Origin of the sequence: Pseudomonas sp. LjRoot277, assembly GCF_964253845.1 — a bacterium.
Lineage (GTDB): Bacteria > Pseudomonadota > Gammaproteobacteria > Pseudomonadales > Pseudomonadaceae > Aquipseudomonas.
This window is the reverse complement of sequence record NZ_CAXURI020000001.1, coordinates 55,930-171,272: the sequence shown is the minus strand read 5'-3', so window position 1 is coordinate 171,272 and position 115,343 is coordinate 55,930. Positions and strand designations below refer to the sequence as shown.

The window sequence follows — 115,343 nt, the reverse complement described above, 5'->3', positions numbered from 1 at the left end:
CCGTCAGCCGCCGAAGTCGCTGCGCTGATCACCCAGATACGCCAAGCCAAGGTCAAAGCCGTATTCATGGAAAACATCAAGGATGCACGCCTGCTCAAGCAGATTGCCGATGAAAGCGGCGCGCACATCGGTGGCACGTTGTACTCCGATGCGCTCGCGGCGACCGGGCCGGCCAGCACCTTCGTCGGGTTGTTCGAGTACAACCTCAACACCCTGTACAACGCGTTGAGCAAGCCATGATCCGCAAGAATCCTTCCGGTGATTTGCCGGTGATAGCGGAATCTGCCTACGTGGATAAAACCGCCATCATCTGCGGCAAAGTGGTGATCGGCGAGAACGTCTTCGTCGGTCCTTACGCGGTGATTCGTGCCGATGAAGTGGATGCCTCAGGCGAGATGGAGCCGATCACTATTGGCGCCAACTCGAACATCCAGGATGGCGTGGTGATCCATTCCAAATCCGGCGCGGCAGTGACCATCGGCGAGTTCAGCTCCATCGCCCACCGCTCGATCGTTCATGGTCCGTGCAAGGTCGGCGACCGGGTGTTTATCGGGTTCAACAGCGTGCTGTTCAACTGCGCAGTCGGTGACGGTTGCGTGGTGCGGCACAACTCGGTGGTCGATGGTCGCGACTTGCCCGAAGACTTCTACGTGCCCTCCACCACCCGCATCGGCCCGAAGACAGATCTGTCGCAGTTCCCACCGGTGAGCATCAGCGCCTCGGAGTTTTCCGAGGACGTGGCGCGCACCAACGTCGATCTGGTGCGCGGCTACAAAGCCCTGCAGAACGAGTTCTGACCATGAGCAGCTTGCTGATTCGCAATGCCCGGTTGGTGAACGAAGGTAGGGAGTTTGACGGTGATCTGTTGGTGAGCAACGGTCGAATCGTGAAGATCGCCAGCAGCATCCACGGTGAAAATGCCGACGTGGAAATCAATGCACAAGGGCAATGGCTGCTGCCCGGAATGATCGACGACCAAGTGCATTTCCGCGATCCAGGCTCGCCAGACAAAGGCAGCTTCTACACCGAATCGCGGGCGGCGGTGGCCGGTGGCATCACCAGCTTCATGGACATGCCCAACACCCATCCGGCGACCCTGACCCTCAGCGCACTGGCCGACAAAAAGCGCCGAGCGGCGATCAACTCCGTCGCCAATTACGGTTTTCATTTCGGCGTGAGCAACGACAATCTCGATACCGTCGCCAGGCTAAACCCCTGTGAAGTCGCCGGCGTCAAAGTGTTCATGGGCGCCTCTACCGGCAACATGCTGGTCGATGACCCAAAGATTCTGGAGCGGCTATTCGCCGAGGTGCCGACCCTTTTATTGGCCCACTGCGAACACACGCCCAGCATCGACGCCAACGCCGCGAACCTGCGTGACTTGTTCGGTGAACACATTCCAGCTGCGGCCCACCCGCTGATCCGCAACGCCGAGGCCTGCTTTCGCTCCTCCTCAATGGCCGTGGACCTGGCCAGGCGTCACGGCACCCGACTGCACGTTCTGCACCTGACCACCGCCCGCGAACTGGCGTTGTTCGAAGACAAGCCGCTGGCCCAGAAACGCATCACCGCCGAAGTCTGCCTGCACCACTTGCTGTTCGATGACCGGGATTACCCGAGCCTCGGCAACCTGATCAAGTGTAACCCGGCGATCAAAACCCAGGCCGACCGCGATGCCTTGCGCGAAGCATTGCTGAGCCATCGGCTCGACGTGATCGGCAGCGATCACGCGCCACACACCTGGGCTGAAAAACAGCGGCCGTACAGTCAGGCGCCTTCCGGTTTGCCGTTGGTGCAACACGCCCTGCCCGCGTTGCTGGAACTGGTCGCGGATGAAGTGTTGCCGATCACTACGCTCGTCGCAAAAACCAGTCACCGGGTCGCCGATCTGTTCGCCATTCCCGACCGAGGTTATCTGCGCGAAGGCTATTGGGCCGACCTCGTTCTGATCAAACCGGAACCTGGTGGCGTCGCCGTTTCCCAGCAGCCGATCCTGTCTCAATGCGGCTGGACACCTTTTGCCCGCAAGCGTTTCCGCCACAGCGTCAGCACCACGATCGTGTCGGGGCAAATTGCCTGGCACGACAAACGTCTTAATGACAACTGCCTGGGTTTACCACTACGGTTTATGCGCTAGCACTCGAGAGCACCGACATGATTCACATCACCCTGAGCGATGGTTCATTGCGTGAATACGACCAGCCACTGTCGGTGTACGAGCTCGCCGCGAGTATCGGACCCGGACTGGCAAAAGCAGCGGTGGCCGGCCGAGTGGACGGCATCCTGGTGGACTGTGAGTTCATGATCGAGGCCGATGCCCGGGTCAGCATCGTCACGCCTCAAGAGCCCGATGGGCTGGAGATCCTGCGACGCTCCTGCGTGCTGATGCTGGCCATGGCCGTTAAACAACTCCATCCACAGGTGCAACTGCACGCAGGAACAGCGCTGGGCGACGGGTTCTTTCATGAGTTTTCTGCCGAGCGATCCTTAACGCAGACAGACCTGCCACTGATCGAGGCTCGCATGCAGGCGCTGGCGGCGACTAATCATTCGATTCGCCGTCAAGGAAAGACATCGCTGTACCGCCTGGGGAACTTCGAATCTACGACCGCTGGCCCGCATGTCCCTGCGACCAGAGTGCTGCAAGCGTTCACCCTCGACCACATCAGCGATACGTTGCCGCAACGGATTTACGGTACGTGCTGGTCCTGCCAACAGGAGCTCGATAACTGGCGGACACCACCACACGTCATGATCGTCAGCATGGACGAACGTCAGGCGGATTATGCGCAGTCGGTGACCGAGGCATTGCGCAGAAGTGGCGTGCGCGCCCGCGCGGATCTGCGTCACGAGAAAGTCCGCCAAAAGATTCGCGAGCACAGTCAGCACGTGCCGTATCTGGTGGTGATCGGGGAGAAAGAAAAAGCAGGCGGGTTTGTCAGTGTGCGCAGCCGCACTGGGGAGGATTTCGGCAGGATGAGCGTTGAAACGGTGTGTGAGTGGTTGAATCAGGCCCGCTCCCACACGGTCATGTAGGTCGCGGGCCTGCTGGCGAGCTTTTAAGCTCTTGGCTTGACGGTCCCGCAATCCTGCCCCAACCACACGGCGCGGCTATCGAGGCTGCCCTTCTGCTGAATGCCGGTAGCATTGAACGTGCCGTTAACCTTAGTGGTGAACTCACGATCACTGAGGAAAGTGGCGACACCGGTGCCCTGCGCTTTCGGACAGCTGAAGCGGAATTTCCACTGATTCCCGGTGCGGTCGGTGATTTCCTGCTTGCAGCCCGACTGCGGATCGGTCAGCGGAATGTCGTTAGTCTTCACTTGTTCCGGCGTCAAGCAAGCCCGAATCCCTTTGCCGCCCATGGTGATGCCCTGCTTTTCGAGCTGCGCGCGCTGTTGAGGGGTCATCTGGCTCTGTATCTGGCCAAGGATCAGCTGTAAATCCGGGAGATTCTGGTCATCGACCTTCATGTTGCTTGTGGTCATTTCCCACAAACCGGGCTGCAACATCTGCGCCTGAGCGGCCACAGGAAGTGACAAACCAACAGCCATGGCCAAACCCAGCAGACGAACGTTCATCGAGTAACTCCTGATCAGTTGTGGCCGTTAGACGTCAGCGAGTGGCTTCGGTTCATGGGCCAATTAAATAGCGACATTCTGCACGGAACATGGTCTGTTAAGCATTGAATCTTCAGGAGCAAGGCTGCCCCCATGGATTACTTTGGACCGCATATTTTTGGCTATATGATTGCACTGCTTCACACGCTGGGCCTGATCGCTGCCATCCACGCCGTGCTCACCGTCCGGACCGCCCAGGGATCGATTGCCTGGGCCCTGTCGTTGCTGTTTATTCCCTACCTCACACTCATCCCCTATCTGGTCTTCGGCCGCAGTACCTTCGATGGCTACATCAAGGCTCGGCGCCAGGCCAACGAAGAAATGCGCAAAGCAATCTCCGAGCTCAACTGGCGCCCTTGGGTAGAAGAGGCGCTGACCGCTCGCGCCTCAAATGCTTACGCGTCCTTGAGGGCCATGCCGAAACTGGGGCGCATGCCGTGCCTGGCGAACAACGAAGTGCGTTTGCTGATCGACGGCCAGGCCACCTTCAACGCCATTTTTGAAGCCATCAGCAACGCGAAGGAAGCAGTGCTGATTCAGTTTTTCATCATCCACGACGATCGCCTTGGCCAACGCCTGCAAACCTTGCTGCTGCAGAAAGCCGCCGAAGGCGTAGCGGTCTATTTATTGTACGACCGCATCGGCAGCCATTCCCTGCCTCACAGTTACGTGCAACCGTTACGCGATGCCGGCGTCGAGGTCAAAGCCTTTGCCACCCGTAGCGGCTGGCTCAACCGCTTCCAAGTCAACTTCCGCAACCACCGCAAGATTGTGGTAGTCGATGGAGTGCTGGGTTTCGTCGGTGGGCACAACGTCGGCGACGAATACATGGGCGAGAAACCACCCCTCGCGCCGTGGCGCGATACCCATGTGCAAGTACGCGGGCCGGTGGTGGCCTGCATGCAGGAATCTTTTGCAGAAGACTGGTTTTGGGCCGCCCGCTCATTGCCGCCGCTGATCCTGCCGGACGTTTACCCGGACGACGGCGTACTCTGCCAATTGCTCGCCAGCGGCCCGGCGGATTCCTACGAAACCTGTTCGTTATTCTTCGTTGAAGCCATTCATGCCGCCACCGAACGGGTGTGGATCACCAGCCCGTATTTCATCCCCGACGAAGCCGTGTTCGCTGCGTTAAGGCTGGCAGTTCTGCGAGGCGTGGATGTGCGGCTGCTGCTGCCCTCACGACCGGACCACCGGATCGTCTACGCCGCCTCCAGCCTTTATGCCTTCGAAGCCGTGCGCGCCGGCGTGCGGGTGTTCCGCTACGAGCCGGGATTCCTGCATCAGAAAGTGGTATTGATCGACAGTGAAATCAGCGCCATTGGCAGTGCCAATCTGGACAACCGCTCGTTCCGGCTGAATTTTGAAGTGATGTTGCTGACAGTCGACAGCGCGTTTGCCGCCGAAGTAGAACAAATGCTCAACGATGACTTCGCCCAGGCTCACGAGATCGCCAAAGAAGAAAGCCGGGAGACCCGTCGCCTGCAACAGGTCGGCATGCGGGTCGCCCGGCTTATTTCGCCGATACTTTAAGGGTTGTAGATATCGTCTCGCGTCCATGGCAGTTCATGGCTGCCATCGGGGTGAGCTTTCACCGCGAGAATCTGGTGCAGATTGATCCAGCCCTTGGCGAACGCGTAAGCGCATCCCGCCAGGTACAGCCGCCAGATCCGTAAGGCCTGCTCTGGTACCAGCCTGGAAGCCGCTTCCAGATTGTCTTCCAGGCGTTCACTCCAGTGGTCCAGGGTACGCGCGTAGTGCAGGCGCAGACTCTCGACGTCGACGATCTCCAGCCCTGCTTCACTGATCTCGGCAGAGATCATCGATAGATGCGGCAGCTCGCCATTGGGGAACACATATTTCTCGATGAATTCGCCGGCACCGCGCCCCACCGGACGGCCGTCGATGTGTTTGGCGGTAATCCCGTGGTTCATCACCAGGCCGCCCTCTTTCACCGCACCGAACAAGGTGTTGCAGTACTCGGCCAGATTGGCGTGGCCAACGTGTTCGAACATGCCGACACTGACCACTTTGTCGAAGCGACCGTCCTGAGGCAGGTCGCGGTAGTCGAGCAGTTGCAGTTCGACCAGATCGTCCAGGCCTTCGGCAGTCACCCGTTCACGGGCAAGTGCCAGTTGCTCTTTACTGAGGGTGATCCCGAATACCTTCGCGCCAAACTCCCGAGCCGCATACCGCGCCAGTCCGCCCCAACCGCAGCCGACATCCAGCAGATATTCCCCTGGTTGCAGCCGCAGCTTGCGGCACAAGTGACGGAATTTGGCTTGCTGAGCTTGCTCCAGCGTTTCACTGCCGGTCTCGAAATAGGCGCAGGAATACGCCATGTCACTGTCGAGCCACAGTTGATAAAACGCGTTGGAAAGGTCGTAGTGGTAGGAAATCGCCTTGGCGTCGGCTTCTTTGTCGTGAGCGGTGCGCACCGGTTGACTGTCTTGATCACCGAGCAACGCCTGACTCCACTCATCGCAGACGCGGATCACGTCACTGATGGAGCCTTCCAGCTCAAGTTTACCTTCGACAAACGCCGCTCCGAGCGCGTCCAGGCTTGGGTGAGTGAACTGGGTAACCATTTGTGGGTCCTTGACCACAATAGTGACGCTAGGCGTCGGCCCCAGATTGAATTCATGGCCGTCCCAGAGTCGCAGGCGTAGCGGTAACTGCAGATTCTGTAAGGCCGGAGGAAGATGCGCGAGCATGGATAGACCCTCTTGTTTCAGACGTCTGATGTGAGGGTAGCCCATCCTTGAAAAATAGCTGGCTATCGAATTAATAGCCCTTTTCTATAATTCGTAACGCTCGAACCCACCGTCGCGAATTCACAAAAGTGATTGCCCTCACCTAGATGACTACGAATTCGTCGTACAGTTCTGAAAACTTGAAATCGCCCGTGTTCATGCTGTTTAGAGCATTCACCCGGCGTACTCAATCCTCATCCTCAAGCTTGAGCAATGGTTCCTGAAAACGCAGTAAACGCCCGGCATTCCCCAACACCAGCAAGGTGCTGAAGTTGTGCAGCAGCGCAGCAATCATCGCGCCCGCAGCACCGAGCCAGCCGAAGGCGGCGAAGGCTACAATCGCCAACGTCCAGCCCAGACCGATGATCACGTTAACCTGCAACGTGTGCCGGCATTGGCGACTCAAACGCACACATGTACCGAGTCGACGCAGGTCGCTGCCGATCAGGACGATATCGGCCGAGGCCAGCGCGATGTCCGCCCCGCCCGCGCCCATCGCCACGCCGACCACACCGGCCTTGAGCGCCAGCGAATCGTTGATCCCATCTCCCACGACCATCGGCCGGAAGCCGCTGCCGATTTCCTTCAGCACGCGATTGAGTTTGTCCTCGGGCAACGCTTGAGCTTCAACGTCGCTGATCCCGACATCACGCGCCAATGTGTGCGCGACGCTTTGCCGATCACCTGTCAGCAGCAACTGCCGGCCCAACCCCAATTCGCGTAGCTCGCTCAATGCAAATCGAGCCTCGGGTTTGACGCTGTCGGCCAGCAGCAGCCAGGCGAGGAACTCACCGTTGAGCGCCAGTCCGGCAATCGGGCCATCGTGGTCGGGGACACTTGAAGTGGCGATGCCCAATTGCGCGAATAACTCTGGACGACCAAGCGCCGCCTCGCCCTGCTCCGTCATCGCCACCACGCCCAGCCCCTGACGTTCGTGGATGTCGGAGAGCAGCAGAAAATGTTCCTGGGTGACCAACCCGGCGAGCGCGCGGCTGACCGGATGACTGCTGGCAGAACCGAGGCTGGCAGCGAGTTTAAGGACGTGGCTGCGATCCTCGATTGGGCTGTCGATGGATTGCAAACGCAAGGTGCCGAAGGTCAGGGTTCCGGTCTTGTCGACCACCAGTGAAGTCAGGTCTGCCAACTCTTCGAGGAACGCGGAGCTGCGAATCAGAATCCCGTGACGAGCCGCCACCGCCACCCCGGCAATCGCCGTGGCCGGCGCGGACAACACCAATGCACAAGGACAGGCCGCCACCAACACCGCGAGCATGGCCTGAGCATCGTTAGTGACGAACCAGGTCACGGCGGCCAGCAGCAACACCAGCACCATGTAGCTGCCGGCGTAGCGTTCCAGCAAACGCGTGATCGGTGGTTTGGAACGCTCGGCACTTTGCATCAGCGCGATGACTTTGCCGAGGGTCGACTCATTGCCAGTGCGGGTCACCTCGATGCGCAGCAGACCGTCGAGGTTGATCGCGCCGCCGAAGACTTGCATGCCGACGCCTGCCTCCATCGGCACCGATTCGCCAGTAATCGAAGCGGTGTCCAGGCTCGCCTGACCGGACAACACCCGACCATCCGCCGGCACCCGATCACCCGCGCGCACCTCGACGAGGTCGCCGGCCTTGAGTGTGCCGTTATCGACTTCGACGATGGAGCCGTCGGCCTGAACTTTGCGCGCATGGCTGCGAGTCAGTTTGCCGAGGGCGCGAATCGCCTCCTGGGAACCGATCACACTGCGCTCTTCCAGCACGTGGCCAAAGATCATGATGATCGGCAGCAACGCCGCGGTCAGCAGATCACCCGTGGCCCACGCCCCGAGCATGGCCAACGCGATCAATTGATCCGTGATCCCGTGCAAGCTCGGATAACGCAGGCTGTACCAGGCGGAACGCATCACGGGCACGGCCACCAGTAACGAAGCAAAGCCCAGCAGCAATTGACTGACGCCCGTCTGCTCCGGCGACAACCAGCGCCAGGTCAGGCCGAGCGCAAGCAGGCCCAATGCGAGCATGGCCAGGGTCAATTGCCGGGCGGCGCTGCGTTGTTCAGCCGAGGACAACATGCTCGGTGCGGCGGCGGTTTGGGTGGTCATTGAGCAGCTCCCTGAATGATCAGGCGGGAATCGTCTTTCGGATTGACCGTGGTCACCGAGCCGGCCTGACCGAGAATCTTCGGCATTCGCTCGCGGTAGATGCGCAGCAGCATTTGCGGGTCGGTGCCCTGCTGCTGCGCCTTGGCCAGGCTCAATACCGTGGCCGTGTCCGCCGAGGCTTTGGCCAGCCGCTCGCTCGCTTGGGCGTGAGCGACTTGCAGCGTGCGATCGGCTTGTTCGTTGGCGGTCTGAGTCAGTTTCTCGGCTTCAGTGCGCGCATTGGCTACGGCTTTATCGGCTTGTTGACTGGCGGTCAGAACAGCGTTGAAGGCGTTGACCGCTGGCCCGGGCAGACTCGATTGCACGTCGACTCGCGCCACTTCTATTCCTAATCCCTGCCCGGTCGCGGTCAGGTCAGCCAGGCGCTGATTGATGCCTTGCACCAGATCACCGCGTAGACGTTCACGTCTTTCGGCAGCCTGTTTATCCGCGCCGATGAGTTCCGGTCGCGCCACTAGAATGGTGTCCAGATCTCGCGCTGCCGTGAGCGCCACCGCGCTGCGAGTCACCAATCGATCCAATGCCGGCAACACATGTTCGCCTTGAAGAACGAAGGCGTACGGCTCGGTGACTTTGTAGAAAACCCGCACATCCAGTTGCACCACGCCCGCGTCACCGGTGAGCAAATAACCCGAGCCGGCGAGTGCATCGCTGATCGGTGTGGCGAAACTCGCTGCCCGGTCTGCCTGCAACGCGGCATCGGTGCGCAGCAGATTTTCCACCCGACGCTCAATCACCCGGTCCGCCGCGGGCAACAAAATCACCTGCTCAAACGGGCGGGGCCAGGCCAATAGCAAGCCAGCATTCTGGATGCGATCCAGCGCGCCGAAGTGCAAAACCACCGCGCGATTTTGCGGATCGATCTGCCGCACATTGGATAACGCCCACACCAAAGCGGCTAGCACTGTCACGGCGTAAAGGGCCAAAAAAGCCAATCGTCCCGCCTGAATCCAGGGACTGCTTAACTCATTTGTTCCACGTGGAACTAATTTCATGGCTGCGACCCGGACTTGTTATCAAGGGTCGGTGGACCGTCAACCAACACCCGGAACGGCGCGGCATCGGTGCGCAAAATCAGTTTGGTGCCGGGCGTGACGATGGTGCCCAGTGTGTCGAGGGAGCGCAGCAGGTTGTAGAGCTGAGGCGACCCGACATAGGCGCGGCCATAAATCTGCGCGGCTTCAACGCGCGATTGTGCTTCGATGTCCGCCGCTTTTACCGTGGCGTCGGCCTGCACGATGCGCGCGTCACGCTCGGCAGCGGAGCGGATTTGCGCCGCTTCGCGCTTGCCGATGGCCGTGCGTTCGGTGGCGATTGTTTCACGCTCGGCACGCATGCGATCGACCGTAGCGGTGAGGGTTACCGACGGTAAAGTCAGACGCTCGATGCCGACTTGCACCACCCGCACACCATAAGTCGTGAGCAGCTGCTGATCGATTTGCTGACGCAACTGCGCTTCAAAATCAGCGATGTGAACTTGATTGGCGTCGGTATTCACCAGGTTAGCCAGATCAAAACTGCTGGCCGTGGTTTCCAGAGCCGAACCCACAAACGTACGAATCTGCCGCGCTGCTTCGTCCGGCTGATTCTGTACAGCACGCATGAAGCGTTGCACGTTGTCCGGATCGCCCTGAACCTGCCAGGCCACATAAGCCTGAACGATGATGCGCAAACCGTCCCGCGTACCCACGTCCTGTAAACCACTCGAGGTCGTGCGCAGTCGCAGATCGACAGGAATCGCCGCTTCAAAAGGAGCAGGCCAACGCCAGCCAAGACCTGGTTCCAGCAATACCCGCGATGGATTACCAAAACGGGTGATCACCGTCGCCTCCCCCGAACGCACTTGCACCAGGCTCGCTGCCGCGATGGCGAACGCCACCAGCAACGCTGCCCAACCCATTCGCCGCCATGGGAACGGGCCCGCTTCTTGGGGATCACCGTGGTGGTGATGGCCGTGGTGATGCCCGCCATGGCCGTGATCGTGATCGTGATCGTGATCGTGGCCAGTGTGGTCATCGTGATCGTGAGTGTGCGACTGGCTCAATTGGCAGCTCCTGGCTGAGCGGTTTTACGCGCCGGCGCAAGGTCAGCCGGCAGCGTGAACGTACGTAAGTCGATAGTCGGCGCATTACTGTTGCCGCCCAGACGATGATCAAGCACCAACAACCTGGCATTGGCCAGGCCCTGGGACAGTTGGCTGAAGTACTGCTCCAGCACGAAGGCCTGGCCGGCGCTGGCGTAGGCCTTTTGTTCGGCGCTGAACCGCAGATCTGCCGCTTGAGCGGTAGCGTTGATTTCACGAGCGCTGGCCGTTGCTTGATCGCGAGCGATGCTGGCCTGCAATTGCGCCTGGTTGGTGGCCTCCGCCGCCGCACCACGCTCGCGGGAAATTAATGCCTGGGCGCCAATCTGCGCAGCCTGAACGCCGTGATAGGCATTGGCAGCACCGGCCGGCGGATGAATCGCCTCGACCACGGTGGCGAGAATTTCCACGCCGCTGTCGAGTTTCTGCAAGTCCGCCTGTACCGCCCGACCAATCTCTTCGGCGAGCCCTACCCTGTCTTCACCGAGCAAACCGTCGAGGGTTCGCGAGGCGAAATCGTGGACCAGAATTCGGCTGGCGGTGCTGCGGATCAGCGTCGGGACATCAGCGCTGTTGTAGGTTGCGGCCAACGCCGCTTGATCACTCAGACCGATGCGGTAGACGAAACGCACGTCCATGTTGACGATCTGGAAGCTCTGCTTGTCGGCTCGGCTGCTGGCGATAACTTGGGATTTGTCGTTCACATGGCTGGCGTCCCACAAGCGATTGGCAATCGCGGGCGCCGGGCCTTCGGCGGGTTCGGCCACCACCGGCGCCGGTGTGTCGCCAACACTGGTGGCCAACTCGTGGACCACACCGTTCTCGACGCTCAACACTCGGCCCAGCGGCCAGGGCAAACCTGCGTGCAAACCGGGACCGAACACCTCCACCGGTTTGCCGAATCGCTCGTAGATGCCCCGCCCTTGCATGGGGATTTCGTGAATGCCGGTCAGTGACCAACCCACAATCGAGACCACGGCCAGCACCGGCAAAAAAGCCCGACGCATGTAGGTGAAGGCCCAAATCTGCCGCAGGTCGATACCGAAGCGGTTGTGCAATTCGTGCTGCAACGCCAGCAAAGGTTGCGGCGGCCAACGCAGCATGTCGGCGACGAAGCTGCGCGCCAGCAAGGCAGGTTCGAGTTGTTCGCGCTGCGGACTGAACAACGACAGCAGGGCGCGCAACAGCAGCTCGGCGGCGACCAACCCTGGCAGCAAGCCAATCAGTACCGCCAGACGCACCGGCCATACCGAGGTTTCGCTACCCAACAACAGGCACAAAGCGCTGAGCACCAGGCCAATGATCGCCACCCGTGTCAGCTGCGCCAACGACGCAGCTTCGGGCCATTGCGCGACGTTTTCCTGCGCCAGTTGTCGCTCCAGCACCAGCAAACCGAAGGCCAGCAACAACGACAGCGCCGCACCGACACTGGCCGACAATCCCAGTGCGGTCGGCGCCAGTGCAAGGTTCCAGATTTGTTCGATGCTCAATAACGTCAGCAGCGACCAACCCGCGAGCCACAGCGTCGGGGCGCCGATCTGCACCAGCATTCGCAGCCATCGCTGGCTGAGCCGATCCAGCAGCCGTTCGTACCAGCCCACCGGGGCAACGACTTCGTCAGCAACGACGACCTGCACGACCGGGTTCAACACCCGCGCGCGCCACTGCGTCACCCACCAGGCCGATTGCAAACCGGCGACCAGCACCAGCAAACCGGCGCTCTGATTCACCAGCAACGCGGGCCAGAGCGACTGCGGCGCAAACAGCCCGACAAAAAACGCCAGCAACCAACCTGTCGCCGCCAGAGCGCCCAGACCGATTGCGAACTGACGCAATCGTCGCCCTTGAAAAACCGCCTGCTGGAAACGCGGCAGCCCGGCTACTTGCGTCCCATCGACATCGAGATCGACTTGCATACCACCCCAGTGTTTATCGTTGCTCATATCGCAATACGTTACGGTATAACGAAAGCCGTGAAATTTCCGTTCTTAAATGCACTATCTAAAGGCGCTCAACCTGTCGCTTGACTGAAGCCTTGACCGAAATGCTGCGGAACGCACATATTACGTTCGTAATTTTATCCAAGGACTACGTTTACCCATTCCGATCCGATTCACTCCAGGAGTACACCATGAGCATCTATGACGTCGTGATTCTGGGCGGAGGCCCCGGTGGTTATAACGCGGCGATCCGCGCCGGTCAGTTGGGCCTCAGAGCGGTTTGCGTAGAAGGACGCGCCACGCTCGGCGGCACCTGCCTGAACGTCGGTTGCATGCCATCAAAAGCGCTGCTGCACGCCTCCGAACTCTACGACGCCGCCATGGGCACGGAATTCGCCAACCTGGGGATTGACGTCAAACCCACGCTTAACCTCGCGCAGATGATGAAACAAAAGGATGAAAGCGTTGCCGGATTGACCAAGGGCATCGAGTTTCTGTTTCGCAAAAACAAAGTCCATTGGGTCAAGGGATGGGGCCACATCGACGGGCCCGGCAAAGTGACGGTGACCGACAGCCAGGGCGGCAAGACCGAACTGAACACCAAGAACATCATCATCGCCACCGGTTCCGAGCCCACTCCCCTGCCCGGTGTGGACATCGACAACAAACGCATCCTCGATTCGACGGGCGCGTTGTCGCTGACCGAAGTGCCCAAGCATCTGGTGGTGATCGGCGCCGGAGTGATCGGCCTGGAGCTGGGTTCGGTGTGGCGGCGTTTGGGCGCTCAGGTGACGGTAATCGAGTTTCTCGACCGGATCTGCCCCGGAGTGGACAGTGAAGCAGGTAAAACGCTGCAACGTTCGTTGAGTAAACAGGGCATCAACTTCAAATTGAGTTCCAAAGTTACCAGCGCCACAACCTCGGCGACCGGCGTTCAGCTCAGGGTCGAGCCCGCCGCCGGTGGTACGGCCGAAACGATTGAAGCTGATTACGTGCTGGTGTCTATCGGACGCCGGCCTTACACCCAAGGCCTGGGGCTGGAAAACGTAGGTCTCGCCACGGATAAACGCGGCATGCTCGCCAACAAGGGCCATCGCACCGAAGCAGCTGGCATCTGGGTGATCGGCGACGTGACGTCCGGGCCAATGCTCGCCCACAAGGCCGAAGACGAGGCCATGGTCTGCATCGAGCAGATTGTCGGCAAGGCGGCCGAGGTCAACTACGATCTGATCCCCAACGTGATCTACACCAAACCCGAACTGGCCAGCGTCGGCAAGACTGAAGAACAACTGAAGGCTGAAGGTCGTGCGTACAAGGTCGGCAAGTTTCCCTTTACCGCCAACAGCCGGGCAAAGATCAATCACGAAACCGAAGGCTTCGCCAAAGTGCTGGCCGATGAGCGCACCGACGAGATTCTCGGCGTGCACCTTGTGGGTCCAAGCGTCAGTGAAATGATTGGCGAGTACTGCGTGGCCATGGAATTCAGCGCCTCTGCCGAAGACATTGCCCTGACCTGCCATCCACACCCGACCCGCTCCGAGGCTTTGCGTCAGGCGGCGATGAATGTGGAGGGGATGGCGACGCAGATGTAAGCCTGGAGGTTAGCGGTGGCGGGTCTATCGCCTTCGCGAGCAGGCTCGCTCCCACATTGGTTTTGTGAACGCCACAGATCAAATGTGGGAGCGAGCCTGCTCGCGAAGGGGGCGACTCGGTCTAAAGCGGTAAATGCTCCAGCGGCAACGCCCCCGGCGTCTTCACCGTATGAATCGCAAAGTTACTGCGAATGTCGCTTACACCCGGCAACTTCAGCAAACGCCCCGTGAGAAAACGGTCATAGGCACGCAGGTCCGGCACCACCACTTGCAGCAGAAAGTCCGATTCCCCTGACACCAGAAAGGCCGAAATCACCTCGGGCAACGCGGTCACGGCCAGGCGAAAGGATTCGGCCTGCTCATCGTTGTGCCGCTCGACCTTGACCCCGACGAATACCGTCAGCCCAAGCCCTACTTCGTCGCGATCCAGATTGGCCTGGTAACCGCGTATCACCCCGGCTTCTTCGAGCATCCGAACCCGGCGCAAACAAGGCGAGGCGGACAGACCGATCTCGTCAGCCAGTTGCACATTGCTCAGGCGACCATCCCGTTGCAGCGCTGCGAGAATCTTGCGGTCGTAGGCGTCGAGTTTCATGGTTTGGCAGATCCTGATGGTTTACCTGCAATTGAGTGGCAGGTTATGCCAACCGGAAGCATTTTAGAAGCGAACTACGCAACCACCTGCCCTGCCCTTCAGCCCTAGACTGGCCGTACCGAATCGATAACGAATGGGGTGCAACATGGCAGGACTCTGGGTGTTTTTCATGGCGCTGGCGGTGGTCTATCTGTTACCGGGCCCAGACATGATCCTGTTGTTGCAGACCGGTGCTCGTCAGGGCAAAGGCGCGGCGCTGGCGACTGCGGTGGGTCTGGGTGTGGCCCGGGGATGCCATGTGGCGTTGGCAGCGTTGGGGTTGGCGGCACTGTTCAAGGCTGCGCCCTGGACGTTCGACGTGGTACGCCTGGCCGGGGCCGCCTATCTACTGTGGATCGGCATTCAATGCCTGCGAACCACAATGCTGCCGAACTTGAACGGAGCAGACGCCACCACCGAGAAACCTCGCTGGCGTGCAGCGATCCAACGCGGTTTGCTGACCAACCTGCTCAACCCCAAAGCATTGCTGTTCTGCTCGGTGCTGCTGCCGCAGTTCATCGATCCGAACGCCGGGCCGGTGCTCGCGCAATTTGCGACCCTCGGGATTGTGCTGGTCGGTGTCGGCTTGCTGTTCGACAGCGCTTACGCACTGACCGGCGCAGCGCTTGGCCGTTGGCTGCATCGCAGTCCTTCAGCCCAGCGCCTGCAGCAATGGCTGTTTGGCAGCCTGTTGATCGGCTTCGCCGTGCGGCTGACCTTTGTGCAACAGGCTTGAGCCTTACCGCGTCTTGCGGCGGCGATTGATCAGCAACAGCGCCGCCGCCGTGACCGCTATCACACCGCCAATCTGCAACGGTGTTTTGTAAGGCCGCAGCTGCGAGCGCGCGGCGTCGGTGACCTGGGTCACATAGCGCTTGTCGACGTTCTGAAAGTCCGGTTCCTGGCATTGGTGACCAAAATCGCCGGCCCAGACCACATACGGGCCTTCCTCGACATACCGACGGTAGAAAGCGCTTTGCTCTTGCAGGCTGGTGCCCCACGACGAAGCCTTGCACAGCACCGAAGCAAACGCCTGACTGCTGTGGGGCAGATGATCAGCGGCCTTGCTCGCCAGCGCCGTGGCGACAAAACGGTAGTGGAAACGCTCATCAGGCTGCGCCACCGTGGCTTGCTGACGCCGCATTTCGCCCTCGGCCATCAGCGGCCCAACCTTGAGCTGGGGCGCTTCCAGACTGTAATTGCCGCCGAAGGTGGCGTAATCCGGGGACAGCTCGTAGCCCAACAACTCCATTCCGTCGAAACGAGCCAGTGTCGCGGCATAGTAATAAGCGAATGCCCGTTTGGTCGGCCACCATTTTGATTCAGCGTCGTGGCGCAACTGCCCGTACCACTTGGCCTTGGCCTGCAAATCGGCGTTATCGAAATAGGCTGGCGCTTCGTCGTACCGCTCTTCGCGCAACAAGCGCCGCCCGAGCAAATTGCGCAGTTTCGCCGCCACCGGTAACTGCACGTAGTTATCGCGATCCTGCTGAGTCAAAGGTGGCGGCGCCGGCACTTGAGTGTCGACGTATTGCTTGAGCTCATCGACAGTCAACACGCGCTCGGCGACCGTGGCGGCGTCGAACCAGTAGATATCTTTACTGCGATAAAGCTGATCGAACGCTTGCAGGTAATCCCCGCGTTGCAACGCCAGGATCGCGCTTTCACCCTCAACCCGGCACTTGGGCTGGAGCGTTTCGAAGTCCCAGTCTGGCGTGCGCCGCTCACCCCACGACTCGTTCTGCGGGAAGGCCTGGGCAGCCTTGGCATACGCCGCGGCAGCCGCGTTTTTATCGCCATCGCGCACGGCCAGTTTGGCCCGCAGCCACCACGCCAGTCCGCCATCACCGGCGTGTTCGAGGAACGCCTTGGCGCTGGCGTAATCACCCTGTTGATAATTCACCGCCGCCAGGCGATCAGCATTATCGAGGCTGCCGCGGGTGCTGTTCTGCAGCAGTTTGATCAGTTTCAATTCATTCGGCGGTTGATCACCGAATGACCAGCCCAGTCGGCTGATCAACGACGCTGTCACCAGTTGCTGCACCGGTTTGCCCTTGAGCAACACGGCCAGTTGATCGTCAGGCATCGCCGCGAGGTCGGCCACCAACAGTTTCAACGAGGTGTAACCCACCGCCGAACCCTGAAGGTTTTGCGTGGCGTAGAGTTCGATGGCGCGGTTCCAGTCGCCGGCGGTGCGGGCCACGCGGGCCTCTTCGCCAAGACTGGCGACGCCCAGTTCCAGTGGATCGCTAAAACCGTCGATGCTCAGTTGACGGGTCTGCTCGAAGGCCTTTCGAGATTGAGCCAACAAGTCAGGGCCAGCGTCCGCTTCGTAGCTCATGGCAAACAGCGCCCGGCCTAACGAGTAAGCCGCCCAGGTGCTGCGCAACGCCCGTTGATCCGCTGGCAATGCCAGCACCTTCTGGAAGTACTCGGCGGCCAGTCCATGATCACCGGCATTAAATGCCACAGCACCGGCCAGATAAAGCTTGAGTTCAGCCGGCAGGTTCGCGCCCTGAATCTCGACTTCATGCGCATCGGTCAGGCTGCGTAACTGTTTCACCAGCACCTGCTGCTCAGCCGTCAAACCGGATTGTTCAGCCTTGTCCCGCTGTTCTGCGGAGTCGGGCGCATCCATGTTATAGGCGGTTTCGGTGACATTCTTCAGCCCGGCGACCGCATGCCCGAGGCGACTGATTTCAAATCTGAAGTTACCTTCCGGCAATTCCGCCAGCGACTGGCCGCGGTTGTCCAGCAGACGCATCGGAAAGTCCGGCCCACAGGCCAGCGCCGAACCCAGCGGCAGACTGAGGCTCAGGCAAAGCAGATGGCGGGGCCAGTTACGGGTCAACATTCGAACCTCCTTGATCAATATGTTCGCAACGAGCCCAACCCACGGCGCGCTGCCCGCCGGCCGGTATTCGACCGTCGCGCAGGCGGGTGAAGGTAAGCAGATCCGGACGCTGTTGCAACGCATAACCGGCCAGCGCATCGGCACCGTCACAGCCCTGCACCGCGAGAGTCAGGCGTTCGGGCCAAGCGCTGTCGAGGTTGCCCTGATTGCTGAGGCTGATGTCATAAAGGCCTTCTTGCGCGGAGAGTTTCAGCGCCAGGTGACTGTCGAGGGCATCGCCACGCGCCACGGCGCTCAAGGTCGTCAGGCTCCAGGCCCGGCGGTCGCTGGCCAGCGGCAGACGAAACCAGATCAGGCCCGCCAGATGCGCCGGTGGATCGTTGCGCAACTCGCTCCCGAGCCGGCTCAGTTGCTGCGGATCGGCGAGCAATTCCCGGCGTTTTCCGCCCTGTTCGATCGGCACTTCGCTTTCCACTACCGGTGCACCGCCGCCTCCCGGCAACAACGCCACACCATAGGCCGGCAGCGCCAGATAGAAAGGTTTCGAAGTGATGCGGCTCCAGGCCTTGGTCCATTGTCGGGCCAGATCCGGGTCGAACAGGCCAAGACGCGGATCGCTCACCGCGTGCACCTGCAACACGCTGCTGTCGACTGTGGATAACAATGCCGGCAATTCGGGACTGTCGAGCCAGGCCGGCAACGCGGTGATGCTCAGCGCAATAGTGGCCGGCAGAACTGCGCGCAACTGCGTAAGAAATTCGCGGTAGGCCAGTAGCCGAACATTACCGGCATCGTGGTCAATTTCCACGCCGGAGAGATTCAACCCCTGACCTTGCCAATCGCCGAGCACCTGCAGGATCTGCGCGGTGACTGCGTCCCGATCCAGCGACTTGAGCTGGCCATCGAGACGAATCACCGCGATCAGCGGCCGACCATCACCTTTGAGCAGCGCTGGATCAATCCGCGCCCGGCTCCAACCCGCCTCAGGGAATGCCTGCAAGGCCAGCACCCGCAGGGTGGAAAAGTCAGCGCGGCTGTCTCTCAGCGCCGCTTCGTGGGCCGGTGTCCATTGCCGTTGCCAGACGTAGAGTTGCTGATCGAGCGCTGGCGCGTCCTGTCGTTCGCAACCGCTGAGCAACGCCACCGCGACAATCAACGCCGACAGACGAGCGAAAAAATACATAAATCCCCTTGAGCCGAATCAGATCCTTTGTAGCAGCTGTCGAGCCTGCGAGGCTGCGTTCGGCTGCGTAGCAGTCGCCAATACTACGTGCACGGTGTATCTGAAGAACCGCTGTGTCTGATTTTACGACTGCTTCGCAGCCGAACGCAGCCTCGCAGGCTCGGCAGCTGCTACAAGTCGAGGACCAAAGGCTGCGACCCCTGCGCCGGAATCGCACAACAAATCAGCACTTGTCCGTCATCCGGCACTTCGGCCGGCGGCTGTGGATAATTCACCTGGCCGCTGATCAGACGAGTCTTGCAGGTCCCGCAGGAACCGCCGCGACAACTGAATTCCGGGCGCAATCCACGGCTTTCCGCCAACTCCAGCAAACTGCCGCCGTCCGGTTGCCAGCGAGCCTCCTTAGCCGAGCGCTGAAACACCACCGGCACCGAGGTGGTAGCTGCGGGTGGTTGCTCGATGATCACCGCATCGGGGTCCGGCACCCGGCGCAAGGTCGAGGGGCCGAAGGTTTCGGCGTGAATCCTTGCGTCACGGATGTCCAGTTCCCGCAGACCGTCGTACAGCCCTTGGGTAAAACTTCCCGGGCCACAGAGGACAAAATCCAGCTGATCGTAGTCCTCCACTTCAACGAGGGTCTTGAGCAGCGCGGTGTCGATCCGCCCCGTCAGGTCGAAATCCTCACCCTCCAAAGCCCCCGCTTCCGGCTGACTCACCAGACGCAGCACCCTGACCGCGTCACCTGCGCCATCAAGCAAGCGATCCAGCTCAGGACGAAACACTTGATCGGCCAACGTCCGAGAGCTCTGGAAAAACCAGGTCGGCCGGATGCGGCGGGTGCGCAGGCCTTGATAAACCACTTCGCGCAGCATCGACAGCAGCGGCGTGATGCCGACACCGGCAGCCAGAAGCACCAGTGGCCGACGTTCATTAGGTGCCACGGTGAAATGCCCTTGAGGCGCGCGGGCCTCCAACAGATCACCGACGCGCACCTGTTCATGCAGATGCGAAGACACCAAGCCTTCACGCTTCACGCTGATGCGGAAAAAGTCATCGGACGGCGCGCTCGACAGGCTGTAAGTGCGGATGTGCACCACGCCGGCAATGTTGAACCGCAGCGGCAAATGCTGCCCGGCCTGAAACACTGGCAACCCCGCCCCATCGGCAGGCTCCAGATAGATCGAGCGGATGTTGTGGCTTTCCTCTTTGATGCGCGCCACCCGCAGCGGCCGCCAACGATCGCCCAACGCCTGGGCTTGTAGACGGGCGTTGGCCTGCTCCCAGGTGCCGGTCAGCAAACTGGTGGGCGACACACCGTCAAAGCGCCAGCGCAGAGCAAGCGCGCCGGGCCGACGCACCACGCTTTCCACCTCGAATGTCCACAAGCGCTCGGCCCCTTGAAACGCCTCGACCTGTGGGCCTTCAAGAATGACTTCGGTGCGACCGCTGAGGTGCAGCAGGTCTCCCGAATTGAAATCGATAAACAGCAAACCGGCCCGGGGATTGAGCAGCAGATTGCCCAAGGTGTTGAAAAACAGGTTGCCGGCGAAATCCGGAATGGTCAGGCGATTGCCTTCTACTTGTACGAAACCGGCCTGGCCGCCGCGGTGAGAAACGTCCACTGAACGTTGGCCATCGACGTCCACGTAACTGGCGACAAAGAACGTATCGGCTCCCGCGATCAGGGTTCTGGCCGCTTCATCCAGCCCGTTGAGGTGTTGCGCGATGCGAGTCGACGGATCCGCCAACGGCACCGAGTGAAACTGGCGCAATTGAATGTATTGCGGGCAATTGCCGAAGGACTGCTCCACCGCCACATCGAAGCCGCTCGCCGTCATCGCGCCGACTCGGCCATTGAGGCGGTTGCGGCGACGGGTGTGCAGTTCGATTCCCAGCAGGCCGATCGCCGCGCCCTCCGTCAATTGCGCAGGATCTTCAGCGCCCGGCAGGCTGCTGAATTGCAGCGCACCCGGCGTGGGCGAGTGAGCGAAACCCGGCGGCCCGTCAAGAATACTGGCCCAAGGATTACCGTCGGCATCCACCGCGCCGTACAGCATGAACGGCAGTTGCTCATAGAACGTGCGGTGCTGATCCGGCATTTCACTACGAATCACCTTACGACCGAGCACCTCCATTCGCTCGGCAATGCCTACGTGAGCCTGCAATTGTTTCTCGCCGGCGTGCCAAGGTGAACGGTCCACAACGACTTCTCCCCTGCGCCATCGGCGCAGTGTGAACGACCCGAGAGTGTCGGGCCGTAAGCATCAGGCAGTTTTTTGCAGACCGGCAACGGTGCGCGGCATGCCGACAAACCCTGGCAAGGCTTCGATCCGCGCCAGCCAAGCGCGGATGTTGGCGTAGTCCTCCAAGGACACGTTGCCTTCTGGCGCATGGGCGATATAGCTGTAGGCCGAAACGTCAGCAATGGTTGGCTCGGCGCCGGCCAGATACGGCGTTGCAGCCAGTTCCTGATCGATCACTTTGAGCACGGTGTGGGAGTAAGCAATCACCTCTTCAGCGTTGTAAGCCGCCCCAAACACCGTGATCAGCCTCGCTCTGGCGGGGCCAAAGGCAATCGGCCCAGCGGCAATCGACAACCAGCGCTGAACCTTGGCCGCCCCGACCGGATCGGTTGGCAGCCAACGACCGTTGCCATATTTTTGCGCCAGATAAACCAGAATCGCGTTGGAGTCGGCCAGCACCACGCCTTGATCATCGATGACCGGAATTTGACCAAAAGCGTTGAGCGCGAGGAAATCCGGCTGTTTGTGCGCGCCCTTCGGCAAATCGACAAAGATCAGCTCGGTTGGCAGATGCAGCAGGGACAGCATCAGCTCTACACGGTGAGCGTGGCCGGAACGTGGGAAGTTATAGAGCTTGATCGCTTGCATGGTCGACTCCGCTGGGTGGTGGCGCCTATTGAACAGTGTTCAGCACCGATGGGGCGCTATCTTCCACCCGCAACCAAAACAACAGAATAACCAGCCAACGCAATCCATTATTTCACTCAGAGAAATAATCCATCACGCCTGCAAGGACGGATGCTCACGTAGCGCGCTCACTGCAAAATCCACAAAACTGCGGATCCGCGCAGGGGCTTTGCGCCCACCCTGATAGACCACATGGATAGGCAAGGGCGGAAGTTCGAAATCCGCCAGAACGATTTCCAACTCACCGGAGGCGACTTTGCTCGCGACCTGATAAGACAGAACCCGGGTCAGCCCCAAACCCAGGCACGCCGCCGTAATAGCCGCCTGATTCGCCGTCACCACCAGGCGCGGCGCTGGTCGAACACTCAGCGGCTCTCCCCCTTCGAGGAACGGCCAGGTTTTCGACTGACCGATAGAGGACGTCGCAATAACCGGCGCCTGAGCCAGATCCTGAGGATGTCGAGGTCGACCATGGGCCGCCAGGAATTCCGGCGAGCCGCAAATCACCCGCCGAACCTCACCCACGCGAATCGCGTGCTGATTACTGTCGGGCAACTCACCGATCCGCACGGCGATATCGATGCCCTCCTCGACCATGCTGACCACTCGATCGACCAGCAACCCATTGATGCTGACTTCAGGAAACTGCGTCAGATAATTCACCATCACTGGCGTGACAAACAGCTCACCAAACAACACCGGTGCGGTAATTGTCAGTTGCCCACGCGGTTGAGTGTGGCTGCCCGCCGCCGAGTCCTCGGCTTCCTGTACCTCGGCGAGAATCCTCCGACAGTCTTCCAGGTAACGCTGACCCGCCTCGCTCAAATGCACACTGCGGGTGGTGCGCGTCAGCAGCAACGTGCCGATGCGTTTCTCCAGCGCCGCCACGGCTCGAGTGACGCTGGCGGCCGACAGGCCCAAACGCCGCGCCGCCGCCGAGAAACCTTGGTCTTGGGCGACGGCAGCGAAGACCTGCATTTCCTGGAATCGGTCCATGGGCGTGTCCTCATTGAAAATCAAAAGATTGCAGTCACGTCAGCTGCTTGTAGGTTGACCCTGATCCCGAGGAAGAGATTACGCTTAGGTTATGGACCCACATGCTTTCTGACGACAATTTAAATCAGCCAAGCTTTATCGAAACTATCTGGCATGAGCCCGAGCGGTGATCAGAGTATCCAAGGGGTTCTGCACATGCCGATGGATAATTCAGGTCGCTGGACAACCGCATCTTTCACTTACCACCTGGTCCTGCTACACAATCGAATTCCAGTCGAAATCTAGGGTGTTCTTAAATAATGGGATGACGAGACTGTAGGTAAATTCTGCGAAATTGAAAAAAAATCGATGATGTCGCCGGGGGCCATTGCGAAAAATAAATCGTTTAGCTTGTTCCTATCGAAGCTCCTTCAAGGGAGAAAAAATAAGAAAATTGAAATCTGTGAATAAACCACATTAAGACCATTCAAGAATATCAATTACCAGTTATTAATCATGGGTCTATGCAACAAACCTATTTTTTCGGCTGACAAAAAAACCCAACTAAAACTTCCTTCGAATTACCCGCAACCCTGTAAGAATATTCTCTTGTTTGTGCAGGCAACGTCCGAAAGACACTTACAGTTAAACCAAACCCGATTGAGGATATAAATTAATTCTTTGACATTCCCGCCCTCATCTGTAAAAAATCTAGGTGTTGCGCAACAGACCCTCTCAAACGCAATACTAAGGATGGAGTAACAGTTAATGGATTCTAAAGTTAATGATGTAACCTTCGAGCTTCAACTGGACGCAGAAACTGCGGAAAAATTTTCCGTCATTCTGAACGATGAAAGCCTCATGCACGCCGGTTTTGTGGCACATCAGTCGAACAACAACGTGTTGACGCTGGCTCTGGCTGAAGACGTAAAAATCGCAGCCTGAAAAACGGGAGGGAAGTAATTCCCTCCCGCTTTCTATTGTGTCGAACATGATACTTGCTGATACCTTTAATCACTAAAAGGTGATCCATTATGCAAAGACTAAGTTCGAGCCTTCGTCGACGCAGTGCCGAAGAAACATTAAAAATTATCGTCAACAATATAGCCCCGCGCGTGGGCATTACCCGAGTGACCGACACAACTTGGCTGGACCGCATTGGTATTCCGGTGTTTGCCAGTATACGACCCGGTGCATTGAAGGGTTCGCTGTGCGTAAATGCGGGTAAAGGCCTCAGACCAGCAGAAGCCAAGATAGGCGCATACATGGAAGCCATCGAGTTCAGCCTTGCGCAATACAATACGGCGCAACTGAAGCTGTTAAAGACCACGCCGAGGCAACTCATTGAAAGCCACGAAGGACGAATAGCGTTCAATCAGTTCTGCATGTTGTATGGCGTCTCTGCCGACGCCGACTCGCTCATCATGGCCATCGAAGTTGAAGATGTATTGCGCAAGCAAAAGGTGCTTTCCCCCGCCGAACTGGTGTTCATTCCCTACCCCGAAAACCCCGGGCAACAACTCTTCGGGGAAAGCTCCAGTGGCCTGGCTTCAGGCAATGACTTGGTGGAAGCCTCGGTACACGCTGTATGCGAACTCATGGAGCGAGATGTTCAAGCCTTTAATCACCTGCATGACCGCTCCTGCCTCATCAATCTGGACCACTACAGCGCAGAAATTGATGCCCTGATCAAGAAAATCAATGACGCGGGGTTGAGCCTGTCGGTTCGTTACACCGAGAACTGTTTTGGCCTGGCCTACTTTCAGGCTTTTATTATGGAAGAGTCCTCCCACGCGCCCATCTCTGTCGCCACCGGTTCAGGGTTGCATCCCATCAAGGAAATCTCCTTGATCCGGGCCATCTGCGAGGCGGCCCAAAGCCGTTTAAGCCACATACACGGCGGCCGGGACGACATCATCGAGCGCGTCAAATATTTCGAGAAAAAGGGCCGTTCGGCCGAACTTCAGGCCATCTCACGCTTGCGTACCGTAGCTACCTCCCGGGACCAGATGATCGATTACTCCTCCATCGAATGCCAGGAAGCCGCAATCCCCACGATCGAATCGACCTGGGATTTGCTCATCGAGCGGTTGCAGCGCATCGGGCTCAGTACCGTGCTAAGGGTCTTGCTCAGCAAAGCGACGGACGACATCACTGTGGTCAGAATTATTATTCCGGGGCTTGAAACCTTTGAACCCGGCTTGAAAAGGGTCGGTCCGAGGTTAAGTACGTATGTCAAACAAAGCGCTTGAGGTTTGCACACTGTTTGCTGGCCCCTCCCTGCAAGGAATAGACAGTCAGTTACTGTGCAGTGACGGCCTGATATTACGCCCGCCCGTCAAACGTGGCGATATCGAGCGTCTGGTGGCGCAATCGCACCCCTCGGATCTGGCCATTGTCGATGGTGTGTTCCATGCGCACCCTGCTGTCGGCCATGCCGAGATACTCGACGCCCTGGGCGCGGGTTGGCGCATTTGGGGACTGTCGTCTATGGGCGCCATTCGCGCCTGTGAAATGGATACGCTGGGAATGACAGGTTTTGGTGAAGTGTATCGACAATTCGCCAGCGACCCAGACATGTCCGACGACGAAGTGACCCTGATACATCAAGCACAAGAGCCTTTTCTTTCACTCAGCGAACCACTTATTCATATCAGGAAGTTTTTAAGACAGTGGGCGACCGAACAGATCATTACGCTAGAGCAAGAACAACATCTACTTCATTACCTGAAAAACATGTGGTACGGACATCGAACTCTAAATTGTTTGAAAGAAGCCTTGCTGGTACTCCCTGTCGCGGCGAAACAAATAGACAGCGCCCTGGCCAACTTTTCTGCCTACAGAATAAAGAGCTTGGACTTGATCGATTTTCTCAAACTGCAACCATGGACGAGACGGTAAAACAGAATGTCGCCATCAGAGATACTGTGTGAAATAAACGGTTTGCCCTTTGTGCACCCCATGTTCAACAGCATAAAACTTTTAACGCTTGTCGCTGTTGTACGTAAAAATATCGAGAGCGGCGAGTTACCTTTAACCGCCTATTTACAACCAGGCTTTGCCACCCGCCTGTATAACCGGCACGTCGAAGGTGCACCCGAATTTCCACCTCATCAAGCGCTCGGTAACGCCGAGCAGGTCATGTTGGCCGAAGCGAAGAGCAACCTCAAAGCCTTGCTGCCGGAATGGACCGGGTTATTGGACCTACCGGTTAAAATACATAAGTTACTGACTCAACAAGTCAGCCTGACCAATCCCGTGCTGCCGCAACAAATGTTTCTGGGTGAAGCCGCGTTTACCAGCATTACGGACCTTGAAGAGTTACTGGTGCATGAACTGTCCCATATCTGGTCCAGTTTGATTGCCGAGATTTATGACTTCCAGCTCAAGGACAGTTCGAACAACTACATACTGCCATCAGGAACCGACGGCAAGAATCCCAGGGGAGTTTTACTGGCGTGTCTGTTTGCGGTCAGCGCCGTGAACTATCACCAGCGGTTACTCGCTAGCGGTTCCGTGCGAGCTCGTCCCGAACGACTCGACTACTTGCACCAGTATTTCCTCAAAAGTCTGGCCACTCTCAAGGCTTCGGCCGAACTGTCCGAAATCGGAAAACTGATCACCTCCAGGCTGGATGCGTTTTCCAGCGAACTGACAACTGACACCGCTCAAGGATGACTCATGGCAGTCGTACACTTTCCCCGGCAATTTATGTCGTACACCGATCAGCATAAAACACACGCCACTGAGGGCCTGTGTGTCAGCGATGTACTGAGCAACCTGACCGCACGGTTTCCCGACCTGATTGGCCCGGTCTTCTCTGAGGACCTGCACCCGCTGCCGTTCGTGGGGTTGTTCGTCGACGGTATGCCCGTGACCAGTGAGCATGACCGCCGTTGTCCCTTGGACAGTAACGCGCAATTGATTCTGATCAACGCCGTGGCAGGTGGCTGACATGCAATGCAACCTGAAGACGGACACCTCCCGTTACGCCCGCCAGATCATCCTCAGCGAGGTCGGCGCTGAGGGGCAGCAGCGCCTAAAAGACAGCAAGGTGCTGGTGGTCGGTGCCGGGGGTCTGGGCTGCCCGGTACTCCTGTACCTGGCAGGTGCTGGCGTTGGGACGATCGGCATCATTGATAACGACATCGTCGACGTGAGCAATCTGCACAGACAAATTCTCTATTCGATTGCCGATGTAGGCGACCTGAAAGTGTTGGCAGCCAAGCGCCACATCAACCAGTTGAACCCCGACATCGTTGTCCACACCGTTGCCACGACGCTGAACCCGGACAATGTCCTGTCGCTGCTGACGGAATACGACATCATCGTCGACGCCACTGATAACTTCGACGCCAAATACCTCATCAGTGACGCCTGTATGGAGTGCGAAAAACCGATGGTCTATGCCTCGATCAGTCAGTTCGAGGGGCAGGTGTCGGTATTTAATTATTACAACCGACACACCCAACAACGGGGGCCGTCCTTCCGGGATCTGTTCGAAACTCCGCCGCCACCGCACTTGACACAAAACTGCTCGGAAGCGGGAGTTCTTGGCGTCATACCTGGTTTGCTCGGTTGCTTTCAGGCCAATGAAGTACTCAAGCTCATCCTCCGTGCCGGGGAGCCATTGAGCGGGCAATTGTTGTCTATCGACGGCCTGGACAACACTTTCCACCTGTTGAGCATAAACAAGAAAGCACGGAGCCGGCCCCCTGCTGGAACGCTTGGCACCGCGACCACACCTGAGTGGCGCGACAGCGACTGGCTGTCACCCGAAACACTAAATGGTTGGATAGCGACACAAGCGCCATTTCAATTGGTCGATGTGCGCGACGTCAGCGAGCATCGGCAAGGTTCGTTGGGCGGTGGACTGATTCCGCTCAAAGACATCATCAAGCGCCAGGAAGAGCTCGATACCACCCGCCGTATCGTTTTCTATTGCAAATCCGGTGTCAGGAGCAAGGCAGCCCTAATGGCAGTTCGCAGCGTCACCCAGGACGCGGAACTCTATAGCCTTGAGGGTGGCATCGAGCGATATCTCTCGATCTACCCTGATGAGCGTCACCCGGTCGTTTCTTGAACGCCTTTGCTTGCACAGTCGCCCTATCAGGATCAAAGGTACGTCAATGAGTGCAAATTTTTCAGGCATTACATGGGGCTTTCCCGGCATAGACCGGCGTCTGCTGAAAGTGCAATTCAGCTTTTTGCTTATGGTTTTGGGTGGACGGTGCAATCAACTGGCGGTGGCCTGGTGGGCCTTGCAGGAAACAGGCTCTGCACTCTACTTCGCCAACATGATTGCCTGTTCCATTGCGGCGGAGGTGTTAGCCAAACCCCTGTTGGGATGGCTGGGGGACAAGTACAACAAAATCCTGATCATCAAGCTGGCCTCATGGATCAGCCTGCTGACAGCGCTGTTGATGGTGGTGCTTTCCGCCACGGGGTCGTTCAACCCCTGGACGGTGGGCGCGCTGATGATGATCAGCAGTGCGATCGTTGGCGTGCGCGACCCTCTCCAGGCGTCGATCATTCCTTTGTTCGCAGACGACGATAAAGTCTCCGTGGCCTTTCGGACCAAAAGCGTGATGTCGTCCTTTTCGATTCTGCTGGGGCCGGTACTGGCCAGCGGGTTGATTTACGGGTTCGGTATCACGCTCGCCTTTGTTGCCGATTTTTTTGCGATTCTCATCGCCGGGGTGTTGATCGCGACCATCCCGAGCCACATCGGTGCCACTGGCCAAGGCGAAAAAACACCGGGTGCCAGCGGCTTCAGCATGATTTATTCCGGTTTCAAAGTGGTTTACGGAGTGAAAGTCGAATTTTACCTGGCCATCATTGCAATGCTGATCAACTTTGCCCTGTTTCCGTTCTTCACCATTCTGATTCCACTGTACGTAAAGGACGTCATCCAGTACCCGATCACTTACATTGGCCTTCTGGACTCGTGCTTCGGGCTGGGCATTCTGGCGGGCAGTTACAAGATCATCGGCTGGTTATCCGACCGGGTTCCCCGTGACATGTGTGTGTCCGCAGGTTTTGCATTACTAGGGTGCAACCTGGTGGTTGTCGGCACCGTTTCATCGTCGTTCATCGTACCCGCAGGCTTTTTCTGCGGCGGCGTAGGCCTGATGTTGATCAACATCCCCACCTCCGCAGTGAGGCTGCTGGCGACGCCCAAGCTCCATCGCAACCGGATTTTTGCCACGGTTTCATTTCTGTCTGCGGCAGCCAGCCCCTTGGGCAGTTTTGCGATGAACACCCTGATCGCCTATCTGGGGGTCGCACTGACAATCACGCTGCTAGGCGTCATGGTGTTGCTGTTGTCTCTGCTGGTCTTTCTGGTACCCGATTTCAAAACGTTCATGCGTTCCCCAGATACGCAGCTCAATGATGCCTACCTGGGCAAATACCCTGAAGCGTTTGCGCACTGAAGCGCCTCGCCGTACCCCCGCCTATTACAAATGGAGTTGCCTTTTACCATGCCGGATTTCAAGGATCGACCTGAGTCTGCTCGACATGAACAGATCTTCTGCGGCCAATATTATGATGACATGGGATGTACCGGTTTCTTGGGGGATCCGTCCAAGAATCGAATCTCGGTTCTGATGCTGGGGCTTTCGGACGGTGTGGCGCTGGCGCCGATCGCAGCCAGCACGAGAGTGGCCAGTCTGTTGTCTGTTGATCTGGACGAGACCGCATTCTCGCGCAGCCTCGACAACCGGAACCGACTTGCAGCGAATATCGTCTTTGACAGTGTGGTCGCCGATGCCGCGCACTTCCTGGACGTCACCCCCGACCGGTACGACGTCATTATTGTCGACCTCTACACCCAGAGCGGTTATGCCCCGATAGTGTTTGATCACGGGTTCCACCAACTATTGAAGAGCCGCCTCAATCCCCTCGGTCATGTGGTGTTCAACGGTTTTGGCGTCCCCATGAATCTGGACCCGTTCAACGGTCCTACGCCCCAGGCTTGGCTAGCACACTGCCTGAACGACAGCTGGGGCGACATTCATTACCTGCCGCACCGACGCAATGCGACGTTCATTATCGGCCCACCTCCATCAATCACTACGCGCACCGCACCGGCGTTGGAGTCTTTATGCGCAAGTGACCGGCTCTTTATGGACATCATGAGCCTTCGCCTGCGCTACCTGACACCTACGGTTATCCGTCACGCGACGCTTGTGCCTCCGGCGCTGGATTTCGTCGGAATTGATTTGGAGGTGCAAAAACGCTGGATGGACTCGTTACCGGCCTTGTCTGCGCTGCTTCCAGCCTCGCTGAAGCTGAGCAAACCCAACGATCTTCGCGTGTTACTGGATGACCCTGACGCTTGCCAAGCGCTGCAAGAGAGATTATTGAAGGACAAGTCTCCGCTGCGTACCACGCTGGCGTTGCTGGTCGCAGGCGAAGTCAACTTCTCGGACCGCGATATGTCGTGGCTGCCCGACTGGGTCGTGTCGACATTGGAGAACAGTGTAGAAATCCACCCACGAGATTGGCTGGAAGGTTTACTCCCTTATGCCTATGGAGTCATTACCCACAGAACTCGAGGAGATATAGCCAAAGTGGAAGGTTTTCGGCGGGCGCTAGAGCGATTATCACCAAATGCTCCCATCACGCTCCCACGACAAATGAAACCTATATCAGGATAGTTCAGCTATCAGACGTCAAAATACCGAGCCGCTAATTCAAGAGTTTCAGCGGGAAACGATGGCATGATTGGTTCCAGCCAATTGAGTGCTGTGAAGAATTCAACACCCATGAAGCCTCCAGAAGGGAGTGTCCTCAATTCAGATAAAAAAAATCGCAACCGTAGGCTGCGATTTTTAATGTTTCCATCACCTGTGGATAACTTATTCCACCGTCACCGACTTCGCCAGGTTGCGCGGCTGGTCAACGTCAGTGCCCTTCAACACAGCAACGTAATACGAGAGCAACTGCAGCGGAATGGTGTAGAGGATCGGCGACAGGATGTCGTGGATGTGCGGCATTTGTACAACATGAGTGCCTTCGCCATTGGTCATGCCAGCTTGTTCGTCTGCGAAGACGATCAGCTCGCCGCCACGGGCGCGGACTTCCTGGAGGTTGGATTTCAACTTCTCCAGCAGCTCGTTGTTCGGTGCCACGGTGACCACTGGCATGTCGTTATCCACAAGCGCCAATGGACCGTGTTTCAACTCGCCGGCCGGATAGGCTTCGGCGTGGATGTAGGAGATTTCCTTGAGCTTGAGAGCGCCTTCCATCGCCACCGGGAATTGCGCGCCACGACCGAGGAACAGGGTGTGGTTTTTCTCGGCGAACAGCTCGGCGATTTTTTCGACGGTACCGTCCATGGCCAGGGCTTCGCCGAGGCGGGTTGGCAGGCGACGCAGCTCTTCAACCAATGTGGCTTCGACGCCTTTGGCCAACGTGCCGTGGACCTGACCCAAGGACAGAGTCAGCAGCAGCAGACCGACCAACTGAGTGGTAAAGGCTTTGGTCGAGGCCACGCCGATTTCGCGGCCGGCCTGGGTCAGCAGAGTCAGATCGGATTCACGCACCAGTGAGCTGATGCCGACGTTGCAAATCGCCAGGCTGGCGAGGTAACCCAACTCTTTGGCGTTACGCAAGGCAGCCAGGGTGTCGGCGGTTTCACCGGACTGGGAAATGGTCACGAATAGCGTGTCGGCCTGCACCACCACCTTGCGGTAGCGGAACTCGCTGGCGACTTCGACCTGGCACGGGATGCCGGCCAGTTCTTCGAGCCAGTAACGGGCAACCATGCCGGCGTGGTAACTGGTGCCGCACGCGACGATCTGCACGTTACGCACTTTGGCGAACAGCTCGGCAGCCTGTGGACCGAACGCTTGCACCAGCACTTGATTCTGGCTGATGCGACCTTCCAGGGTGCGCTGCACCACAGCCGGTTGCTCGTGAATTTCCTTGAGCATGAAGTGGCGGAATTCGCCCTTGTCGGCGGCTTCGGCGCCATCGCGGTACTGCACCGACTCACGTTCGACGACTTGGCCGCTAACGTCCCAGATCTTCACGCTGTCACGGCGAATTTCGGCGATATCGCCTTCTTCCAGGTACATGAAGCGGTCAGTGACCTGGCGCAGGGCCAGTTGATCGGAAGCCAGGAAGTTTTCACCCATGCCCAAACCGATGACCAGCGGGCTGCCGCTGCGGGCCGCAACCAGACGATCCGGTTGCTTAGCGCTGATGACCGCCAAACCGTATGCACCGTGCAGCTCTTTGACAGTAGCCTTCAGGGCAACGGTCAGATCAGGCAGATCCTTGAGTTTGTGGTTCAACAGGTGAGCAATGACTTCGGTGTCTGTGTCCGAGGTGAACACGTAACCCAAGGCTTTCAGTTGCTCGCGCAGGGCTTCGTGGTTCTCGATGATGCCGTTGTGGACTACCGCCAGATCAGCGGAGAAATGCGGGTGAGCGTTGCGCTCGCTCGGCGCACCGTGAGTGGCCCAGCGGGTGTGGGCGATACCCAGGCGGCCGACCAACGGTTCTTCGGCCAGCGCCAGTTCCAATTCACTGACCTTGCCCTGGCGACGCAGGCGCTCAAGCTTTTGGTCATTGGTGTAGACCGCTACACCTGCACTGTCATAGCCACGGTATTCCAGGCGTTTCAGGCCTTCGAGCAGGATGGCGGTGATATTACGTTCTGCGACTGCGCCGACAATTCCACACATGCTATTTCTCCTGATTGACAGCCGCGAGGATCAAGTTGATTCCGCGGGCCTGAATCTGATCCCGTGCCTCAAGCGGCAGGCGATCATCGGTAATAAGGGTATGGACGCTGCTCCAGGGCAGCTCCAGGTTGGGAATCTTGCGGCCGATCTTGTCGGCCTCCACCATGACAACCACTTCCCGGGCGACTTCAGCCATGACTCGGCTCAGCCCCAGCAGTTCGTTGAAGGTGGTGGTACCGCGAACCAGGTCGATGCCGTCGGCACCGATGAACAACTGGTCGAAATCGTAAGAGCGTAGTACTTGCTCGGCCACCTGCCCCTGAAAGGACTCGGAATGCGGGTCCCAGGTGCCGCCGGTCATCAACAGCACCGGCTCATGCTCAAGTTCGCTCAAGGCATTGGCGACATGCAGCGAGTTGGTCATCACGACCAGGCCCGGCTGCTGGCCGAGTTCCGGAATCATCGCCGCCGTGGTGCTGCCGCTGTCAATGATGATCCGCGCATGCTCGCGAATCCGCGTAACGGCGGCGCGAGCGATGGCCTGCTTGTATTTGGACACCGGCTGACCAAGGTCGGCCACCAACTCTTGAGGCAGGGTGATCGCTCCGCCATAACGGCGCAGCAGCAAACCATTGGTCTCAAGCGCCGCGAGATCCTTGCGGATCGTAACTTCAGACGTTTCGAAGCGCTTGGCCAGCTCATCCACACTGACTTCGCCCTGCACATTGAGCAAGGCGAGGATGTTGTGACGGCGTTGAGGCGTATTGCGTTTCGACATGGCTTAGTAAGTTTCGATTCGAAAGATAACGGAAGCAATCAAAACCTATTGGCGAAACTTCGTCAAGCGTGGGGCGATAAAAAGCCCTGTGGATAACAAAAAAAGATCGCAGCCTGCGGCCGCTCACAAATGGGTTTTTTGTTCACCCTGTAGGAGCTGCCGCAGGCTGCGATCTTTTGATCTTCAAGAACTGTGGATAACTCAGCTCTTCTTGATTTTCTCAGGCCGCTTCCAGCCATCGATATTCTTCTGTCGCGCACGGCCCACGGCCAACTGCGCGTTATCCACATTCTGCGTAATGGTCGAACCCGCCGCCGTGGTCGCACCCGAAGAGATATCCACAGGCGCAACCAACGAGTTGTTGGAACCGATGAACACATCTTCACCCAGCACGGTTTTCCACTTATTGGCGCCGTCGTAGTTGCAGGTAATGGTGCCCGCGCCGATGTTGGTACGCGCGCCGATCTCGGCATCACCCAGATAGGTCAGATGACCGGCCTTGGCGCCCTCGCCGAGATGAGCGTTTTTCAACTCAACAAAGTTACCCACATGGGCGCGTGCTTCCAGCACAGTGCCTGGACGCAAACGAGCGAACGGGCCGGCATCGCTGCCTTCGCCGAGAACCGCGCCTTCTATATGGCTGTTGGCCTTGATCACCACACCTTTGCGCAAGGTACTGTCCTTGATCACGCAGTTCGGGCCGATTACCACGTCGTCCTCGATAACGACCTTGCCTTCGAGGATCACGTTGATGTCGATCAGCACGTCGCGGCCGACAGTGATTTCACCGCGCACATCAAAACGAGCCGGGTCACGCAGGGTCACGCCTTGAGCCATCAAACGACGGCCGGCGCGCAGCTGATAATGACGCTCAAGCTCGGAAAGCTGCTTGCGGTCGTTAGCGCCCTGCACTTCCATGGCGTCATGCGGTTGCTCGGTGGCCACCACCAGACCGTCGCTGACTGCCATGGCGATTACGTCGGTCAGGTAGTACTCGCCCTGGGCGTTGTTGTTCGATAGACGGCTCATCCAGCCAGCCAATTGCGCGAACGGCAGCGCCAGAATGCCGGTGTTGCCTTCAGTGATCGCTCGTTCGGCTTCGTTGGCGTCTTTCTGCTCGACGATGGCAGTTACTTTGCCGTCGGCGTTGCGGACGATGCGGCCATAGCCGGTCGGGTCGTCCAGTTCTACTGTCAACAAACCCAGTTGCTGCGGCGCTACTTGCTTGAGCAGACGCTGCAGAGTCTCGACTTCGATCAATGGCACGTCACCATAAAGAATCAGGACGGTGTCGGACTCAATGAAAGGCACCGCTTGAGCAACGGCGTGGCCAGTCCCAAGCTGCTTGTCCTGCAAGACGAAATTCAGATCATCAGCCGCCAGACGTTCGCGCACTGCATCGGCACCATGACCGATGACTACGTGGATGCGCTGTGGATCAAGTTGCCGGGCGCTGTGGATAACATGGCCGAGCATCGAGTTGCCGGCAATCGGATGCAGAACTTTCGGCAGTGCCGAACGCATGCGAGTGCCTTGACCAGCAGCGAGGATAACGATTTCTAAAGACATGACTGGCTACCAATCCTGGGTGGTCGGCGGCTGCGACCAGGTAATGAATATCGGAAAAGAAAAAAGGGTAGCCGAGGCTACCCTTTTTAATCAATCGCACAACAAGCGGTGGCCTATTAGTGGCCGAACTTCTTGCGGATCTGCTGGACGGTGCGCAGCTGAGCTGCGGCCTCGGCCAGACGTGCGGCAGCAGAACCGTAATCGAATTCTGCACCACGGTCATGCAAGGCCTTCTCGGCAGCCTTAACGGCTTCCTGAGCGGAGGCTTCGTCCAGGTCGGCAGCACGTTGCACAGTGTCGGCAAGTACCTTGACCATGTTCGGCTGAACCTCGAGGAAACCGCCAGAGATGTAATACACCTCCTCTTCCCCGCCCTGCTTGATCAGGCGGATCGGGCCCGGCTTGAGATTAGTGATCAGCGGCGCGTGACCCAGAGCGATACCAAGATCACCCAGTGCACCGTGCGCAACCACCATCTCGACCAGGCCGGAGAAGATTTCCCCTTCCGCGCTGACGATATCGCAATGGACTGTCATAGCCATCTGATTGCCTCAACCTAAATTAGCGCCCGTTGCCGGGCGCCGGGATTACAGTTTCTTGGCTTTCTCGATCGCTTCTTCGATGCCGCCGACCATGTAGAACGCTTGTTCTGGCAGGTGGTCGTAGTCACCGTTGAGGATGCCTTTGAAGCCAGCAATGGTGTCTTTCAGGGAAACGTATTTACCCGAAGCACCGGTGAAGACTTCAGCCACGAAGAACGGCTGCGACAAGAAACGCTGGATCTTACGAGCACGGTTTACCAACTGCTTGTCGGCTTCCGACAGCTCGTCCATACCCAGGATCGCAATGATGTCCTTCAGTTCTTTGTAACGTTGCAGAACATACTGTACGCCGCGAGCGGTGTCGTAGTGGTCCTGGCCGATTACGTTCGGGTCCAGCTGGCGCGAAGTCGAGTCGAGTGGATCGACCGCTGGGTAGATACCCAGGGAAGCGATGTCACGGGACAGAACGACGGTGGCGTCCAAGTGGGCGAAAGTGGTCGCTGGCGACGGGTCAGTCAAGTCATCCGCAGGTACGTATACCGCTTGGATCGAGGTGATCGAGCCGTTTTTGGTCGAAGTGATACGCTCTTGCAGAGTACCCATCTCTTCGGCCAGGGTCGGCTGGTAACCTACTGCGGAAGGCATACGGCCCAGCAGTGCGGATACTTCAGTACCGGCCAGGGTGTAACGATAGATGTTGTCGACGAACAGCAGAACGTCGTTACCTTCGTCACGGAACTTCTCGGCCATGGTCAGGCCGGTCAGTGCTACGCGCAGACGGTTACCCGGCGGCTCGTTCATCTGACCGTAAACCAATGCCACTTTGTCCAGAACGTTGGAATCCTTCATCTCGTGGTAGAAGTCGTTACCCTCACGAGTACGCTCACCCACACCGGCGAACACGGAATAACCGCTGTGCTCGATGGCGATGTTACGGATCAGTTCCATCATGTTTACGGTTTTGCCTACACCGGCACCACCGAACAGACCGACTTTACCACCCTTGGCGAACGGGCAAACCAGGTCGATAACCTTGATGCCGGTTTCCAGCAGGTCGTTGCCGCCAGCTTGTTCAGCGAAGGTTGGCGCAGGACGGTGAATGCCCCAGCGCTCTTCGGTGTCAATCGGGCCAGCTTCGTCGATCGGGTTGCCCAGAACGTCCATGATCCGGCCCAGGGTGGCTTTACCGACCGGTACGGAGATGGCTGCGCCAGAGTCCTTGACTTCCAGACCGCGCTTCAAGCCTTCGGTGGAACCCATCGCAATGGTACGAACCACGCCGTCGCCCAGCTGTTGCTGAACTTCCAGAGTGGTCCCTGCCGCGCTTTGTACCAACAGCGCGTTATAGATGCTCGGTACGCTGTCGCGTGGAAATTCCACGTCGATAACGGCGCCGATGATTTGAACGATACGTCCGCTACTCATAGCTGGATCCTCTGAATATTTGAACCGTTAAACCGCGGCAGCGCCGCCGACGATTTCCGAGATCTCTTGGGTGATCGCAGCCTGACGCGCCTTGTTGTAGACCAGCTGCAAATCGCTGATCAAATCACCGGCGTTGTCGGTAGCGTTCTTCATCGCGATCATCCGCGCAGCTTGTTCAGCCGCGTTGTTCTCGACCACCGCCTGGTAGACCTGCGACTCGACGTAACGGACCATCAAGCCGTCAAGCAGCTCTTTGGCATCCGGTTCGTAGAGATAGTCCCAGTGGTGCTTGAGCGATTGATCCGGGGTTGCCTCCAGTGGAATCAACTGCTCCACAGTAGGCTGTTGCGTCATGGTGTTGATGAACTTGTTGGACACCACGGACAGGCGATCAATACGGCCGTCCAGGTAGGCATCCAGCATCACCTTGACGCTGCCAATCAGATCATTGATCGACGGCTCTTCACCCAGGTGGCTGATAGCTGCAACGACGTTACCGCCGAAGTTGCGGAAGAAAGCCGCACCCTTGCTACCAACAACACACAGATCGATCTCGACGCCGTTTTCGCGGTTTACCGCCATGTCCTTGACCAGGGCCTTGAACAGGTTGGTGTTCAAGCCACCACACAGACCACGGTCACTGCTCACTACGACATAACCGACGCGCTTGATTTCACGCTCGATCATGAAGGGGTGGCGATATTCCGGGTTGGCGTTGGCCAAATGACCAATAACCTGGCGGATGCGCTCCGCGTAAGGACGGCTAGCAGCCATGCGCATTTGTGCCTTGCGCATTTTACTGACCGCCACTTTTTCCATGGCGCTGGTAATCTTTTGCGTGCTTTTGATGCTCGCAATCTTACTGCGAATCTCTTTTGCGCCTGCCATGTAACACCTATCAGGTTAGCAAGCGGGAGCCTTGCGGCTCCCGCTGCGGCTTACCAGGTTTGGGTGGCCTTGAACTTCTCGATACCGGCTTTCATGCCAGCGTCGATTTCGTCATTGAAGTCACCCTTCACGTTGATCTTCGCCATCAATTCGGCGTGATCGCGGTTGAAGAAAGCAATCAGCGCTTGTTCGAAGCTGCCGATCTTGGCGATTTCAACGTCAGTCAGGAACCCACGCTCAGCGGCATACAGCGACAGCGCCATGTCAGCGATCGACATTGGTGCGTATTGCTTCTGCTTCATCAGCTCGGTAACGCGCTGACCATGCTCAAGTTGCTTACGGGTCGCTTCGTCCAGGTCAGAAGCGAACTGGGCGAATGCCGCCAGTTCACGGTACTGAGCCAGAGCGGTACGGATACCACCGGAGAGCTTCTTGATGATCTTGGTCTGAGCGGCACCACCCACACGGGATACCGAAACACCGGCGTTCACAGCAGGACGGATCCCGGAGTTGAACATGGCCGATTCCAGGAAGATCTGACCGTCGGTGATGGAAATCACGTTGGTCGGAACGAACGCGGAAACGTCGCCAGCCTGGGTTTCGATGATCGGCAGTGCGGTCAGGGAACCGGTTTTGCCGGTCACTGCGCCGTTGGTGAACTTCTCTACGTATTCTTCCGAAACGCGGGATGCGCGCTCCAGCAGACGGGAGTGGAGATAGAACACGTCGCCTGGGTAAGCTTCACGGCCTGGTGGACGGCGCAGCAGCAGGGAAATCTGGCGGTAAGCCACTGCTTGCTTGGACAGATCGTCATAAACGATCAGCGCGTCTTCACCGCGGTCGCGGAAGAATTCACCCATGGTGCAACCGGAGTACGGTGCCAGGAACTGCAGTGCTGCAGATTCCGAAGCGCTCGCGGCAACGACGATGGTGTTAGCCAGTGCGCCGTTTTCTTCCAGCTTGCGAACCACGTTAGCGATGGTCGATTGTTTCTGACCGATCGCTACGTAGACGCAGAAAATACCGCTGTTTTTCTGGTTGATGATCGCGTCGATCGCCAGAGCGGTTTTACCGATCTGACGGTCACCGATGATCAGCTCACGCTGGCCACGGCCGACAGGAATCATGGCATCGACAGCCTTGTAGCCAGTCTGTACAGGCTGGTCTACCGACTTACGCCAGATCACGCCTGGAGCAACTTTCTCGACCGCATCGGTCTCGGTGTTGTTTAGCGGACCTTTGCCGTCAACTGGGTTACCCAGTGCGTCGACTACGCGACCCAGCAGTTCCTTACCAACCGGAACTTCGAGGATGCGGCCAGTGCACTTGGCGCTCATGCCTTCAGCCAGAGACTGGTAAGAGCCCAATACAACGGCACCTACGGAGTCTTGCTCCAGGTTGAGAGCCATACCGAAGACGCCGCCCGGAAACTCGATCATCTCGCCGTACATTACGTCGGCCAGACCGTGAATCCGCACGATACCGTCAGATACGCTGACGACAGTGCCTTCGTTACGGGCTTGGGAGGTCACATCGAGCTTGTCGATGCGGCCCTTGATAATTTCACTTATTTCGGAAGGATTGAGTTGCTGCATTGCTCTGCTGCCCCTTCAAACTCAAGATTTCAATGCTTCGGCAAGGTTCGCGAGTTTGCCGCGAACCGAGCCATCGATTACCAGGTCGCCGGCGCGGATGACAATGCCCCCAATAAGGGATTTGTCTTCCTCGACTTGCAGGCGCACTTCCCGGTTGAGTCGTGCACTGAGAACCTTGGCGAGTTTGTCTTGCTGTTCTTGGTTCAATGCAAAAGCACTGGTGACTTCAACGTCTACCGATTTCTCTTGTTCGGCCTTGTACAGGTCAAACAGAGCGGCAATCTCCGGCAACAGCGGGAGACGGTCGTTTTCGGCAACGACGTTAATGAAGTTCTGTGCCTTCACATCAAACTTGTCGCCGCACACGTCAATAAACGTGGCGGCCTTGTCTGCGCTCGTCAGTCGCGGGGCCTTGAGCACGCGCTGCATGGTGTCGTCTTGCGACACTGCTGCAGCCAGGCCGAGCATGGCTGACCAAGAGGCCAGTTGCTGGTGGGCCTGGGCGTGCTCGAAGGCTGCCTTAGCGTAAGGTCGGGCCAACGTGGTCAATTCTGCCATGATCGCCCTCGCTTAAATTTCAGCAGCCAGTTTGTTTACCAGCTCCGCGTGCGCGTTTTGATCGATTGTGGCACCCAGGATCTTCTCGGCGCCGCCAACGGCCAGAGCACCCAATTGGGCACGCAGCGCGTCTTTGACACTGTTCAGTTCCTGCTCGATCTCGGCCTGAGCCTGAACCTTCACACGGTCAGCGTCGATACGGGCTTTTTCAACAGCCTCATCGACGATCTGGTTACCGCGTTTCTTGGCTTGCTCAATGATTTCGGCTGCCTGAGCTTTAGCTTCGCGCAGTTGTTGACCCGCTTTATCTTGGGCCAACTCCAGGTCGCGAGCTGCTCGGGCGGCAGCGTCCAGTCCATCCGCGATCTTCTTCTGACGTTCGTGCAAAGCCGCGATGACCGGAGGCCACACGAACTTCATGCAAAACAGTACAAAAATGAAGAACGCAACGGACTGGCCAATCAGGGTTGCATTAATGTTCACGCCAACACCTCGCTCGTTCGTTGCACATCACACCAATTACTCGAAGGTTCGAGTAATTAGCCAGCGAGTTGACCAACGAATGGGTTCGCGAAGGTGAAGAACAGAGCGATACCAACACCGATCATGGTTACGGCGTCGAGCAGACCGGCAACGATGAACATTTTGACTTGCAGCATTGGAACCATCTCTGGCTGACGCGCTGCGCCTTCCAGGAACTTGCCACCCAACAGGCCGAAACCAATTGCGGTACCCAGTGCGCCCAGGCCGATCAACAGTGCAACAGCGATAGCGGTTAGACCAACTACAGTTTCCATCTTTCCTCCCGACTTTTACGTCGTATGGTTTAGGTTTTTTAGATTTTAAAGCGGTAAAACAAATCGTTTCATAGCCCTGTTCGGGCACCCACTCGTTTGACCGAGTGGGACATCAGACTAGTCGAGACTGGTCTTAATGGTTCTCTTCGTGCGCCATCGACAGGTAAACGATGGTCAGCATCATGAAGATAAACGCCTGCAGGGTGATGATCAGGATGTGGAACACAGCCCACGCCCACTGCAGAACTACGCCCAGGCCGCTAAGCCAGAGCAGACCGCTGCCGAACATCACAGCAATCAGAATGAAGACCAGTTCGCCGGCGTACATGTTGCCGAACAGACGCAGTGCCAGGGAGATTGGCTTGGCAACCAGCGTCACGAACTCCAGCAGGAAGTTCACCGGGATCAGCAGGGCTTGAACGAAGATGTTCTTGCTGCCGAAAGGGTGCAGGGTCAGTTCGCCGATGAAGCCGCCGATACCCTTGACCTTGATGCTGTAGAAAATGATCAACGCAAACACCGACAGGGACATACCCAGGGTCGCGTTCGGGTCAGTGGTCGGAACAGCACGGAAGACCAGATGCGGGTCGCCGGTAATGAAGGCAGCCACTTTCGGAATCCAGTCGACCGGAACCAGGTCGACGGCGTTCATCAGGAACACCCAGACAAAAATCGTCAGAGCCAACGGCGCGATCAATGGATTACGGCCGTGAAAGGTATCTTTCACGCTGCTGTCGACGAACTCGATCAGAACCTCGACGAAGTTCTGCAAGCCGCCAGGTTGACCGGAAGTCGCCTTCTTTGCCGCCATGCGGAAAAGAAGAACGAAAATCAGACCCAACGCGACCGACCAGCCGAGAGTATCGACGTGGAAAGCCCAGAAGCCCATTTCTTTGGCTTCTGCTGCGGTGTGGGCAAAACCCCACCCGCCAGTTGGGTGCTGACCGAAGGTCAGGTTCTGCAAGTGGTGCTGGATATAGCCCGAAGCGGTTGTCTCTGCCATGGTTGCCTCAAACGCCCTAAGGTCTCGAAAGTCTTGTTCTCATCAGCAGGGGCGCGAACCAGCTGACCAGTTGGGTCAACACGAAGACGCCGAATACAGCTAGCGGCGCCAATGGCTTCACACCTGCAAACGTCAATGCAAAGAGCACTGCCGTCAAAATTAGTTTGCCCGCCTCGCCAGCATAAAAAGACCGGACGATGGCTTGAGCTGCTCGGGCGCCGGAAAACCGAAATGCCCTGTGAGCGAAATAAACATTGGGTAGCAAGGCTATCAGGCCTCCGCAGAGTCCTGAGTACCCGGCTACGACTCCATGCCAGTACCAAAGCGCCAGAGCGGCCAGTACCAAAACGACAAATTGAGCCAGTAAGACCGGAAAAACTGCCAGGCGATGGAACGGCAAGCGGTTTGGCGTGCGGCTTTCCATCGTTTTGCTCCCCAATGATCGGCTGCCAGAATTCAATAACTTGGCATAATTTGTGCCGACAAAATGCGCGCAGAGTATAGGGGCGGTTCTGCCCCTATTCAACTGTCAGGTAGTGATTTCCGACTGCACGCTACATGAGGAAATGTTTCAGCGAATGTGTGCAAGCACACCTTGAAGCTCATCGAGGGAGTTGTAACCGATCACCAACTGCCCCTTCCCCTTTTTACCGTGGCGAATCTGCACCGCAGAGCCTAGGCGCTCAGCCAGACGCTGTTCGAGTCGAGCGATATCCGGGTCCGGCTTTACCGGTTCAGCAGGTTCCTGTTTACCACTCAACCACTGGCGAACCAGTGCTTCAGTCTGGCGTACAGTCAGCCCCCGTGCGACAACATGTCGCGCCCCTTCAACCTGTTGATTTTCCGGTAAACCGAGCAAAGCACGGGCATGACCCATTTCCAGGTCGCCATGGGACAGCATGGTTTTGATGACTTCCGGCAACGCGATCAAGCGTAGCAGGTTGGCCACGGTCACGCGGGATTTGCCCACGGCTTCGGCCACTTGTTGCTGCGTCAGCTGGAATTCCTGCTGCAAACGCTGCAAGGCCACCGCTTCTTCGATCGGGTTGAGGTCTTCGCGCTGGATGTTCTCGATCAGCGCCATGGCGATCGCGGTTTCATCCGGCACATCGCGAACCATCGCCGGGATGGTTTCCTGGCCAGCCTGCTGGCTGGCGCGCCAGCGGCGTTCACCGGCGATGATTTCGAAGCGACCGCTGCCAATCGGACGAACCACGATCGGCTGCATCACGCCCTGAGCCTTGATCGACTGCGCCAGCTCTTCCAGCGCCTGAGGGTCCATGTCCCGGCGCGGCTGGTACTTGCCGCGCTGGATCAGGTCCAGGGGCAGGTGCTGCAACTCACGCTGATCAGCCTGCACCGCTTGTTCTTCCAGCGAGCTGACAGTCGGACCACTCAGCAGTGCATCCAGTCCACGTCCGAGACCTCGTTTCTTGACGGCCATGGGGATTCCTTAAGTTGCCTGAGCAGCGGCAGTGCGTGAGTTTTTGCGTTGACGACGAACCATCTCGCCCGCCAATGCCAGATAGGCAATGGCGCCCCGCGATGATTTGTCGTACGCCAGCGCCGGCATGCCATAGCTTGGTGCTTCAGCCAGGCGGATGTTGCGCGGAATCACCGTGTCGTAGAGCTGCTCGCCGAAGTGTTCCTTGAGCTGCGCCGAAACATCGTTCATCAGGCTCAGGCGCGGGTCATACATGGTCCGCAACAGGCCTTCGACTTTCAGGTTCGGGTTCAGCAACTCAGCGATGCGCTTGATGTTATCCACAAGGTCGCTCAAGCCTTCGAGCGCGAAGTACTCGCACTGCATGGGGATAATCACCCCATCGGCGGCAACCAAAGCGTTCAGCGTGAGCATCGACAACGACGGTGGACAGTCGATCAAAATGTAATCGTAGTTTTCACGGATCGGCGCCAACGCACTGCGCAGGCGGCTTTCCTTCATCTGCATTTCCAGCAGAACCACTTCGGCCGCGGTCAGGTCGCGGTTGGCCGGCAGCAGTTGGTAACCACCGTGCTCGGAATAGTGCATGGCCTGGGCCAGATCGCATTCGCCGATCAGCAGGTCGTAGACCGAATTTTCCAGGCCGTGTTTATCCACACCGCTACCCATGGTGGCGTTGCCCTGTGGATCGAGATCGATCAACAGCACCCGGCGCTTGGTAGCGACCAGCGATGCTGCGAGGTTGATGCAGGTGGTGGTTTTGCCCACACCGCCCTTTTGGTTCGCTATCGCGAATACCTTAGCCATTCTTGCTTGTGTTCCCAATCATGCCGTGCGGCGCAGTATCAGCAGATGGCGTTGGCCTTGGCAACCGGGTACGGCCAGGGCGTGTTCGCTATCGAGGTGGAAGTCTGCCGGCAATGCTACCAGCTCATCGGCGGGATGAACGCCCTTCATTGCCAGCCAACGTGTTTCGGTGTCGCCGAGGTGGCGAGTCCAGTTGCTGAAGTTCTCCATGCTGCTGAACGCCCGGGAGATGATCCCGTTGAATGGCTGATCAGGCTGGAAAGCTTCGACGCGACTGTGGATAACTTGCAGGTTATCCAGTTTGAGTTCGAGTTTGACCTGGGTCAGGAAGCGGGTTTTCTTGCCGTTGCTGTCCAGGCAGGTCACTTGGGACTCTGGAAACAGGATGGCCAACGGAATACCCGGCATGCCGCCACCGCTGCCGACGTCCAGCCAGCGACCGTTTTCGACGAACGACATCACGCTCAAACTATCGAGCAAGTGACGGGAAACCATTTCATCCGGATCGCGTACGGCAGTCAGGTTGTAAGCCTTGTTCCATTTTATCAACAGGGCCAGATAACCCAGCAGCTGGGCATGCTGGGTTTCTGTCAGCGTGACACCGAGCTGGCGAGCACCTGTGGATAACTCTTCTGCGTGTTGCGAGGTGACCAACGAACTCAAGCGCTTTGCTCCAACTGACGGCCCGCGCCGCGTTTTTTCAAATGAATCATCAACAGCGAAATCGCTGCCGGCGTCACACCCGGGATACGCGACGCCTGGCCCAAAGTCTCTGGACGGGTCGCACCGAGCTTGCTCTGGATCTCTTTGGAGAGACCGGAAATGTTCGTGTAATCGATATCCACAGGCAGTTTTGTGTCTTCGCTGGCCCGCAGCCGTGCGATTTCATCCTGTTGGCGATCGATGTAACCGGCGTATTTGGTCTTGATTTCGACCTGCTCGGCGACTTGTGGATCTTCTGCGCCGCCACCGGTCACGGCGATCAGACCAGCGTAGTCGATTTCTGGACGGCTAAGCAGATTGAGCAAGTTGTATTCGTGGGTCAGCGGCGTGCCGAATTTTTCGGAAATCGCATCGCCTTGCTCGGTGCCCGGGCGAACCCAGGTACTTTTCAGGCGTTGCTCTTCCAGCGTGATGCTTTCGCGTTTAGTGCAGAACGCAGCCCAACGCGCGTCATTCACCAGACCCAGTTCGCGACCTTTTTCGGTCAAGCGCAGGTCGGCGTTGTCTTCGCGCAGGATCAGGCGGTATTCGGCGCGGGACGTGAACATCCGATACGGCTCCTGGGTACCCAGGGTAATCAGGTCGTCGACCAACACTCCGATGTACGCCTCGTCGCGACGCGGGCACCAGGCATCTTTGCCCTGAGCACGCAGCGCGGCGTTGGCCCCGGCCAGCAAACCCTGGGCGCCGGCTTCTTCGTAACCGGTGGTGCCATTGATTTGCCCGGCGAAGAACAGACCGCCGATAACTTTGGTTTCGAGGTTGTACTTCAGGTCACGCGGGTCGAAGTAGTCGTATTCGATGGCATAACCCGGACGAACGATGTGCGCGTTTTCCATGCCGCGGATCGATTGCACGATCTGCAGTTGCACGTCGAACGGCAGGGATGTGGATATCCCGTTCGGGTACAGCTCGTTGGTCGTCAGGCCTTCCGGTTCGATGAAGACCTGATGGCTTTCCTTGTCGGCAAAGCGATGGATCTTGTCTTCGATCGACGGGCAGTAACGCGGGCCGATACCTTCGATCACACCTGCATCGGAATACATCGGCGAACGATCGAGGTTGGCGGCAATGATTTCGTGGGTACGGGCGTTGGTGTGGGTAATCCAGCAGCTGACCTGTTTCGGATGCTGCTCTTTGGAACCCATGAACGACATCACCGGGATCGGTGTATCGCCTGCTTGCTCGGTCATCACCGAAAAATCCACAGATCGGCCGTCGATACGCGGTGGCGTACCGGTTTTCAGGCGACCGACACGCAGTGGCAATTCACGCAGACGGTGAGCCAGGGCAATCGACGGCGGATCACCGGCACGGCCACCGGAAAAATTTTGCATTCCGATGTGGATAAGTCCACCGAGGAAGGTGCCAGTGGTCAACACCACGGAATCCGCGAAGAAACGCAGGCCCATTTGGGTGACAACACCGCGCACTTGTTCCTGCTCGACGATCAGGTCGTCGGCGGCCTGTTGAAATATCCACAGGTTCGGCTGGTTTTCGAGGATTTCGCGGACAGCTGCCTTGTACAGAACCCGATCAGCCTGAGCGCGGGTTGCCCGCACGGCCGGGCCTTTGCGGCTGTTCAATACGCGAAATTGAATACCACCTTTATCGGTAGCCATGGCCATCGCGCCGCCGAGGGCATCGATTTCCTTGACCAGATGGCTTTTGCCGATCCCACCGATAGCGGGGTTGCAACTCATGGCACCGAGGGTTTCCACGTTATGCGTCAGCAACAGGGTTTTTGCACCCATACGTGCTGAGGCCAGTGCTGCCTCGGTACCGGCATGACCGCCGCCGATGACGATCACTTCAAAACGGGAAGGGAAATCCACCACGCACCTCGTGCCTGCTTCAGTTAGGTAATCAGGAATAGTTTGAGCTCAGGTTTTTGGACCTGGTCGGCAAGTATAGGGACTTCGCCCTTCCTAAAGAACCCTTTGCACAAAATTTAACCAGCTGTGGAGAAGTCGCGGTTATAGAAATTAAAAAGAAAGAAATTTATTAAATCTTTGTTTTTATGTTTATTTCTACTGAGCCACATTTCTGTGGATAGATCTCTACAGACCTTTATATTCAATATGTACAGAGATTCAAAACCCTGTGGTCATGTGCCAAGGAGGCCCTTGGATAACCGGTTTAAGCCTGTGGATTAAAGGGGTGCTTATCCACAGGGGCGGTTATCTTCAGTTTTGAGGCCCTGTTATCAACTGCCCTTAGTGGCAGTTATTCACAGGGCTTAATCCACAGAAAAACGCCGAATAAGCAAATCCCGGGCACGGAAAATCCGCCCAAGCAGAAAGAATCTGCTCAGCACTGGAAGAGAATTCGAGAAAAGGAGGGAACAGACAGGCACGAATGGCCTGTCTGTGGACAACGGGGAAGATTATTTACCGATACAGAAGCTGGAAAAGATCCGTCCCAGCAAGTCATCGGAGCTGAATGCACCGGTGATTTCACCCAAAGCGTGTTGGGCTTGTCGCAAATCCTCGGCTAAAAGTTCACCGGCTCCCGCCAGGGTCAGCTGTGCACGGCCGTGCTCAAGGGAAGCACTGGCGTGACGCAACGCTTCAAGGTGACGCCTGCGAGCACTGAAGCTGCTTTCCGAGGTCTGTTCGTAACCCATGCAGGCCTTGAGATGGTCACGCAGCAATTCCAGCCCTTCACCTGCAGATTTGGCGCTCAGGCTGATGGTGACGTGGCCATCTTCGCTGACTTCCAGTGCAATGGCTTCGCCCGTGAGGTCTGCCTTGTTACGGATCAGCGTGACTTTTGCCGGATCGGGACGGATTTCCAGAAATTCAGGCCATAACGCGAACGGATCAAGTGCCTCAGGAGCGGTTGCATCGACCACCAACAGGACTCGATCAGCCTCGCCGATGGCTTTCAGCGCCCGTTCGACACCGATTTTTTCTACCTGGTCGTCGGTATCTCGCAGACCTGCGGTGTCGACCACGTGCAGCGGCATACCATCAATGTGGATATGTTCACGAAGAATGTCCCGGGTGGTGCCGGCGATCTCGGTGACGATCGCGGCTTCACGACCGGCCAGTGCATTCAACAGGCTGGATTTACCGGCATTCGGCCGGCCGGCGATCACCACGGTCATCCCGTCACGCAGCAAGGCACCCTGCCCGGCTTCTCGTAGTACGGTGGATAACTCGTCACGCACTTTGTCGAGCATGCTCAGTACATGACCATCGGCGAGGAAGTCGATTTCTTCTTCAGGGAAGTCGATCGCCGCTTCGACATAGATGCGCAGGCCAATCAGTTGCTCGGTGAGGTTATGCACACGCTCGGAAAATGCGCCCTGCAAGGAACGCAGGGCATTTCGTGCAGCCTGTGCAGAACTCGCCTCGATCAAGTCGGCAATCGCCTCGGCCTGAGCCAGGTCGAGTTTGTCATTGAGGAACGCGCGCTCGCTGAATTCACCCGGCCGGGCCAACCGACAGCCCAATTCCAGGCAACGCTTGAGCAGCATATCCAGAACAATCGGACCGCCGTGGCCCTGGAGCTCCAGCACATCTTCGCCGGTGAACGAGTTCGGGCCCGGAAAATATAAGGCGATACCTTGATCCAGCACCTCATCGTTTTCACTGAGGAACGGGCCATAGTGGGCATACCTTGGCTTGAGCTCACGACCGCTGAAGGCTTTGGCCGCAACACTCGCCAGCGGCCCGGAAATACGGACGATGCCCACACCGCCGCGACCTTGAGCGGTGGCGACGGCGGCGATGGTTTCACGAGGAACGCTCATAAACCGTTATCCAGACAAAAGTGACAGATAGCAAAACGCCCCACTAGGGGGCGTTTTGAGTGGTTATCCACAGTGTAAATCAGGCAGCTGCTTTGGTAGCTGCTTCGATCTTACGAGTGATGTACCACTGTTGGGCGATCGACAGGCAGTTGTTCACTACCCAGTACAGCACCAGACCAGCCGGGAACCACAGGAAGAAGAAGGTGAAGATGATTGGCATCAGCTTCATCACCTTGGCCTGCATCGGATCCGGAGGAGTCGGGTTCAGCTGCTGCTGGATGAACATGGTTGCACCCATGATGATCGGCAGAATGAAGAACGGATCCTTGATCGACAGGTCAGTAATCCACAGCATGAACGGCGCTTGGCGCATTTCAACGCTTTCCAGCAGAACCCAGTACAGCGAAAGGAAAACCGGCATCTGCACGAGGATTGGCAAGCAACCACCCAGCGGATTGATCTTCTCTTTCTTGTACAGCTCCATCATGGATTGCGACATTTTCTGCCGGTCGTCGCCATGTTGCTCTTTCAGCGCCGCCAGTTTCGGTGCCACTGCACGCATGCGCGCCATGGATTTGTAGCTGGCAGCCGACAGCGGGAAGAAGATCCCTTTGATCAGCATGGTCAGGAAGATGATCGACCAGCCCCAGTTACCGACCAGCGCGTGGATGTGTTGCAGCAACCAGAAGATTGGCTGGGCAATGAACCACAGAATGCCGTAGTCGACGGTCAGTTCCAGACCTGGGGACAACTCTTTCAGCACGGCCTGGCTTTTCGGACCTGCGTATAGAACGGCGCTGGTCTCGGCTTTTGCACCTGGTGCGACAGTCATTGCCGGAGCGGTGTAGCCGATGATGTAGTTGCCTTTGCTGTCTTTACGGGTCTGGACGAGGTTGTTCTCGCCTTTCGCCGGAATCCACGCGGTCACGAAGTAGTGCTGCAACCATGCAACCCAACCACCGTTAACGGTTTCTTTCAGCTGAGCCTTGTCCATGTCCTTCATGGACACTTTCTTGTACGGCTCGTTACTTGTCCACAGGGCAGCGCCCAGGTAAGTCGCGGTGCCGGTGGCGGTGCTGGAAGAAGGATCGGAGCTGGCGTCACGCTTCAATTGCGCGAACATTGCACCGGACCAGGGTTTGGCACTCTGGTTATCGATCAGGTAGGAAACGGTTACGTCATACAGGCCACGTTTCAGGGTGAAACGCTTGATGTAGTTGACGCCGTCCTTGCTGAACTTCAGGTCTGCGACCAATTGGTCCTGACCGTCAGCCAGTTGGTAAACCTTCTTCTCCGAGGAGTAAACCGGACGACCGGCAGGACTTGCGTCCGGACCATCGGTGCCGATCAAACCGCTTTGAGCCAGATAAGTCCGCTCGTTGCCGTTATCGAACAACTGGAATGGAATTTCCGGATGGTCCTGGCGACGTGGATACAGCGGCAGCGTCAACTGGGCAACATCGCCACCTTGTGGATCGATTGCCAGGTTGAGCACATCCGTTTTGATCTGGATGAGGTCTTTGCTTGCAGCTACTGGTGTTTCAGCAGGTGCAGTTGCACTGGTATCGCTTGCGGCGCGTGGAATGTCGTCACTGACAGAAGCATTATTGCCAGTCGCCGTATCCGGTAGGCCCGGTGCGGTAGTACTGGAAGCAACATTCTGAGTCGGCAGGGCAGCCTGGCCATAGTCCTGGTTCCATTTAAGAACCATAACGTAGGACACGATTGCCAGGGCGACGATCAGGATCGTGCGTTTGATATCCATGATTACTCGGCCATCGAAGAAGAACGGGAGGTAGGGATAGATGGAACCGGGTCATAACCACCGGGATTCCACGGATGACAGCGACCTAAACGACGAAAGGCCAGCCAGCCACCGCGCAGAAGGCCATGATTTTCTATGGCTTCATACGCGTAGCAGGAACAACTGGGGTAGAAACGACAGTGACTGGCCATCAGAGGACTAATGGCATAGCGATAAAACTGGATCGGAACGAGTGCCAGTTTACGCATCGGGACTGTCTACCCCTACAGTTTCGGTTTTGACTGCTGGTACCGGCGTGCTGCGTGCCAGACGCTTCCAGAGTTTGCCGAAATGCTGAATCAATTCGGGGTTTTCTACGTCACCCAAACCTTTGCGCGCGACGATAACGATGTCCCAACCGACCAGTAAATCCTGGTGCAGACGGAACGATTCGCGCATCAGACGTTTGAGGCGATTGCGCTCGACGGAGAGCTTTACGCTCTTTTTCCCGATAACCAGCCCGAGACGGGGGTGATCAAGATCGTTGTTGCGCGCAAGGAGCAGGAGATTTTTCCCCGGAACCTTGCCGGTAGGGGAGTCAAAGACTGCCTTGAAATGCCGGGGAGTAAGCAGACGCTTTTCCCGACTGAAGTCCTGACTCACCTCCAGTGCCGGCTTATCAAACTGCCAGACGCGCACGACCTTTGGCGCGACGACGCGACAGAACGGCACGACCGTTCTTGGTAGCCATGCGAGCACGGAAACCGTGGGTACGAGCGCGTTTGATAGTGCTTGGTTGGAAAGTACGTTTCATTGTCGTGTTACCTGGTTCGTCCACAACGGGCCGGAATGGCCCCCGTTTTAAGAGACCGGGGATTCTAGAGAAAGCAAGCCTCTAGGTCAATTTCCAACCAGCGTTTCCTTATAAATAGATCTCCAGACGTTTTTCCTGCCGAGCTCCCTGGCTAGATATAGAAATTAAGAAGGAAAGTATTTAAAGCTTTTCTGTAAAGCTTATAAAAGCTAGGGACACGATCATCTGTGGATAACTGCCATCAGCCCTTTAAAGTCGTGATGTACAGAGAATGACAACTACGGTGGAAAACGGTGGTAACCCTGTGCTGCGCTGTCGGATAAGCTGTGTGTGAAAGGGGTACTTATCCACAGGGTGGTTATCCACCGAGTTTCCCCCCCACTTGTACAACGACCTTAGACCCGGTTATCCACAGAGCTTATGCACAGACCGCTGGTCGTCTTTTTTTCGTATAAATCACTGATTCTTCATGGGAGGTGCACAACCTTCGTGTGGATAAGTCGGGGCTTGGTCGGCTACAATGGCGGCTTGTTTTTGCCTCACCGGCTTTCAACTTAGGGGATATCCGTGTCAGTGGAACTTTGGCAGCAGTGCGTGGAGCTTTTGCGCGATGAGCTGCCTGCCCAACAATTCAACACTTGGATCCGTCCACTACAGGTCGAAGCCGAAGGCGACGAGTTGCGTGTCTACGCACCGAATCGTTTTGTTCTCGACTGGGTCAACGAAAAGTACCTGGGCCGCGTCCTTGAACTGCTGGATGAGCATGGCAATGGCATGGCGCCGGCGTTGTCCTTATTAATAGGCAGCAAACGCAGTTCGGCACCGCGTGCCGCCCCGAATGCTCCGTTGGCCGCCGCTGCTTCACAGGCTCAGGTCGCTCAAGCACCTGTCAACGCTGCGCCGTCAGCCCAGGTAGCCGCTCCGACCAAGCGTGCGACGCAAAAAGTTGCCGAGGTAAATGAAGAGCCATCGCGCGACAGCTTCGACCCGATGGCCGGGGCCAGTTCGCAACAGGCACCGATTCGCGCCGAACAGCGTACGGTGCAGGTCGAAGGTGCGCTCAAGCACACCAGCTACCTGAACCGCACCTTCACCTTCGAAAACTTCGTCGAGGGCAAGTCCAACCAACTGGCCCGGGCTGCGGCCTGGCAAGTGGCGGACAACCCCAAGCATGGCTACAACCCGCTCTTCCTTTATGGCGGTGTCGGCTTGGGTAAAACCCACTTGATGCACGCGGTGGGTAACCACCTATTAAAAAAGAATCCGAATGCCAAGGTTGTGTACCTGCATTCCGAGCGGTTCGTGGCCGACATGGTCAAGGCCCTGCAGCTGAACGCCATCAACGAGTTCAAGCGCTTCTACCGTTCGGTGGATGCGTTGCTGATCGATGACATTCAGTTCTTCGCCCGCAAAGAACGTTCCCAGGAAGAGTTTTTCCACACCTTCAACGCCCTGCTTGAAGGTGGCCAGCAGGTCATTCTCACCAGTGACCGCTATCCGAAAGAAATCGAAGGCCTTGAAGAGCGCCTCAAATCCCGCTTCGGCTGGGGCCTGACGGTAGCCGTCGAGCCGCCGGAGCTGGAAACCCGCGTGGCGATCCTGATGAAAAAGGCCGATCAGGCCAAAGTCGATCTGCCCCATGATGCGGCGTTCTTCATCGCCCAGCGTATTCGCTCCAACGTCCGTGAGCTGGAAGGCGCGCTGAAACGCGTGATCGCCCACTCGCACTTCATGGGCCGCGACATCACCATCGAGCTGATTCGCGAATCCCTCAAAGACTTGTTGGCGCTGCAAGACAAACTGGTCTCTGTGGATAACATTCAGCGCACGGTCGCCGAGTACTACAAGATCAAGATCTCCGACCTGCTGTCCAAGCGTCGTTCACGCTCGGTCGCACGTCCGCGTCAGGTTGCAATGGCATTGTCCAAAGAGTTGACTAACCACAGCCTGCCGGAAATCGGCGATGTGTTTGGCGGCCGGGACCACACGACTGTTTTGCACGCCTGCCGCAAGATCAACGAGCTTAAGGAATCCGACGCGGACATCCGCGAGGACTACAAGAACCTGCTGCGTACACTGACCACTTGATGAACACCAGCGCAGCTTATTAAGGCAAGGGACTAGACCATGCATTTCACCATTCAACGCGAAGCCCTGTTGAAACCCCTGCAACTGGTCGCAGGCGTCGTCGAGCGCCGACAGACCTTGCCGGTGCTCTCCAACGTGCTGCTGGTTGTCGAAGGCCAGCAATTGTCGCTGACCGGTACCGACCTGGAAGTCGAGCTGGTCGGTCGTGTACAACTCGAAGAGCCTGCCGATCCAGGTTCCATCACTGTGCCTGCGCGCAAGCTGATGGATATCTGCAAAAGCTTGCCGAACGATGCGCTGATCGACATCAAGGTCGACGAGCAGAAGCTCGTGGTGAAGGCCGGCCGTAGCCGCTTCACCCTGTCGACCCTGCCGGCCAATGACTTCCCGACTGTGGAAGAAGGCCCCGGCTCGCTGACGTGCAGCCTTGAGCAAAGCAAACTGCGCCGTTTGATCGAACGCACCAGCTTCGCCATGGCCCAACAGGACGTGCGTTACTACCTCAACGGCATGCTGCTGGAAGTTTCCGAAGGCATCATCCGCGCCGTGGCCACCGACGGTCACCGTCTGGCCATGTGCTCGATGAAGGCCGATATCGGTCAGCCGGATCGTCACCAGGTGATCGTGCCGCGCAAGGGTATCCTTGAGCTGGCGCGTCTGCTGACCGAACCGGACGGCATCGTCAGCATCGTTCTGGGTCAACACCACATCCGCGCCACCACTGGCGAATTCACCTTTACCTCGAAACTGGTCGACGGCAAATTCCCTGACTACGAGCGCGTTCTGCCGAAAGGTGGCGACAAACTGGTCCTCGGTGATCGTCAGGCCCTGCGTGAAGCGTTCAGCCGTACCGCGATTCTGTCCAACGAGAAGTACCGCGGCATCCGTCTGCAACTGGCCAACGGTCAGCTGAAGATCCAGGCGAACAACCCTGAACAGGAAGAAGCGGAAGAAGAAGTGGGCGTCGAGTACAACGGCGGCAATCTGGAAATCGGCTTCAACGTGAGCTACCTGCTGGACGTGTTGGGCGTCATGACGACTGAGCAGGTTCGTCTGATCCTGTCCGACTCCAACAGCAGTGCGTTGGTGCAAGAGTCTGACAACGACGACTCGGCTTATGTTGTCATGCCGATGCGTCTGTAATCATGCTCAGCAGAAGCTAGATGTCTTTAAGTCGCGTCTCGGTCACCGCGGTGCGCAATCTGCACCCGGTGACCTTCTCCCCCTCCCCCCGAATCAACATTCTTTACGGCGCCAACGGCAGCGGCAAAACCAGTGTTCTGGAAGCCATTCATCTGCTGGGGCTTGCCCGTTCGTTTCGTAGCACCCGCCTGTTACCGGTCATCCAGTACGAGCAGCTCGCCTGTACGGTGTTTGGTCAGGTGGAGATGGCTGAGGGTGGGCACAGCGCCTTGGGGATCTCCCGCGACCGTCAAGGGGAGTTCCAGATTCGCATCGACGGGCAGAATGCCCGCAGCGCGGCGCAACTGGCGGAAATCCTGCCGCTGCAGTTGATCAACCCTGATAGCTTCCGGTTGCTGGAAGGCGCACCGAAGATTCGCCGTCAGTTTCTCGACTGGGGCGTGTTCCACGTGGAACCACGATTCATGTCCACCTGGCAGCGCTTGCAGAAGGCCCTGCGCCAGAGAAACTCTTGGCTGCGGCATGGTACACTTGACGCCGTTTCGCAAGCGGTTTGGGACAGGGAACTGTGCCAGGCCAGCGCTGAAATTGATGAATACCGCCGCGCTTATATCAAAGCCTTGAAACCAGTCTTTGAACAGACCTTGAGCGAACTGGTTGAGCTCGAGGGCTTAACGCTCAGCTATTACCGAGGTTGGGACAAAGACCGCGAGCTGAGTGCAGTGCTCGCCGGGTCCCTTCAGCGGGATCAGCAAATGGGTCATACCCAGGCCGGACCACAGCGCGCTGATTTGCGTCTTAGATTGGGCGCACACAACGCCGCGGACATCTTGTCTCGCGGTCAGCAGAAGCTGGTGGTCTGTGCATTGCGGATTGCCCAAGGGCACTTGGTCAGCCAGGCCCGACGCGGCCAGTGTATTTATCTGGTGGATGACCTGCCGTCCGAACTGGACGAACACCACCGCCGCGCGCTTTGCCGCTTGCTGGAAGACTTACGCTGCCAGGTGTTTATCACCTGTGTAGATCACGAATTATTGAGGGAAGGCTGGCAGACGGAAACGCCAGTCGCTCTGTTCCACGTGGAACAGGGCCGTATCACCCAGACCCACGACCATCGGGAGTGAAGGCATTGAGCGAAGAAAATACGTACGACTCAACGAGCATTAAAGTGCTGAAAGGCCTGGATGCCGTACGCAAACGTCCCGGTATGTACATTGGTGACACCGACGATGGTAGCGGTCTGCACCACATGGTCTTCGAGGTAGTCGACAACTCCATCGATGAAGCGCTCGCTGGCCACTGCGACGACATCAGCATCATCATCCACCCGGACGAATCCATCACCGTTCGCGACAACGGTCGTGGCATCCCGGTAGACGTGCACAAAGAAGAAGGCGTCTCGGCAGCCGAGGTCATCATGACCGTGCTGCACGCCGGCGGTAAGTTCGACGACAACTCCTACAAAGTATCCGGCGGCCTGCACGGTGTAGGTGTGTCGGTTGTGAACGCCCTGTCCGAAGAGCTGGTCTTGACCGTTCGCCGCAGCGGCAAGATCTGGGAACAGACCTACATTCACGGTGTTCCAAAAGAACCGATGAAAATTGTCGGTGAAAGCGAAACCACCGGGACCCAGATCCACTTCAAACCGTCCGACCTGACGTTCAAGAACATCCACTTCAGCTGGGACATCCTGGCCAAGCGGATTCGTGAACTGTCCTTCCTCAACTCCGGTGTCGGCATCGTCCTCAAGGATGAGCGCAGCGGCAAGGAGGAGCTGTTCAAGTACGAAGGTGGCTTGCGTGCGTTCGTTGAATACCTGAACACCAACAAGACCCCGGTCAACCAGGTGTTCCACTTCAACATCCAGCGCGAAGACGGCATCGGCGTGGAAATCGCCTTGCAGTGGAACGACAGCTTCAACGAGAACCTGTTGTGCTTCACCAACAATATTCCACAGCGCGATGGCGGTACTCACCTGGTGGGTTTCCGTTCCGCTCTGACGCGTAACCTGAACACCTACATCGAAGCCGAAGGTCTGGCGAAGAAGCACAAAGTCGCGACCACCGGTGACGATGCCCGTGAAGGCCTGACCGCGATCATCTCGGTAAAAGTGCCGGATCCGAAGTTCAGCTCCCAGACCAAAGACAAGCTGGTTTCTTCCGAAGTGAAGACCGCGGTCGAACAGGAAATGGGCAAGTACTTCTCCGACTTCCTGCTGGAAAACCCGAACGAAGCCAAGCTGGTCGTCGGCAAGATGATCGATGCGGCTCGCGCTCGTGAAGCGGCGCGTAAAGCCCGTGAGATGACACGTCGTAAAGGCGCGCTGGATATCGCCGGCCTGCCGGGCAAACTGGCTGACTGCCAGGAAAAAGACCCTGCCCTTTCCGAACTGTACCTCGTGGAAGGTGACTCTGCTGGCGGCTCCGCCAAGCAGGGACGCAACCGTCGGACCCAAGCCATCCTGCCTCTCAAGGGCAAGATCCTGAACGTCGAGAAGGCACGCTTCGACAAGATGATCTCTTCGCAAGAAGTGGGCACCTTGATTACCGCGCTGGGCTGCGGCATTGGCCGCGATGAGTACAACATCGCGAAGCTGCGTTACCACAACATCATCATCATGACCGATGCTGACGTCGACGGTTCGCACATCCGTACCCTGCTGCTGACCTTCTTCTTCCGTCAGTTGCCGGAGCTGATCGAGCGCGGCTACATCTACATCGCCCAGCCACCGCTGTACAAGGTCAAGAAGGGCAAGCAAGAGCAATACATCAAAGACGACGACGCCATGGAAGAGTACATGACGCAGTCGGCCCTGGAAGATGCGAGCCTGCACCTGAACGAGGACGCCCCGGGTATTTCCGGACCCGCCCTCGAGCGTCTGGTGAATGATTTCCGTCTGGTAATGAAGACGCTCAAGCGTCTGTCGCGCCTGTACCCACAGGAGCTGACCGAACACTTCATCTACCTGCCTGCCGTTAGCCTGGAGCAATTGTCCGATCACGCTGCGATGCAGGATTGGATGGCCCAGTACGAAGTTCGCCTGCGCACCGTCGAGAAGTCCGGCCTGGTTTACAAAGCCAGCCTGCGTGAAGACCGTGAACGTAACGTCTGGCTGCCTGAGGTCGAACTGATCTCCCACGGCTTGTCGAACTACGTCACCTTCAACCGCGACTTCTTCGGCAGCAACGATTACAAGACTGTTGTTTCTCTGGGCGCTCAACTGAGCACCTTGCTGGACGACGGCGCGTATATCCAGCGTGGCGAGCGCAAGAAGCCGGTCACCGAGTTCAAGGAAGCCCTTGAATGGCTGATGGCCGAAAGCACCAAGCGTCACACTATCCAGCGATACAAAGGTCTGGGTGAAATGAACCCGGATCAGCTGTGGGAAACCACCATGGACCCAAGCCAGCGCCGGATGCTCAAAGTGACCATCGAAGACGCCATTGGCGCGGATCAGATCTTCAACACCCTGATGGGTGATGCGGTCGAGCCTCGTCGTGACTTCATCGAAAGCAACGCCCTGGCGGTTTCCAACCTGGACTTCTGATCCAGCGAACCTGCCAAACGAAAAAGGCCAACGCTCAAGCGTTGGCCTTTTTTTATTGTCAGAAAGGTGCGTCCGTTTACTCGGTCATCGCTGCCACGCTCTCCAACGAAGATTGAAACACCTGAACCGAAGGCATAAAAAAACCGGCTATATCAGCCGGTTTTTTTACGTCCAAAAAAAACTTATGCACCTTTTTCGGTTTTTTATGGGTTTATAAAATATGTATATAAATCATAAACCTACGAACTAAATCCGACGCATTTCAAGAAAACGGTACACAGGTTATCCACAAAATCTCAGACAGCCACTTGATCGGTAGCAGTCGGGGCTTGCGGGGCGGGTGGCAGCGAACCCATTTCACGTTGCATCTGCTCGTTCCAGGTCTGGACCCGATCATTCAGCTCGGCAATCGCTCGCGGTCCGCTACCTTCGGCATACATTGGCGCGCCGATGATCACGGTAATGACGCCCTGCTTCTTCGCCCAACCGGTTTTCGGCCAGAACTTGCCAGCATTGTGCGCAATCGGCAGTACTGGAAGTGCGGCGTTGACGGCTAAAGCAGTACCACCCCGAGAGAACTTTCCGATGGTGCCGTAAGGAACGCGCGTTCCCTCTGGAAAGATCAGGACCCAGACGCCGTCTTTCAACAGTTCATCGCCCTTCTTCGCCACATGCTTGAGTGCCGCTTTCGGATTGTCGCGGTCGATGGCGATCGGTCGCAGCATGGCCATGGCCCAGCCGAAAAACGGAACGAAGAGCAGTTCGCGCTTAAGTACCTGGCTCAATGGCTCAAAGTAGGCGGACAGAAAGAACGTCTCCCACGTGCTCTGGTGGTTCGACTGAATCACGCAGGGCTGGTCGGGTACGTTCTCGGCGCCCTTCACTTCGTAGCTGATGCCCAGAAAGACTTTGCTCAGCCACAAGGCGCAGCGGCACCAGTACACATTGATGAAGCGATACCGCGCCTTGAACGGCAGAAAAGGCGCGATAAAAAAGCTCAGGCTGCACCAGAGCAAGGAACTGGTGCCCAGCAGCAGGTAAAAGAGGAAGGTTCTGATGGCCTGCAGTATCGACATGGCGACATTTACCGTTGCGGGCACTGCCCGCCTATTCAAGCGCACTTCCCTTTCATCCTTGGTCAGGAAAATCGAAGCGCACGACTTATTTAAGTGCAGTTGTGCACAAGTTCTGCGGCAATCGCCGCCAGATCGTCAAAAATCAAGGTGCCTGCCGGTAGGGTCTTGCCCAAAGTCTTTTCGCCTTTCCCGGTCTTTACCAAAACTGGCTGAGAATCGACGGCTTTGGCGGCCTCCAGGTCACCAAGGGTATCGCCGACGAACCAAAGATTTGTCAGCGATACGTTGTAATGCGCGGCGATGGTTTTCAACATCCCGGGTTTTGGTTTGCGGCAATCGCAGCCATCGTCCGGCCCGTGCGGGCAATAGACGATCAGCCCGACTTCACCGCCCTGCTCCGCCACCCGCTCGCGCAAGCGCTCGTGCATGGCGTCCAGGGTGGCGATGTCGTAATAGCCGCGAGCGATGCCCGACTGGTTGGTAGCCACTGCTACCGTCCAGCCGGCCTTGCTCAATTGCGCGATGGCTTCGATCGAACCCGGGAGCGGAATCCACTCCTCCACCGACTTGATGTAAGCGTCGGAGTCGTAATTGATCACCCCGTCCCGATCGAGAATCAGCAGTTTCAACAGCAGCCCCTCAACCCAGCAGCGAAATGTCGGCGACGCCGAGGAACAGCCCACGCAGGCGCGACAGCAGCGCATAACGGTTGGCGCGGACCTTGGCATCTTCTGCGTTGACCATCACGGCTTCGAAGAACGCATCCACTGGCTCGCGCAAGGCAGCCAGACGTGCCAGCGATTCGCTGTATTGACGCGCCGCAGCCATCGGCTGGACAGCCTGGTCAGCCTGCTGGATCGCCGAGTACAGGGAGAACTCGTTGGCGTTGTCGAAGTACTTGGCTTCAACGACCGAAGGAACAGAGCCTTCGACCTTGCTCAGCAAGTTCGAAACGCGCTTGTTCACGGCGGCCAGGGCAGCGGCTTCCGGCAATTTGCGGAAAGCTTCTACTGCTTGTACGCGCTGATCGAAGTCCAGCGCTGAACCCGGTTTCAGGGCACGCACCGACAGGTACGTCCCGACATCAACGCCTTCGTCTTCGTAACGGGCACGCAGACGGTCGAAGATGAATTCCAGCACCGAATCGTTGAGGCCGGCAACCTTGACCTTGGTACCGAATGCATTCACGGCGAAAGCCACGGCGTCGTTCAGGTCGAGGTCGAGCTTCTTGTCGATCAGGATGCGCAACACGCCGAGTGCAGCACGGCGCAAGGCGTACGGGTCTTTGCTACCGGTTGGCAGCATGCCGATACCGAAAATCCCCACCAGTGTGTCGAGCTTGTCAGCGATGGCCACGGCCGCACCGGTCAGGGTGGTCGGCAGTTCCGCACCGGCACCGCGCGGCATGTACTGCTCGTTCAGCGCCAGAGCGACTTCTTCCGGCTCGCCGTCGTTGAGGGCGTAGTAGTAACCGGCGACACCTTGCATCTCCGGGAACTCACCGACCATCTCGGTCGCCAGGTCGCACTTGGACAGCAGGCCTGCACGGGAAGCCCACGCGGCGTTGCCGCCAATGCGTTGGGCGATGAACGCAGCGAGTTTGGAAACGCGCTCGGCCTTGTCGTAGACGCTGCCGAGTTTTTCCTGGAACACCACGTTCTGCAGACGCAGGTTGAAGTCTTCGAGTTTCTGCTTCTTGTCTTGCTTGAAGAAGAACTCGGCGTCGGTCAGGCGTGGGCGAACCACTTTCTCGTTACCGGCGATGATCTGTTGCGGGTCTTTGCTTTCGATGTTGGCCACGGTAATGAAACGTGGCAGCAACTTGCCGTCGGCATCCAGCAGGCAGAAGTACTTCTGGTTGTCCTGCATGGTGGTGATCAGGGCTTCTTGCGGCACGTCGAGGAAACGTTCTTCGAACGAGCACACCAGCGGAACCGGCCATTCAACCAGCGCGGTCACTTCGTCGAGCAGCGCTGGGGGCACGATCGCCGTCCCTTCCTGCATAGTCGCCAGCTCTTCGACGCGCTTACTGATCAATTCGCGACGCTCGTTGGCGTCGGCCAATACGTAAGCGGCACGCAGGTCGGTCAGGTAGTTGGCCGGCGAGGTGATGCGCACGCTTTCCGGGTGATGGAAGCGGTGACCACGGGAATCGCGACCCGCCTTCTGGGCGAGGATGGTGCAATCGATGACCTGGTCACCGAGCAGCATCACCAGCCACTGGGTCGGACGAACGAACTCTTCCTTGCGAGCGCCCCAGCGCATGCGCTTGGGAATCGGCAGGTCGTTCAGGGAATCTTCGACGATGGTTGGCAGCAGGCTCGCAGTCGGCTTGCCGGCGATGCTTTGGCTGTAACGCAGTTTCGGGCCGCTCTGATCGATTTCGCTCAGGTCGACGCCGCACTTCTTGGCGAAGCCCAATGCCGCTTGAGTCGGATTGCCTTCGGCATCGAACGCGGCCTGACGTGGCGGGCCATCGAGGTTGATGCTGCGATCCGGCTGCTGAGTCGCCAGATCGGTGATCAGCACAGCCAGACGACGTGGCGCGGCGTAGACGGTTTTGGTCTCGTAGTTCAGGCCAGCGGCTTGCAGGCCTTTGTCGATACCGGCCAGGAACGCGTCGGCCAAGGTGTTCAGGGCTTTGGGTGGCAGTTCTTCGGTGCCCAGTTCAACCAGAAAATCTAGAGCACTCATTGTGCTGCCTCCAGCTTGGCCAGTACTTCGTCACGCAGGTCCGGGGTCGCCATCGGGAAGCCCAGCTTGGCGCGAGCCAGCAAGTAGGCTTGCGCAACGGAACGCGCCAGGGTGCGGACACGCAGAATGTATTGCTGACGCGCGGTCACCGAGATCGCCCGGCGAGCATCCAGCAGGTTGAAGGTATGGGAGGCCTTCAACACCATTTCGTAGCTTGGCAACGGCAGCGGCTGGTCGAGTTCGATCAGGCGCTTGGCTTCGCTTTCGTAGAAATCGAACAGTTCGAACAGCTTCTCGACGTTGGCGTGTTCGAAGTTATAGGTCGATTGCTCGACTTCGTTCTGGTGGAACACGTCGCCGTAGGTCACTTTGCCGAACGGGCCGTCAGCCCAGACCAGGTCGTAGACCGAGTCCACGCCTTGCAGGTACATGGCCAGACGCTCAAGACCGTAAGTGATCTCGCCGGTCACCGGGTAGCACTCAATGCCGCCCGCTTGCTGGAAGTAAGTGAACTGCGTCACTTCCATGCCGTTGAGCCAGACTTCCCAGCCCAGACCCCAGGCGCCCAGTGTTGGCGATTCCCAGTTGTCTTCAACGAAGCGAATGTCGTGGACCAGCGGGTCCAGGCCGACATGCTTGAGGGAGCCCAGGTACAGTTCCTGGAAGTTGTCCGGGTTCGGCTTCAGCACGACCTGGAACTGGTAGTAGTGCTGCAGACGGTTCGGGTTTTCGCCGTAGCGGCCGTCAGTCGGGCGACGACTGGGCTGCACATAAGCGGCGTTCCAGGTTTCCGGGCCAATGGCGCGCAGAAACGTGGCAGTGTGGAAAGTCCCGGCGCCTACTTCCATATCGTAGGGCTGAAGTACCACACAACCTTGCTCGGCCCAGTATTGCTGGAGGGCGAGGATCAAGTCTTGGAAGGTACGCACGGCTGGCGTAGGCTGGCTCACGAAATTCACCTGTTTCTTGGGCTGCGATTTAAAGAGCGGGAGTATACCCGATTCGGTCCTGCGCACGCCCCCTGGAGCCTTATGCCACGCTGCTTTTGGTGTTCCGAAGATCCGCTGTACATGGCTTATCACGATCAGGAGTGGGGCACGCCGCTACGCGATGCGCAGGGATTGTTCGAGTTGCTTTTGCTCGAAGGGTTCCAGGCCGGCCTTTCCTGGATCACCGTGCTGCGTAAACGTGAGCACTATCGTCAGGTGATGTTCGGCTTCGACGTACAGCGCGTGGCGCAGATGAGCGACGCCGAAATCGATGAATTGATGCTCGATCCGGGCATCATTCGCAATCGCCTCAAACTCAATGCGGCCCGGCGCAATGCCCAGGTCTGGCTGGCGCTGGAGGATCCGGTGGAGTTTCTCTGGTCCTTCGTCGACGGCAAGCCTGTGATCAACCATTTCAAGGACCGCAGCGAAGTGCCGGCCGTGACGCCGACCGCCGTGGAGATGAGCAAAGGCCTGAAAAAGGCCGGCTTCACATTCGTCGGCCCGACTATTTGTTACGCGCTGATGCAGGCCTCGGGCATGGTCATGGACCACACCCAGGATTGCGATCGCTACGCGGCGCTGGCGAACGGCGGTTAGAATAGCCGCCTCGCGCACAGCACAAGATCAGGAGTGACCTGTGGATAAGTTTAAAGGCGCCTTGCTGGTAGGCGCTCTGCGGCTGTTTGCCCTGCTCCCGTGGCGGGCAGTGCAGGCAGTGGGCTCGGTCATCGGCTGGGTCATGTGGAAAACCCCTAACCGTTCCCGCGATGTGGTGCGGATCAATCTCGCCAAGTGTTTCCCGGATATGGACCCGGCCGAGCGTGAGCGTCTGGTAGGCCAGAGCCTGAAAGACATCGGCAAGTCCCTGACCGAAAGTGCCTGCGCCTGGATCTGGCCGGCCCAGCGCTCCATCGACCTGGTGCGTGAAGTCGAAGGTCTCGACGTATTAAAGGACGCCCTCGCCTCCGGCAAAGGGGTCGTCGGTATCACCAGTCACCTGGGCAACTGGGAAGTGTTGAACCACTTCTATTGCAACCAGTGCAAACCGATCATCTTTTATCGTCCGCCAAAGCTGAAGGCTGTGGATGATTTGCTGCGCAAGCAGCGGGTGCAATTGGGCAACCGGGTGGCCGCTTCCACCAAGGAAGGCATCCTCAGCATCATCAAGGAAGTGCGCAAAGGTGGTGCAGTGGGCATTCCCGCTGACCCGGAACCGTCCGAATCCGCCGGGATTTTCGTGCCGTTCTTCGCCACCCAGGCCCTGACCAGCAAGTTCGTACCGAATATGCTGGCCGGCGGCAAAGCGGTCGGCGTGTTCCTGCATGCGCTACGTCTGCCCGACGGTTCGGGTTACAAAGTGATCCTCGAAGCCGCGCCAGAAGCCATGTACAGCACCGATACCGAGACGTCCTGCGCGGCCATGAGCCAGGTGGTCGAGCGCTATGTGCGGGCGTATCCGAGCCAGTACATGTGGAGCATGAAGCGCTTCAAGAAGCGTCCGCCGGGTGAAGAACGCTGGTACTGAGTTGATTGGCATGATCTGTGGATAACCGTGAGTCCAGGGTTATCCACACCGTTCAATTAAGGGCGCAGAAGATGTCCGAACACCGCAAATCGTTTCGCATCAAGATCAGTCACCACAGCTTCGGCGAATGCCTGGGCCAGACGCGTAACCTTTCGACGACAGGCGTCTACGTCAAGCATCCGGGCTTGTCGGCATTGCCCAAGGGCGCGGTGGTTTACGGTCAAGTGCAAGACTTACCCACAGGCGCGCCGCGGGTGCGCATGGAAGTGGTGCTGGTGGATGCCGAGGGCATTGGCCTGCGCTACCTCTGATCAGTGAGCCTGACGCTCAAGCTTCTTCAGAAACACGGTCATTTCCTTTTCGGCCTGCTTGTCGCCATGGGCGCGAGCGGCTTCCAGGCCCTGTTCCCACGCCTGACGTGCGGATGCGAAATCCTTCAGCCCCAGATGGGCCTTGCCCAATAGCTTCCAGGCGGCTGAGTACTTCGGATCGAATTCGACGCAACGTTGGAAATGCTCAGCGGCCTTGGCGTTTTCCCCAAGATCCAGATAACCCTTGCCCAGACCGAAGCGCAGCAATGAGTTATCCACACCCTTGGCGAGCATTTTTTCCAGGGATTCGAGCATTGGGTGGATTCCTTGTTGAGGTGAATCAGGGAAGGATTTTTTTCTGAGAGACCGCCTTCGCGAGCAAGCCCGCTCCCACATTGAATCGTCTTCGTACACAAAATTAATGTCCACTGAAGATCTAATGTGGGAGCGGCGGTGCGACGATTCGACTTGCTCGCGAAGGGGCCAGTCTGCCCAGTGCAAACTCCGGATCAGAAGAAGCTGAGTCCCACATGGAACAGCTTTTCCACATCCCGAATATGCTTCTTATCCACAAGGAATAGAATCACATGGTCGCCGGCCGCGATCACCGTGTCGTCGTGGGCAATGATCACTTCTTCGTCACGGATGATCGCGCCGATGGTGGTGCCCGGCGGCAAGCCAATGTTCTCAATGCACTTGCCGATGACCTTACTCGACTTTTCATCACCGTGGGCAATCGCCTCGATGGCTTCCGCCGCGCCCCGGCGCAATGAGTGCACGCTGACGATATCGCCGCGACGTACGTGGGCCAGCAAGGTGCCGATGGTCGCCAATTGCGGGCTGATGGCGATGTCGATGTCGCCGCCCTGGATCAGGTCGACGTAGGCCGGGTTGTTGATGATGGTCATCACCTTCTTCGCGCCCAGGCGCTTAGCCAGCAGCGAGGACATGATGTTGGCTTCGTCGTCGTTGGTCAGCGCCAGGAAAAGGTCGGCGTCGGCGATGTTCTCTTCCATTAGCAAGTCGCGGTCGGAGGCACTGCCCTGCAACACCACGGTGCTGTCGAGGGTGTCCGAGAGATGGCGGCAGCGGGCCGGGTTCATCTCGATGATCTTCACTTGGTAACGGCTTTCGATGGCCTCGGCCAGACGTTCACCAATCTGCCCGCCGCCAGCGATGACGATGCGTTTGTAGCTCTCATCGAGGCGGCGCATTTCGCTCATCACCGCGCGAATATTCGCCTTGGCGGCGATGAAAAAGACTTCGTCGTCAGCCTCGATCACCGTATCGCCCTGCGGCAAGATCGGCCGATCACGACGGAAAATCGCCGCGACACGGGTTTCGACATTCGGCATGTGCTCGCGCAACTGGCGCAGTTGCTGGCCCACCAGCGGGCCGCCGTAGTACGCCTTGACCGCCACCAATTGGGCTTTGCCTTCGGCGAAGTCGATCACCTGCAAGGCGCCCGGATGCTGGATCAGGCGCTTGATGTAATTGGTGACCACTTGCTCCGGGCTGATCAGCACGTCCACCGGAATCGCTTCGTTGTCGAACAGCTCGGAGCGAGTCAGGTAGGCGGCTTCGCGAACCCGGGCGATTTTGGTCGGCGTGTGGAACAGGGTGTGGGCAACCTGGCAGGCAACCATGTTGGTTTCGTCGCTGTTGGTCACCGCCACCAGCATGTCGGCGTCGTCTGCGCCGGCCTGACGCAGCACCGTCGGCAGCGAGCCGCGGCCCTGCACGGTGCGGATGTCCAGCCGATCGCCGAGGTCACGCAGGCGTTCGCCGTCGGTGTCGACCACGGTGATGTCGTTGGCCTCGCTGGCCAAGTGTTCTGCCAGCGAACCGCCGACCTGCCCTGCGCCGAGGATGATGATTTTCATCCAGTCACTCCCTTAAAACCCATTAACCGCGCGCTACGGCGATCTTGATCAGCTTGGCGTAGTAGAACCCGTCGTGGCCGCCTTCCTGGGCCAGCAATTGGCGACCGTGAGGTTGCTTGATGCCGGCTTGAGTGGCGAGGTCCAGTTCACGGGCGCCCGGCGTGCGAGCGAGGAAGGCTTCGATGACTTCGGTGTTCTCGGTCGGCAGCGTGGAGCAGGTGGCGTAAAGCAGGATGCCGCCGACCTCCAAAGTTATCCACATGGCATCGAGCAGTTCACCCTGGAGAACCGCGAGTGCGGCGATGTCATCGGGTTGGCGAGTCAGCTTGATGTCCGGGTGACGACGAATCACACCGGTGGCCGAGCATGGCGCGTCCAGCAGAATGCGCTGGAACGGCTTGCCATCCCACCAGGTCGCGGTGTCGCGGCCGTCGGCGGCGATCAGTTCGGCGCTCAGGCCCAGGCGGGCGAGGTTTTCCCGTACCCGCACCAGACGCTTGGCTTCCAGGTCCACCGCCACCACACCGGCGAGTGCCGGCTCGGCTTCAAGGATGTGGCAGGTCTTTCCTCCCGGTGCACAGCAGGCGTCCAGCACCCGTTGGCCCGGTGCCAGGTCGAGCAGATCGGCGGCCAGTTGCGCGGCTTCGTCCTGCACGCTGATCCAGCCTTCGGCGAAACCCGGCAAGCTGCGCACGTCGGCAGCGGCGTCGAGAATGATGCCGTCCTGACTGTAAACACACGGCGTGGCGGCGATGCCGGCGTCAGTCAGCAACCCGAGGTAAGCATCGCGGCTGTGATGACGACGGTTGACCCGCAGGATCATCGGCGGATGCGCGTTGTTCGCTGCGCAAATGGCTTCCCACTGCTCAGGCCAAAACGCCTTGAGGGATTTTTGCAGCCAGCGCGGGTGGGCAGTGCGCACCACCGGATCGTGTTCCAGCTCGGCCAGCAGCGCTTCGCTTTCACGCTGGGCGCGGCGCAGCACGGCGTTGAGCAAGGCCTTGGCCCAGGGTTTTTTCAGCTTGTCGGCGCAACCCACGGTTTCACCGATGGCGGCGTGGGCCGGAACCCGGGTGTAGAGCAGTTGATAGAGACCAACCAGCAGCAGCGCTTCGACATCGGCGTCGGCTGCCTTGAACGGCTTCTGCAGCAACTTGGCCGCCAGTGCCGACAAACGCGGCTGCCAGCGAGCGGTGCCGAACGCCAGGTCTTGGGTGAAGCCGCGATCACGGTCTTCAACCTTGTCCATTTGTGTCGGCAGGGAACTGTTGAGTGAGGCTTTTCCGTTAAGAACAGCGGCGAGTGCCTTGGCGGCGGCCAGACGTGGATTCATTGAGCGTCCGCCGCTTGACCGAGAGCGGTACCGACGGCGAATTTCTCACGACGGCTGTTGAACAAGTCGCTGAAGTTCAGCGCCTTGCCGCCGGGCAATTGCAGACGAGTCAGACACAGGGCTTCTTCACCGCAGGCGACGATCAAACCGTCCTTGCTGGCGCTGAGGATTTCCCCCGGTGCGCCCTGCCCTTCGGCGAGGCTCGCAGCCAGCACTTTCAGCGCTTCGCCATTTAGCGTGCTGTGGCAGATCGGCCATGGATTGAAGGCGCGGACCAGACGTTCCAGCTCAACCGCCGGGCGGCTCCAGTCGATGCGCGCTTCATCTTTGTTCAATTTGTGAGCATAAGTGGCGAGGCTGTCGTCCTGCACTTCGCCTTCCAGCGTGCCGGCGGCGAGGCCGGCGATCGCCTGAATCACCGCTGGCGGGCCCATTTCCGCCAGACGGTCGTGGAGGCTGCCGCCGGTGTCTTCACCGGTGATCGGGGTGGTGACTTTCAGCAGCATCGGCCCGGTGTCGAGGCCCAGTTCCATGCGCATCACGGTCACGCCGCTCTCGTTGTCGCCCGCTTCAACGGCGCGCTGGATCGGCGCCGCTCCGCGCCAGCGTGGCAGCAAGGAGGCGTGGCTGTTGATGCAACCCAAACGCGGAATATCCAGCACCACTTGCGGCAGGATCAGGCCGTAGGCGACCACCACCAGCAAGTCCGGCTTGAGCGCGGCCAGTTCAGCCTGAGCGTCTTCGTTGCGCAGGGTTGGCGGTTGTAGCACAGGAATGTTGTTTTCCAGAGCCAACTGCTTGACTGGGCTTGGCATCAGTTTTTGCCCGCGACCCGCCGGACGGTCCGGTTGGGTGTAGACCGCGACGATCTCGTAAGGGCTGTCGAGCAGGGCCTTGAGGTGTTCGGCGGCGAATTCCGGGGTGCCGGCAAAGACGATGCGCAGTGGCTCAGTCATTCAAAAGGTCTCGCAAAAGAAAAAGGCTTGCCGCAGCAAGCCTTTGAAAGGAGGGCATCAAGCGTTCTGGCGATGGAGCTTTTCCAGTTTCTTCTTGATTCGGTCGCGTTTGAGATTGGACAGGTAGTCAACGAACAATTTGCCATTCAGGTGGTCGCATTCATGCTGGATGCACACCGCGAGCAAGCCTTCGGCGATCAGTTCGTAAGGCTGGCCGTCGCGGTCCAGAGCCTTGACTTTAACCTTCTGTGGGCGATCGACGTTTTCGTAGAAGCCCGGCACCGAGAGGCAGCCTTCCTGATATTGCTCCATCTCGTCGGTCAGGGTTTCGAACTCGGGGTTGATGAACACCCGTGGTTCGCTGCGGTCTTCGGAGAGGTCCATCACGACGATACGTTTGTGCACGTTGACCTGGGTCGCGGCGAGGCCGATGCCTGGCGCTTCATACATTGTTTCAAACATGTCATCGACCAACTGACGCACTTCGTCGTCCACTACGGCCACAGGTTTGGCGATAGTGCGCAGGCGCGAGTCGGGGAATTCGAGGATGTCTAAAATGGCCATAAGCTCAATTGCTGCACATGTGAGGTAATGTCGGGTCGATGGCCTGGCGGGTCCGAAGATGCAGGCTACCGTTGTAAAACGTAGCTTCCTGCTCTTTTTGGTAAAGAGTCGGGAGCGAGCCACGAGGGCTCTGGCGTTCTACGCGAATGCACATAATAAAGGGATTCACCGCATGAGGAAATCACTACTCGCCTTGCTCCTTCTGGCCTCGGCCGGTTTGGCGCACGGGCAAGTGCAACTCAAGGAAGGTTTTCCACAGCAATACACCGTGGTATCGGGTGACACGCTTTGGGACATATCGGGGAAATACCTTCGTGAACCATGGAAATGGCCGGAACTCTGGCAGGCCAATCCACAGATCGAAAACCCCAATCTGATTTACCCCGGCGACTCGCTGTCGCTGGTCTACGTCAACGGGCAGCCACGCCTGACCCTCAATCGCGGCGCTTCCAGGGGCACCATCAAGCTTTCGCCACGCATCCGCAGCAGCGCGGTTGCCGATGCTATCCCGAGCATTCCGCTGCAATCGATCAACAGCTTTCTGCTGAGCAACCGCATCATCGACAAGGTCGAGGACTTCGACAAGGCGCCTTATATCGTCGCCGGCGATGCCGAACGCGTGCTCAGTGGCACCGGTGACCGAATCTTCGCTCGCGGTCACTTCGACCCGGCTCAACCGGTTTACGGCATCTTCCGTCAGGGCAAGGTCTACACCGATCCTGTCAGTAAAGAATTTTTGGGGATCAATGCCGACGATATCGGCGGTGGCGAGATTGTGGCCACCGAAGGCGACGTCGCCACCCTGGCGCTGCAACGCACCACTCAGGAAGTCCGCCTCGGCGACCGCTTGTTCAGCGGTGAGGAGCGCTCGATCAACTCGACCTTCATGCCCAGTGCGCCAAAAACCGAGATCAACGGGTTGATCATCGACGTGCCGCGCGGGGTTACCCAGATTGGCGCGCTGGATGTGGTCACGCTGAACAAGGGCCAGCGCGATGGCCTGGCCGAAGGCAACGTGTTGGTGGTGATGAAAACCGGCGAGACCGTGCGTGACCGGATCACCGGTCAGCCACTGAAAATCCCGGATGAGCGTGCCGGTTTGCTGATGGTTTTCCGCACCTACGACAAGCTCAGCTACGGGCTGGTGCTCTATGCATCACGCTCCCTGGCGGTGCTGGACAAGGTGCGAAATCCTTAACTGGATCCACAAGTTACCAACAGAGTTATCCACAGCTTATTCCCGTTTGAACGGGGCTCATAACGATCAAGGATGATCCATGTCGCTGTCTGCTTTTGCACCGGTTTCCCCTGCGGAACTGGAAGCTCGTTTACGTTTGCATCGCCTGCCGGAGCTCGGTCCTGCGCGATTCAAGAAATTGCTTGAGGCCTTCGGCTCGGCGTCCAAGGCTATCAGCGCGCCGGCCAGTGCCTGGCGTTCGTTGGGTTTGCCCCTCGCTTGCGCAGAGGCCAGGCGCTCCAGTGAAATCCGTGATGGCGCGAGCCATGCATTGGCCTGGTTAGAGCGTCCGGGCCAGCATTTACTGATGTGGGACCAACCTGACTATCCGGCACTGTTGGCGGAAATCAGTGATGCGCCGCCGCTGTTATTCGTGGCGGGCGATCCGGGAATTCTGGAAAAACCGCAGCTGGCGATGGTCGGCAGCCGTCGCGCTTCGCGGCCGGGCATGGACACCGCCGCTGCTTTTTCCCGCAGTCTGGCCGGTGCCGGTTTTGTCATTACCAGCGGTTTGGCCTTGGGCATTGATGCCGCCGCGCATCAAGCCGCTTTGGACGTGGGCGGGCGAACGGTCGGTGTACTTGGCACGGGACTTGAAAAGTTTTATCCACAGCGCAATCGACGGCTGGCGGACGCCATGATCGCTTCGGGCAGCGCGGTGCTTTCGGAGTTCCCGCTGGACGCTGGTCCCAGCGCCAGCAACTTCCCCCGGCGCAATCGAATCATCAGCGGTTTATCCCTCGGCGTGCTGGTGGTCGAGGCAAGTATCGCCAGCGGTTCGCTGATCACCGCGAGGCTGGCGGCGGAACAGGGCCGCGAGGTGTATGCGATTCCAGGTTCGATCCACCACCCGGGCGCAAAGGGTTGTCATCAGTTGATCCGCGACGGCGCGGTGCTGGTAGAAACCATCGAGCATATCCTCGAAGCCTTGCGTGGCTGGCAACGGTTGTCGTTATCCACAGCGACACCAGCAGTGACACATCCGTTGCTCATGCTGCTGCATGCCGCGCCCCACACCAGTGAAGCGTTGTCCGTCACCAGCGGCTGGGCCTTGCCAAAAGTGCTGGCAGCGCTGACGGAGCTGGAAATGGATGGCCGGGCGGTCTGCGAAAGCGGGCGCTGGTTTGCGCGGGTGAGCTAGGTTTTACAAGGAAGATCGGTAAACTGCGCAGAGCCTTATTCCGGAGAGTTTTTCATGGTCAACAGTTGGCGTGTGCAACAAGCCGCACGAGCCATTCGCGCAGGCGCGGTGATTGCCTACCCAACCGAAGCGGTCTGGGGCCTGGGTTGCGACCCGTGGGACGAAGAGGCGGTCTATCGTCTGCTGGCGATCAAGGGTCGGTCGGTGGAAAAAGGGTTGATTCTGGTGGCCGACAACATTCGCCAGTTCGACTTCCTCTTCGAAGACTTTCCTGAATTGTGGATGGATCGCATGGCCAGCACCTGGCCAGGGCCGAACACCTGGCTGGTGCCGCATCAGAATATGTTGCCGCAGTGGATTACCGGCGTGCATGAAACGGTGGCGCTGCGGGTCAGCGATCACCCGTTGGTGCGGGATTTGTGCGCGGTGGTCGGGCCGTTGGTTTCAACGTCGGCCAACCCGCAGGGCCAACCGGCGGCGCGGACGCGGATTCGCGTCGAGCAGTATTTCCGTGGGCAGGTGGATTACGTGTTGGGTGGGAATCTGGGTGGGCGCAAGAATCCGAGCGTGATTCGCGATCTGGCGACGGGCAACGTCATCCGCCCGGATTAAGACCGAGGTGCGGCTATTCGCGAGCAAGTCGAATCGTCGCACCGCCGCTCCCACAGTTGACCGGGTTTCCTCAGCGGAATGAGGTTAAATGTGGGAGCGGGCTTGCTCGCGAAGGCGTCTTCAAGGCAACAAAACAGTCGAACCCGTCGTACGCCGCGCCGACAACTCGGTCTGCGCCTTCGCCGCTTCGGCCAATGGATATTTCTGGCTGATGTCCACCTTCAACTTGCCGCTGATGATCATCTCAAACAGCTCATCCGCCATACGCTGCAGGTTCTCGGCATTGTTGGCGTAGGTCGCGAGCGTAGGGCGGGTCACGTACAGCGAACCCTTCGCCGACAGAATCCCCAGATTCACCCCGTCTACCGCACCGGACGCATTGCCGAAGCTCACCACCAGACCGCGAGGCGCCGCGCTATCTAGCGAAGTCAGCCAGGTGTCCTTGCCGACGCCGTCGTACACCACCGGGACTTTTTTCCCGTCAGTCAATTCCAGTACGCGCTGTGCGACGTTTTCATGGCTGTAGTCGATGGTCGCCCAAGCGCCGTTGGCCTTGGCCAGTGCGGCTTTCTCTGGTGAGCTGACCGTGCCGATCAACTTCACGCCCAAGGCCTTGGCCCATTGGCAGGCCAGGGAGCCGACGCCACCCGCGGCAGCGTGAAACAGGATGGTTTCGCCACCCTTGAGTTCATAGGTCTGACGCAGCAGGTACTGCACGGTCAGGCCCTTGAGCATTACGCCCGCGGCCTGTTCGAAGCTGATCGCGTCCGGCAGATGCACCAGGTTGGCCTCCGGCAACACGTGAACGTCGCTGTAGGCGCCCAATGGACCGCTGCCGTACGCCACGCGATCACCGACCTTGAACCGGGTGACTTCACTGCCCACCGCCTCGACCACACCCGCGCCTTCCGAGCCCAGGCCCGATGGCAGGGCTGGCGGCGCATAGAGACCACTGCGGTAATAGGTGTCGATGAAATTCAGGCCGATGGCCTTGTTGGTCACGCGAACCTGCTGCGGGCCAGGCTCGGCGGGTTGGTAATCGACATACTCGAGCACTTCGGGGCCGCCATGGGCGCGGAACTGGATACGCTTGGCCATCAGAACTCTCCTTAGGTCTTGGCTACTGGAGTTGTAGCGCGAAGCTCCCTATCGAACTCCCAAGCTTGATCTTCGTCAACTGCGGCAGGTCCATCTGCGATGTTATGCTACGCGCCCATTTGCGCCGGCCCCGCTTCCATCGAGCGCCGCGTAGCTTTGCCCGATTCAAGGTGATGACATGACGACCCGCACCGAGGCCGTAAAAGCCTACCTGCTCGACCTGCAAGACCGCATTTGCGCGGCCCTCGAAGCTGAAGACGGCGGCACGCAGTTCGTCGAAGACGCCTGGACCCGGACTGCCGGCGGTGGCGGCCGCACCCGGGTGATCGAAAACGGCGCGGTCATCGAAAAGGGCGGCGTCAACTTTTCCCACGTCTTCGGCAGCGGCCTCCCACCCTCGGCCAGCGCCCATCGGCCAGAACTGGCTGGCCGTGGCTTCGAAGCGCTTGGCGTGTCGCTGGTCATTCACCCCCACAACCCGTATGTGCCGACGTCCCACGCCAACGTGCGCTTTTTCATCGCTGAAAAAGAAGGCGAAGAACCGGTCTGGTGGTTCGGCGGTGGCTTCGACCTGACCCCTTATTACGGCAATGAAGAAGACTGCGTGCATTGGCACCGAGTCGCCGAACAGGCCTGCGCGCCGTTCGGTCCGGATGTGTACTCGCGCTACAAAGCCTGGTGCGACAGCTATTTCCACATCAAGCATCGTCACGAGCCGCGCGGCATCGGCGGCCTGTTCTTCGATGACTTGAACGAGTGGGACTTCGACACCAGCTTCGCTTTCATGCGCGCCATCGGTGACGCGTTCATCGACGCCTACCTGCCGATCGTGCAGCGCCGCAAAAATGATGCGTTTACCACCAAACAGCGTGAATTCCAGGAATTCCGCCGTGGGCGCTACGTTGAATTCAACCTGGTCTACGACCGCGGCACGCTGTTCGGTCTGCAATCGGGCGGGCGTACCGAGTCGATCCTGATGTCCCTGCCGCCGCAAGTACGCTGGGGCTACGACTGGAAAGCTGAGCCGGGCAGCGAAGAAGCACGGCTGACCGAGTACTTCCTGCAAGACCGCGATTGGTTGGCCAAGGCCTGAACGAGGAATTCTGATGGACCGTTACGTCGTATTCGGTAACCCGATTGGCCACAGCAAGTCGCCGCTGATCCACCGTCTGTTCGCTGAGCAGACGGCTCAAAAACTGGACTACAGCACGTTGCTGGCGCCCCTCGACGATTTTTCCACCTGCGCCCGGACGTTTTTCCTCGAGGGTCGCGGGGCGAATGTGACGGTGCCGTTCAAGGAAGAGGCCTATCGTCTGGCGAACAGTCTGACGGCGCGGGCGCAGCGCGCCGGTGCGGTGAACACCCTGAGCAAACTCGCTGATGGCAGCCTGCTGGGCGACAACACCGATGGCGCCGGACTGGTGCGGGACCTGACGGTCAACGCCGGTTTCAGCCTCAGGGGCAAACGCATCCTGCTGCTCGGTGCCGGCGGCGCGGTGCGTGGTGCGTTGGAGCCATTGCTGGCCGAGCAACCCGCCTCGGTGATCATCGCCAACCGCACGGTGGAAAAAGCCGAACTGTTGGCGGAATTATTCGCGGACCTGGGGCCGGTGTCGGCCAGTGGTTTTGATTGGTTGAAGGAGTCGGTGGACCTGATCATCAACGCGACGTCCGCCAGCCTGTCAGGGGATGTTCCGCCGATTGCCAGCAGTTTGATCGAGCCGGGCAAAACGGTGTGCTACGACATGATGTACAGCAAGGAGCCGACCTCGTTCTGCCGTTGGGCCAGTGAACATGGCGCGGCGGTGTCGATGGATGGTTTGGGGATGCTCGCTGAACAAGCGGCAGAAGCCTTCTTCCTGTGGCGCGGCGTACGCCCGGACACGGCGCCGGTGCTGGCCGAACTCCGCCGCCAGTTGGCCCTTTAAAAGCTTCGCGAGCAAGTCGAATGGCCGCGACACCGATTTCGGATCAGTCCTCAAACCGGATCGGGCATTTCTCCGCCCCTTCCAGCTTCCTCAATTCTTCCACCACCTGCGGCCGCGCGCGCCGCAGGGTCAGGCTGCGATCCTGGCGCAATAGCCGTCGCGCTTCCTGGTGCAGCATCTCCACGCCTGAATAGTCGATGAAGTTGATCTGTTGCGCCTCGATCACCACGCGCGCGCCGTGCATCCGTTGCAGGCGTACTTGCAGGTAATGGCTGGCGCCGAAAAAGATCGAACCGCCAACCCGCAGAATGTCTTCATCCCCATCCCGCCAATGCTGGACTCGCGGTTGCGAGGTGCGTTTGAGGTAGAAGAATAGCGAGGCCAGCACCCCGGCGTAGATCGCGGTCTGCAATTCCAGCAGCAGCGTGGCGACACAGGTCAGCGCCATGACCAGGAACTCGGCGCGGCTGACCCGCAACAACGCGCGAATGCCGCGATGATCCACCAGCCCCCAGGCGATCAACAAAATACTGCCGGCCATGGCCGGGATCGGAATGTGCGCGATCAAATTCGCGCCGAAGATGGCGAACAGCGCCACCCACACCGCCGAAAAAACGCCGGCCATCGGCGAGCAGGCACCCGCTTCGTAGCTCAGGCCCGAGCGGGTGAAGGAACCGGCTGACAGTGATCCGGAAAAAAACGCACCCACCATGTTCGATAAACCCTGGGCGCGGACTTCCTGATTGGCGTCGAGCAACTGCTGGGAGCGGGCCGACAAGGATCGGGCAATCGACAGACTGGTGACCAGCCCGAGCATGCCCACCGCCACCGCGCTGGGTAGCAAGCGCAGAATCAGGTCCAGATCCAGCGGCAGCGGGCTGAAAGGTGGCAACCGCCCGACAAATGCGCTGACCAACTTCACATGACCGAACATCGATGGCCAGAGCCAGACCAGCAATCCGCTCAGTACCAGGGTGATCAATAGCGTCGGCCAGCGCGGCAGGAGCAATTTCAGGATCACGCCCACGACGACCGTCGCCAGGCCCAGCATTAGCGACGGTTTATCCACTTCGCCAAGATGACTGAACAGCATCATCAAGCTGTTCAGCGCTGTTGCCTGGTTGGGCAAGTCCAGCCCCAACAGATTCGGCAGTTGGCCGATGGCAATCACCACCGCCGCGCCGAGGGTGAAACCCAGCACCACCGAGTGCGAGACGAAATTCACCAAGGCGCCGAAGCGCAGCAAACCGAGCAGCCACTGGAAAAGGCCGGCAAGCAGCGTCAGCAACAGGATCAGGGTGACGTAGTCCTCTGACGCAGGAACGGCCAGAGGACTGACGCTGGCATACAAGACAATAGAAATCGCCGCCGTAGGACCGCAGATCAAGTGCCACGAAGAACCCCAGAGACACGCGATCAGCACCGGGATAATCGCAGCGTACAGACCGTATTCAGGTGGGAGACCGGCGATCAGCGCGTAGGCAATGGATTGCGGCAACGCGAGAATCGCACCGCTGAGGCCGACGATCAGGTCGCGACCGACGCTGGCGCGGGTTTGCCGAGGCAACCAGCTGAGGAAGGGGAAGAGTGAATGGCGGCTTGGAAAGGCCATGGGTCCTCTCGGGTGGGGGTTTGCGCAAGGGTAGCAGGGTGTGAGGGGTGTCAGATGAATCCACCCCTCACCCTAACCCTCTCCCCAGAGAGGCGAGGGGACTGACCGAGTTGTTTTCTCAAGCTACATTGACCTGAAATATCGAGGTGAACGCAGGATTTGAAAAGCGTGGAGATCGGCCCCCTTTCCCCTCTCCCCCGTGGGGAGAGGGCTGGGGTGAGGGGTCGATCCTGAGCCAGAAACAGAATCCAGCATCACCCGATCAAAGCTTCGCTTTCACCGCCCCCAACGCATCCTTCCCATCCACTGTCTTCACCCCATCCAGCCACTTATCCAGTACCGCCGGATTAGCCTTGATCCACGCCTTGGCCGCATCAGCATTGCTGACCTTCTTGTTCACCACCTCGGCCATGATGCTGTTCTCCATGTCCTGGGTGAAACTCAGGTTGGTGAGCAGTTTGCCAACGTTCGGGCAGGCCTGTGCATAACCTTTGCGGGTCAGGGTATGGACGCTGCCGGTGTCGCCGAAGTACTTCTCGCCGCCCTTGAGGTAATGCATTTTCAGTTGCACGTTCATCGGGTGCGGGGTCCAGCCGAGGAAGGTCACGAACTTCTGTTTTTTCACCGCGCGGGACACTTCGGCCAGCATGGCCTGCTCGCTGGACTCGACCAGTTTCCACTGGCCCATGTCGAAGTCGTTCTTCTTGATGATTTCCTGCAAGGAGATGTTGGCGGGAGCGCCGGAGCCGATGCCATAGATCTTCTTGTCGAACTTGTCGGCGTACTTGTTCAGGTCGGAAAAGTTATGCACACCCGCGTCCCAGACATAATCCGGGACCGCGAGGGTGAATTCGGTGCCATCGAGGTTCTTCGCCAGTTGCGTGACATCGCCGGTGGCCACGAACTTGTCGTAGAAACCCTGCTGCGCCGGCATCCAGTTACCGAGAAACACGTCGACCTGGCCATCTTTCAAGCCGCCAAAGGTGATCGGCACTGCAAGCGTGTCGACTTTGGCCTTGTAGCCCATGCCGTCCAGCAGAAACCCGGTGATGGCGTTGGTCGCGGCGATGTCGCTCCAGCCAGGGTCGGCCATTTTCACCGTCTCGCAACTCTGATCGGCATACGCCGATGCACTGCCCAGAGCCAGAAGCCCGACCGTCATTGCTGTGGATAACCTACGCATGGCATTCCCCTTAACATTATTGGTTTTGGCAGGGTTGTGGATAACGTGCTTTACGCTCCAGATCGTCGAGGTCGATGTGGTTGCGCATGTACTGCTGACTGGCGTCCACCAGTGGCTGGTGATCCCAGCTCTTCAGCTTGCCGATGGTTAACGCCTCGGCGACAAAACGTCGGCGTCGCTGGCTGGCGAGCACTTGTTGATGGATCGCCGGGATATCCCATTTGGCCCGGGCTTCGGCGAGAAATTCTTCGAAAAGCGACCGATGTTGCGGCGATTGGCTGAGTTCTTCCTGTTCGCGCGGGTCGTTGTGTACATCGAAGAGCAGGCAAGGGTCGTCTTCGCTGTAGATGAATTTGTAGGCGCCGCGGCGAATCATCATCAGCGGGCTGATGGTGCCTTCGGCCATGTATTCGCCGAAGACCTCGTCATGACCGCCCTGCCCTTGCAGGTGCGAGACCAGCGAGCGGCCATCCAGCGGCAGCCCAGGCTCCAGTGACCCGCCGGCCAGTTCGACGAAGGTCGGCAACAGATCGGCGGTGGAGACCGCCGCGCTGACCCGGCCAGCCCCGAATTGCCCCGGCGCACTGATCAACAGCGGCACGCGGGCGGCCATTTCGTACCAATGCATTTTGTACCAGAGCCCACGCTCGCCGAGCATGTCGCCGTGGTCGCCGGAGAACACGATGATGGTGTCATCGATCAGACCGGTTTCCTCGAGTGTTTGCAGGAGTTTGCCGACGTTGCTATCGATATAGCTGCACGCACCGAAGTATGCCCGGCGCGCATCGCGAATCTTATCCACAGGCAACGGTTTGTCCCACAGGTCGTAAACTTTGAGCAAACGCTGGGAGTGCGGATCAAGTTCGGTCTGCGCCGGGGTTTCAGGCAACGGGATATCTGCGTCGTCATACATATCCCAGAAAGCCTTGGGAATGGTGTACGGGTCGTGTGGGTGAGTCATCGAAACGGTGAGGCAGAACGGCTGATCGCCATCTTCCCGGATGTGATCGAACAAATACTGTTGGGCCTTGAACACCACCTCTTCGTCGAAATCCAGCTGATTGGTGCGTACACATGGGCCGGCTTGCAGTACCGAAGACATGTTGTGAAACCAGGTTGGACGCACGTCTGGCTCGTCCCAGTTCACAGACCAGCCGTAATCGGCCGGGTAGATGTCGCTGGTCAAGCGTTCTTCATAGCCGTGCAGCTGATCCGGGCCGCAGAAATGCATCTTGCCCGACAGCGCGGTGCGGTAGCCGAGTCGACGCAGGTAGTGGGCATAAGTCGGTACATCGGCAGGGAAATCGGCCGCATTGTCGTAGGCGCCGATCTTGCTCGGCAACTGACCGCTGACCAGGGTAAAGCGCGACGGCGCGCACAGTGGGCTGTTGCAATACGCGGCGTCGAACACCACGCCTTCGGCGGCGAGGCGGCTGAGATTGGGCAGTTTGATGGGCGAAGGGCCGTAGAACGGCAACATTGGCGCGGCCATCTGATCGGCCATGATGAAAAGAATATTCTTGCGCTTCATGTGATCGCGGCATTCCATAGTGAATATTTATGCGAGAGTGCTGCGATCGAGCATGTAGCCCAAGCAATTTGTGGTAAAGCCCATGCGCGGCAATGACTAGGATAAGCACAGCTTATGTATGACGCCCTTGGTGATTTGTCTCTGGATTTGCTTCGCGCCTTCGAAGCAGCGGCCCGTCAGCGCAGCTTCACGGCTGCTGCGGTGGAGCTCGGCACCACGCAACCGGCCATCAGCCAGCAGATCAAGCGGTTGGAGGAACAACTCGGGACGCGGCTGTTCGACCGGATCTATCGCGGCATCGAATTGACTGAGGCCGGGACGATCCTGTTTGAGCAGGTTCAGCTCGGATTGCAGAACATCGACGCAGGATTGAGCGCGATCAGCGCACAGCACCAACATGAAGTGTTGCAGGTCGCCACCGACTTCGCCTTCGCCGCATACTGGCTGATGCCGCGCCTGCACCGCTTTCATGCCGCCAATCCTCAAGTGGACGTCAGCCTGGTCACCAGCGAACGCAGCCTCAATATGCTGCGCACCGATATTGATGTGGCGGTGTTGTTTGGTGATGGCCGATTCAAACAGGGCGAAAGTCATTGGCTGTTCAGCGAAGAAGTCTTTCCGGTGTGCAGCCCGTTGCTATTGAAGGATCGTCCCCTGCCCTTGCCCTCCCAGTCATTGCTCGAGTTTCCGCTGCTGCACCTTCGAGGCGAAAACAGCAGCAACTGGTTCGACTGGAGCGGCGTGTTTCGGGAGTTGGGGATCGCTTCGGCACCCGCGCCTGGGCAATTGCGCTTCGACAATTACACGCTGTTGATTCAAGCGGCGATTGGCGGCCAGGGCGTGGCGATTGGTTGGCGGCACCTTGTGGATAACTTGCTGGCGCAAGGTTTGTTGTGTCGACCGATCGCGGAAACGGTGATTTCCAGGCTCGGCTATTACGTGGTCCTGCCCCAGCGGAAACGGCGTGGTGTGCTGATTCAACAGTTTGTGGACTGGTTGATGGCTGAGCAGGCCAGCAGTGCGCAATCGTTGAATGGCTTACCGTTGCCGTCGATTGCCGTTTAGAAGCGAAAAGATCGCAGCCTGCGGCAGCTCCTACAGGGCTCCGCGTATCGGTATCGATCTTTACGATTCTGAAGTCGCAACGAAATTCACGTGTTCGCCGACATGCAGGTTCAACCGCAACTCATCGGCAATCCCTGTCGCCACCCGGCTCAACCGTTCAAGCGGTTCGGCGAGACCCGGCTCCAGGCTGCTGCTGACGTGGCTGAAATGCTCGATGGTCAACCCAGCCACCCCGCGCGGCGCATTGATCAGTGTCCAGTGCAAGGTGCTGCTTTGCAGGGCCTCGCGGATTTCTTCGGCGGCGTGGCGTTGCAGTCGATCTTCTATCTCCGGATCGTCCAATACCTCGAAATCGCCCACCAGAAACAACCGGGCAATCCCCGAGGCCTGCATGCCATCGATCAGAGCATCCACCGCCAGCACTTGCTCGACCGGGCCGGGCACGATGGATTTCTCCACGTGCTCGCTGTTCATCGGCAACCCTGGTGCATCCAGCAGACAGATCACCGCCGAACAGCCGGCGACGCTCTGCTTGACCCGCTTGGCGTCGAACAAATCACCGGATTTGGTCCGCAATCCCGGGCGCGGCGCGAGCGCCGTCAAATCATCGATAATCGCGATCACTTCATGTTGGCGCCGCAGCATTTCAGCCATCAGCGCACTGCCCAGGCTACTCATGGCACCATAAAGCACCACTTTCACCACCGGGGTTTCGGCATTTTTCATGGCCGTGCTCCGTTCTTCCTATCTTTATGGCGTGTGACCTGTGGGAAACGACGCCGGTTCGACTCGGTTCAGAGGGTTTCAAATGCAGCAGATCAAGGGCTACCACGCCCATGTCTACTTCAACGCCAGCACCCTTCCTCAGGCGCGAGCCTTGTGTGAGCAGGCGGCGCAACTGTTTCCAGTGAGGATGGGGCGCGTCCATGAACGCCCGGTGGGCCCGCACCCGGACTGGAGCTGCCAGTTGGCTTTCGAGCCGCAATACATCGGCGACGTGCTGCCCTGGCTTGCGCTCAACCGCAAGGGTTTGGTGGTGTTCCTGCACCCGGACACCGGCGACGATCTGCTCGACCACACCGAGCATGCCATCTGGATGGGCGCGATTCGGCCACTGGATCTGTCTATTTTTTGATCAGTTTACAACTGTTCCTCAGCTTCGCCGGGCAAATGTTCGTCCAGATGCAGCCAGGGCAGACGGTTGTCAGTCCAGATATGTTTTTCGGCGGGTGCCTGCTCGGGATGATCGAGGGTGGCGATGGTCACGTCGATGCTGTCCGGGCTCAGGTGCGAGACCAGCGCCAGCTGCGCCCCACAGTTGTCGCAGAAATACCGCACGCAGGTTGTTGAAGAGTCGTACTGCGCCGGCGTCCCTTTCACCCATTCAAAGGCTGACGCGGGCACGGTGATCCAGGTGGTCACGATCCCGCCGCTGACCCGTCGGCAAATCGAACAATGACAGTGGGCGATGTCGTGCAAAGGCCCGCTGAATTGATAGCGCAGATGTCCGCAATGGCAGCCGCCCGTATGAATTTCGGCCATGTTTTTTCCTCCTGCCCCGTATTCAGGGACATTGAACCCGTCCGACGACCGGTTGCACATCTGGTCAATGCTTTCATCCGCGAAAGCTGGCTGAAAGCTTCCCCGATTAGGATCGCCCCCACTGCCGGCAACAGACCGGTTGGCCAACGTGAGTGTTTGATTGCTTGCACGGTCCATTTAACAACAACAATGGTGATCCTGATGTCCTCTTCTACCCGCCGCTTCGCTGTCACTCCGCCCATACGCCTCGTGCTTCCCGTTCTGCGCTGACCCACCCGGTTCGCCCATTCCCTAGCCGCGCTATGCCTGGAGTATTCCCATGCTGACTTTCCTTGGCTTTGCCATGGTCATCACGTTCATGTTTCTGATCATGACCAAGCGCCTGTCCGCGCTGATCGCTCTGATCATCATCCCGATCCTGTTCGCGCTGTTCGGTGGTTTTGCGCCGAAGATCGGCCCGATGATGCTCGAAGGCATCACCAAGCTCGCACCGACCGGTGTGATGCTGATGTTCGCCATTCTGTACTTCGCCCTGATGATCGACTCCGGCCTGTTCGACCCGGCCGTGCGCAAGATCCTCAAACTGGTCAAGGGCGACCCGTTGAAAGTTTCGGTCGGCACCGCCGTACTGGCGCTGATCGTGTCCATGGACGGTGATGGCGCCACCACTTATATGATCTGCGTGGCCGCCATGCTGCCGCTCTACGCCCGTATCGGCATGAGCCCGCGGATCATGGCCGGCCTGATCATCCTCGCCGGTGGCGTGATGAACATGACGCCTTGGGGCGGGCCGACCGCTCGTGCGGCCAGTGCGCTGCACGTGGACCCGTCCGACATCTTCGTACCGATGATTCCGGCGATGGCTTTCGGGGTGCTGGCCATCCTCATGATTGCCTACTTCTATGGCAAGCGTGAGCGTGCGCGCCTGGGTGAGCTGCACCTGGTGGGCGATGAAATCGACCACAGTGAAATCAGCGTTTCGCAATTCCCGGATGCCCGTCGTCCGAAGTTGATCTGGTTCAACGGCGCCCTGACCCTGGCCCTGATGGGCACCCTGGTGGCCGGTCTGTTGCCGCTGCCGGTGCTGTTCATGGTGGCTTTCAGTATCGCAATGATCGTCAACTACCCATGCCTGCAGCAGCAGAAAGACCGCGTCGCGGCTCACGCCGGTAGCGTGCTGGCCGTGGTCGGTTTGATCTTCGCGGCCGGTATCTTCACCGGTATCCTGACGGGCACCGGCATGGTCGATGCGATGTCGAAAAGCCTGTTGGCGGTCATCCCGGACTTCCTCGGCCCGTACCTGGCAGTGATCACTGCACTGGTGAGCATGCCGTTCACGTTCTTCATGTCGAACGATGCATTTTATTACGGCGTGTTACCGGTACTTGCGGAAGCCGCCAGTCATTACGGTATAACCGCGGTTGAAATGGCACGTGCCTCGATCGTCGGTCAGCCCGTCCACTTGCTGAGCCCGCTGGTACCATCGACCTACCTGTTGGTGGCCCTGGCCGGTATCGACTTCGGTGATCACCAGCGTTTCACCCTGAAGTGGGCAGTGCTGGTTTGCATGTGCATACTGATCGCCGCTTTGCTGATGGGGATTTTTCCGCTGTTCAGCACTCTATAAGCCCAAGACTCACCATGAAGGGTCCAGGCTTTGTTGTTTGAAGCCCGGGCCCTTCGTGGTTTAACACTCGCACAAAGGAATACACATGGAATGGCTGACCAACCCTGAAATCTGGGTTGCCTTCTTCACCCTGACCGCCCTGGAAATCGTCCTGGGTATCGATAACATCATCATGATTTCGATCCTGGTCAGCCGCATGCCCAAGCACATGCAGGCGCGCACGCGGATTTTCGGCCTGGCACTGGCCATGGTCACGCGGATCCTGTTGCTGCTGTCGATCACCTGGGTCATGCGCCTCACCGCGGACCTGTTCGAAGTGTTCGGCCAAGGCATTTCCGGGCGTGACCTGATCCTGTTCTTCGGTGGTCTGTTCCTGCTGTGGAAGAGCTCGCAAGAGATGTACCACGCGCTGGAAGGTGAAGACGAAACCAATGAGGAGCCGGGCGGCAAGGGCGGCAACTTCCTCTACACCATCATTCAGATCGCGATCATCGACATCGTGTTCTCGCTGGACTCGGTCATCACCGCCGTGGGCATGGTGTCCCACGTACCGGTCATGGTCGCGGCGATCGTCGTTGCCGTGCTGGTGATGATGTGGGCTTCGGGCACCATCAGCGAGTTCATCGACAAGCACCCGTCGTTGAAGATGCTGGCGCTGTCGTTCCTGTTGATCGTCGGTACTGTGCTGATTGCTGAGTCTTTTGACGTTCACGTGCCAAAAGGCTACGTCTACTTCGCCATGGCGTTCTCGCTGGCGGTGGAAGCGATCAACATCAAGATGCGCACCGCGATGATGAAAAAGCGCAAGCAGCAGGATCCGGTGAAACTGCGCAAGGACATTCCGGGTCAATAACCCGAATGCCATGTGATGACAAAGGGGCCTTCGGGCCCTTTTTTCATATCTGCATCAACCTGTTTTTATGACAGTTTTGTTTCAATCGCTACTTTAGCTGTGCGATGCTGGCGCGCAGACCGTTAGCCAACTACAGCTTAAGTACAGAACGTAGAAGAACGCGCGGCACCGTCAACTTGCCCCTTTGGGGCGCTACCACCACAGGGGGCCAGCATGCTCACCCTGCTCAATTTGTTATCTGCCGTGGCCTTGTTGATCTGGGGCACGCACATCGTCCGAACCGGCATCCTGCGGGTCTACGGTTCCAACCTGCGCCATGTGATTGGCCGGAACATGTCCAAGCGCTGGCTGGCGTTCATCTCGGGGATCGTCGTGACGGCGATGGTCCAGAGCAGCAACGCCACCGCCATGCTCGTCACCTCCTTTGTCGGTCAGGGCTTGATGGCGCTGACCCCGGCCCTGGCGACCATGCTCGGGGCCGACGTCGGTACCGCGCTGATGGCGCGGGTGCTGACCTTTGACCTGTCATGGCTGTCACCGCTGCTGATCTTTCTCGGGGTGATTTTCTTCCTGTCACGCAAACAGACCCGACTGGGCCAGATGGGCCGGGTCAGCATCGGCCTGGGGCTGATCATTCTGGCGCTGCAACTGATCGTCGAGGCTGCCGCGCCGATTACCCAGGCCCAAGGCGTGAAGGTGATTTTCGCCTCACTGACCGGCGACATCCTGCTGGATGCCCTGGTCGGCGCGCTGTTTGCGATGGTTTCCTACTCCAGTCTGGCCGCCGTCCTACTGACCGCGACCCTGGCCGGAGCTGCAGTGATCAGCCTGCCCGTGGCCATCGGCCTGGTGATCGGCGCCAACATCGGCAGCGGCATCCTTGCCTTCCTCAGCACCAGCATGCAGAACGCCGCCGGCCGCCAAGTGGCGTTGGGCAGCCTGCTGTACAAGTTGATCGGTCTGTTGCTGATCATCCCGGTACTCGACCCGTTGGTGCACTGGATCGACAGTCTGGACTTCAGCCCGCAGGAAATGGTCATCGGCTTTCACCTGCTCTACAACACCGCGCGCTGCCTGATCTTGCTGCCGAGTGTTGGGCCGATGGCCAGGTTCTGTGCGTGGGTGCTGCCGGAGCGCCCGCAAGCCAACGGCACTGCCAAACCGCGGCATCTTGATCCGACAGCGCTGGTCACGCCCAGCCTGGCGCTGGCCAATGCCGCCCGGGAAACCCTGCGCATCGGCGACCTGATCGACAACATGCTCGAGGCCATGCTCGACGTGCTGAACGGCAAGCAAACCGCCATTACCCAGGAAATGCGGCGCCTGACCGATGATGTGGAATCGCTCTATGGCGCGATCAAACTGTATCTGGCGCAAATGCCCCGCGAAGACCTCAGTGAGCAGGACAGCCGGCGCTGGGCGGAAATCATCGAGCTGGCGATCAACCTTAAACTCGCCAGCGACCTCATCGAACGCATGTTGCGCAAGGTCCAGCAGCAGAAAACCTCTCAGCGCCGGTCTTTTTCCGAGGTCGGCCTGGAAGAGTTGGCGGGGCTGCACACTCAGTTGATATCCAATCTGCGCCTGGGGTTGTCGGTGTTCCTCAGTGCTGATAAGGAAAGTGCCCGCCAGTTACTGCGTGAGAAACGTCGCTTTCGCGCACAGGAACGGCGCCTGGCCCATGCTCACGTCAGCCGATTGCAACGTAAGATCGTGCAAAGTATCGAAACCAGCTCGTTGCACCTTGAGTTGATTGCCGACATGAAGCGTCTGAATTCGCTGTTTTGCAGCAGCGCCTATGTGGTGCTGGAAACTTCCGACACCGGTGCTCTGGCGGTCGACGAATTCGCTGACATCACTCATTCACCCTGAACGTCCACAGTTGCCTGAAGTCTGTTGAACTTACGCTAGCCGTATGGAAACTCGTTATGCGTTGTTTGTTGTTCGCCTGTCTGTTGCTTGGCTCATTCCCTTCATTTGCCCTGGATCGCTTTCAGGTCGAGGGCTATACGCTGCCCAACGGCCTGCAATTGATGCTCAAACCTGGCACCGAGCGCGGGCATGTGGCGATTCGTCTGGTGGTCGGCGTCGGTATCGATGATTTTAGCTGCGCCGACAAGGAGCTGCCGCACCTGCTTGAGCACTTGCTGTTCAGCGGCATCGACGCCACGGGCGAAGGCGGGCTGGAAGAACGCATGCAGGCCCTGGGTGGCGAGTGGAACGCCTACACCAGCAATGCCGACACGACGTTCGTCATCGAAGCCCCGGCGAAAAACCAGCGCAAGGTCCTCGACCTGCTGCTGGCGCTGCTGACCCAGACCCGAATCGACGACAACGCCATCAACGCCGCCAAACAAGTGGTCGAGCGCGAAGACGGCGGCCATTACTCGCACCTGCAACGCTGGCTGGATCGCCAGGACCTTGGCCACACGGCGAGTAATCAGCTGGCGGTGGAACTGGGCCTTAAATGCCCCGAGCGGCCTGAGGTCGATCACCTGACCCGCGATCAGTTGGAAAAGGTACGCAAGGCCTGGTACGCGCCCAACAACATGACCCTGATCGTGGTCGGCGACCTCGAGCGGTTGCTGCCGGCCTATCTGGAACGGTCTTATGGCGCGCTTCAAGCGGTCGACCCGACCGATCACCTGCCCCTGCCGGCGATCCAGGTCAGTGCTGCCCATGAGCGCACCCTGAGTCACGGTTTTGTCGGCGGCAGTGCCAAGTTGCATTGGCTGGTACCGGAGCCGGTGCTGGAGGATCAGCACGATGAAACCTTCGACTTGCTCAAGGACTATCTGGACTGGGCGCTCTACCGCCAGCTGCGCCTGACTCATAGCTTGTCCTACGGGCCTTCGGTCGAGCGCGAGGTGTTTGGCGGTGTGGGCTTCATGAGCCTGAACGCAGACCTTGAGCGCGACGACGTGCCCGAGGCCGAACAGGTGCTGGATGATCTGAAGGCCGGGTTGCTCAGGGACGGTCTCAATGCCAACACCTTCAACCGCCTAAAGCAGGCCGCCATCGCCCGCCAGGCCTGGGCCGTGCAAGGCAACAGCGCGTTGGCCGATTATTACTGGAGTGCCCTTGGGGACTACGAGGACGGCCGTTTCGCCAACCCGGCCAAGGAACTGCAAGGGGTGACGCTGGAGGAAGCAAACAAGGCCATGCGTGAATTGCTCATGCAGCCGGGCTACCTGCGGATCGAACAGCCGTTGATCAGTGATGATCTGTTTGTGTGGGCGATTGCCGGGGTGCTGGGGCTCAGCATATTGATGCTGATGGGTTGGCGCTTGCATCGAAGGGCACCGCGAACCGTGTAGCAGCTGGCGCAGCCTGCGTTCGGCTGCGAAGCAGTCGCCAATCCGGTATGTCAGATAAACCTGACGGACCGCGTTGAATGATTTTACGACTGCTTCGCAGCCGAACGCAGGCTACGCCAGCTGCTACAAGGGTTTTGTGATCGGATCGCAGCCCCTCGCCACGCCGCCCTCTCGGCGGTACCCTGTCGGGGATTTTTCCCACGACTATTGCGAACCGCCGAATGCCTACTCTGACCCTATACGTCCAGCGCATCCTGGAATTGATGAAGCGCTACCCAGGGGTCATTGCGCTCGGCGGTTTCATTTCCGGGGTCGGCAGCTTCATTCTGGTGGATCGCCAGCAAGGTCTGGCGACCTGGATCACCACCATCATGCTGGTCAGCTGGATCTGGCTGATGCTGGAAAACAGCCTGACCAAGCTGTTCGCCAGGATCTTCAAACGCGAAATCCCCCAACCTCTGCTGCGCTACGCCACGCAAATGATCCACCAGGAAAGCCTGTTCTTCGTCCTGCCGTTCTTTTTTATCACCACCACCTGGAACAGCGGCCAGCTGTTCTTTACCGGGCTGCTGGGCATCGCCGCGCTGATTTCCATCATCGACCCGCTCTACTACAAATGGCTGGCCCCCCGGCGCTGGGCGTTCCTGGCACTGCACACACTGACGCTGTTCGCTGCACTGCTGACCGCGCTGCCCATCATCCTGCACCTGACCACCGCTCAGAGCTTCAAACTGGCCCTGGGCACCGCCGTCGTGCTGTCGTTCCCGAGCCTGGCGTCGATCTTCCCGATTCGTACCGTGCGCAACGCCTTGGCGATTCTCAGTATCACGCTGGGCATCGGCGCGCTCGGTTGGGTGCTTCGGTCTTGGGTGCCTCCGGCGACCTTGTGGATGACCGACGTGGCGATCAGCACGCAAATGCAGGACCGCACACCTGGCAAGAGTCTGGAAGAAGTCAGCGCCGACCAGATCCGTGGTGACGGGCTGTATGCCTACACCGCGATCAACGCCCCGCGCGGTCTGGATGAGCGGATCTATCACGTGTGGCAGTTCAACGGCAAAGAGGTCGACCGTATCCCGCTGGATATCCACGGCGGGCGCAAGGAAGGCTATCGGGCCTGGACCCACAAGCAGAATTTCCCCGGCAACCCCGCAGGTAAATGGCAGGTTCGAGTGCTGACCGAAGATGGCCAGGTCATCGGTGTGTTGCGCTTCGTGGTAAAGGACAACACGGGGGCGACTGCCGCAAAGTAACCCGTTCGTGCTATTACGTAGAGCTGCGTAATAGCCGATAAAGCACGGAGCTTATGACCAGCAGCACAATGCCCGGCAGTGCCCGACTGGACACCTCTCACTCCCCTGCTCAGTTGCGGGTCACGGGTGACTGGACGCTTGCCCATTACGCCGATCTCAAGCAACTGAGCGAAAAGCTCCGCGGCCAATACGACGACAGCACTCACATCGACCTCAACGGCCTCGGCGCGCTCGACACCGCCGGCGCGTCGCTGCTGGTGGAGTTGCTCGGGTCCGAGCGTTTGGGCCGATCCGCCGAACACCCCGATTGCACACTGTCCTCGGCCGACCGAGCCTTGTTGCAGACCGTCTATTGCTCGCTGACCGACTTCTGCGTGCCGATCAAAGAGCCGGAAATCAGCGTCGGCATTCAACTGCTGACCCGCATCGGCCGCGCGGTTGACGCGGTCTGGCAGGACACCCTGCAATTGCTGGGTTTCGTCGGCCTGATTCTGGAAACCATCGCCCGCGGCCTGTTTCGCCCGAAACGCTGGCGCATTACGCCGATGGTGGCGCACATCGAACAGACCGGCCTCGACGCCGCGCCTATCGTTGCCCTGCTGACCTTCCTGGTGGGCGCGGTGGTGGCGTTTCTCGGGGCGACGGTGTTGGCGAGTTTTGGCGCGAGTATTTTCACCGTGGACCTGGTGGCGTTCTCCTTCCTGCGCGAGTTCGGTGTGTTGCTGACCGCGATCCTGATGGCCGGTCGCACCGCCAGTGCGTTCACCGCGCAGATCGGCTCGATGAAAGCCAACGAGGAAATCGACGCCATCCGCACCTTGGGCCTCGACCCGATGGAGCTGCTGGTGGTGCCGCGCGTGTTGGCCCTGCTGGTCGCGCTGCCGATGCTGACCTTTCTGGCGATGCTTTCGGGGATCGTCGGCGGCGGTGTGGTTTGCGCGGTGTCGCTGGATATCTCGCCGGCGATGTTTCTGTCGTTGCTGCAAACCGACATCGGTGTTCAGCATTTTTTGGTGGGGATCGTCAAAGCGCCGATCTTCGCGTTCCTGATCGCCGCGATCGGCTGTCTTGAAGGCTTCAAAGTCAGCGGCAGCGCCGAGTCCGTCGGCGCCCACACCACGTCGAGCGTGGTGCAGTCGATTTTCGTGGTGATCGTGCTCGACGCCGTGGCCGCGCTGTTTTTCATGGAGATGGGCTGGTGAGTCGTCTACCCCGAGCGCCCTCCGAGGCGGTGATCGAAGTCCGCGGTCTGTGCAATCGCTTCGGTCGCCAGAGCGTGCATGAGAACCTCGACCTGGATTTGTACAAGGGCGAAATCCTTGCCGTGGTCGGCGGTTCCGGCAGCGGTAAATCGGTGCTGTTGCGCAGCATCGTCGGCTTGCGCCAGCCCAGCGAAGGGGTGGTGAAGGTCTTCGGTAAAAACCTGCCGACGCTGTCCGAACACGAACGCTCGATGGTCGAACGGCGCTTCGGCGTGCTGTTCCAGAAAGGCGCCCTGTTCTCTTCGCTGACGGTCACCGAGAACGTCGCCCTGCCCCTGATCGAGCATGCCGGTTTGAGCCGAGAGGACGCCGAGCACCTGGCGGCAGTGAAAATGGCCTTGGCCGGGTTGCCGCTGTCGGCGGCCGACAAGTACCCCGCTTCGCTGTCCGGCGGCATGATCAAGCGTGCGGCACTGGCCCGCGCGCTGGCGCTGGACCCGGACATCCTGTTTCTCGACGAACCCACCGCTGGCCTCGATCCGATTGGCGCGGCGGCTTTCGATCAATTGATCCTGACCCTGCGCGATGCGTTGGGCCTGAGTGTGTTTCTGGTCACCCACGACCTCGACACGCTCTACACCATCACCGACCGCGTGGCGGTGCTGGCGCAGAAAAAAGTGCTGGTGGCGGATGCCATCGACAAAGTCTCGGAAACTGACGACGCGTGGATTCACGAATACTTCCACGGCCCTCGCGGCCGCGCGGCGCTGACCGCCGCTCAACAGCTTAAGGAGGTCTGACATGGAAACCCGAGCCCATCATGTATTGATCGGCCTGTTCACCGTGATTGTGGTGGCGGGCGCCCTGCTCTTCGGTTTGTGGCTGGCCAAGTCCAGCGTCGACACCGAGTTCAAGGATTACGAAGTCGTCTTCAACGAGGCGGTCAGCGGCCTGTCCAAGGGCAGTGCCGTGCAGTACAGCGGGATCAAGGTCGGCGACGTGGTGACCCTGCGCCTGGACCCGAAAGACCCGCGCCGGGTGTTGGCGCGGATTCGTCTGGGCGGTGATACGCCGATCAAGGAAGACACCCGGGCCATATTGGCGCTGACCGGGATCACCGGGACCTCGATCATTCAACTCAGTGGCGGTACTCCGCAGAGTCCGAAGCTCAAGGGCAAGGACGGTGAGTTACCGACAATTATTGCATCGCCCTCGCCTATCGCTCGCTTGTTGAGTGACAGCGGCGACCTGATGGCTGGCGTGTCCATGCTGATGCACAACGCCAATCAGATGTTTTCTTCGGAGAACGTCGAGCGCATCAGCAAGACCCTTGAGCATCTGGAGCAAACCACCGGGACCATCGCCGACCAGCGCGGCGATATTCGCCAGGCGATGCAGCAACTGGCATCGGTCGGCAAGCAGGCCGGCGCCATGCTGGAACAGACGTCCGCGCTGATGCGCAACGCCAATGGCATGCTCAACGATCAAGGCAAGCAGATGTTCGGCAGCGCCGAGCAGGCGATGAAATCGCTGGAGCAAAGCAGCGCGACCATCAATACGTTGCTCACGACCAATCAGGATTCGCTCAACAGCGGCATGCAAGGCCTCAATGGCCTGGCCCCGGCGGTGCGTGAACTGCGCGACACCCTGACGTCGTTGCGGGCTATTTCCCAGCGTCTGGAAGCCAACCCCACCGGTTATTTGCTGGGCAATGACAAGAACAAGGAGTTCACGCCATGAAGCTGACTCGACTCGCCCTCCTCGCCAGCTTCATTGTGCTCAGCGCCTGCTCGATCCTGCCCAAGGCCGAGCCGTCCGATGTCTATCGGTTGCCTTCGGCCCAGAGCAGCGCATCGGCCAGTCACGGGACGCCGCAGCGCTGGTCGCTGCGCCTGACCAAGCCGCAGGCCAGCGAGGCTTTGAACAGCCCAAAGATCGCCGTGATCCCTCAGGGTGATCTGATCAGCAGCTACACGGCTTCACGCTGGAGCGACCCGGCACCGGTGTTGCTGCGCAATCGTCTGTTGGATGGTTTCCAGCGTGATGGTCGGGTGCCATTGCTGAGCACCGACGACAGCAACTTCCAGGCGGATCTTGAACTGGGAGGTAGCCTGCAGGCATTCCAGACTGAATACCAGGGAACGCACGCGAGCGTCGTCGTGCGTCTGGATGCATTGCTCGTGCGCGGTTATGACCAGCGAATTCTCGCCAGCCGACGTTTCGAAGTACGCCAGCCGTTGAGTGATGCGAAGGTGCCGGCGGTGGTGGCCGGGTTTGGCCAGGCCAGTGATCAACTGACGGCGCAGGTGGTGAGTTGGGCGGTTGAGCAAGGGCAGAAGGCTGCCCCGCCGCCAAGGCCATAAAGGTCGCACGCACATCTAATGTGGGAGCGGGCTTGCTCGCGAAGGCGGTGTGTCAGTCAACAGAGATGTTGAATGTACCGGCCTCTTCGCGAGCAAGCCCGCTCCCACAGGGATCTCGTTTAGCCGAAGAACCAGTAACAAACGCCGATCGCGCCGAGAACGCCGGCCAACTCCGCCAGCAACGCACACCCCACCGCATGCCGCGCCCGCTGGATGCCCACCGCGCCGAAGTACACCGCCAATACATAGAAGGTCGTTTCGGTACTGCCCTGAATCGTCGCCGCCACCAGCGCCGGGAAGCTGTCCACGCCAGACGTTTTCATGGTTTCGATCAGCATCGCCCGGGCGGCGCTGCCGGAGAACGGCTTGACCATGGCGGTCGGCAGCGCATCGACGAAGCGCGTGTCCCAACCGGCCCATTCCACCAGATGCCGAATCCCGTCCAGGCCAAAGTCCAGTGCTCCGGATGCCCGCAGCACGCCGACGGCACACAGCATCGCCACCAGATACGGCAGCAGGTTCTTGGCCACGTCGAAGCCTTCTTTGGCGCCTTCGACGAACGCTTCGTAGACCTTCACCTTACGTAACGCGCCAATCACCAGGAACAACATGATCAGCCCGAACAGCGTCACGTTGCCGAGGATCGATGACAGGCCGGCCAGAGCGGTCGCTGAGAGCGTCGCCAGCAGCGCCATGAAGGCACCGAGGGCCAAGGCGCCGGGAATCAGGTACGCGAGCACCACGGGGTCCCACAGGCGCAGACGCTGCATGAACGCCACCGACAGCAGGCCGACCAATGTCGAGCAACTGGTGGCGAGCAGGATTGGCAGGAACACCAGGGTCGGATCGGGCGCACCTTGCTGGGCGCGGTACATGAAGATCGTCACCGGCAGCAGGGTCAGGGAGGAGGCGTTGAGCACCAGAAAGAGGATCTGCGCGTTGCTGGCGATGGTGTCGCTGGGGTTGAGTTCTTGCAGCGCCTTCATGGCTTTAAGGCCGATTGGCGTGGCGGCGTTGTCCAGGCCCAGGCCGTTGGCGGCGAAGTTCAGCGTGATCAGGCCGATGGCTGGGTGCCCGGCCGGCACTCCTGGCATCAGCCGCAGGAACAACGGGCCCAGCGCTTTGGCCAGCCACTCGACGATCCCGGCCTTCTCGGCAATCCGCAGAAAGCCCAGCCAGAGCGTCAGGGTGCCGAACAACAGGACCATGACTTCGACCGACAACTTGGCCATGGCGAAAATGCTTTCCACCATCGCCGCGAAGATCCCGGCGTTACCGCCGATCAGCCATTGCGCCAGTGCCGAAACGGCAGCCACGATGAAGAAGCCAAGCCACAGGCCATTAAGCATCAGTCAAATCCCCCGAAGAATGCGGCGAATGATAGCGGGGTAGCCAGAAACGACAAACCCCGGATTTCTCCGGGGTTTGTTTATTACTACTTGCACTAATCCAATGTGGGAGCGGCGGTGCGACGATTCGACTTGCTCGCGAAGAGGTCAGCACATTCAACATCTCTGTTGACTGATCCACCGCTTTCGCGAGCAAGCCCGCTCCCACAGGGGGTTTTGCATTAGTTGCTGGAAACTTCACCGACCGGCAATTTTTCCTTGCTGCGCCAGTGCGGCAGGGAGTTCCAGTAGCGCTGGCCCTTGGCGTCGTCGTACATGCCTTCCCAGCGAGAGATGACCAGCACGGCCAAGGCATTGCCGATCACGTTCAGCGCGGTTCGCGCCATGTCCATGATGCGGTCGACACCGGCGATGAACGCCAGGCCTTCGAGTGGAATACCCACGCTGCCCAAAGTGGCCAGCAGCACCACAAAGGACACACCCGGTACGCCGGCGATGCCTTTGGAGGTGACCATCAGGGTCAGCACCAGCAGCAATTGCTGGCTGATCGACAGGTCAATGCCGTAGAGCTGGGCAATGAAGATCGCCGCGATGCTCTGGTACAGGGTCGAACCGTCGAGGTTGAACGAGTAACCGGTCGGGACCACGAAGCTGCAAATGGCTTTCGGTGCGCCGTAGGCTTCCATCTTCTCGATCACGCGCGGCAGCACGGTTTCGGAACTGGCAGTGGAGTAGGCCAGCACCAGCTCATCCTTGAAGATGCGCATCAGCTTGATTACCGAGAAGCCGAACAGGCGGGCGATCAGGCCCAACACCACAAAGGCGAAGAAGGCGACGGCGAAGTAAACCAGGACGACCAGTTTGGCCAGCGGCAGCAGGGAGGCGAAACCGAAGTTGGCCACGGTCACCGCGATCAGTGCGAACACGCCGATCGGGGCGTAGTTCATGATCATGTGGGTGACCTTGAACATGCTTTCCGACACGCCCTGGAACATCTTCACCAGCGGATCGCGCAGGTCCGATTGCAGGCTCGACAGACCGAGACCGAACAACACAGAGAAGAAGATGATCGGCAACATCTCGCCGCGGACCATGGCCGCAAAGATGTTCGACGGGATCAGGTTGAGGATGGTCTGGATGAACGCGTGTTCATGCTGAACCTCGGCTGCGGTGGCCTGATACTTGGAAATATCCACCGTACCCAGGGTGCTCATGTCGATGCCGCTGCCCGGATGGACCACGTTGGCTAGCACCAGACCGACAAGAATGGCGATGGTGGTGACGATCTCGAAGTAGATGATGGTCTTCAGACCGATGCGACCGAGTTTCTTCGCGTCGCCCACGCCAGCAATGCCGACGACCAGAGAAGAGATCACGATCGGGATCACGATCATCTTGATCAGACGGATAAAGATATCGCCTGCCGGTTGCAGGACGTTGCTGATCCACCAGGCCTTTTCGGCACTGAAGTGGTTGAGCAGTGCACCAATTGCTATCCCCAGAACCAGACCGATGAGGATCTGCCAGGCGAGGCTAAGCTTTGCCTTCTTCATATCTTTACCCTTACTTGCGTTTGACTCAGGCAGATGCAAGAACTGGAACGCTTGTGGCGAAAAAGTCTTGTGCATCTACCCCCGTATAAGGTGCCCCGGAGCGCTTGTTATCGGCTCTCTGGCAGGCGAAAAAAGGCGCAACTATTCAGATGCAAGGAAGCGACGTCTAATGCCGTAAACGCCTACCCTATGCCGAATCGGCATGAGATTTTTTAACTCAAACTCGCGTCCCAACCGGTTCGAATACGACATTTCGGCAGGCATAAGTGCCGTGAACCGGTCATCGCAGAGGAGGTTGGGTGTTTTTTGAACAAGGGAATGTGGGCTAAAACTTGGGAAAAAGCCTACGTTTAAGCGCGAAAATTCTCGGTCTTCGAGTCGCAGTTTTCTCGATATACGGTCACCAAAGAAACACCGCGAAATGGTTTTGCGAGGGGTTAACGGAGATGAAGCGGAGATGCGAGCAGAACGCTCTAAGACAACGCTTTGCACTGATGAGCTCTTCGCAAGTCCGTCGATCCATGAGTGACCGACGAACTTGCGTCGCAGCTTCTGCCTGACCCGGCCCTTGCGCGGGCACTCCCTGTACCCGTAGGTCACTCCGCCCCTGAAACAGGCAGAACGTCCCGGCCCCTTGATCATGCGTCTACCGTCCTCGGGTAGCGCAGTGGAAAGAAGCCATGCTGCTTCTTTCATGTTACGAATTCAGTACCAGTGTGGATCTTTCTTGCATGGCACTGCCGCCCAGAAGCAGGGCGGCTGCCAGTGTCTTTACCAAAACGCTCATGTTCACCCTCGACCGCGACGGCCAAAGAAGAAGGAAGCAATGAACATCACCAGGAACACGACAAAGAGAATCTTGGCGATACCCGTGGCGGTGCCCGCGATACCACCGAAGCCCAGTACCGCAGCGATGATGGCAATGATCAAGAATGTGATTGCCCAGCTCAACATGGTGATTCTCCTTACGCTTCTATTTAGAGGTGTTGCTCGTGGTGCTTTTCCCGGCGCATCGAAAGCGCCAAGTTCATGTGTTTAGAACACCCAACGTTCCTGGCGAGGCGTCTCATCCGCAGGCTGAGCCTGGTCGACGTCCATCATTCGCATTGGGGGGCTGTCAGCCAGGTTACTGCTGGCCGCGCTGAAATGGGTTTGGGTCGGGTGCTGAATCGACAAGCGTGGCGCTTCTTGCTGCTGGTTCTGCTCCCAACGCTGGAACTGCTGGCCGGCGATCAAAGTGATCAGTAGCGCCAGAACAGCCAACAGACCTTGCTGGATATGCAGTGGCGAGATACGCAACTGGGCGGCACGTTGGCGACTCATCCTGAAGCTCCTCCCACACTGTGGTGATCTTGTTAAGGGCGACTTTTAATGCCCTGGTTAATCAGACCATTGCAGCCTGCATGCCAGCTTTTTATGATAATAAAAGTCAATAAAATCAAATAGTTATGAATGATGTGGAAAACGGATCGGACGCATCCTGCACGATGGTCCTTTTGAAGTCGTGCGTAATGCACGATGGAATCGTAAGAACTTTCAATATTTTTGAATTGCGAGGAGGGCGTGGATGTCACAAGGGGACAGCGGGAATCGCCTGTGAACCGGCTATCTGATAAAAAAACAATAAAATCAGGCGATTAGCCGTAGGGTGAGGAGAGAGCTACGCTGCTGTGGATGGAATCGACCAGAATCAACCATGCAACTTGCCCGATTATTCCGGGACTAACCAAGATCATTCATTAAGGAGCGTAGGAAAATGGAATCAGCCACTGAGCATCAAGGCCGCATTCTGCTGGTGGACGATGAGTCCGCCATCCTGCGTACTTTCCGTTATTGCCTCGAAGATGAAGGCTACAGCGTCGCTACCGCCAACAGCGCCGCCCAGGCTGATGCACTGCTTCAGCGTCAAGTCTTCGACCTGTGCTTCCTCGACCTGCGACTGGGTGAAGACAATGGCCTCGATGTGCTGGCCCAAATGCGCATTCAGGCGCCGTGGATGAGGGTGGTGATCGTCACCGCTCATTCGGCCGTGGATACCGCGGTGGATGCCATTCAGGCCGGTGCCGCCGACTATCTGGTCAAGCCTTGCAGCCCCGACCAATTGCGCCTGGCCACCGCCAAGCAGCTGGAGGTGCGGCAACTGTCGGCACGTCTGGAAGCCCTTGAAGGCGAAGTGCGCAAACCCAAGGATGGCCTGGACTCTCACAGCCCGGCGATGAAAGTCGTGCTCGAAACCGCCCGCCAGGTGGCCAGCACTGATGCCAATATTTTGATTCTCGGCGAGTCAGGTACCGGTAAAGGCGAGCTGTCCCAGGCCATTCACGGTTGGAGCAAGCGCGCGAAGAAATCCTGCATCACGATCAACTGCCCGTCCCTGACCGCCGAACTCATGGAAAGCGAGCTCTTCGGCCACAGCCGTGGCGCGTTCACCGGGGCCAGCGAAAGTACTCTGGGTCGGGTCAATCAGGCCGACGGTGGGACGCTGTTTCTTGACGAGATCGGCGATTTTCCGTTGGTTTTGCAACCTAAACTGCTGCGTTTCATCCAGGATAAAGAATACGAACGGGTGGGCGACCCGGTCACCCGCCGCGCCGATGTGCGCATCCTCGCGGCCACTAACCAGAACCTCGAAGACATGGTCCGCGATGGCCGTTTCCGTGAAGATTTGCTCTACCGCCTGAACGTCATCACCTTGCACCTGCCGCCACTGCGCGAGCGCAGGGAAGATATTCTGAACCTGGCCGATCGCTTTCTGGCCCGTTTCGTCAAGGAATACGCGCGTCCGGCTCGGGGCTTCAGCGACGAAGCCCGTGAAGCGCTGCTCGGCTACCGCTGGCCGGGGAACATTCGCGAACTGCGCAACGTTGTGGAGCGGGCAAGCATCATTTGTCCACAGGAGCGGGTCGAGATCAGTCACTTGGGCATGGCTGAAACCCCGGTCAACAACGCGCCTCGCATCGGCGCTGCGCTGAGTCTGGATGAATTGGAAAAAGCCCACATCGGAGCAGTCCTCGCCACAGCAGATACCCTGGACCAGGCCGCCAAGACCCTGGGTATCGATGCCTCGACGTTGTACCGAAAACGCAAGCAGTACAACTTGTGAGCAGTCTCCGATGAGACTGGCGATGAAGTTGCGCACGCGGCTGTTTCTGAGTATTTCCGCACTGATCACCGTGGCGCTGCTGGGGCTGTTGCTCGGACTGGTCAGCGTGATGCAGATGGCGAGTTCCCAGGAAGCGCTGATTCGCAATAATTTCATCTCGCTCGACCTTGGACTGAAATTGCGTCAGACCCTGGGCGATCAGCTGATGATCATGCTCAGCGAGAAGCCGGATCCTGCAGCGTTCGAGGCGTCCAAGCAGCATTATTTCCAGTTGCTTGACGACGGCATTGTCCATGCCCAGGCTGGCGATGAGCACCAGTTCGGTTTCGAACAGGCCAAGACTGACTACCTGAGATTTCTGCAGGAGTACGACCTGTCACGTGACTCGGCACAGGTGTTGAGTGGCAACAAAGAACTCACCGAAAAATTCAATGCGCTACTCAATGGTTTGATCGTCGAGCAACAGCGTGCGCTGGATAACATCAATGCCACCGAACGGCAGGTTCGGGAGAGGGCGCTGCTGGTTGCCGGCCTGCTCGGGCTGGTGGGGCTGGCGGTGCTGATCATCGGCTTCGTCACCGCCCACGCTATCGCTCGACGTTTTGGTGAACCGATCGAGGCCCTGGTCCAGGCGGCGGACAACATCGGCCAAGGCAATTTCGAAGTGACGCTACCGATTTCTTCGGCCGTGGAAATGAACCAGCTGACCAAGCGCTTCGGGATCATGGCCGAGGCCCTGCGTGAGCATCAGGCCACCAATATCGATGAACTGCTCGCAGGCCAGCAGCGTTTGCAGGCCGTGCTCGACAGCATCGACGATGGGCTGTTGATGATTGACCGCGATGGTCGTTTGGAACACCTCAATCCAGTGGCGCAGCGTCAGTTGGGTTGGGACAGCGATCGTCTCGGTCAGGGTCTGGGTACGGCGCTTGAGCGTCCCGAACTCGATGATCAGCTGCAACTGGTGCTGCGCGGCGGCACCCTGGAGCGGGCGCCTGAGGACCTGAGCATCGAGGTCGACGGTGAGTCGCGGTTGCTGACCTTCAGTCTGACGCCGGTCAGCCATACACAGGGTCATATTCTCGGCGCCGTGATGGTTCTGCATGACGTCACCGAACAGCGGGCGTTTGAGCGGGTGCGCAGCGAGTTCGTGCTGCGCGCCTCCCATGAATTGCGAACGCCGGTTACCGGGATGCACATGGCGTTCGGCCTGTTTCGCGAGCGCGCGCACTTTGCCCAGGACTCGCGCGAAGCAGATCTGCTGGACACCGTGAATGAAGAGATGCAGCGCTTGATGCAGTTGATCAACGACCTGCTGAACTTCTCCCGCTACCAGAACGGATTGCAGAAACTCACGTTGGCGCCGTGCTCCATCGAGGATTTACTGGAGCAGGCCCGGGCACGTTTTGCCGACCCTGCAAAAGAGCAGGGCATCGACTTGCTAGTGGAAGTGCAAGGGCCATTACCGCGATTGCCGGCCGATCAGCCGCAGCTGGACCGGGTGCTCGATAACCTGATCGACAACGCGTTGCGCCACACCGCTTCCGGCGGGCAAATACGTTTGCAGGCTCGACGCCATGGGGAGCGGGTGATTATCAGCGTCGAGGACAATGGCGAAGGCATTGCCTATGGTCAGCAGGGGCGGATTTTCGAACCCTTTGTACAGGTGGGTCGCAAGAAGGGTGGTGCCGGACTCGGTCTGGCGCTGTGCAAGGAAATCGTGCAGTTGCACGGCGGTCGGATGGGTGTTTATTCGCGGCCAGGGCAGGGTACTCAGTTTTATATGGCGCTGTCGGTATAAGCCGCAACCGCTTCAGGCTTCGTCATCGAGACGTCGGGCAGCCAATCGGCGACCACGGGTAATCAGCTCGATGAACTGCACCGCACTCAACGCATGGGCGAATAGCCAACCCTGACCGAACTTCACGCCTTCACTGCTCAGAAGCGCCGCCTGGGATTCAAGTTCGATGCCCTCGGCAATCACCTTGAGTTGCAGGGCCTGGGCCATGTGAATGATGTGTGGGGCGACACCGCTACTTGCAGCGTCATGACCCAGCGCATCGATAAACGCCTTATCGATTTTCAGGCAATCGACTGGCAGGGTTTGCAGATAGGCGAGGCTGCAATAGCCGGTGCCAAAATCATCAATCAACACTTGATGCCCGACATCCCGCAAGGCTTGCAGGTTTTCCCGGGCTACCACGACATCGATCAATCCCCGCTCGGTGACCTCAAAGGCAATTTGCTTTGCCGCGACGCGGTGCAAGGTCAGCAGGCGCGCCATGACTTGGCCGATACGCGGCACCATGACGTCGCAGGCCGCCAGGTTGACTGAGATGTACAGTTGCGGATTGGACCGCAACAATTGACCCAGCTGCTCAAGCAGGCGTTGCAGGACGAAGTCGGTCATCTGGCGGATCTGGCCGGTGTTCTCCGCCATCGGAATAAACAGGTCGGGGCTGGTCAGGGTGCCGTCCGGCCGTCGCCAGCGCAGCAAGGCTTCTGCCCCGACACAGTTGCGGCTGTCGAGGTCGAAGATCGGTTGATACAGCACCTGCAATTCGCCTCGTCGTATGGCGCCACTCAGTTCGGCGTCCAGCGACTGTCGCTGGCGCACCAGCAGAAGCACCAGAAAACCCACGCATAAGGCGAGTGCCAGGCTGGCCGGCAGCAACCACCACCAGACAGCGGGCACATGCATACCGGTGCGCGGGCTGATCAGCACCAATTGGTATTCCGGATTGTTGGTGGGCATGCGGTAAATCAAGCGGGAATGCGTTACTTGTAGCGCGTCGAGGCTTTTCGGGGGCCAGGGTTCGGTGGGTGGCCAGGCCTGTGAGACACCCAGTACCGGAATCGCGCGCGTACCGTGGTCGAGCACCACCAGCAGGCTGCTTCCCGGTGGCAAGTCGACCATGTCGGTCAAATGCCCGCGAGATGTCGCGACACGAAAATTGCCGCGCCCGAGCATCAGCGCGGCGCGGTTTTCATCGGGTTCGGTAGTGGTGTTCAGCCAGTAACTGTAGGTCGGCCCCTTGATGTCTGGCGGCCTTATCATCGACAGCCCTTCCTGCCGGGGGCGGTTGGAACAGATCCGCGAGGCGTCCATATAAGCGGCTTCGTAAACGAAACGGTAATTGAAGCTGACCTGTTGCAAGGTCGCGATCATTTCGTCATCGCAGCCGCGTAACGGCTGGGCTTCCAGGTCGTCGAGGCTTTCACGCAACTGCCCGAAAAGTTGCTCCAGACGAGCAAGGAAGCGCTCGCCCTGAGCATTCATTTCTTCGCTTTCGCTCTGCTCGACTTGATGCATGGCCACGAACAGGCTGCCGGCCATCAGAAGTGTCGCGCTCAAGGCAGCAGCCAGCATCGCCAAAAACCAAGGGCGAAAGAACCAACTACGAAGTGTCTCTCGAGCAGCAGGCATAGGGAATATCCGAAGAATTACCAATGAGTTATAGCTGCTGATTGGAAAAAAGCCCTGACCGTCGGGCGGGCGTCATTATTTTGTCTGGTTCAAGACTTGTAGAAGCGCCGCGGTTTGCGCATCCGGTGTGCCATCGAAACGTGTCGGTCGGAAATGCAGCTGGAAGGCCGCAATCACATCACGTGTCGCAACATCCAGTTCGCCGGTTTGCGGGGTGGGATAACCTGCGCGGGCCAGCTGTGCCTGAAACCAACTGATGGTTGGCAGTTGTACTTCGAACTGTGCTTGCTGACGCGTTACGGCCTGCTCGTTCGGCCAGATTCCCAGGCCTTCGGCAGCCAGACGCTTCCAGGGGAACAGCGGCCCCGGATCAAGCTTGCGCATCGGGGCGATGTCGCTGTGGCCGATGATGCTGCGGGGGTTGATGGCGTAACGCTTGCTGATGTCCTTGAGCAGGACGATCAGGGATTGGATCTGGTCTTCGCTATAGGGGTACCAAAGGCGCCCGGTCGGGGTGTCTTTAAATCCCGGATTGACGATTTCAATGCCAATGGAGCTGGAGTTCAACCAGGTCCGGCCTTGCCATTCGCTTTCCCCGGCGTGCCAGGCTCGAAGGTTTTCATCCATCAGCTTGTAGATGGTGGCGCCCTTGTCGTCGCCAATCAGATAGTGGCTGCTGACGTCGCCGTGGGTCAGCAGTTGCAGCGAGCGCTCCAGTGACGCGGAGGTGTAGTGCACCACCACGAACTGAATGCGGCTGTCGTAATTGGCTGAAGGGTGACGGGTGTCGAACCGGGGGCCGCTGGCACAACCGGCCAACAGAATCAGCGACACGATGAGAGATAGATATTTCATGGCAGAAGGCAATACACGCAAGACAGTAATGCAACAGTGTAACGTACTGCCCTGCGCGCAGACGGCCCACGCGAAGTTTTAAACAAAATGGAACAATTGCCCGTCAGCCCAGTGCGACTTGGTTACGGCCGGCATGTTTCGCGCGATATAGGGCCTGATCGGCTCTTTTAAGGACCAGATCGCTATGTTCGCCGGGTTTGAATGCAGTCAGGCCCATGGAAATGGTGATGGTTACTGGCTCGCCTTTGAAGTGGAAAGGGCAAGCTTCGATCGAGGCGCGCAGTTTTTCCAGCAGTTTCGCACCGGCAGCGGGCACTGTGTCTGGCATCAACAGGACAAACTCCTCACCGCCGAACCGGGCAATGAAATCCGTCCCGCGCAGGCGCTTGCGTAGCACGCTGGCGATGATTTTCAGTACTTTGTCGCCCGCCAGGTGACCATAGTTATCGTTAATGCGTTTGAAATGGTCGAGGTCGAGCATGGCCAGCAACAGGGTGTTGCCGTGTTGCTGCCATTGGTTGATTTCGTGATCCAGCCGTTCGCTCCAGGCTGCCCGGTTAGGCAGGCCGGTCAGCGGGTCAATCAAAGCTTTCTGACGCTGCTCTTCAAGATGCTCGCGGTAGCCCAGGGCTTCCTGCTCCATGTGCGCAACGCGTTCGGCCAGACCATGGAGGCGTGCCGCGACTTCCTGCTCGCGCTCGTTACGCTGCTTCTGGTGCTGGTCCATGGTGCCGAGCAGGCCTTCCAGATGGTTTTCCAGGACATGCTTGAGATCGTCCAGGTCGGCGGCTTCCTGCATGCTGCTCTGCAAGCCGTCGACTTGCTCGCGGATCTGCGTGTCCATCTCGCGTGCGGCGGAACGGTTGTCGGCATGGCCTTCGCTGGCGGCTTGCAAGTTGCTTTGGAACGACTCGAGGCGTTCGTTGAGCTGCTGTAAATAGGCTTCAAATTCATGCTGGCCACTGTCGGTGATTGCCAGCATCAAGGTTGCCAGATCGTCGAGGATTGGCAGCAGTTCGTACCAATTCAAACCGTTTTGCAGACGATCACGCATCGCTTCGGCTTGCGGACGATGACGCTCGGGCAGCGTCAGGTCGTCGAGCAGGCCCAGTAGCGTGTCTTCGATGTGCTTGGCCACCGAGCTGTAGGACGGCTCGGGTGAGTCCGGCAGGGCGTAGAGAACATCCGGCTCGGATTGTTCAGTGTCTACGGCGGCCAACACCTCGGCCATGGCCGGGGGCAACGGCAGGCTGTCGAGATAGACCACCGGGGTCAGTTCGTCGGGATTGATTGCCGGTTGAGCCTGTATTTCTGGTTCGATGATTGATGGCGCGGGTTCTTCTGGATGTTCTATGTCCGGTTGCGTCTCTGGAGTCTGGGCGCGTGCTCGCTCCGGCTCAAGCACCGGCGGGACAAACGCTACAACTGCAGGAGAAGGCGCCGCTGCGGGCGGAGTCTCGATCGTCGGTGGCTCGGATGCAGTCGCGGGCTCGGCAACTTGTGCGACCGCCACTTGCGGCTTATCGATCTTTGGCGCGAGATCGACAGTTACCTGTGGTGTCTCGGCATGAGGCACAGAAACCGCTTCGGCATACTGCAGGGTGGGCGTCGGCACAGCGCCGGGGACAACCTGTAATGCCGCTTCATCCGCTTCACGGCTGCCAAACAGTCGCTGCAGCAAACCAGGGCGGCCGGGTTCTGCCGGGTTTTCAAGCTGATTCAGGGCTTTGCCTTGCAGGCCACTCAGCTCGCTGAGCAGCAACGGAATTTCGCGCGGCTGCCCGACTCTTGCATCCAGATGCTTGGCGAAGTTTTTCAGAGGTCGGCTGACTTCGCGGGGCAGCGGTAATGTTTGCAGCTGCGAGACCAGTGCGGTCAATGCAGCGCTGGTTTGATTGACCCGGGTTTCCCGGCGTTGTTCGGAGTCGAGCACGGCTTTTTCCAGCCGCGGAAGCAGGGCGGCCAGGCCGGCGTCCATGTCGTCGGTGCGCACGACTTCACGCATTTCCTTCATGCATTGGTCAACGACGCGGTCGGTGCCCTCGGCGGCCAGCGTGCTGCGTACCAGGCCACGACGCAGCAGGTCGAGCCGGGCGTCCCATCGACGTTCGAGCTTTTCCTGTTGTTCGATGCTTTTGAGGTATTTCTCTTTCCAGCGCTGTGCTTCGTCGCTCATTCATGGGATCCGCGAGGGGCAGGACTCAACGCGGGCAATGCATCGGCCGTGAGCGAACCCGGCAGACGAATCTCTACCGCGACCGGCAGGTGATCGGAAATGGGTTGTGCCAGCACCTCGACTTTTTCAAGGGTCAGGGTGGGGCTCAGGAGAATATGGTCCAGGCAGCGCTGCGGGCGCCAGCTAGGGAACGTCGCTTCCAGTTGCGGCGCGAGCAGGCCGAGGTCACGCAACGGGGAGTTTTGCAGCAAGTCACTGGCATGGGTATTCATGTCGCCCATCAGCACCTGGTGTTTATAGCCGCCAATCAGCTCGCGGATGTAAGCCAGTTGCATGCTGCGGGCGCGAGCGCCCAGCGCCAGGTGCATCATGACCACCACCAGCGCCTCAGGACCTTCGCCAAAGCGCACCAGAATAGCTCCGCGACCTTTGGGCCCCGGTAGCGGATGATCTTCAATCGCCCACGGGCGCAAGCGGCTGAGCACACCATTGCTGTGCTGGCCGAGGCGTCCGAGATTGCGATTGAGTTGTTGATACCAGTAGGGGAATGCGCCGAGCTGGGCCAGGTGTTCGACCTGGTTGACGTAGCCTGATCTCAGGCTGCCGCCATCGGCCTCCTGCAAGGCGACCAGATCGAAGTCGCCCAGCAGATTGCCGATCTTTTGCAGATTGTCGGCACGCCCGGTGTGCGGCAACAGATGCTGCCAGCCCCGGGTCACGTAGTGATGATAGCGCTCGGTACTGATGCCGACCTGGATATTGAAACTGAGCAAGCGCAGACGACTGTCTGCGGGCAGGCCCGTCGATTCCAGATGATGTTCGTTGACCCGCGGATCATGCAGGCCAACGACGCGTTCAGTGCCCCAGCGGCGCATGGCAGTCGCCGCGCTTAGTTGGCAGCAGCCTTGTTAGCCGCTCGCTCTTTGTCGATCAGCTTGTCGGCCAGTTGCAATGCTTGCTCGGCGCCGCCGGCAGAGCCCACGTCGAAGCGATACTTGCCGTTGACGATCATGGTCGGAACGCCGGAGATTTCGTACTTTTTGGCCAGGTCAGTGGCCTTGACGATCTGGCCCTTGATGGCAAAGGAGTCGAAGGTGGCCAGGAACTTGTCCTTGTCTACGCCCTGAGTGGCCAGGAAATCGGCCATTTCATTCTTGTCGACCAGCTTCTTGTGTTCTTTCTGAATCGCGTTGAACACCGCAGCGTGAACCTTGTTTTCGACGCCCATGGCTTCAAGGGTCAGGAACATCTGGCCGTGTGCGTTCCACGGGCCGCCGAACATGGCAGGAATGCGGACGAAGTTCACGTCGGAAGGCAGTTTCTCAACCCATGGATTGATCACGGGCTCGAAAGCGTAGCAGTGCGGGCAGCCGTACCAGAACAGCTCCACCACTTCGATCTTGCCAGGCACAGCTACCGGGACGGGATTGGTCAGTTCGACATAAGGCGCTGCGGGTGCTTCAGCAGCTTGGGCGGCCATGCCGAACAGGCTGGCAGCGACGAGTGCGGCGCTGATGATCAGATTACGCATGCTTTACTCCTGGACAATTTTGGTCGCCTCGCGCGACCTGTTTTCAGACAGGTCCTGGCGGGCTTGAGTTCTGTAGTGTAACGGCAGCGGCCACAAAAAAGGGCGGCCAAAGCCACCCTTTTTATGCTTGCACCGACGGATTAATCGAGCGTTAACGTTGCGGGAGGTGTACACCTCCCGCAGCGCCCGATTCGTCGGTCTTAGTGCAGACCTTGAATGTAGCTGGACACCGCTGCGATATCTTCGTCGCTCAGCCGTTTGGCAATGGTCTGCATGGTTTTGGTGTCGCCATCGTTGGTGCGGCCGGCCTCTTCCTTGCGGAAGTCGGTCAGTTGCTTGGCGATGTATTGAGCGTGCTGGCCGCCCAGGTGCGGGAAGCCGGCGGCTGCGTTACCCGCACCATTTGGCGAGTGGCAACCGGTGCAGGCTGGCAGGCCCTTGGCCAGATCGCCGCCGCGGAACAATGCTTCACCGCGAGAAACGACTTTCGGGTCGGCGGCGCCGACGCTGCCTTTCTGACTGGCGAAGTAGGCGGCGATATCGGCCAGATCCTGATCGCTCAGGTTGGTCAGCAGGCCGGTCATTTCCAGTACCGTGCGTTTGCCGGACTTGATGTCGTGTAGCTGCTTGTTCAGATAACGCTCGCCCTGGCCTGCCAGTTTCGGAAAGTTAGGCGCCATACTGTTGCCATCCGGGCCATGACAGGCGCCACATACTGCGGCTTTCGCCTGACCAGCAGTCGCATCACCTGCAGCATGGGCAATGCCGGAGATCCCCACGGTCAACAGCAGACTCACGATCAATTTGTTCATCAGCTAATCCAACTACGGCTAAGGGTTAAAGAGTTATGGACCGGGATCACTCGCTCATCCACTGGATGATTGCTTGGTAATCCTCGGCACTGCAGTCCATGCACAAACCACGCGGCGGCATCGCCTTGAAACCCTGGGTCACGTGTTGCACCAGCGTCTCCATACCTTTCGCCAACCTCGGCGTCCAAGCTTCCTGATCGCCCTTTTTGGGCGCCATGGGTAGTTGGCCGGAATGACAGGCACCACAAACACGGTTGTACACAGCTTCCGGATCCTGTGTAGCCTGAGCGCTGTAAAGCGGCATCAAGACACCGGCAGCTAGCAGCCATTTCGTCATAAAACGACCTTTTCAGGGTTGAGAGCGTTCTGCGTTCTAATGCGCAATCAAGGTCAATCGCTCTCGTGAACTTCATCCTACGCTGGGACAAAGCGCACACAAAATCTGCGGCATTATATACTGGCGTCACTGAAACGGAAACGACACTGCTCGCCGCGTCCATTCCCGGCGCCGCCCACATCGGAAATCCCATGCAACTCAAGAACCCCATCCTCGGCCTGTGCCAACAGTCCACCTTCATGCTCAGCGCTGCCAAAGTCGATCAATGTCCCGACGACGAAGGCTTTGAAGTGGCTTTCGCCGGGCGTTCCAACGCCGGCAAGTCCAGTGCGCTGAACACCTTGACACACGCCAGCCTTGCGCGGACCTCGAAAACTCCGGGCCGCACGCAGCTCTTGAACTTCTTCAAGCTAGACGATGATCGTCGTCTGGTCGACCTGCCGGGGTACGGTTACGCGAAAGTGCCTATCCCGTTGAAGCTGCACTGGCAGCGTCACCTGGAAGCCTATCTGGGTGGTCGTGAGAGTTTGAAGGGGCTGATTTTGATGATGGACATCCGTCATCCAATGACCGACTTCGACCTGCTGATGCTCGACTGGGCTGTCGCCAGCGGCATGCCGATGCACATTTTGCTGACCAAAGCCGACAAGCTGACCTACGGCGCGGCGAAAAACGTCCTGCTCAAGGTTCAGGCAGACATCCGCAAGGGTTGGGGAGATGCGATCAGCATCCAGCTGTTCTCGGCGCCAAAACGCATGGGTCTGGAAGACGCCTACACTGTACTGGCGGGCTGGATGGAACTGGCGGACAAGGGCGCCGAGCTCGCGGAGTAAGCTCATTTACAAAAACCGCGGGCAAAAAAAACCCCGGACTTCTTATGGGGAGGGGGAAGTTCCGGGGTTCAAGTTCCGGACCGCTAGGGCGGGGTCCAGATATCTGCCAACACTTAACACAACATTAGGAGCATCGAAGGGCTTCACCACCCATTCAGTAACTCTGAGTGGGGATTCAGGCGATTAGTTCAGAATTTTTTAAAAAGCCTTTGGAATACGCCATCGAATTTTCCGACCTAAGAGCCCTTCGGTCTTTCTGCTGCGGCACTGTGCCGCAGCAGAAAACGCCTTTTCAGACGGCTCAGTGAGCCTCATCCCAATTGTTTCCTACACCAACCTCTACCAGCAGCGGCACATCAAGCTTCGCTGCATCGCTCATGTGCATGCGAATTTCATCGCGGACCTGGTCGACCAAATCCTCACGCACTTCCAGAACCAATTCATCGTGCACCTGCAGGATGACTTTGGCATCGAGGCCTGATGCTGTCAGCCAGCTATCCACGGCAATCATGGCTTTCTTGATGATGTCCGCCGCTGTGCCTTGCATCGGGGCGTTGATCGCCGTGCGTTCGGCACCTTTGCGCAGGGCCGGGTTTTTCGCATTGATTTCCGGCAGATACAGGCGACGACCGAAGATGGTTTCGACGAAACCTTGTTCGGCAGCCTGGGCGCGGGTGCGTTCCATGTATTCCAGCACGCCTGGGTAACGGGCGAAGTAACGGTCGATGTAGGCCTGGGATTGCTTGCGATCAACACCAATCTGCTTGGCCAGGCCAAACGCGCTCATGCCGTAGATCAAACCGAAGTTGATCGCCTTGGCACTGCGCCGTTGGTCGGTGGTGACGTCTGCCAGTTCAACCCCGAAGACTTCCGCTGCAGTGGCTTTGTGCACGTCCAGGTCATTGCGGAACGCGTGCAGCAACCCTTCGTCCTTGGCCAGGTGAGCCATGATTCGCAGTTCGATTTGCGAATAGTCCGCTGCCAGCAGCTTGTAGCCTTTTGGTGCAACGAACGCCTGACGAATCCGACGCCCTTCGGCGGTGCGGATCGGAATGTTCTGCAGGTTCGGGTCGCTGGACGACAAGCGCCCGGTCGCCGCGACGGCCTGATGATAAGAGGTATGAATTCGCCCGGTGCGCGGGTTGATCTGCTCTGGCAGGCGATCGGTGTAGGTACTTTTCAGCTTGCTCATCGAGCGGTACTGCATCAGCACTTTAGGCAGCGGGAAATCCTGTTCGGCCAGTTCCGCCAGCACGGCTTCAGCGGTGGACGCCTGGCCCTTGGCGGTTTTGCTGAGGATCGGCAGGCCGAGTTTTTCGTACAGGATCACGCCCAATTGCTTCGGCGAGCCAAGGTTGAATTCTTCCCCGGCGATGGCGAACGCCTCGCGCTCGAGGGCGACCATTTTCTCGCCCAGCTCGACGCTCTGAATGCCCAGCAGGTTGGCATCGACCAGCGCGCCTTGGCGTTCGATCCGTGCCAGAACCGGCACCAACGGCATTTCGATTTCGCTCAGGACCTTGCTCAGGCTCGGGATGGCATTGAGCTTTTCCTGCAGGGTTTGATGCAGGCGCAGCGTCACGTCGGCGTCTTCGGCAGCGTAAGGCCCGGCCAGTTCCAGGGATATCTGATCAAATGTCAGCTGTTTGGCGCCTTTGCCGGCGATGTCCTGAAAACTGGTGGTGGTGTGATTCAGGTACTTGAGCGCCAGGCTGTCCATGTCGTGGCGGGTCGCGGTGGAGTCCAGCACGTACGATTCGAGCATCGTGTCGAAAGCGACGCCTTGCACGGTGATGCCGCAGCTCTGATCGCCGCCGATGGCGCAGTTGGCCAGGATATTCATATCGAACTTGGCGTGCTGGCCAACCTTGAGTTTGCTCGGGTCTTCCAAAATCGGCTTCAGCGCGCGCAGCACGGTGTCGCGATCGAGCTGATCCGGCACGCCCATGTAGGAATGGGTCAGCGGGATGTAGGCCGCTTCGTTGGCTTGTACAGCGAAAGACAGGCCCACCAGTTGCGCCTGCTGCGCATCGATGCCGGTGGTTTCGGTATCGAAGGCCATCAGCTTGGCGTCGTTGAGCTTCTTCAGCCACAGGTCGAAATCAGCCTGGGTGAGGATCGTTGTGTACTTGAGTTCGGTGTCGACGGCCGCTTCTTCAGCCACCGGAGCGGCGACTTCCTGGCCGGAGCGCTTGGCGTCGCGCTGGTTCTCTTCGAACCAGCTCTTGAACTCAAGCAGGGTGTAGAGCTCGGCGAGCTTGTCGTGATCCGGCTTGCCCATTTGCAGGTCGTCGAGGCCGATATCCAGCGGCACGTCGATCTTGATGGTTGCCAATTGATAGGAGAGAAACGCCATCTCCTTGTGCTCTTCGAGCTTGGCCGGCAGGGTTTTGGCCCCGCGAATCGGCAAGGTCGGGACGATGTCGAGCTGTGCATAGAGCTCGGTCAGGCCGCCGTTCACACCGACCAACAGGCCGGAAGCGGTCTTCGGACCAATGCCCGGAACGCCCGGAATGTTGTCGGAAGAATCGCCCATGAGTGCCAGGTAATCGATGATCTGCTCGGGAGCGACGCCGAATTTCTCCTTCACGCCCTCCACGTCCAGCGCGCTACCGGTCATGGTATTGACCAAGGTAATGTGGCCATCGACCAGCTGCGCCATGTCCTTGTCGCCGGTGGAGATCACCACCGGGCGGTCGGCTGCCGCGCTGCTGCGGGCCAGGGTGCCGATCACGTCATCGGCTTCGACGCCTTCGACGCACAGGAGCGGGAAGCCCAAGGCGATCACGCTCTGGTGCAGCGGCTCGATCTGAACACGCATGTCGTCGGGCATGCTCGGGCGGTTGGCCTTGTATTCGGCGTACATGTCATCGCGAAATGTCCCACCCTTGGCGTCGAACACCACGGCGAACGGACTGTCCGGGTACTGCTTGCGCAGACTCTTGAGCATGTTCAGCACGCCTTTGACCGCACCGGTCGGCAAACCTTTGGACGTGGTCAGCGGTGGGAGGGCGTGAAAGGCGCGGTACAGGTAAGAAGAACCGTCCACCAGGACGAGGGGGGCTTGGCTCATGAGCAGGATCAACCTTTTCGGCGGGTCCGGCGCTAGAATAGCGGGACCGTTGACGACAAAGGGACAAGGTTATCATGCGCACACTAAATCGCCTGTTGCTGGCTGGCTTGTTTGCAACCGTTCCACTGGCCGTCATGGCGGCGGATGACACACCATCGGCAGACCCGGATGTCACGATCCGCACGGAAGGCGATAAAACCATTCAGGAATATCGGCAAAATGGCTTTTTGTACGCCATTAAGGTCACCCCCAAGGGAGCACCGCCGTATTTTCTGGTGCGCGTTAATCAATCGGAAGGTAATTTCGTAGAATCCGAGAAGTCGGATATGCGAATTCCCGGATGGAAGATCTTTGAGTGGAAGTAGTTTCTTAATTTTAATCGGCGCTGGCTCAAGCAGCGGCGCCCGTACTGGCAGTTCAAACATGTCTGTGTTCACCCCGCTGGCTCGGCCCGAGCTGGAAACCTTTCTCGCCCCTTACGGGCTCGGCCGCCTGCTTGATTTCCAGGGGATTGCCGCTGGTAGCGAAAACACCAATTTCTTTATCAGCCTGGAGCAGGGCGAATTTGTCCTGACCCTGGTTGAGCGTGGTCCGGTTCAGGAGATGCCGTTCTTCATAGAACTGCTCGACGTGCTGCATGACGCCGACCTGCCAGTGCCTTATGCCTTGCGCACCACCGACGGCGTCGCCTTGCGCGAACTGGCCGGCAAACCTGCGCTGTTGCAGCCACGTCTGGCCGGCAAGCACATCAAGGAAGCCAATGCGCAGCATTGCGCTCAGGTGGGCGAGTTGCTCGGCCATCTGCACCTTGCGACCCAGGCCAACATGATCAAGCGCAAAACCGATCGCGGCCTGGACTGGATGCTGGAAGAGGGCACGCAGTTGCTGTCGCACCTCAATGCCGAGCAAAGCGATCTGCTGCAACGGGCGCTGGACGAAATCACACAGCAGAAGACGAAAATTCTGGCGCTGCCGCGAGCCAATATCCACGCCGACCTGTTCCGCGATAACGCGATGTTCGAAGGCACGCACCTGACCGGGTTGATCGACTTCTATAACGCGTGTTCGGGGCCGATGCTCTACGACGTGGCGATCGCCTTGAACGACTGGTGTTCGGACGAGAGCGGGTTGATCGACGGGCCGCGGGCGAGGGCGTTGCTCGGTGCTTATGCAGCGCTGCGACCGTTCACGGCGGCCGAGGCGGATTTGTGGCCGACCATGCTGCGGGTAGCGTGTGTGCGGTTCTGGTTGTCGCGGTTGATCGCCGCCGAGTCGTTTGCCGGGCAGGACGTACTGATTCACGATCCGATGGAGTTTCAGCAGCGTCTGGCGCAGCGGCAGAAGGTCAGCACGCCGCTGCCGTTCGCCCTTTAAAAGCTTCGCGAGCAAGCCCGCTCCCACAGGATTTATGCGGTCCATGTGGGAGCGGGCTTGCTCGCGAATGGGGCACCGCAATTTTCGAATTACAACGACTCCAGGCACCCAGCCAAATCATTCCCCAACTTCTCCAGCACCTGCTCATACCCCTGAGCGGTCGCTGGCGTGTACCCGCCCAGCGCGTCCAGTTCCGCCAGCTTCACCGGCAGACCCGCCACCAGGGTTTCCGCCAGGCGCGGACGCAGAGGCGGTTCGCTGAACACACAGGTTTTGCCGACTTCCTGCAATCGAGTGCGCATCGCCGCGACGTGCTGGGCGCCGGGCTGGACCTCGGCGGCGACGCTGAATACGCCGGCGTGCTTGAGGCCGTAGGCGTCTTCAAAGTAGTCGAAGGCCTCGTGGAATACGAAGTACGGTTTGCCCGCGATGCCGGCCAGGCGCGCCTTCAGGCGAAGATCCATTGCATCCAGACGCTCATCGAACGCCTTGAGGTTGCTCTGATAACGCGCAGCATTGGCCGGATCGGCTGCGCTCAGGTCTGCGGCCATTTTTGTGGCGATGACGCGAGCGTTGACCGGCGAAAGCCACAAGTGCGCGTCCAGGCTGCCGGGACGGTGATCGTGATCATGCTCGTCGGCTTCTTCAGCGTGGGAGTGGCTATCTTCGGCGAAATGTCGCAGTTTCAGGCCCGGCAAATCCTGCACGGCGACACTGGGCAGCGTACGACCATTCAGCACGCGGGGCAGGAAACCTTCCATGCCCGGACCGATCCAGTAAACCAGATCCACCGATTGCACCTTCCGTACGTCGGATGGGCGCAAGGCATAGTTATGCGGGGAGGCGCCGGGCGGCAGCAAGACTTCCGGTATCGCCACACCGTCCTGCACCGCAGCGGCGATCAGCTGCAGAGGCTTGATACTGGTGAGAACTTTGACTTCGGCTTGAGCTGAACCCATCAGCAGAAAACTTGCGACAAATGCGACAAAGATAGAAAAAAGTCGGGACACGATGACCACTCGAAGAGGCGAGAACGGGTAACATAATAACGTCTCTCACAAAACTCGTCGCCGCTCATGCCTAAAACACCGATTGCCAGCCGTCCCCACGACCACTCTCATTGCGTCCATAGCGCATTGTCTGAGGCCGATGTTCTGTGCGCACGTCAAGGCCTGCGCCTGACCGCCTTGCGCCGGCGGGTGCTGGAACTGGTCTGGCAAAGCCACAAACCGTTGGGTGCCTACGACATTCTCGCGGTACTCAGCGAGCAGGACGGCCGCCGTGCGGCGCCGCCGACCGTGTACCGTGCGCTGGACTTCCTGCTGGAAAACGGCCTCGTACACCGCATCTCCTCACTGAACGCCTTCGTCGGCTGCAATCAACCGGGACACGCCCACCAGGGCCAGTTCCTGATTTGCCGCGAATGCCACGCCGCCATCGAGCTCGAACAGAAATCCATCAGCGACGCGATCATCAGTAGCGCCAAGGATGTCGGATTTGTCGTCGAAGGCCAGACCGTTGAAGTGGTCGGCCTCTGCTCAGGTTGCCAGGGGGTTTGATGAGCAACGCGCTGATCCGTCTCGAGCAGGTTGCCGTCACCTTTGCCGGGCAAAGCGTGCTGGATAACATCGAACTGAGTGTCGAGCCGGGGCAGATCGTCACCCTGATCGGCCCTAACGGTGCCGGCAAAACCACGCTGGTGCGCGCTGTACTCGGTCTGTTGAAACCGGACAGCGGCAGCGTGTGGCGCAAGCCGAAACTGCGGGTCGGTTACATGCCGCAAAAACTTCATGTCGATCCGACGCTGCCGCTGTCGGTGCTGCGCTTCTTGCGTCTGGTGCCGGGCGTGGACCGCGCCATGGCCTTGGCGGCACTCAAGGAAGTCGGCGCCGAACAGGTGATCGACAGCCCGGTGCAAAGTGTTTCCGGTGGTGAAATGCAGCGCGTACTGCTGGCCCGGGCATTGCTGCGTGAGCCGGAACTGCTGGTGCTCGACGAACCTGTGCAAGGCGTCGACGTGGCCGGTCAGGCCGAGCTCTACAGCCTGATCACACGATTACGCGACCGCCACGGCTGCGGCGTGTTGATGGTGTCCCACGATCTGCACCTGGTGATGAGCACCACCGACCAGGTGGTCTGCCTCAACCGTCACGTCTGCTGTTCCGGGCATCCTGAGCAGGTCAGCGGTGATCCGGCTTTCGTCGAGCTGTTCGGAAAGAACGCACAAAGCCTGGCGATTTATCACCACCATCACGACCACGCCCATGACCTGCATGGCTCGGTGGTCAGCGCCGCCCCGTCGGCCCCTACCCACGTTCACGGAGATAGCTGCAAGCATGGCTGATTTTCTGCTCTACGCCCTGCTTGCAGGTCTGGCCCTGGC

107 protein-coding genes (2 of these 107 only partly in view) are annotated in these 115,343 nt (G+C 58.7%); 46 read left to right on the top strand and 61 right to left on the bottom strand.

What is annotated here, in order from left to right:
• The 4 genes in view from ACSQ87_RS00820 to ACSQ87_RS00805 are tightly spaced (at most 17 nt apart) and all read left to right on the top strand, a layout consistent with a single transcriptional unit that may run on beyond the window.
• A protein-coding gene (locus tag ACSQ87_RS00820; protein WP_436273171.1) for a metal ABC transporter substrate-binding protein crosses the window boundary here: on the top strand, positions 1-240 show its 3' portion. Its footprint begins 636 nt before the window's first position; only the last 240 of its 876 coding nucleotides appear in the window; its start codon lies beyond the left edge, outside the window; it ends in the stop codon at positions 238-240.
• Complete coding sequence (locus ACSQ87_RS00815; protein ID WP_436273170.1) at positions 237-797, top strand: DapH/DapD/GlmU-related protein; 561 nt, start codon at positions 237-239, stop codon at positions 795-797. Before ACSQ87_RS00820 ends, ACSQ87_RS00815 begins: the two co-directional genes overlap by 4 nt.
• Positions 798-799: 2 nt before the next feature.
• Complete coding sequence (locus tag ACSQ87_RS00810) at positions 800-2,137, top strand: dihydroorotase (protein ID WP_436273169.1); 1,338 nt, start codon at positions 800-802, stop codon at positions 2,135-2,137.
• A 17-nt stretch (positions 2,138-2,154) separates the two neighbouring features.
• On the top strand, positions 2,155-3,036 hold the full coding sequence (locus tag ACSQ87_RS00805) for a His/Gly/Thr/Pro-type tRNA ligase C-terminal domain-containing protein (protein WP_436273168.1): 882 nt from the start codon (positions 2,155-2,157) through the stop codon (positions 3,034-3,036).
• Between the two features lie 23 nt (positions 3,037-3,059).
• Here the strand turns inward: ACSQ87_RS00805 and ACSQ87_RS00800 are convergent, their stop codons facing one another.
• Positions 3,060-3,581, bottom strand: coding sequence for a DUF3617 domain-containing protein (locus tag ACSQ87_RS00800; protein WP_150657752.1), 522 nt, complete (start codon positions 3,579-3,581; stop codon positions 3,060-3,062).
• 132 nt (positions 3,582-3,713) lie between these two features.
• Here ACSQ87_RS00800 and cls point away from each other — a divergent pair, with 132 nt between their 5' ends.
• Positions 3,714-5,153, top strand: coding sequence for a cardiolipin synthase (cls, locus tag ACSQ87_RS00795; RefSeq protein ID WP_223431336.1), 1,440 nt, complete (start codon positions 3,714-3,716; stop codon positions 5,151-5,153).
• Here cls and cfaB read toward each other — a convergent pair.
• From cfaB to hflK (ACSQ87_RS00770), 5 genes are all read right to left on the bottom strand, one after another.
• Entirely contained in the window at positions 5,150-6,334 is a 1,185-nt protein-coding gene (gene cfaB / locus ACSQ87_RS00790) for a C17 cyclopropane fatty acid synthase CfaB (RefSeq protein WP_223431337.1), read from the bottom strand. The genes cls and cfaB overlap by 4 nt on opposite strands.
• Positions 6,335-6,560: 226 nt before the next feature.
• Complete coding sequence (locus tag ACSQ87_RS00785) at positions 6,561-8,471, bottom strand: cation-translocating P-type ATPase (protein WP_223431338.1); 1,911 nt, start codon at positions 8,469-8,471, stop codon at positions 6,561-6,563.
• Complete coding sequence (gene hflK, locus ACSQ87_RS00780) at positions 8,468-9,526, bottom strand: protease modulator HflK (RefSeq protein ID WP_223431339.1); 1,059 nt, start codon at positions 9,524-9,526, stop codon at positions 8,468-8,470. Before hflK (ACSQ87_RS00780) ends, ACSQ87_RS00785 begins: the two co-directional genes overlap by 4 nt.
• The gene (gene hflC / locus ACSQ87_RS00775; protein ID WP_436273167.1) at positions 9,523-10,575 is read right to left on the bottom strand and encodes a protease modulator HflC; all 1,053 of its coding nucleotides are present in this window, start codon (positions 10,573-10,575) and stop codon (positions 9,523-9,525) included. Before hflC ends, hflK (ACSQ87_RS00780) begins: the two co-directional genes overlap by 4 nt.
• Positions 10,572-12,530, bottom strand: a complete 1,959-nt coding sequence (gene hflK, locus ACSQ87_RS00770) for a protease modulator HflK (RefSeq protein ID WP_436275069.1) — start codon at positions 12,528-12,530, stop codon at positions 10,572-10,574. The genes hflC and hflK (ACSQ87_RS00770) overlap by 4 nt, the downstream gene beginning before the upstream one ends.
• A gap of 215 nt (positions 12,531-12,745) precedes the next feature.
• Between hflK (ACSQ87_RS00770) and lpdA the strand changes: the two genes are divergently transcribed.
• Complete coding sequence (lpdA, locus tag ACSQ87_RS00765) at positions 12,746-14,146, top strand: dihydrolipoyl dehydrogenase (RefSeq protein ID WP_223431341.1); 1,401 nt, start codon at positions 12,746-12,748, stop codon at positions 14,144-14,146.
• A gap of 121 nt (positions 14,147-14,267) precedes the next feature.
• Here lpdA and ACSQ87_RS00760 read toward each other — a convergent pair whose 3' ends face one another.
• On the bottom strand, positions 14,268-14,741 hold the full coding sequence (locus tag ACSQ87_RS00760) for an Lrp/AsnC family transcriptional regulator (RefSeq protein WP_163910566.1): 474 nt from the start codon (positions 14,739-14,741) through the stop codon (positions 14,268-14,270).
• 145 nt (positions 14,742-14,886) lie between these two features.
• Between ACSQ87_RS00760 and ACSQ87_RS00755 the strand changes: the two genes are divergently transcribed.
• Positions 14,887-15,516, top strand: coding sequence for a LysE family translocator (locus ACSQ87_RS00755; protein WP_436273166.1), 630 nt, complete (start codon positions 14,887-14,889; stop codon positions 15,514-15,516).
• A gap of 3 nt (positions 15,517-15,519) precedes the next feature.
• Here the strand turns inward: ACSQ87_RS00755 and ACSQ87_RS00750 are convergent, their stop codons facing one another.
• The 5 genes from ACSQ87_RS00750 to ACSQ87_RS00730 all read right to left on the bottom strand — a co-directional run bounded on the left by ACSQ87_RS00750 (position 15,520) and on the right by ACSQ87_RS00730 (position 22,743).
• Positions 15,520-17,634 (bottom strand): hypothetical protein, encoded by a 2,115-nt coding sequence (locus ACSQ87_RS00750; protein WP_436273165.1) that lies wholly within the window; start codon positions 17,632-17,634, stop codon positions 15,520-15,522.
• Positions 17,621-18,817, bottom strand: coding sequence for a DUF3142 domain-containing protein (locus tag ACSQ87_RS00745; RefSeq protein ID WP_436273164.1), 1,197 nt, complete (start codon positions 18,815-18,817; stop codon positions 17,621-17,623). Before ACSQ87_RS00745 ends, ACSQ87_RS00750 begins: the two co-directional genes overlap by 14 nt.
• Before the next feature lie 170 nt (positions 18,818-18,987).
• Positions 18,988-21,018: a pyridoxamine 5'-phosphate oxidase family protein gene (locus ACSQ87_RS00740; RefSeq protein ID WP_436273163.1), complete on the bottom strand. Its 2,031-nt coding sequence runs from the start codon at positions 21,016-21,018 to the stop codon at positions 18,988-18,990.
• A gap of 63 nt (positions 21,019-21,081) precedes the next feature.
• On the bottom strand, positions 21,082-21,708 hold the full coding sequence (locus ACSQ87_RS00735) for a glutathione S-transferase family protein (RefSeq protein WP_436273162.1): 627 nt from the start codon (positions 21,706-21,708) through the stop codon (positions 21,082-21,084).
• 132 nt (positions 21,709-21,840) lie between these two features.
• Positions 21,841-22,743 (bottom strand): LysR family transcriptional regulator, encoded by a 903-nt coding sequence (locus ACSQ87_RS00730; RefSeq protein ID WP_223431347.1) that lies wholly within the window; start codon positions 22,741-22,743, stop codon positions 21,841-21,843.
• Positions 22,744-23,490: 747 nt separating this feature from the next.
• Here ACSQ87_RS00730 and ACSQ87_RS00725 point away from each other — a divergent pair.
• The 8 genes from ACSQ87_RS00725 to ACSQ87_RS00690 all read left to right on the top strand — a co-directional run bounded on the left by ACSQ87_RS00725 (position 23,491) and on the right by ACSQ87_RS00690 (position 30,383).
• A complete protein-coding gene (locus ACSQ87_RS00725) occupies positions 23,491-23,667 on the top strand; it encodes a hypothetical protein (protein WP_436273161.1) in 177 nt (58 codons plus the stop codon).
• Positions 23,668-23,756: 89 nt separating this feature from the next.
• Positions 23,757-24,974: a YcaO-like family protein gene (locus ACSQ87_RS00720; RefSeq protein ID WP_436273160.1), complete on the top strand. Its 1,218-nt coding sequence runs from the start codon at positions 23,757-23,759 to the stop codon at positions 24,972-24,974.
• Positions 24,955-25,623 carry a TfuA-like protein gene (locus ACSQ87_RS00715; RefSeq protein WP_436273159.1) on the top strand — a complete coding sequence of 223 codons (669 nt, stop codon included), beginning with the start codon at positions 24,955-24,957 and terminating at the stop codon, positions 25,621-25,623. Before ACSQ87_RS00720 ends, ACSQ87_RS00715 begins: the two co-directional genes overlap by 20 nt.
• 60 nt (positions 25,624-25,683) lie before the next feature.
• On the top strand, positions 25,684-26,400 hold the full coding sequence (locus ACSQ87_RS00710) for a hypothetical protein (protein WP_436273158.1): 717 nt from the start codon (positions 25,684-25,686) through the stop codon (positions 26,398-26,400).
• Between the two features lie 3 nt (positions 26,401-26,403).
• The gene (locus ACSQ87_RS00705) at positions 26,404-26,676 is read left to right on the top strand and encodes a MoaD/ThiS family protein (RefSeq protein WP_436273157.1); all 273 of its coding nucleotides are present in this window, start codon (positions 26,404-26,406) and stop codon (positions 26,674-26,676) included.
• A 1-nt stretch (position 26,677) separates the two neighbouring features.
• Entirely contained in the window at positions 26,678-27,805 is a 1,128-nt protein-coding gene (gene moeB, locus ACSQ87_RS00700) for a molybdopterin-synthase adenylyltransferase MoeB (protein ID WP_436273156.1), read from the top strand.
• A 46-nt stretch (positions 27,806-27,851) separates the two neighbouring features.
• Entirely contained in the window at positions 27,852-29,156 is a 1,305-nt protein-coding gene (locus tag ACSQ87_RS00695; protein WP_436273155.1) for an MFS transporter, read from the top strand.
• Positions 29,157-29,204: 48 nt separating this feature from the next.
• Positions 29,205-30,383, top strand: a complete 1,179-nt coding sequence (locus tag ACSQ87_RS00690; RefSeq protein WP_436273154.1) for a spermidine synthase — start codon at positions 29,205-29,207, stop codon at positions 30,381-30,383.
• A gap of 201 nt (positions 30,384-30,584) precedes the next feature.
• Here the strand turns inward: ACSQ87_RS00690 and glmS are convergent, their stop codons facing one another.
• The 21 genes from glmS to rpmH form a co-directional block, all read right to left on the bottom strand.
• Entirely contained in the window at positions 30,585-32,417 is a 1,833-nt protein-coding gene (gene glmS, locus ACSQ87_RS00685) for a glutamine--fructose-6-phosphate transaminase (isomerizing) (RefSeq protein ID WP_436273153.1), read from the bottom strand.
• Between the two features lies 1 nt (position 32,418).
• On the bottom strand, positions 32,419-33,195 hold the full coding sequence (locus ACSQ87_RS00680) for a DeoR/GlpR family DNA-binding transcription regulator (protein WP_223431350.1): 777 nt from the start codon (positions 33,193-33,195) through the stop codon (positions 32,419-32,421).
• Positions 33,196-33,396: 201 nt separating this feature from the next.
• Complete coding sequence (gene glmU, locus ACSQ87_RS00675; protein ID WP_223431351.1) at positions 33,397-34,764, bottom strand: bifunctional UDP-N-acetylglucosamine diphosphorylase/glucosamine-1-phosphate N-acetyltransferase GlmU; 1,368 nt, start codon at positions 34,762-34,764, stop codon at positions 33,397-33,399.
• A gap of 116 nt (positions 34,765-34,880) precedes the next feature.
• The gene (locus tag ACSQ87_RS00670; protein ID WP_008155716.1) at positions 34,881-35,306 is read right to left on the bottom strand and encodes a F0F1 ATP synthase subunit epsilon; all 426 of its coding nucleotides are present in this window, start codon (positions 35,304-35,306) and stop codon (positions 34,881-34,883) included.
• Between the two features lie 45 nt (positions 35,307-35,351).
• Positions 35,352-36,731: a F0F1 ATP synthase subunit beta gene (gene atpD, locus ACSQ87_RS00665; protein WP_033059678.1), complete on the bottom strand. Its 1,380-nt coding sequence runs from the start codon at positions 36,729-36,731 to the stop codon at positions 35,352-35,354.
• Positions 36,732-36,758: 27 nt separating this feature from the next.
• Positions 36,759-37,619, bottom strand: coding sequence for a F0F1 ATP synthase subunit gamma (gene atpG / locus ACSQ87_RS00660; protein ID WP_033059680.1), 861 nt, complete (start codon positions 37,617-37,619; stop codon positions 36,759-36,761).
• A 50-nt stretch (positions 37,620-37,669) separates the two neighbouring features.
• A complete protein-coding gene (atpA, locus tag ACSQ87_RS00655) occupies positions 37,670-39,214 on the bottom strand; it encodes a F0F1 ATP synthase subunit alpha (RefSeq protein ID WP_033059681.1) in 1,545 nt (514 codons plus the stop codon).
• 21 nt (positions 39,215-39,235) lie between these two features.
• Positions 39,236-39,772, bottom strand: coding sequence for a F0F1 ATP synthase subunit delta (locus ACSQ87_RS00650; protein WP_008155712.1), 537 nt, complete (start codon positions 39,770-39,772; stop codon positions 39,236-39,238).
• Between the two features lie 12 nt (positions 39,773-39,784).
• Positions 39,785-40,255, bottom strand: coding sequence for a F0F1 ATP synthase subunit B (locus tag ACSQ87_RS00645; protein WP_150657769.1), 471 nt, complete (start codon positions 40,253-40,255; stop codon positions 39,785-39,787).
• A gap of 56 nt (positions 40,256-40,311) precedes the next feature.
• Positions 40,312-40,569: a F0F1 ATP synthase subunit C gene (gene atpE, locus ACSQ87_RS00640; RefSeq protein WP_002555987.1), complete on the bottom strand. Its 258-nt coding sequence runs from the start codon at positions 40,567-40,569 to the stop codon at positions 40,312-40,314.
• Positions 40,570-40,702: 133 nt separating this feature from the next.
• Positions 40,703-41,572, bottom strand: a complete 870-nt coding sequence (atpB, locus tag ACSQ87_RS00635; RefSeq protein WP_223431352.1) for a F0F1 ATP synthase subunit A — start codon at positions 41,570-41,572, stop codon at positions 40,703-40,705.
• A 16-nt stretch (positions 41,573-41,588) separates the two neighbouring features.
• Positions 41,589-41,996, bottom strand: coding sequence for a F0F1 ATP synthase subunit I (locus tag ACSQ87_RS00630; RefSeq protein ID WP_007948092.1), 408 nt, complete (start codon positions 41,994-41,996; stop codon positions 41,589-41,591).
• A gap of 147 nt (positions 41,997-42,143) precedes the next feature.
• Entirely contained in the window at positions 42,144-43,016 is an 873-nt protein-coding gene (locus tag ACSQ87_RS00625) for a ParB/RepB/Spo0J family partition protein (protein ID WP_008027541.1), read from the bottom strand.
• 9 nt (positions 43,017-43,025) lie between these two features.
• A complete protein-coding gene (locus ACSQ87_RS00620; protein ID WP_008155709.1) occupies positions 43,026-43,823 on the bottom strand; it encodes a ParA family protein in 798 nt (265 codons plus the stop codon).
• Positions 43,824-43,841: 18 nt separating this feature from the next.
• Positions 43,842-44,486 (bottom strand): 16S rRNA (guanine(527)-N(7))-methyltransferase RsmG, encoded by a 645-nt coding sequence (rsmG, locus tag ACSQ87_RS00615; protein ID WP_033059687.1) that lies wholly within the window; start codon positions 44,484-44,486, stop codon positions 43,842-43,844.
• Entirely contained in the window at positions 44,483-46,381 is a 1,899-nt protein-coding gene (gene mnmG, locus ACSQ87_RS00610; RefSeq protein WP_436273152.1) for a tRNA uridine-5-carboxymethylaminomethyl(34) synthesis enzyme MnmG, read from the bottom strand. The genes rsmG and mnmG overlap by 4 nt, the downstream gene beginning before the upstream one ends.
• A gap of 551 nt (positions 46,382-46,932) precedes the next feature.
• On the bottom strand, positions 46,933-48,303 hold the full coding sequence (gene mnmE, locus ACSQ87_RS00605) for a tRNA uridine-5-carboxymethylaminomethyl(34) synthesis GTPase MnmE (RefSeq protein WP_150657771.1): 1,371 nt from the start codon (positions 48,301-48,303) through the stop codon (positions 46,933-46,935).
• A gap of 79 nt (positions 48,304-48,382) precedes the next feature.
• Positions 48,383-50,068 (bottom strand): membrane protein insertase YidC, encoded by a 1,686-nt coding sequence (yidC, locus tag ACSQ87_RS00600; protein ID WP_150657772.1) that lies wholly within the window; start codon positions 50,066-50,068, stop codon positions 48,383-48,385.
• 2 nt (positions 50,069-50,070) lie between these two features.
• Positions 50,071-50,316 (bottom strand): membrane protein insertion efficiency factor YidD, encoded by a 246-nt coding sequence (gene yidD / locus ACSQ87_RS00595; protein ID WP_074872215.1) that lies wholly within the window; start codon positions 50,314-50,316, stop codon positions 50,071-50,073.
• Positions 50,309-50,710, bottom strand: coding sequence for a ribonuclease P protein component (gene rnpA / locus ACSQ87_RS00590; RefSeq protein ID WP_223431380.1), 402 nt, complete (start codon positions 50,708-50,710; stop codon positions 50,309-50,311). The genes yidD and rnpA overlap by 8 nt, the downstream gene beginning before the upstream one ends.
• Positions 50,711-50,726: 16 nt before the next feature.
• Positions 50,727-50,861 carry a 50S ribosomal protein L34 gene (gene rpmH / locus ACSQ87_RS00585; protein ID WP_003213577.1) on the bottom strand — a complete coding sequence of 45 codons (135 nt, stop codon included), beginning with the start codon at positions 50,859-50,861 and terminating at the stop codon, positions 50,727-50,729.
• Positions 50,862-51,428: 567 nt separating this feature from the next.
• On the opposite strand from rpmH, the gene dnaA reads away from it, so the two are divergent.
• The 4 genes from dnaA to gyrB are packed head-to-tail and all read left to right on the top strand — an operon-like array spanning position 51,429 to position 57,639.
• On the top strand, positions 51,429-52,949 hold the full coding sequence (gene dnaA / locus ACSQ87_RS00580) for a chromosomal replication initiator protein DnaA (protein ID WP_223431356.1): 1,521 nt from the start codon (positions 51,429-51,431) through the stop codon (positions 52,947-52,949).
• 39 nt (positions 52,950-52,988) lie between these two features.
• Positions 52,989-54,092: a DNA polymerase III subunit beta gene (gene dnaN, locus ACSQ87_RS00575; RefSeq protein ID WP_008155702.1), complete on the top strand. Its 1,104-nt coding sequence runs from the start codon at positions 52,989-52,991 to the stop codon at positions 54,090-54,092.
• Positions 54,093-54,112: 20 nt separating this feature from the next.
• Entirely contained in the window at positions 54,113-55,216 is a 1,104-nt protein-coding gene (gene recF, locus ACSQ87_RS00570; RefSeq protein WP_056738504.1) for a DNA replication/repair protein RecF, read from the top strand.
• Positions 55,217-55,221: 5 nt separating this feature from the next.
• Positions 55,222-57,639 (top strand): DNA topoisomerase (ATP-hydrolyzing) subunit B, encoded by a 2,418-nt coding sequence (gyrB, locus tag ACSQ87_RS00565; RefSeq protein WP_223431357.1) that lies wholly within the window; start codon positions 55,222-55,224, stop codon positions 57,637-57,639.
• A 296-nt stretch (positions 57,640-57,935) separates the two neighbouring features.
• On the opposite strand, the gene ACSQ87_RS00560 is transcribed toward gyrB, so the two are convergent.
• The 4 genes from ACSQ87_RS00560 to glyQ form a co-directional block, all read right to left on the bottom strand.
• Positions 57,936-58,715 carry a lysophospholipid acyltransferase family protein gene (locus ACSQ87_RS00560; RefSeq protein WP_223431358.1) on the bottom strand — a complete coding sequence of 260 codons (780 nt, stop codon included), beginning with the start codon at positions 58,713-58,715 and terminating at the stop codon, positions 57,936-57,938.
• 89 nt (positions 58,716-58,804) lie between these two features.
• Positions 58,805-59,350 carry a D-glycero-beta-D-manno-heptose 1,7-bisphosphate 7-phosphatase gene (gene gmhB, locus ACSQ87_RS00555; RefSeq protein ID WP_223431381.1) on the bottom strand — a complete coding sequence of 182 codons (546 nt, stop codon included), beginning with the start codon at positions 59,348-59,350 and terminating at the stop codon, positions 58,805-58,807.
• Positions 59,351-59,354: 4 nt separating this feature from the next.
• A complete protein-coding gene (gene glyS, locus ACSQ87_RS00550) occupies positions 59,355-61,409 on the bottom strand; it encodes a glycine--tRNA ligase subunit beta (protein WP_436273151.1) in 2,055 nt (684 codons plus the stop codon).
• Positions 61,406-62,359, bottom strand: a complete 954-nt coding sequence (glyQ, locus tag ACSQ87_RS00545; protein WP_003213601.1) for a glycine--tRNA ligase subunit alpha — start codon at positions 62,357-62,359, stop codon at positions 61,406-61,408. The genes glyS and glyQ overlap by 4 nt, the downstream gene beginning before the upstream one ends.
• Positions 62,360-62,440: 81 nt before the next feature.
• Between glyQ and ACSQ87_RS00540 the strand changes: the two genes are divergently transcribed.
• From ACSQ87_RS00540 to ACSQ87_RS00530, 3 genes are all read left to right on the top strand, one after another.
• Positions 62,441-62,998, top strand: a complete 558-nt coding sequence (locus tag ACSQ87_RS00540) for a DNA-3-methyladenine glycosylase I (protein ID WP_436273150.1) — start codon at positions 62,441-62,443, stop codon at positions 62,996-62,998.
• Positions 62,999-63,038: 40 nt separating this feature from the next.
• Positions 63,039-63,926 (top strand): lysophospholipid acyltransferase, encoded by an 888-nt coding sequence (locus ACSQ87_RS00535; protein WP_223431360.1) that lies wholly within the window; start codon positions 63,039-63,041, stop codon positions 63,924-63,926.
• Between the two features lie 71 nt (positions 63,927-63,997).
• Positions 63,998-64,237, top strand: a complete 240-nt coding sequence (locus ACSQ87_RS00530) for a PilZ domain-containing protein (RefSeq protein ID WP_008155688.1) — start codon at positions 63,998-64,000, stop codon at positions 64,235-64,237.
• On the opposite strand, the gene ACSQ87_RS00525 is transcribed toward ACSQ87_RS00530, so the two are convergent.
• The 5 genes from ACSQ87_RS00525 to def all read right to left on the bottom strand — a co-directional run bounded on the left by ACSQ87_RS00525 (position 64,238) and on the right by def (position 68,973).
• Entirely contained in the window at positions 64,238-64,552 is a 315-nt protein-coding gene (locus ACSQ87_RS00525) for a tetratricopeptide repeat protein (protein ID WP_223431361.1), read from the bottom strand. It lies immediately after the preceding gene.
• Positions 64,553-64,746: 194 nt separating this feature from the next.
• Positions 64,747-66,120, bottom strand: coding sequence for a Trk system potassium transporter TrkA (gene trkA / locus ACSQ87_RS00520; protein WP_436273149.1), 1,374 nt, complete (start codon positions 66,118-66,120; stop codon positions 64,747-64,749).
• A gap of 22 nt (positions 66,121-66,142) precedes the next feature.
• The gene (gene rsmB, locus ACSQ87_RS00515; RefSeq protein WP_436273148.1) at positions 66,143-67,453 is read right to left on the bottom strand and encodes a 16S rRNA (cytosine(967)-C(5))-methyltransferase RsmB; all 1,311 of its coding nucleotides are present in this window, start codon (positions 67,451-67,453) and stop codon (positions 66,143-66,145) included.
• Positions 67,450-68,409 carry a methionyl-tRNA formyltransferase gene (gene fmt, locus ACSQ87_RS00510; protein ID WP_436273147.1) on the bottom strand — a complete coding sequence of 320 codons (960 nt, stop codon included), beginning with the start codon at positions 68,407-68,409 and terminating at the stop codon, positions 67,450-67,452. Before fmt ends, rsmB begins: the two co-directional genes overlap by 4 nt.
• A 57-nt stretch (positions 68,410-68,466) precedes the next feature.
• Positions 68,467-68,973 carry a peptide deformylase gene (def, locus tag ACSQ87_RS00505; RefSeq protein WP_008155676.1) on the bottom strand — a complete coding sequence of 169 codons (507 nt, stop codon included), beginning with the start codon at positions 68,971-68,973 and terminating at the stop codon, positions 68,467-68,469.
• 172 nt (positions 68,974-69,145) lie between these two features.
• Here def and ACSQ87_RS00500 point away from each other — a divergent pair, with 172 nt between their 5' ends.
• From ACSQ87_RS00500 to ACSQ87_RS00490, 3 genes are all read left to right on the top strand, one after another.
• Positions 69,146-70,171 (top strand): LysM peptidoglycan-binding domain-containing protein, encoded by a 1,026-nt coding sequence (locus tag ACSQ87_RS00500; RefSeq protein ID WP_223431364.1) that lies wholly within the window; start codon positions 69,146-69,148, stop codon positions 70,169-70,171.
• A gap of 79 nt (positions 70,172-70,250) precedes the next feature.
• On the top strand, positions 70,251-71,351 hold the full coding sequence (gene dprA / locus ACSQ87_RS00495; RefSeq protein ID WP_436273146.1) for a DNA-processing protein DprA: 1,101 nt from the start codon (positions 70,251-70,253) through the stop codon (positions 71,349-71,351).
• Between the two features lie 54 nt (positions 71,352-71,405).
• Positions 71,406-71,963, top strand: coding sequence for an L-threonylcarbamoyladenylate synthase (locus ACSQ87_RS00490; protein WP_008155669.1), 558 nt, complete (start codon positions 71,406-71,408; stop codon positions 71,961-71,963).
• 120 nt (positions 71,964-72,083) lie between these two features.
• On the opposite strand, the gene ACSQ87_RS00485 is transcribed toward ACSQ87_RS00490, so the two are convergent.
• Complete coding sequence (locus tag ACSQ87_RS00485) at positions 72,084-73,061, bottom strand: NADPH:quinone reductase (RefSeq protein ID WP_111448163.1); 978 nt, start codon at positions 73,059-73,061, stop codon at positions 72,084-72,086.
• A gap of 178 nt (positions 73,062-73,239) precedes the next feature.
• On the opposite strand from ACSQ87_RS00485, the gene hemF reads away from it, so the two are divergent.
• Both hemF and aroE read left to right on the top strand, forming a co-directional pair.
• Complete coding sequence (hemF, locus tag ACSQ87_RS00480; RefSeq protein WP_436273145.1) at positions 73,240-74,154, top strand: oxygen-dependent coproporphyrinogen oxidase; 915 nt, start codon at positions 73,240-73,242, stop codon at positions 74,152-74,154.
• 13 nt (positions 74,155-74,167) lie between these two features.
• Positions 74,168-74,989, top strand: a complete 822-nt coding sequence (gene aroE, locus ACSQ87_RS00475; protein WP_436273144.1) for a shikimate dehydrogenase — start codon at positions 74,168-74,170, stop codon at positions 74,987-74,989.
• A gap of 43 nt (positions 74,990-75,032) precedes the next feature.
• On the opposite strand, the gene ACSQ87_RS00470 is transcribed toward aroE, so the two are convergent.
• The 3 genes from ACSQ87_RS00470 to betC all read right to left on the bottom strand — a co-directional run bounded on the left by ACSQ87_RS00470 (position 75,033) and on the right by betC (position 79,315).
• Entirely contained in the window at positions 75,033-76,601 is a 1,569-nt protein-coding gene (locus ACSQ87_RS00470; protein WP_436273143.1) for a SulP family inorganic anion transporter, read from the bottom strand.
• Between the two features lie 262 nt (positions 76,602-76,863).
• Positions 76,864-77,784, bottom strand: coding sequence for a choline ABC transporter substrate-binding protein (gene choX, locus ACSQ87_RS00465; protein ID WP_150657788.1), 921 nt, complete (start codon positions 77,782-77,784; stop codon positions 76,864-76,866).
• A gap of 16 nt (positions 77,785-77,800) precedes the next feature.
• Positions 77,801-79,315, bottom strand: a complete 1,515-nt coding sequence (betC, locus tag ACSQ87_RS00460; RefSeq protein ID WP_436273142.1) for a choline-sulfatase — start codon at positions 79,313-79,315, stop codon at positions 77,801-77,803.
• Between the two features lie 114 nt (positions 79,316-79,429).
• Here betC and ACSQ87_RS00455 point away from each other — a divergent pair, with 114 nt between their 5' ends.
• Entirely contained in the window at positions 79,430-80,380 is a 951-nt protein-coding gene (locus ACSQ87_RS00455; RefSeq protein ID WP_436273141.1) for a choline sulfate utilization transcriptional regulator, read from the top strand.
• 60 nt (positions 80,381-80,440) lie between these two features.
• On the opposite strand, the gene ACSQ87_RS00450 is transcribed toward ACSQ87_RS00455, so the two are convergent.
• On the bottom strand, positions 80,441-81,106 hold the full coding sequence (locus ACSQ87_RS00450; protein WP_436273140.1) for an NAD(P)-dependent oxidoreductase: 666 nt from the start codon (positions 81,104-81,106) through the stop codon (positions 80,441-80,443).
• Positions 81,107-81,188: 82 nt separating this feature from the next.
• Between ACSQ87_RS00450 and ACSQ87_RS00445 the strand changes: the two genes are divergently transcribed.
• Positions 81,189-81,515, top strand: coding sequence for a DOPA 4,5-dioxygenase family protein (locus tag ACSQ87_RS00445; RefSeq protein ID WP_223431373.1), 327 nt, complete (start codon positions 81,189-81,191; stop codon positions 81,513-81,515).
• Between the two features lie 5 nt (positions 81,516-81,520).
• Here the strand turns inward: ACSQ87_RS00445 and ACSQ87_RS00440 are convergent, their stop codons facing one another.
• Positions 81,521-81,922, bottom strand: coding sequence for a GFA family protein (locus tag ACSQ87_RS00440; RefSeq protein ID WP_223431374.1), 402 nt, complete (start codon positions 81,920-81,922; stop codon positions 81,521-81,523).
• 319 nt (positions 81,923-82,241) lie between these two features.
• Between ACSQ87_RS00440 and ACSQ87_RS00435 the strand changes: the two genes are divergently transcribed.
• From ACSQ87_RS00435 to ACSQ87_RS00395, 9 genes are all read left to right on the top strand, one after another.
• The gene (locus tag ACSQ87_RS00435) at positions 82,242-83,549 is read left to right on the top strand and encodes a CitMHS family transporter (protein WP_056738463.1); all 1,308 of its coding nucleotides are present in this window, start codon (positions 82,242-82,244) and stop codon (positions 83,547-83,549) included.
• Positions 83,550-83,634: 85 nt separating this feature from the next.
• Positions 83,635-84,402 carry a TerC family protein gene (locus ACSQ87_RS00430; RefSeq protein WP_223431376.1) on the top strand — a complete coding sequence of 256 codons (768 nt, stop codon included), beginning with the start codon at positions 83,635-83,637 and terminating at the stop codon, positions 84,400-84,402.
• Between the two features lie 213 nt (positions 84,403-84,615).
• Positions 84,616-86,274 carry a Na/Pi cotransporter family protein gene (locus ACSQ87_RS00425; protein ID WP_223431377.1) on the top strand — a complete coding sequence of 553 codons (1,659 nt, stop codon included), beginning with the start codon at positions 84,616-84,618 and terminating at the stop codon, positions 86,272-86,274.
• A gap of 56 nt (positions 86,275-86,330) precedes the next feature.
• On the top strand, positions 86,331-87,719 hold the full coding sequence (locus tag ACSQ87_RS00420) for a M16 family metallopeptidase (RefSeq protein ID WP_223431378.1): 1,389 nt from the start codon (positions 86,331-86,333) through the stop codon (positions 87,717-87,719).
• A 221-nt stretch (positions 87,720-87,940) separates the two neighbouring features.
• Complete coding sequence (locus tag ACSQ87_RS00415; RefSeq protein ID WP_436273139.1) at positions 87,941-88,972, top strand: DUF5924 family protein; 1,032 nt, start codon at positions 87,941-87,943, stop codon at positions 88,970-88,972.
• Positions 88,973-89,025: 53 nt separating this feature from the next.
• Complete coding sequence (locus ACSQ87_RS00410; protein ID WP_436273138.1) at positions 89,026-90,174, top strand: MlaE family lipid ABC transporter permease subunit; 1,149 nt, start codon at positions 89,026-89,028, stop codon at positions 90,172-90,174.
• Positions 90,171-90,974, top strand: a complete 804-nt coding sequence (locus tag ACSQ87_RS00405; protein ID WP_436273137.1) for an ABC transporter ATP-binding protein — start codon at positions 90,171-90,173, stop codon at positions 90,972-90,974. Before ACSQ87_RS00410 ends, ACSQ87_RS00405 begins: the two co-directional genes overlap by 4 nt.
• Before the next feature lies 1 nt (position 90,975).
• The gene (locus ACSQ87_RS00400; RefSeq protein WP_436273136.1) at positions 90,976-91,914 is read left to right on the top strand and encodes an MlaD family protein; all 939 of its coding nucleotides are present in this window, start codon (positions 90,976-90,978) and stop codon (positions 91,912-91,914) included.
• Positions 91,911-92,537 (top strand): ABC-type transport auxiliary lipoprotein family protein, encoded by a 627-nt coding sequence (locus tag ACSQ87_RS00395; protein WP_223432362.1) that lies wholly within the window; start codon positions 91,911-91,913, stop codon positions 92,535-92,537. The genes ACSQ87_RS00400 and ACSQ87_RS00395 overlap by 4 nt, the downstream gene beginning before the upstream one ends.
• Positions 92,538-92,656: 119 nt before the next feature.
• On the opposite strand, the gene ACSQ87_RS00390 is transcribed toward ACSQ87_RS00395, so the two are convergent.
• From ACSQ87_RS00390 to ACSQ87_RS00375, 4 genes are all read right to left on the bottom strand, one after another.
• Entirely contained in the window at positions 92,657-93,886 is a 1,230-nt protein-coding gene (locus tag ACSQ87_RS00390) for a nucleoside recognition domain-containing protein (protein WP_150657803.1), read from the bottom strand.
• 221 nt (positions 93,887-94,107) lie between these two features.
• Positions 94,108-95,439, bottom strand: coding sequence for a glutamate/aspartate:proton symporter GltP (gene gltP / locus ACSQ87_RS00385; RefSeq protein WP_223432361.1), 1,332 nt, complete (start codon positions 95,437-95,439; stop codon positions 94,108-94,110).
• Positions 95,440-96,228: 789 nt separating this feature from the next.
• Positions 96,229-96,393, bottom strand: a complete 165-nt coding sequence (locus ACSQ87_RS00380) for a DUF1328 domain-containing protein (RefSeq protein ID WP_003177151.1) — start codon at positions 96,391-96,393, stop codon at positions 96,229-96,231.
• 81 nt (positions 96,394-96,474) lie between these two features.
• Entirely contained in the window at positions 96,475-96,762 is a 288-nt protein-coding gene (locus ACSQ87_RS00375; protein ID WP_223432360.1) for a hypothetical protein, read from the bottom strand.
• A gap of 433 nt (positions 96,763-97,195) precedes the next feature.
• Here ACSQ87_RS00375 and algB point away from each other — a divergent pair, with 433 nt between their 5' ends.
• Positions 97,196-98,542, top strand: coding sequence for a sigma-54-dependent response regulator transcription factor AlgB (algB, locus tag ACSQ87_RS00370; protein WP_046044888.1), 1,347 nt, complete (start codon positions 97,196-97,198; stop codon positions 98,540-98,542).
• Between the two features lie 10 nt (positions 98,543-98,552).
• On the top strand, positions 98,553-100,343 hold the full coding sequence (locus ACSQ87_RS00365) for an ATP-binding protein (RefSeq protein WP_436273135.1): 1,791 nt from the start codon (positions 98,553-98,555) through the stop codon (positions 100,341-100,343).
• A gap of 12 nt (positions 100,344-100,355) precedes the next feature.
• Here the strand turns inward: ACSQ87_RS00365 and ACSQ87_RS00360 are convergent, their stop codons facing one another.
• From ACSQ87_RS00360 to ACSQ87_RS00330, 7 genes are all read right to left on the bottom strand, one after another.
• The gene (locus ACSQ87_RS00360; RefSeq protein ID WP_150657808.1) at positions 100,356-101,969 is read right to left on the bottom strand and encodes an EAL domain-containing protein; all 1,614 of its coding nucleotides are present in this window, start codon (positions 101,967-101,969) and stop codon (positions 100,356-100,358) included.
• 75 nt (positions 101,970-102,044) lie between these two features.
• On the bottom strand, positions 102,045-102,824 hold the full coding sequence (locus tag ACSQ87_RS00355; RefSeq protein WP_436273134.1) for an N-acetylmuramoyl-L-alanine amidase: 780 nt from the start codon (positions 102,822-102,824) through the stop codon (positions 102,045-102,047).
• 103 nt (positions 102,825-102,927) lie between these two features.
• Positions 102,928-105,000: a diguanylate cyclase gene (locus ACSQ87_RS00350; protein WP_436273133.1), complete on the bottom strand. Its 2,073-nt coding sequence runs from the start codon at positions 104,998-105,000 to the stop codon at positions 102,928-102,930.
• Entirely contained in the window at positions 104,997-105,875 is an 879-nt protein-coding gene (locus tag ACSQ87_RS00345) for an endonuclease/exonuclease/phosphatase family protein (protein WP_223432356.1), read from the bottom strand. The genes ACSQ87_RS00350 and ACSQ87_RS00345 overlap by 4 nt, the downstream gene beginning before the upstream one ends.
• Positions 105,876-105,889: 14 nt before the next feature.
• Complete coding sequence (locus ACSQ87_RS00340; protein ID WP_223432355.1) at positions 105,890-106,531, bottom strand: thiol:disulfide interchange protein DsbA/DsbL; 642 nt, start codon at positions 106,529-106,531, stop codon at positions 105,890-105,892.
• Between the two features lie 200 nt (positions 106,532-106,731).
• Positions 106,732-107,343, bottom strand: a complete 612-nt coding sequence (locus ACSQ87_RS00335) for a c-type cytochrome (RefSeq protein ID WP_223432354.1) — start codon at positions 107,341-107,343, stop codon at positions 106,732-106,734.
• A 46-nt stretch (positions 107,344-107,389) separates the two neighbouring features.
• Positions 107,390-107,680: a c-type cytochrome gene (locus ACSQ87_RS00330; RefSeq protein ID WP_008156007.1), complete on the bottom strand. Its 291-nt coding sequence runs from the start codon at positions 107,678-107,680 to the stop codon at positions 107,390-107,392.
• Between the two features lie 191 nt (positions 107,681-107,871).
• Between ACSQ87_RS00330 and yihA the strand changes: the two genes are divergently transcribed.
• A complete protein-coding gene (gene yihA, locus ACSQ87_RS00325; RefSeq protein ID WP_046044882.1) occupies positions 107,872-108,513 on the top strand; it encodes a ribosome biogenesis GTP-binding protein YihA/YsxC in 642 nt (213 codons plus the stop codon).
• A gap of 301 nt (positions 108,514-108,814) precedes the next feature.
• On the opposite strand, the gene polA is transcribed toward yihA, so the two are convergent.
• Positions 108,815-111,586 carry a DNA polymerase I gene (polA, locus tag ACSQ87_RS00320; RefSeq protein WP_436273132.1) on the bottom strand — a complete coding sequence of 924 codons (2,772 nt, stop codon included), beginning with the start codon at positions 111,584-111,586 and terminating at the stop codon, positions 108,815-108,817.
• Between the two features lie 74 nt (positions 111,587-111,660).
• Here polA and ACSQ87_RS00315 point away from each other — a divergent pair, with 74 nt between their 5' ends.
• Together ACSQ87_RS00315 and ACSQ87_RS00310 are read left to right on the top strand one after the other, a co-directional pair.
• Positions 111,661-111,951: a DUF2782 domain-containing protein gene (locus tag ACSQ87_RS00315; protein WP_150657814.1), complete on the top strand. Its 291-nt coding sequence runs from the start codon at positions 111,661-111,663 to the stop codon at positions 111,949-111,951.
• Between the two features lie 58 nt (positions 111,952-112,009).
• A complete protein-coding gene (locus ACSQ87_RS00310) occupies positions 112,010-112,960 on the top strand; it encodes a homoserine kinase (RefSeq protein ID WP_223432351.1) in 951 nt (316 codons plus the stop codon).
• 89 nt (positions 112,961-113,049) lie between these two features.
• Here ACSQ87_RS00310 and ACSQ87_RS00305 read toward each other — a convergent pair whose 3' ends face one another.
• Positions 113,050-113,970, bottom strand: coding sequence for a zinc ABC transporter substrate-binding protein (locus tag ACSQ87_RS00305; RefSeq protein WP_223432350.1), 921 nt, complete (start codon positions 113,968-113,970; stop codon positions 113,050-113,052).
• A gap of 66 nt (positions 113,971-114,036) precedes the next feature.
• Here ACSQ87_RS00305 and zur point away from each other — a divergent pair, with 66 nt between their 5' ends.
• The 3 genes in view from zur to znuB are tightly spaced (each overlapping or abutting the next) and all read left to right on the top strand, a layout consistent with a single transcriptional unit that may run on beyond the window.
• On the top strand, positions 114,037-114,519 hold the full coding sequence (gene zur, locus ACSQ87_RS00300; protein WP_150657817.1) for a zinc uptake transcriptional repressor Zur: 483 nt from the start codon (positions 114,037-114,039) through the stop codon (positions 114,517-114,519).
• Positions 114,519-115,304, top strand: coding sequence for a zinc ABC transporter ATP-binding protein ZnuC (znuC, locus tag ACSQ87_RS00295; protein WP_150657818.1), 786 nt, complete (start codon positions 114,519-114,521; stop codon positions 115,302-115,304). Before zur ends, znuC begins: the two co-directional genes overlap by 1 nt.
• On the top strand, positions 115,297-115,343 hold the start of the coding sequence (znuB, locus tag ACSQ87_RS00290) for a zinc ABC transporter permease subunit ZnuB (protein ID WP_046044875.1). The gene runs 742 nt beyond the window's last position; only the first 47 of its 789 coding nucleotides appear in the window; its start codon is at positions 115,297-115,299; the stop codon falls past the right edge of the window. Before znuC ends, znuB begins: the two co-directional genes overlap by 8 nt.

Coding starts and splice junctions, on each gene's coding strand:
- ACSQ87_RS00335 (WP_223432354.1), bottom strand. CDS start 107,343: ATGAACAAATTGATCGTGAGTCTGCTGTTGACCGTGGGGATCTCCGGC.
- ACSQ87_RS00720 (WP_436273160.1), top strand. CDS start 23,757: ATGCAAAGACTAAGTTCGAGCCTTCGTCGACGCAGTGCCGAAGAAACA.
- ACSQ87_RS00530 (WP_008155688.1), top strand. CDS start 63,998: ATGTCCGAACACCGCAAATCGTTTCGCATCAAGATCAGTCACCACAGC.
- ACSQ87_RS00425 (WP_223431377.1), top strand. CDS start 84,616: ATGCTCACCCTGCTCAATTTGTTATCTGCCGTGGCCTTGTTGATCTGG.
- ACSQ87_RS00560 (WP_223431358.1), bottom strand. CDS start 58,715: ATGTCGATACTGCAGGCCATCAGAACCTTCCTCTTTTACCTGCTGCTG.
- atpA (WP_033059681.1), bottom strand. CDS start 39,214: ATGCAGCAACTCAATCCTTCCGAAATAAGTGAAATTATCAAGGGCCGC.
- ACSQ87_RS00630 (WP_007948092.1), bottom strand. CDS start 41,996: ATGGAAAGCCGCACGCCAAACCGCTTGCCGTTCCATCGCCTGGCAGTT.
- ACSQ87_RS00395 (WP_223432362.1), top strand. CDS start 91,911: ATGAAGCTGACTCGACTCGCCCTCCTCGCCAGCTTCATTGTGCTCAGC.
- aroE (WP_436273144.1), top strand. CDS start 74,168: ATGGACCGTTACGTCGTATTCGGTAACCCGATTGGCCACAGCAAGTCG.
- def (WP_008155676.1), bottom strand. CDS start 68,973: ATGGCCATTTTAGACATCCTCGAATTCCCCGACTCGCGCCTGCGCACT.
- rpmH (WP_003213577.1), bottom strand. CDS start 50,861: ATGAAACGTACTTTCCAACCAAGCACTATCAAACGCGCTCGTACCCAC.
- ACSQ87_RS00340 (WP_223432355.1), bottom strand. CDS start 106,531: ATGCGTAATCTGATCATCAGCGCCGCACTCGTCGCTGCCAGCCTGTTC.
- choX (WP_150657788.1), bottom strand. CDS start 77,784: ATGCGTAGGTTATCCACAGCAATGACGGTCGGGCTTCTGGCTCTGGGC.
- ACSQ87_RS00315 (WP_150657814.1), top strand. CDS start 111,661: ATGCGCACACTAAATCGCCTGTTGCTGGCTGGCTTGTTTGCAACCGTT.
- ACSQ87_RS00540 (WP_436273150.1), top strand. CDS start 62,441: ATGCCACGCTGCTTTTGGTGTTCCGAAGATCCGCTGTACATGGCTTAT.
- glyS (WP_436273151.1), bottom strand. CDS start 61,409: ATGAGTGCTCTAGATTTTCTGGTTGAACTGGGCACCGAAGAACTGCCA.
- ACSQ87_RS00705 (WP_436273157.1), top strand. CDS start 26,404: ATGGCAGTCGTACACTTTCCCCGGCAATTTATGTCGTACACCGATCAG.
- rsmB (WP_436273148.1), bottom strand. CDS start 67,453: ATGAATCCACGTCTGGCCGCCGCCAAGGCACTCGCCGCTGTTCTTAAC.
- ACSQ87_RS00365 (WP_436273135.1), top strand. CDS start 98,553: ATGAGACTGGCGATGAAGTTGCGCACGCGGCTGTTTCTGAGTATTTCC.
- hemF (WP_436273145.1), top strand. CDS start 73,240: ATGACGACCCGCACCGAGGCCGTAAAAGCCTACCTGCTCGACCTGCAA.
- ACSQ87_RS00745 (WP_436273164.1), bottom strand. CDS start 18,817: ATGTATTTTTTCGCTCGTCTGTCGGCGTTGATTGTCGCGGTGGCGTTG.
- recF (WP_056738504.1), top strand. CDS start 54,113: ATGTCTTTAAGTCGCGTCTCGGTCACCGCGGTGCGCAATCTGCACCCG.
- glmS (WP_436273153.1), bottom strand. CDS start 32,417: ATGTGTGGAATTGTCGGCGCAGTCGCAGAACGTAATATCACCGCCATC.
- ACSQ87_RS00735 (WP_436273162.1), bottom strand. CDS start 21,708: ATGCAAGCGATCAAGCTCTATAACTTCCCACGTTCCGGCCACGCTCAC.
- hflK (WP_223431339.1), bottom strand. CDS start 9,526: ATGAAATTAGTTCCACGTGGAACAAATGAGTTAAGCAGTCCCTGGATT.
- ACSQ87_RS00810 (WP_436273169.1), top strand. CDS start 800: ATGAGCAGCTTGCTGATTCGCAATGCCCGGTTGGTGAACGAAGGTAGG.
- ACSQ87_RS00760 (WP_163910566.1), bottom strand. CDS start 14,741: ATGAAACTCGACGCCTACGACCGCAAGATTCTCGCAGCGCTGCAACGG.
- ACSQ87_RS00715 (WP_436273159.1), top strand. CDS start 24,955: ATGTCAAACAAAGCGCTTGAGGTTTGCACACTGTTTGCTGGCCCCTCC.
- ACSQ87_RS00400 (WP_436273136.1), top strand. CDS start 90,976: ATGGAAACCCGAGCCCATCATGTATTGATCGGCCTGTTCACCGTGATT.
- algB (WP_046044888.1), top strand. CDS start 97,196: ATGGAATCAGCCACTGAGCATCAAGGCCGCATTCTGCTGGTGGACGAT.
- yidD (WP_074872215.1), bottom strand. CDS start 50,316: ATGCGTAAACTGGCACTCGTTCCGATCCAGTTTTATCGCTATGCCATT.
- yihA (WP_046044882.1), top strand. CDS start 107,872: ATGCAACTCAAGAACCCCATCCTCGGCCTGTGCCAACAGTCCACCTTC.
- ACSQ87_RS00625 (WP_008027541.1), bottom strand. CDS start 43,016: ATGGCCGTCAAGAAACGAGGTCTCGGACGTGGACTGGATGCACTGCTG.
- ACSQ87_RS00670 (WP_008155716.1), bottom strand. CDS start 35,306: ATGGCTATGACAGTCCATTGCGATATCGTCAGCGCGGAAGGGGAAATC.
- ACSQ87_RS00800 (WP_150657752.1), bottom strand. CDS start 3,581: ATGAACGTTCGTCTGCTGGGTTTGGCCATGGCTGTTGGTTTGTCACTT.
- dprA (WP_436273146.1), top strand. CDS start 70,251: ATGTCGCTGTCTGCTTTTGCACCGGTTTCCCCTGCGGAACTGGAAGCT.
- fmt (WP_436273147.1), bottom strand. CDS start 68,409: ATGACTGAGCCACTGCGCATCGTCTTTGCCGGCACCCCGGAATTCGCC.
- ACSQ87_RS00330 (WP_008156007.1), bottom strand. CDS start 107,680: ATGACGAAATGGCTGCTAGCTGCCGGTGTCTTGATGCCGCTTTACAGC.
- ACSQ87_RS00470 (WP_436273143.1), bottom strand. CDS start 76,601: ATGGCCTTTCCAAGCCGCCATTCACTCTTCCCCTTCCTCAGCTGGTTG.
- mnmE (WP_150657771.1), bottom strand. CDS start 48,303: ATGAGCGTTCCTCGTGAAACCATCGCCGCCGTCGCCACCGCTCAAGGT.
- lpdA (WP_223431341.1), top strand. CDS start 12,746: ATGAGCATCTATGACGTCGTGATTCTGGGCGGAGGCCCCGGTGGTTAT.
- atpE (WP_002555987.1), bottom strand. CDS start 40,569: ATGGAAACTGTAGTTGGTCTAACCGCTATCGCTGTTGCACTGTTGATC.
- ACSQ87_RS00355 (WP_436273134.1), bottom strand. CDS start 102,824: ATGAAATATCTATCTCTCATCGTGTCGCTGATTCTGTTGGCCGGTTGT.
- znuC (WP_150657818.1), top strand. CDS start 114,519: ATGAGCAACGCGCTGATCCGTCTCGAGCAGGTTGCCGTCACCTTTGCC.
- ACSQ87_RS00695 (WP_436273155.1), top strand. CDS start 27,852: ATGAGTGCAAATTTTTCAGGCATTACATGGGGCTTTCCCGGCATAGAC.
- ACSQ87_RS00815 (WP_436273170.1), top strand. CDS start 237: ATGATCCGCAAGAATCCTTCCGGTGATTTGCCGGTGATAGCGGAATCT.
- ACSQ87_RS00525 (WP_223431361.1), bottom strand. CDS start 64,552: ATGCTCGAATCCCTGGAAAAAATGCTCGCCAAGGGTGTGGATAACTCA.
- ACSQ87_RS00805 (WP_436273168.1), top strand. CDS start 2,155: ATGATTCACATCACCCTGAGCGATGGTTCATTGCGTGAATACGACCAG.
- ACSQ87_RS00725 (WP_436273161.1), top strand. CDS start 23,491: ATGGATTCTAAAGTTAATGATGTAACCTTCGAGCTTCAACTGGACGCA.
- ACSQ87_RS00350 (WP_436273133.1), bottom strand. CDS start 105,000: ATGAGCGACGAAGCACAGCGCTGGAAAGAGAAATACCTCAAAAGCATC.
- ACSQ87_RS00680 (WP_223431350.1), bottom strand. CDS start 33,195: ATGTCGAAACGCAATACGCCTCAACGCCGTCACAACATCCTCGCCTTG.
- atpD (WP_033059678.1), bottom strand. CDS start 36,731: ATGAGTAGCGGACGTATCGTTCAAATCATCGGCGCCGTTATCGACGTG.
- ACSQ87_RS00755 (WP_436273166.1), top strand. CDS start 14,887: ATGGCAGGACTCTGGGTGTTTTTCATGGCGCTGGCGGTGGTCTATCTG.
- ACSQ87_RS00785 (WP_223431338.1), bottom strand. CDS start 8,471: ATGACCACCCAAACCGCCGCCGCACCGAGCATGTTGTCCTCGGCTGAA.
- cfaB (WP_223431337.1), bottom strand. CDS start 6,334: ATGCTCGCGCATCTTCCTCCGGCCTTACAGAATCTGCAGTTACCGCTA.
- ACSQ87_RS00310 (WP_223432351.1), top strand. CDS start 112,010: ATGTCTGTGTTCACCCCGCTGGCTCGGCCCGAGCTGGAAACCTTTCTC.
- ACSQ87_RS00730 (WP_223431347.1), bottom strand. CDS start 22,743: ATGGACCGATTCCAGGAAATGCAGGTCTTCGCTGCCGTCGCCCAAGAC.
- ACSQ87_RS00440 (WP_223431374.1), bottom strand. CDS start 81,922: ATGGCCGAAATTCATACGGGCGGCTGCCATTGCGGACATCTGCGCTAT.
- ACSQ87_RS00445 (WP_223431373.1), top strand. CDS start 81,189: ATGCAGCAGATCAAGGGCTACCACGCCCATGTCTACTTCAACGCCAGC.
- trkA (WP_436273149.1), bottom strand. CDS start 66,120: ATGAAAATCATCATCCTCGGCGCAGGGCAGGTCGGCGGTTCGCTGGCA.
- ACSQ87_RS00360 (WP_150657808.1), bottom strand. CDS start 101,969: ATGCCTGCTGCTCGAGAGACACTTCGTAGTTGGTTCTTTCGCCCTTGG.
- gltP (WP_223432361.1), bottom strand. CDS start 95,439: ATGAAGAAGGCAAAGCTTAGCCTCGCCTGGCAGATCCTCATCGGTCTG.
- ACSQ87_RS00710 (WP_436273158.1), top strand. CDS start 25,684: ATGTTCAACAGCATAAAACTTTTAACGCTTGTCGCTGTTGTACGTAAA.
- moeB (WP_436273156.1), top strand. CDS start 26,678: ATGCAATGCAACCTGAAGACGGACACCTCCCGTTACGCCCGCCAGATC.
- ACSQ87_RS00485 (WP_111448163.1), bottom strand. CDS start 73,061: ATGGCCAAGCGTATCCAGTTCCGCGCCCATGGCGGCCCCGAAGTGCTC.
- zur (WP_150657817.1), top strand. CDS start 114,037: ATGCCTAAAACACCGATTGCCAGCCGTCCCCACGACCACTCTCATTGC.
- ACSQ87_RS00415 (WP_436273139.1), top strand. CDS start 87,941: ATGCCTACTCTGACCCTATACGTCCAGCGCATCCTGGAATTGATGAAG.
- glmU (WP_223431351.1), bottom strand. CDS start 34,764: ATGTCTTTAGAAATCGTTATCCTCGCTGCTGGTCAAGGCACTCGCATG.
- ACSQ87_RS00620 (WP_008155709.1), bottom strand. CDS start 43,823: ATGGCTAAGGTATTCGCGATAGCGAACCAAAAGGGCGGTGTGGGCAAA.
- ACSQ87_RS00455 (WP_436273141.1), top strand. CDS start 79,430: ATGTATGACGCCCTTGGTGATTTGTCTCTGGATTTGCTTCGCGCCTTC.
- atpG (WP_033059680.1), bottom strand. CDS start 37,619: ATGGCAGGCGCAAAAGAGATTCGCAGTAAGATTGCGAGCATCAAAAGC.
- ACSQ87_RS00690 (WP_436273154.1), top strand. CDS start 29,205: ATGCCGGATTTCAAGGATCGACCTGAGTCTGCTCGACATGAACAGATC.
- dnaN (WP_008155702.1), top strand. CDS start 52,989: ATGCATTTCACCATTCAACGCGAAGCCCTGTTGAAACCCCTGCAACTG.
- ACSQ87_RS00450 (WP_436273140.1), bottom strand. CDS start 81,106: ATGAAAAATGCCGAAACCCCGGTGGTGAAAGTGGTGCTTTATGGTGCC.
- ACSQ87_RS00375 (WP_223432360.1), bottom strand. CDS start 96,762: ATGAGTCGCCAACGTGCCGCCCAGTTGCGTATCTCGCCACTGCATATC.
- ACSQ87_RS00380 (WP_003177151.1), bottom strand. CDS start 96,393: ATGTTGAGCTGGGCAATCACATTCTTGATCATTGCCATCATCGCTGCG.
- cls (WP_223431336.1), top strand. CDS start 3,714: ATGGATTACTTTGGACCGCATATTTTTGGCTATATGATTGCACTGCTT.
- ACSQ87_RS00430 (WP_223431376.1), top strand. CDS start 83,635: ATGGAATGGCTGACCAACCCTGAAATCTGGGTTGCCTTCTTCACCCTG.
- betC (WP_436273142.1), bottom strand. CDS start 79,315: ATGAAGCGCAAGAATATTCTTTTCATCATGGCCGATCAGATGGCCGCG.
- ACSQ87_RS00345 (WP_223432356.1), bottom strand. CDS start 105,875: ATGCGCCGCTGGGGCACTGAACGCGTCGTTGGCCTGCATGATCCGCGG.
- ACSQ87_RS00420 (WP_223431378.1), top strand. CDS start 86,331: ATGCGTTGTTTGTTGTTCGCCTGTCTGTTGCTTGGCTCATTCCCTTCA.
- ACSQ87_RS00650 (WP_008155712.1), bottom strand. CDS start 39,772: ATGGCAGAATTGACCACGTTGGCCCGACCTTACGCTAAGGCAGCCTTC.
- ACSQ87_RS00390 (WP_150657803.1), bottom strand. CDS start 93,886: ATGCTTAATGGCCTGTGGCTTGGCTTCTTCATCGTGGCTGCCGTTTCG.
- yidC (WP_150657772.1), bottom strand. CDS start 50,068: ATGGATATCAAACGCACGATCCTGATCGTCGCCCTGGCAATCGTGTCC.
- ACSQ87_RS00435 (WP_056738463.1), top strand. CDS start 82,242: ATGCTGACTTTCCTTGGCTTTGCCATGGTCATCACGTTCATGTTTCTG.
- ACSQ87_RS00410 (WP_436273138.1), top strand. CDS start 89,026: ATGACCAGCAGCACAATGCCCGGCAGTGCCCGACTGGACACCTCTCAC.
- ACSQ87_RS00750 (WP_436273165.1), bottom strand. CDS start 17,634: ATGTTGACCCGTAACTGGCCCCGCCATCTGCTTTGCCTGAGCCTCAGT.
- atpB (WP_223431352.1), bottom strand. CDS start 41,572: ATGGCAGAGACAACCGCTTCGGGCTATATCCAGCACCACTTGCAGAAC.
- polA (WP_436273132.1), bottom strand. CDS start 111,586: ATGAGCCAAGCCCCCCTCGTCCTGGTGGACGGTTCTTCTTACCTGTAC.
- ACSQ87_RS00500 (WP_223431364.1), top strand. CDS start 69,146: ATGAGGAAATCACTACTCGCCTTGCTCCTTCTGGCCTCGGCCGGTTTG.
- hflK (WP_436275069.1), bottom strand. CDS start 12,530: ATGCAAGTCGATCTCGATGTCGATGGGACGCAAGTAGCCGGGCTGCCG.
- ACSQ87_RS00490 (WP_008155669.1), top strand. CDS start 71,406: ATGGTCAACAGTTGGCGTGTGCAACAAGCCGCACGAGCCATTCGCGCA.